The organism is Burkholderia pyrrocinia (assembly GCF_003330765.1).
Lineage (GTDB): Bacteria > Pseudomonadota > Gammaproteobacteria > Burkholderiales > Burkholderiaceae > Burkholderia > Burkholderia pyrrocinia_B.
Genome location: NZ_CP024902.1, coordinates 396,560 through 511,902 on the forward strand (window position 1 = coordinate 396,560; position 115,343 = coordinate 511,902).

At 62.1% G+C, this 115,343-nt stretch carries 101 protein-coding genes and 1 pseudogene (2 of these 102 running past the window's edge); 78 read left to right on the forward strand and 24 right to left on the reverse strand.

The features are described from left to right. The 23 genes from mlaD to tatC all read left to right on the forward strand — a co-directional run. On the forward strand, positions 1–501 hold the 3' portion of the coding sequence (mlaD, locus tag CUJ89_RS01885) for an outer membrane lipid asymmetry maintenance protein MlaD (RefSeq protein ID WP_114175768.1). It extends 51 nt beyond the left edge of the window; 501 of the gene's 552 nt are visible here — the last part of the coding sequence; its start codon lies beyond the left edge, outside the window; it ends in the stop codon at positions 499–501. 31 nt (positions 502–532) lie between these two features. Beyond that, complete coding sequence (locus CUJ89_RS01890) at positions 533–1,501, forward strand: VacJ family lipoprotein (RefSeq protein WP_114178457.1); 969 nt, start codon at positions 533–535, stop codon at positions 1,499–1,501. Between the two features lie 111 nt (positions 1,502–1,612). Then, a complete protein-coding gene (locus tag CUJ89_RS01895; protein ID WP_114178458.1) occupies positions 1,613–2,242 on the forward strand; it encodes a phospholipid-binding protein MlaC in 630 nt (209 codons plus the stop codon). Continuing rightward, entirely contained in the window at positions 2,239–2,514 is a 276-nt protein-coding gene (locus CUJ89_RS01900; RefSeq protein WP_114175770.1) for a lipid asymmetry maintenance protein MlaB, read from the forward strand. The genes CUJ89_RS01895 and CUJ89_RS01900 overlap by 4 nt, the downstream gene beginning before the upstream one ends. A 192-nt stretch (positions 2,515–2,706) precedes the next feature. Continuing rightward, positions 2,707–3,633 (forward strand): ABC transporter ATP-binding protein, encoded by a 927-nt coding sequence (locus tag CUJ89_RS01905; RefSeq protein WP_114175772.1) that lies wholly within the window; start codon positions 2,707–2,709, stop codon positions 3,631–3,633. After that, the gene (locus CUJ89_RS01910) at positions 3,630–4,484 is read left to right on the forward strand and encodes an ABC transporter permease (RefSeq protein ID WP_236654909.1); all 855 of its coding nucleotides are present in this window, start codon (positions 3,630–3,632) and stop codon (positions 4,482–4,484) included. Before CUJ89_RS01905 ends, CUJ89_RS01910 begins: the two co-directional genes overlap by 4 nt. A gap of 51 nt (positions 4,485–4,535) precedes the next feature. Further along, entirely contained in the window at positions 4,536–4,775 is a 240-nt protein-coding gene (locus CUJ89_RS01915; RefSeq protein ID WP_006477131.1) for a BolA family protein, read from the forward strand. A gap of 13 nt (positions 4,776–4,788) precedes the next feature. Continuing rightward, positions 4,789–6,138, forward strand: a complete 1,350-nt coding sequence (murA, locus tag CUJ89_RS01920) for a UDP-N-acetylglucosamine 1-carboxyvinyltransferase (RefSeq protein ID WP_114175775.1) — start codon at positions 4,789–4,791, stop codon at positions 6,136–6,138. After that, positions 6,135–6,788: an ATP phosphoribosyltransferase gene (gene hisG, locus CUJ89_RS01925; protein ID WP_006477129.1), complete on the forward strand. Its 654-nt coding sequence runs from the start codon at positions 6,135–6,137 to the stop codon at positions 6,786–6,788. Before murA ends, hisG begins: the two co-directional genes overlap by 4 nt. A 24-nt stretch (positions 6,789–6,812) precedes the next feature. Beyond that, positions 6,813–8,129, forward strand: coding sequence for a histidinol dehydrogenase (hisD, locus tag CUJ89_RS01930; protein WP_114175777.1), 1,317 nt, complete (start codon positions 6,813–6,815; stop codon positions 8,127–8,129). Between the two features lie 147 nt (positions 8,130–8,276). After that, positions 8,277–9,350: a histidinol-phosphate transaminase gene (gene hisC, locus CUJ89_RS01935; RefSeq protein ID WP_114175780.1), complete on the forward strand. Its 1,074-nt coding sequence runs from the start codon at positions 8,277–8,279 to the stop codon at positions 9,348–9,350. A 65-nt stretch (positions 9,351–9,415) separates the two neighbouring features. Beyond that, positions 9,416–10,003, forward strand: a complete 588-nt coding sequence (gene hisB, locus CUJ89_RS01940; protein WP_114175782.1) for an imidazoleglycerol-phosphate dehydratase HisB — start codon at positions 9,416–9,418, stop codon at positions 10,001–10,003. Positions 10,004–10,065: 62 nt separating this feature from the next. Next, the gene (locus CUJ89_RS01945; RefSeq protein ID WP_114175784.1) at positions 10,066–10,686 is read left to right on the forward strand and encodes a YchE family NAAT transporter; all 621 of its coding nucleotides are present in this window, start codon (positions 10,066–10,068) and stop codon (positions 10,684–10,686) included. Further along, positions 10,683–11,324: an imidazole glycerol phosphate synthase subunit HisH gene (gene hisH / locus CUJ89_RS01950; protein WP_027783354.1), complete on the forward strand. Its 642-nt coding sequence runs from the start codon at positions 10,683–10,685 to the stop codon at positions 11,322–11,324. The genes CUJ89_RS01945 and hisH overlap by 4 nt, the downstream gene beginning before the upstream one ends. A 163-nt stretch (positions 11,325–11,487) precedes the next feature. Then, positions 11,488–12,243 (forward strand): 1-(5-phosphoribosyl)-5-[(5-phosphoribosylamino)methylideneamino]imidazole-4-carboxamide isomerase, encoded by a 756-nt coding sequence (hisA, locus tag CUJ89_RS01955; RefSeq protein ID WP_114175786.1) that lies wholly within the window; start codon positions 11,488–11,490, stop codon positions 12,241–12,243. Between the two features lie 130 nt (positions 12,244–12,373). After that, positions 12,374–13,147 (forward strand): imidazole glycerol phosphate synthase subunit HisF, encoded by a 774-nt coding sequence (hisF, locus tag CUJ89_RS01960; protein WP_047899625.1) that lies wholly within the window; start codon positions 12,374–12,376, stop codon positions 13,145–13,147. Beyond that, complete coding sequence (hisI, locus tag CUJ89_RS01965; protein ID WP_027783357.1) at positions 13,147–13,563, forward strand: phosphoribosyl-AMP cyclohydrolase; 417 nt, start codon at positions 13,147–13,149, stop codon at positions 13,561–13,563. The genes hisF and hisI overlap by 1 nt, the downstream gene beginning before the upstream one ends. After that, positions 13,560–13,925, forward strand: coding sequence for a phosphoribosyl-ATP diphosphatase (locus CUJ89_RS01970; RefSeq protein WP_006485344.1), 366 nt, complete (start codon positions 13,560–13,562; stop codon positions 13,923–13,925). Before hisI ends, CUJ89_RS01970 begins: the two co-directional genes overlap by 4 nt. Before the next feature lie 68 nt (positions 13,926–13,993). After that, a complete protein-coding gene (locus CUJ89_RS01975; protein WP_114175788.1) occupies positions 13,994–14,386 on the forward strand; it encodes a DUF4870 family protein in 393 nt (130 codons plus the stop codon). A 31-nt stretch (positions 14,387–14,417) separates the two neighbouring features. Then, positions 14,418–14,783: a histidine triad nucleotide-binding protein gene (locus CUJ89_RS01980; RefSeq protein WP_114175790.1), complete on the forward strand. Its 366-nt coding sequence runs from the start codon at positions 14,418–14,420 to the stop codon at positions 14,781–14,783. Between the two features lie 94 nt (positions 14,784–14,877). Further along, positions 14,878–15,108 carry a Sec-independent protein translocase subunit TatA gene (tatA, locus tag CUJ89_RS01985; protein WP_034183658.1) on the forward strand — a complete coding sequence of 77 codons (231 nt, stop codon included), beginning with the start codon at positions 14,878–14,880 and terminating at the stop codon, positions 15,106–15,108. A gap of 26 nt (positions 15,109–15,134) precedes the next feature. Beyond that, positions 15,135–15,662, forward strand: coding sequence for a Sec-independent protein translocase protein TatB (gene tatB, locus CUJ89_RS01990; protein ID WP_114175792.1), 528 nt, complete (start codon positions 15,135–15,137; stop codon positions 15,660–15,662). Positions 15,663–15,703: 41 nt separating this feature from the next. Further along, positions 15,704–16,492, forward strand: a complete 789-nt coding sequence (tatC, locus tag CUJ89_RS01995) for a twin-arginine translocase subunit TatC (RefSeq protein ID WP_114175794.1) — start codon at positions 15,704–15,706, stop codon at positions 16,490–16,492. A gap of 206 nt (positions 16,493–16,698) precedes the next feature. On the opposite strand, the gene CUJ89_RS02000 is transcribed toward tatC, so the two are convergent. Beyond that, entirely contained in the window at positions 16,699–17,904 is a 1,206-nt protein-coding gene (locus CUJ89_RS02000; protein WP_048251399.1) for a S1C family serine protease, read from the reverse strand. A gap of 21 nt (positions 17,905–17,925) precedes the next feature. On the opposite strand from CUJ89_RS02000, the gene CUJ89_RS02005 reads away from it, so the two are divergent. The 15 genes from CUJ89_RS02005 (at position 17,926) to CUJ89_RS37555 (ending at position 30,725) form a co-directional block, all read left to right on the forward strand. Next, entirely contained in the window at positions 17,926–18,672 is a 747-nt protein-coding gene (locus CUJ89_RS02005) for a Nif3-like dinuclear metal center hexameric protein (RefSeq protein ID WP_114175796.1), read from the forward strand. A 217-nt stretch (positions 18,673–18,889) separates the two neighbouring features. Continuing rightward, complete coding sequence (gene petA, locus CUJ89_RS02010) at positions 18,890–19,510, forward strand: ubiquinol-cytochrome c reductase iron-sulfur subunit (protein WP_059236490.1); 621 nt, start codon at positions 18,890–18,892, stop codon at positions 19,508–19,510. Beyond that, a complete protein-coding gene (locus CUJ89_RS02015; protein ID WP_114175798.1) occupies positions 19,510–20,892 on the forward strand; it encodes a cytochrome b in 1,383 nt (460 codons plus the stop codon). Before petA ends, CUJ89_RS02015 begins: the two co-directional genes overlap by 1 nt. Before the next feature lie 21 nt (positions 20,893–20,913). Next, positions 20,914–21,672 (forward strand): cytochrome c1, encoded by a 759-nt coding sequence (locus CUJ89_RS02020; protein WP_114175800.1) that lies wholly within the window; start codon positions 20,914–20,916, stop codon positions 21,670–21,672. Positions 21,673–21,766: 94 nt separating this feature from the next. After that, positions 21,767–22,378 carry a glutathione S-transferase N-terminal domain-containing protein gene (locus tag CUJ89_RS02025; protein ID WP_006400565.1) on the forward strand — a complete coding sequence of 204 codons (612 nt, stop codon included), beginning with the start codon at positions 21,767–21,769 and terminating at the stop codon, positions 22,376–22,378. Positions 22,379–22,449: 71 nt separating this feature from the next. Next, positions 22,450–22,971 (forward strand): ClpXP protease specificity-enhancing factor, encoded by a 522-nt coding sequence (locus CUJ89_RS02030; RefSeq protein WP_114175801.1) that lies wholly within the window; start codon positions 22,450–22,452, stop codon positions 22,969–22,971. Positions 22,972–23,145: 174 nt separating this feature from the next. Then, on the forward strand, positions 23,146–23,442 hold the full coding sequence (locus CUJ89_RS02035; protein ID WP_114175803.1) for a hypothetical protein: 297 nt from the start codon (positions 23,146–23,148) through the stop codon (positions 23,440–23,442). 8 nt (positions 23,443–23,450) lie between these two features. Then, positions 23,451–23,831 (forward strand): hypothetical protein, encoded by a 381-nt coding sequence (locus CUJ89_RS38170; RefSeq protein ID WP_201752260.1) that lies wholly within the window; start codon positions 23,451–23,453, stop codon positions 23,829–23,831. Positions 23,832–23,906: 75 nt separating this feature from the next. Further along, complete coding sequence (gene istA, locus CUJ89_RS02050) at positions 23,907–24,935, forward strand: IS21 family transposase (protein WP_114175274.1); 1,029 nt, start codon at positions 23,907–23,909, stop codon at positions 24,933–24,935. Further along, on the forward strand, positions 24,932–25,705 hold the full coding sequence (istB, locus tag CUJ89_RS02055; protein WP_114175276.1) for an IS21-like element ISBcen13 family helper ATPase IstB: 774 nt from the start codon (positions 24,932–24,934) through the stop codon (positions 25,703–25,705). Before istA ends, istB begins: the two co-directional genes overlap by 4 nt. A 168-nt stretch (positions 25,706–25,873) precedes the next feature. After that, positions 25,874–26,596, forward strand: coding sequence for a tyrosine-type recombinase/integrase (locus tag CUJ89_RS02060; protein WP_236654910.1), 723 nt, complete (start codon positions 25,874–25,876; stop codon positions 26,594–26,596). Further along, positions 26,593–28,089 (forward strand): tyrosine-type recombinase/integrase, encoded by a 1,497-nt coding sequence (locus CUJ89_RS02065; protein ID WP_114175805.1) that lies wholly within the window; start codon positions 26,593–26,595, stop codon positions 28,087–28,089. The genes CUJ89_RS02060 and CUJ89_RS02065 overlap by 4 nt, the downstream gene beginning before the upstream one ends. Then, positions 28,082–29,983, forward strand: coding sequence for a hypothetical protein (locus CUJ89_RS02070; RefSeq protein WP_152036568.1), 1,902 nt, complete (start codon positions 28,082–28,084; stop codon positions 29,981–29,983). Before CUJ89_RS02065 ends, CUJ89_RS02070 begins: the two co-directional genes overlap by 8 nt. Continuing rightward, positions 29,980–30,450: a hypothetical protein gene (locus CUJ89_RS37550; protein ID WP_152036569.1), complete on the forward strand. Its 471-nt coding sequence runs from the start codon at positions 29,980–29,982 to the stop codon at positions 30,448–30,450. Before CUJ89_RS02070 ends, CUJ89_RS37550 begins: the two co-directional genes overlap by 4 nt. A 20-nt stretch (positions 30,451–30,470) precedes the next feature. Continuing rightward, positions 30,471–30,725: a hypothetical protein gene (locus tag CUJ89_RS37555; RefSeq protein ID WP_152036570.1), complete on the forward strand. Its 255-nt coding sequence runs from the start codon at positions 30,471–30,473 to the stop codon at positions 30,723–30,725. A 498-nt stretch (positions 30,726–31,223) separates the two neighbouring features. Here the strand turns inward: CUJ89_RS37555 and CUJ89_RS02080 are convergent, their stop codons facing one another. Together CUJ89_RS02080 and CUJ89_RS02085 are read right to left on the reverse strand one after the other, a co-directional pair. After that, complete coding sequence (locus CUJ89_RS02080) at positions 31,224–31,514, reverse strand: hypothetical protein (protein WP_114175811.1); 291 nt, start codon at positions 31,512–31,514, stop codon at positions 31,224–31,226. Positions 31,515–32,041: 527 nt separating this feature from the next. Then, positions 32,042–32,617, reverse strand: a complete 576-nt coding sequence (locus CUJ89_RS02085) for a hypothetical protein (protein ID WP_114175813.1) — start codon at positions 32,615–32,617, stop codon at positions 32,042–32,044. Between the two features lie 1,621 nt (positions 32,618–34,238). Between CUJ89_RS02085 and CUJ89_RS02090 the strand changes: the two genes are divergently transcribed. Together CUJ89_RS02090 and CUJ89_RS37560 are read left to right on the forward strand one after the other, a co-directional pair. Continuing rightward, the gene (locus CUJ89_RS02090; protein WP_114175815.1) at positions 34,239–34,526 is read left to right on the forward strand and encodes a helix-turn-helix domain-containing protein; all 288 of its coding nucleotides are present in this window, start codon (positions 34,239–34,241) and stop codon (positions 34,524–34,526) included. A gap of 853 nt (positions 34,527–35,379) precedes the next feature. Then, positions 35,380–38,808: an RNA-directed DNA polymerase gene (locus tag CUJ89_RS37560; protein WP_152036571.1), complete on the forward strand. Its 3,429-nt coding sequence runs from the start codon at positions 35,380–35,382 to the stop codon at positions 38,806–38,808. 82 nt (positions 38,809–38,890) lie between these two features. On the opposite strand, the gene CUJ89_RS02100 is transcribed toward CUJ89_RS37560, so the two are convergent. Then, positions 38,891–40,726, reverse strand: a complete 1,836-nt coding sequence (locus CUJ89_RS02100) for an AAA family ATPase (RefSeq protein WP_114175820.1) — start codon at positions 40,724–40,726, stop codon at positions 38,891–38,893. 139 nt (positions 40,727–40,865) lie between these two features. Between CUJ89_RS02100 and CUJ89_RS02105 the strand changes: the two genes are divergently transcribed. From CUJ89_RS02105 to CUJ89_RS02120, 5 genes are all read left to right on the forward strand, one after another. Then, positions 40,866–43,385: a hypothetical protein gene (locus CUJ89_RS02105; RefSeq protein ID WP_152036572.1), complete on the forward strand. Its 2,520-nt coding sequence runs from the start codon at positions 40,866–40,868 to the stop codon at positions 43,383–43,385. Next, positions 43,382–44,314, forward strand: coding sequence for a hypothetical protein (locus tag CUJ89_RS37565; RefSeq protein ID WP_152036573.1), 933 nt, complete (start codon positions 43,382–43,384; stop codon positions 44,312–44,314). The genes CUJ89_RS02105 and CUJ89_RS37565 overlap by 4 nt, the downstream gene beginning before the upstream one ends. Positions 44,315–44,594: 280 nt before the next feature. Beyond that, complete coding sequence (locus tag CUJ89_RS02110) at positions 44,595–47,420, forward strand: type VI secretion system Vgr family protein (protein WP_114175824.1); 2,826 nt, start codon at positions 44,595–44,597, stop codon at positions 47,418–47,420. Beyond that, on the forward strand, positions 47,417–49,018 hold the full coding sequence (locus CUJ89_RS02115) for a hypothetical protein (RefSeq protein ID WP_114175826.1): 1,602 nt from the start codon (positions 47,417–47,419) through the stop codon (positions 49,016–49,018). Before CUJ89_RS02110 ends, CUJ89_RS02115 begins: the two co-directional genes overlap by 4 nt. A gap of 15 nt (positions 49,019–49,033) precedes the next feature. Further along, positions 49,034–50,044, forward strand: coding sequence for a PoNe immunity protein domain-containing protein (locus CUJ89_RS02120; RefSeq protein ID WP_114175828.1), 1,011 nt, complete (start codon positions 49,034–49,036; stop codon positions 50,042–50,044). Positions 50,045–50,373: 329 nt separating this feature from the next. On the opposite strand, the gene CUJ89_RS02125 is transcribed toward CUJ89_RS02120, so the two are convergent. From CUJ89_RS02125 to CUJ89_RS02135, 4 genes are all read right to left on the reverse strand, one after another. Continuing rightward, positions 50,374–51,126 carry an H-NS family nucleoid-associated regulatory protein gene (locus tag CUJ89_RS02125; RefSeq protein ID WP_114175830.1) on the reverse strand — a complete coding sequence of 251 codons (753 nt, stop codon included), beginning with the start codon at positions 51,124–51,126 and terminating at the stop codon, positions 50,374–50,376. After that, a complete protein-coding gene (locus CUJ89_RS37570; RefSeq protein ID WP_152036574.1) occupies positions 51,102–51,365 on the reverse strand; it encodes a hypothetical protein in 264 nt (87 codons plus the stop codon). The genes CUJ89_RS02125 and CUJ89_RS37570 overlap by 25 nt, the downstream gene beginning before the upstream one ends. A gap of 160 nt (positions 51,366–51,525) precedes the next feature. Beyond that, positions 51,526–54,021: a DEAD/DEAH box helicase gene (locus CUJ89_RS02130; protein WP_114175832.1), complete on the reverse strand. Its 2,496-nt coding sequence runs from the start codon at positions 54,019–54,021 to the stop codon at positions 51,526–51,528. Continuing rightward, entirely contained in the window at positions 54,018–55,700 is a 1,683-nt protein-coding gene (locus CUJ89_RS02135; protein WP_236654911.1) for a site-specific DNA-methyltransferase, read from the reverse strand. Before CUJ89_RS02135 ends, CUJ89_RS02130 begins: the two co-directional genes overlap by 4 nt. Before the next feature lie 663 nt (positions 55,701–56,363). Here CUJ89_RS02135 and CUJ89_RS02145 point away from each other — a divergent pair. Then, positions 56,364–57,851 carry an ATP-dependent nuclease gene (locus tag CUJ89_RS02145; RefSeq protein WP_161556522.1) on the forward strand — a complete coding sequence of 496 codons (1,488 nt, stop codon included), beginning with the start codon at positions 56,364–56,366 and terminating at the stop codon, positions 57,849–57,851. A gap of 715 nt (positions 57,852–58,566) precedes the next feature. Here CUJ89_RS02145 and CUJ89_RS02150 read toward each other — a convergent pair. Together CUJ89_RS02150 and CUJ89_RS37575 are read right to left on the reverse strand one after the other, a co-directional pair. Continuing rightward, positions 58,567–58,794 (reverse strand): hypothetical protein, encoded by a 228-nt coding sequence (locus CUJ89_RS02150; RefSeq protein WP_114175840.1) that lies wholly within the window; start codon positions 58,792–58,794, stop codon positions 58,567–58,569. A gap of 229 nt (positions 58,795–59,023) precedes the next feature. After that, positions 59,024–59,593: a hypothetical protein gene (locus CUJ89_RS37575; protein WP_152036575.1), complete on the reverse strand. Its 570-nt coding sequence runs from the start codon at positions 59,591–59,593 to the stop codon at positions 59,024–59,026. Between the two features lie 542 nt (positions 59,594–60,135). Between CUJ89_RS37575 and CUJ89_RS02160 the strand changes: the two genes are divergently transcribed. After that, positions 60,136–60,339 carry a hypothetical protein gene (locus CUJ89_RS02160; protein WP_114178459.1) on the forward strand — a complete coding sequence of 68 codons (204 nt, stop codon included), beginning with the start codon at positions 60,136–60,138 and terminating at the stop codon, positions 60,337–60,339. 59 nt (positions 60,340–60,398) lie between these two features. On the opposite strand, the gene CUJ89_RS02165 is transcribed toward CUJ89_RS02160, so the two are convergent. Further along, positions 60,399–61,199 (reverse strand): transporter substrate-binding domain-containing protein, encoded by an 801-nt coding sequence (locus CUJ89_RS02165; protein WP_114175844.1) that lies wholly within the window; start codon positions 61,197–61,199, stop codon positions 60,399–60,401. Between the two features lie 370 nt (positions 61,200–61,569). Between CUJ89_RS02165 and tssI the strand changes: the two genes are divergently transcribed. The 9 genes from tssI (at position 61,570) to CUJ89_RS02215 (ending at position 73,622) form a co-directional block, all read left to right on the forward strand. Next, on the forward strand, positions 61,570–64,749 hold the full coding sequence (gene tssI / locus CUJ89_RS02170) for a type VI secretion system Vgr family protein (RefSeq protein WP_114175846.1): 3,180 nt from the start codon (positions 61,570–61,572) through the stop codon (positions 64,747–64,749). A 57-nt stretch (positions 64,750–64,806) separates the two neighbouring features. Continuing rightward, a complete protein-coding gene (locus tag CUJ89_RS02175) occupies positions 64,807–69,477 on the forward strand; it encodes an RHS repeat-associated core domain-containing protein (RefSeq protein WP_114175848.1) in 4,671 nt (1,556 codons plus the stop codon). A 12-nt stretch (positions 69,478–69,489) separates the two neighbouring features. Beyond that, positions 69,490–70,140, forward strand: coding sequence for a hypothetical protein (locus CUJ89_RS37580; RefSeq protein ID WP_152036576.1), 651 nt, complete (start codon positions 69,490–69,492; stop codon positions 70,138–70,140). Positions 70,141–71,019: 879 nt separating this feature from the next. Continuing rightward, a complete protein-coding gene (locus tag CUJ89_RS02190) occupies positions 71,020–71,337 on the forward strand; it encodes a hypothetical protein (protein WP_114175855.1) in 318 nt (105 codons plus the stop codon). 81 nt (positions 71,338–71,418) lie between these two features. Next, positions 71,419–71,640 carry a DUF4265 domain-containing protein gene (locus tag CUJ89_RS02195; protein WP_161556523.1) on the forward strand — a complete coding sequence of 74 codons (222 nt, stop codon included), beginning with the start codon at positions 71,419–71,421 and terminating at the stop codon, positions 71,638–71,640. A gap of 37 nt (positions 71,641–71,677) precedes the next feature. Further along, on the forward strand, positions 71,678–72,355 hold the full coding sequence (locus tag CUJ89_RS02200) for a hypothetical protein (RefSeq protein WP_152036577.1): 678 nt from the start codon (positions 71,678–71,680) through the stop codon (positions 72,353–72,355). Between the two features lie 12 nt (positions 72,356–72,367). Next, positions 72,368–72,772 (forward strand): Imm1 family immunity protein, encoded by a 405-nt coding sequence (locus tag CUJ89_RS02205; RefSeq protein WP_114175861.1) that lies wholly within the window; start codon positions 72,368–72,370, stop codon positions 72,770–72,772. A gap of 42 nt (positions 72,773–72,814) precedes the next feature. Then, entirely contained in the window at positions 72,815–73,270 is a 456-nt protein-coding gene (locus CUJ89_RS02210; RefSeq protein WP_114175863.1) for an SMI1/KNR4 family protein, read from the forward strand. Next, positions 73,254–73,622: a hypothetical protein gene (locus tag CUJ89_RS02215; RefSeq protein WP_114175865.1), complete on the forward strand. Its 369-nt coding sequence runs from the start codon at positions 73,254–73,256 to the stop codon at positions 73,620–73,622. Before CUJ89_RS02210 ends, CUJ89_RS02215 begins: the two co-directional genes overlap by 17 nt. A 57-nt stretch (positions 73,623–73,679) precedes the next feature. Here CUJ89_RS02215 and icmH read toward each other — a convergent pair whose 3' ends face one another. The 3 genes from icmH to tssJ form a co-directional block, all read right to left on the reverse strand. Further along, positions 73,680–74,462 carry a type IVB secretion system protein IcmH/DotU gene (icmH, locus tag CUJ89_RS02220; RefSeq protein WP_114175867.1) on the reverse strand — a complete coding sequence of 261 codons (783 nt, stop codon included), beginning with the start codon at positions 74,460–74,462 and terminating at the stop codon, positions 73,680–73,682. Next, complete coding sequence (gene tssK, locus CUJ89_RS02225; protein ID WP_114175869.1) at positions 74,459–75,805, reverse strand: type VI secretion system baseplate subunit TssK; 1,347 nt, start codon at positions 75,803–75,805, stop codon at positions 74,459–74,461. The genes icmH and tssK overlap by 4 nt, the downstream gene beginning before the upstream one ends. Before the next feature lie 102 nt (positions 75,806–75,907). Continuing rightward, positions 75,908–76,519, reverse strand: a complete 612-nt coding sequence (gene tssJ, locus CUJ89_RS02230; RefSeq protein WP_114175871.1) for a type VI secretion system lipoprotein TssJ — start codon at positions 76,517–76,519, stop codon at positions 75,908–75,910. A 374-nt stretch (positions 76,520–76,893) separates the two neighbouring features. Here tssJ and CUJ89_RS02235 point away from each other — a divergent pair, with 374 nt between their 5' ends. The 12 genes from CUJ89_RS02235 (at position 76,894) to CUJ89_RS02290 (ending at position 92,141) form a co-directional block, all read left to right on the forward strand. After that, positions 76,894–77,526, forward strand: coding sequence for a tetratricopeptide repeat protein (locus tag CUJ89_RS02235; RefSeq protein ID WP_114175873.1), 633 nt, complete (start codon positions 76,894–76,896; stop codon positions 77,524–77,526). 32 nt (positions 77,527–77,558) lie between these two features. Continuing rightward, positions 77,559–78,074 carry a type VI secretion system contractile sheath small subunit gene (gene tssB, locus CUJ89_RS02240; protein WP_069619456.1) on the forward strand — a complete coding sequence of 172 codons (516 nt, stop codon included), beginning with the start codon at positions 77,559–77,561 and terminating at the stop codon, positions 78,072–78,074. Between the two features lie 15 nt (positions 78,075–78,089). Then, a complete protein-coding gene (gene tssC, locus CUJ89_RS02245; protein ID WP_059236457.1) occupies positions 78,090–79,580 on the forward strand; it encodes a type VI secretion system contractile sheath large subunit in 1,491 nt (496 codons plus the stop codon). Positions 79,581–79,650: 70 nt separating this feature from the next. Continuing rightward, positions 79,651–80,154, forward strand: coding sequence for an Hcp family type VI secretion system effector (locus CUJ89_RS02250; protein ID WP_114175875.1), 504 nt, complete (start codon positions 79,651–79,653; stop codon positions 80,152–80,154). Between the two features lie 68 nt (positions 80,155–80,222). After that, the gene (gene tssE / locus CUJ89_RS02255) at positions 80,223–80,708 is read left to right on the forward strand and encodes a type VI secretion system baseplate subunit TssE (protein WP_114175877.1); all 486 of its coding nucleotides are present in this window, start codon (positions 80,223–80,225) and stop codon (positions 80,706–80,708) included. Positions 80,709–80,785: 77 nt separating this feature from the next. Continuing rightward, positions 80,786–82,621, forward strand: a complete 1,836-nt coding sequence (tssF, locus tag CUJ89_RS02260; RefSeq protein ID WP_114175879.1) for a type VI secretion system baseplate subunit TssF — start codon at positions 80,786–80,788, stop codon at positions 82,619–82,621. Then, positions 82,585–83,685, forward strand: a complete 1,101-nt coding sequence (gene tssG, locus CUJ89_RS02265; protein WP_114175881.1) for a type VI secretion system baseplate subunit TssG — start codon at positions 82,585–82,587, stop codon at positions 83,683–83,685. Before tssF ends, tssG begins: the two co-directional genes overlap by 37 nt. Positions 83,686–83,729: 44 nt before the next feature. Continuing rightward, the gene (gene tssH / locus CUJ89_RS02270; RefSeq protein ID WP_114175883.1) at positions 83,730–86,399 is read left to right on the forward strand and encodes a type VI secretion system ATPase TssH; all 2,670 of its coding nucleotides are present in this window, start codon (positions 83,730–83,732) and stop codon (positions 86,397–86,399) included. Between the two features lie 43 nt (positions 86,400–86,442). Then, the gene (gene tssA, locus CUJ89_RS02275; protein ID WP_114175885.1) at positions 86,443–87,564 is read left to right on the forward strand and encodes a type VI secretion system protein TssA; all 1,122 of its coding nucleotides are present in this window, start codon (positions 86,443–86,445) and stop codon (positions 87,562–87,564) included. Between the two features lie 67 nt (positions 87,565–87,631). Beyond that, entirely contained in the window at positions 87,632–90,328 is a 2,697-nt protein-coding gene (locus CUJ89_RS02280) for a type VI secretion system Vgr family protein (RefSeq protein WP_114175887.1), read from the forward strand. Then, complete coding sequence (locus tag CUJ89_RS02285; protein ID WP_152036578.1) at positions 90,325–91,719, forward strand: hypothetical protein; 1,395 nt, start codon at positions 90,325–90,327, stop codon at positions 91,717–91,719. The genes CUJ89_RS02280 and CUJ89_RS02285 overlap by 4 nt, the downstream gene beginning before the upstream one ends. Beyond that, a complete protein-coding gene (locus CUJ89_RS02290; protein ID WP_114175891.1) occupies positions 91,716–92,141 on the forward strand; it encodes a lysozyme inhibitor LprI family protein in 426 nt (141 codons plus the stop codon). Before CUJ89_RS02285 ends, CUJ89_RS02290 begins: the two co-directional genes overlap by 4 nt. Positions 92,142–92,263: 122 nt before the next feature. Here CUJ89_RS02290 and CUJ89_RS02295 read toward each other — a convergent pair whose 3' ends face one another. The 4 genes from CUJ89_RS02295 to CUJ89_RS02310 form a co-directional block, all read right to left on the reverse strand. Beyond that, on the reverse strand, positions 92,264–93,214 hold the full coding sequence (locus CUJ89_RS02295) for an OmpA family protein (protein WP_114175893.1): 951 nt from the start codon (positions 93,212–93,214) through the stop codon (positions 92,264–92,266). A 4-nt stretch (positions 93,215–93,218) separates the two neighbouring features. Further along, on the reverse strand, positions 93,219–94,208 hold the full coding sequence (gene tagF / locus CUJ89_RS02300) for a type VI secretion system-associated protein TagF (protein ID WP_114175895.1): 990 nt from the start codon (positions 94,206–94,208) through the stop codon (positions 93,219–93,221). Continuing rightward, entirely contained in the window at positions 94,205–98,149 is a 3,945-nt protein-coding gene (tssM, locus tag CUJ89_RS02305) for a type VI secretion system membrane subunit TssM (protein ID WP_114175897.1), read from the reverse strand. The genes tagF and tssM overlap by 4 nt, the downstream gene beginning before the upstream one ends. Positions 98,150–98,450: 301 nt before the next feature. Beyond that, positions 98,451–99,296 carry a M15 family metallopeptidase gene (locus CUJ89_RS02310; RefSeq protein WP_114175899.1) on the reverse strand — a complete coding sequence of 282 codons (846 nt, stop codon included), beginning with the start codon at positions 99,294–99,296 and terminating at the stop codon, positions 98,451–98,453. 121 nt (positions 99,297–99,417) lie between these two features. Here CUJ89_RS02310 and CUJ89_RS02315 point away from each other — a divergent pair, with 121 nt between their 5' ends. Beyond that, positions 99,418–100,365, forward strand: coding sequence for a phage tail protein (locus tag CUJ89_RS02315; protein WP_114175901.1), 948 nt, complete (start codon positions 99,418–99,420; stop codon positions 100,363–100,365). A 207-nt stretch (positions 100,366–100,572) separates the two neighbouring features. Then, positions 100,573–101,601: a transporter gene (locus CUJ89_RS02320; RefSeq protein WP_114178460.1), complete on the forward strand. Its 1,029-nt coding sequence runs from the start codon at positions 100,573–100,575 to the stop codon at positions 101,599–101,601. Positions 101,602–101,694: 93 nt separating this feature from the next. Here CUJ89_RS02320 and CUJ89_RS38440 read toward each other — a convergent pair. Beyond that, a pseudogene (locus CUJ89_RS38440) lies at positions 101,695–101,742 on the reverse strand (hypothetical protein); the annotation flags it as partial. Positions 101,743–101,766: 24 nt separating this feature from the next. Beyond that, on the reverse strand, positions 101,767–102,744 hold the full coding sequence (locus CUJ89_RS02330; protein ID WP_114175903.1) for a quinone oxidoreductase family protein: 978 nt from the start codon (positions 102,742–102,744) through the stop codon (positions 101,767–101,769). A gap of 161 nt (positions 102,745–102,905) precedes the next feature. On the opposite strand from CUJ89_RS02330, the gene CUJ89_RS02335 reads away from it, so the two are divergent. Next, entirely contained in the window at positions 102,906–103,826 is a 921-nt protein-coding gene (locus CUJ89_RS02335; protein WP_114175905.1) for a LysR family transcriptional regulator, read from the forward strand. 144 nt (positions 103,827–103,970) lie between these two features. Here the strand turns inward: CUJ89_RS02335 and CUJ89_RS02340 are convergent, their stop codons facing one another. Then, entirely contained in the window at positions 103,971–106,139 is a 2,169-nt protein-coding gene (locus CUJ89_RS02340; RefSeq protein WP_114175907.1) for a M1 family metallopeptidase, read from the reverse strand. Between the two features lie 641 nt (positions 106,140–106,780). Here CUJ89_RS02340 and CUJ89_RS02350 point away from each other — a divergent pair. From CUJ89_RS02350 to CUJ89_RS02360, 3 genes are all read left to right on the forward strand, one after another. Continuing rightward, entirely contained in the window at positions 106,781–107,275 is a 495-nt protein-coding gene (locus CUJ89_RS02350) for an LEA type 2 family protein (protein ID WP_114175911.1), read from the forward strand. A gap of 129 nt (positions 107,276–107,404) precedes the next feature. Continuing rightward, entirely contained in the window at positions 107,405–108,544 is a 1,140-nt protein-coding gene (locus CUJ89_RS02355; protein WP_114175913.1) for a methyltransferase, read from the forward strand. A gap of 89 nt (positions 108,545–108,633) precedes the next feature. Beyond that, positions 108,634–109,524 carry a class I SAM-dependent methyltransferase gene (locus tag CUJ89_RS02360; RefSeq protein ID WP_114178461.1) on the forward strand — a complete coding sequence of 297 codons (891 nt, stop codon included), beginning with the start codon at positions 108,634–108,636 and terminating at the stop codon, positions 109,522–109,524. Positions 109,525–109,585: 61 nt separating this feature from the next. Here the strand turns inward: CUJ89_RS02360 and CUJ89_RS02365 are convergent, their stop codons facing one another. Both CUJ89_RS02365 and CUJ89_RS02370 read right to left on the reverse strand, forming a co-directional pair. Further along, positions 109,586–110,158, reverse strand: coding sequence for a DUF1415 domain-containing protein (locus CUJ89_RS02365; protein ID WP_114175915.1), 573 nt, complete (start codon positions 110,156–110,158; stop codon positions 109,586–109,588). A 76-nt stretch (positions 110,159–110,234) separates the two neighbouring features. Then, positions 110,235–110,855: a TetR/AcrR family transcriptional regulator gene (locus tag CUJ89_RS02370; protein WP_114175917.1), complete on the reverse strand. Its 621-nt coding sequence runs from the start codon at positions 110,853–110,855 to the stop codon at positions 110,235–110,237. A 220-nt stretch (positions 110,856–111,075) separates the two neighbouring features. Between CUJ89_RS02370 and CUJ89_RS02380 the strand changes: the two genes are divergently transcribed. The 3 genes from CUJ89_RS02380 (at position 111,076) to CUJ89_RS02390 (ending at position 114,558) form a co-directional block, all read left to right on the forward strand. Further along, positions 111,076–112,359: an MFS transporter gene (locus tag CUJ89_RS02380; protein WP_114175919.1), complete on the forward strand. Its 1,284-nt coding sequence runs from the start codon at positions 111,076–111,078 to the stop codon at positions 112,357–112,359. Between the two features lie 156 nt (positions 112,360–112,515). After that, positions 112,516–113,121, forward strand: coding sequence for a nitroreductase family protein (locus CUJ89_RS02385; RefSeq protein WP_114175920.1), 606 nt, complete (start codon positions 112,516–112,518; stop codon positions 113,119–113,121). A 186-nt stretch (positions 113,122–113,307) separates the two neighbouring features. Further along, the gene (locus CUJ89_RS02390; protein WP_114175922.1) at positions 113,308–114,558 is read left to right on the forward strand and encodes an Hsp70 family protein; all 1,251 of its coding nucleotides are present in this window, start codon (positions 113,308–113,310) and stop codon (positions 114,556–114,558) included. A gap of 96 nt (positions 114,559–114,654) precedes the next feature. Here CUJ89_RS02390 and CUJ89_RS02395 read toward each other — a convergent pair whose 3' ends face one another. Continuing rightward, entirely contained in the window at positions 114,655–114,858 is a 204-nt protein-coding gene (locus tag CUJ89_RS02395; protein WP_114175924.1) for a cold-shock protein, read from the reverse strand. Positions 114,859–115,277: 419 nt separating this feature from the next. Between CUJ89_RS02395 and CUJ89_RS02405 the strand changes: the two genes are divergently transcribed. Further along, a protein-coding gene (locus tag CUJ89_RS02405) for an APC family permease (protein ID WP_114175928.1) crosses the window boundary here: on the forward strand, positions 115,278–115,343 show its 5' end (the start). Its footprint extends 1,533 nt past the window's final position; the window shows 66 of its 1,599 coding nt (coding positions 1–66); the start codon lies at positions 115,278–115,280; its stop codon lies beyond the right edge, outside the window.

The window sequence follows — 115,343 nt, forward strand, 5'->3', positions numbered from 1 at the left end:
GTGGGCTTCCTTGCGGTGCTGTTCCTGGCGCTGAAGGTCGGCAACATGAGCTCGCTGTCGTTTCAGCCGACCTACTCGGTGAAGATGAAATTCGACAATATCGGCGGGCTGAAGCCGCGTGCGGCCGTGAAGAGCGCGGGTGTCGTGGTCGGCCGCGTGAAGACGGTCGGCTTCGACACGAACACCTACCAGGCGCTCGTGACGATCGATATCGACGGCCAGTACCCGTTCCCGAAGGATTCGTCGGCGAAGATCCTGACGTCGGGCCTGCTCGGCGAACAGTACATCGGCCTCGAGCCGGGCGGCGACACCGAAATGCTGAAGGCGGGCGATACGATCACGATGACGCAATCGGCGATCGTGCTCGAAAACCTGATCGGCCAGTTCCTGTACAGCAAGGCCGCCGATGCGGGCGGCGCGAAGCCGGCAGCCGGCGCGCCGGCCGCGCCGGCACCGGTGGCGGTACCGGCGTCGGCCGTGTCCGGTTCGGCAGCACAATAACCACGCGAGAGAAAACAAGAGGGTAATGACCATGCAGACGATCCGCATCAGGCACGCCGTGCTGGCGGTAGCGGCAGTCGCCGCGTTGAGCGGCTGCGCGACCGTGCAGACGCCGACCCAGGGCGATCCGCTCGAAGGCTTCAACCGGACGATGTACAAGTTCAACGACACGGTCGACACGTACGCGCTGAAGCCGGTCGCGCAGGGCTACCAGTACGTGGTGCCACAGCCGGTGCGCGACAGCGTGACGAACTTCTTCTCGAACATCGGCGACGTCTATATCGCGGCGAACAACATCGTGCAGCTGCGGATCGCGGACGGCGTCGGCGACCTGATGCGCGTCGTGATCAACACGGTGTTCGGCGTCGGCGGCCTGTTCGACGTCGCGACGATCGCGAAGCTGCCGAAGCACTCGGCCGACTTCGGGATCACGATGGGCCGCTACGGCATGCCGTCGGGCCCGTACCTGGTGCTGCCGCTGCTCGGCCCGAGCACGCTGCGCGACACGGCCGGCCTCGGCGTCGACTACGTCGGCAATCCGCTGACCTACGTGAAGCCGGACAGCTTGGGCTATGGCTTGTTCGGCGTGAACCTCGTCAATACGCGCGCGAACCTGCTCGGCGCGGGCGACGTGCTGAATGCCGCGGCGCTCGACAAGTATTCGTTCGTGCGCAACGCGTACCTGCAGCGCCGCCAGATGCTGATCGACAACGCGCGCGGCGAAGCAGGCTCGACGGCGAGCAACGACGCGCTGCCGAAGTACGACCTGCCGGACGACGGCGCGGCACCGGCGGCAGCCGGCGCGGCCGGTACGGCGGGCGCAGCGGCGGTTGGCGGCGCGACGGCGCCGGCAGGCGCATCGGGCGCGGCAGTGGCCGCGCCGGCTTCGGGCAGCACGGCCGAATCGCCGAACCCGGCCAGCGCGACGAACGTGCCGCCGATGCAGGTGGCGCCGCCGTCGCCGGGCGGGTTCCGCTTCCCGAGCATCCGGCTGCACTGACGGAATTACATTCGTTACAGCCGGAAACGATTCAGTCGGTAGCGTGCGCGAACTTGCGCGTAAGCTACCTGCTCCAACCTCCGCATCGACTCATTCATGCAGGCCACTATGATGAAAAAACTGTTCCTGATCCCCGTTTTCGCCGCGCTGTTCTCGTTTGGCAGCGCAGCTCACGCGCAAGTCGACCAGTCGAACCCGCAGGCGCTGATCAAGACGGCGACGCAGCAGGTGCTCGACGAAGTCAAGCAGCAGGCGATCAAGCAGGGCGACATCAACCGCATCATTTCGATCGTCAACAAGGACATCCTGCCGTACACCGATTTCCGTCGCACCACGCAGCTCGCGATGGGCCGCAACTGGCGCACGGCGACGGCCGAGCAGCAGCAGCAGGTTCAGGAGCAGTTCAAGCTGCTGCTGATCCGCACGTATTCGGGTGCGCTGGCGCAGCTGAAGCCGGACCAGCAGATCCAGTACCCGCCGTTCCGCGCCGATCCGGCCGATACCGACGTCGTCGTCAAGACGGTCGCGCTGAACAACGGCCAGCCGGTCCAGATCGACTATCGCCTGTACAAGTCGGCGAACGGCTGGAAGGTGTATGACCTGAACGTGCTCGGCGCGTGGCTGATCCAGACATACCAGCAGCAGTTCAACGAGAAGATCCAGCAAAGCGGCGTGGATGGCCTGATCCAGTTCCTGACGCAGCGCAACCAGCAACTTGCCGCCGGCAAGCAGGCGTCGTGAGCGGCTTCGAAGCCGGCTCCTCGCTGACCGTCGCGAGCGCGAAGTCCGCGCTCGCGGACGGTCTTGCGCGCATCGGCGCGGGTGCGACCGCCGTCGATTGCGCGGCGCTGACGCAGTTCGACTCGTCCGCGCTCGCCGTGCTGCTCGCATGGCAACGTGCCGCCAAATCGCGCGGCGCGGCCCTCGACATCCTCAATCTCCCCCCGAAGCTCGCCAGCCTCGCGCGCGCCTACGGCGTCGACGCGATCATCGAAGGCACCGGGCGACATTGACCCTGCCCGACCGGAGCCTGCCGCGCCAGCCGGCGCGCGCAAGCTTCAGGCCGCGCGCCTCCGGCGCCGGCTCCGCCAGCCGGTTTGCCCTATAATCAAGCGTTTTGCGGGGCAGCCAATCGGCGTCCGGCCCCCATTTTCTTTCGCAGCAAGCACAGAATAGGCGTCGCGGCCATTGCGTCGCGCACAGTCATGTCAGCCATAGAAATCCGTCACGTCAAGAAGCGCTACAAGTCGCTTCAGGCGCTCAAGGGCGTCAGCCTGTCGGTCGAGGAAGGCGAGTTTTTCGGTCTGCTCGGCCCCAACGGCGCAGGCAAGACCACGCTCATCAGTATCCTCGCCGGGCTCGCCCGGGCCGACGAAGGCAGTATCTCGGTGCGCGGCCACGACGTCCTCAAGGACTTCCGTGGTGCGCGCCGCGCACTCGGCGTCGTGCCGCAGGAGCTCGTATTCGACCCGTTCTTCACCGTCCGCGAGACGCTGCGGATCCAGTCCGGCTATTTCGGGCTGCGCCGCAACGACGACTGGATCGATGAAGTGATGGCGAATCTCGACCTCACCGAGAAGGCCGACGCGAACATGCGCGCGCTGTCGGGCGGGATGAAGCGCCGCGTGCTCGTCGCGCAGGCGCTCGTGCACCGGCCGCCCGTGATCGTGCTCGACGAGCCGACCGCCGGCGTCGACGTCGAATTGCGCCAGACGCTGTGGAAATTCATCTCGCGCCTGAATCGCGAGGGGCACACGATCGTGCTGACCACCCATTACCTCGAGGAAGCCGAGTCGCTGTGCGACCGCATCGCGATGCTGCGCCGCGGGGAAGTGGTCGCGCTCGACCGCACCGACGCGTTGCTGCGCCGCTTCGCGGGGCTGCAGCTCTACCTGCGCCTGGCGACCGGCGCGCTGCCCGCCGAGCTGCGCGGGCTGGAGACTGACCCGGCCGCGCGTGCGCCGGGCGAGCACCTGCTGCGCCTCGCGAGCTACGACGATGTCGAACGCATCCTGGCGCAGTGCCGCGCGGCGGGCTGCACGTTCGACGAGATCGAGGTCCGCAAGGCCGACCTCGAGGATGTGTTCGTCCAGGTGATGAACGGGGCCGAGGTGATCGAGGGTCTGGCATGAATCAACAACCCCCACGCGAACTTCGTTCGCTCGGGGGGGCGAAGCCCCCCCGTTCCCTCCAGACTCCTGAGCCCGGCGCTATCGGGCGAGTGCCGGGAAGCGGTTTTCGAACACTGTTCTACAAGGAACTGCTGCGTTTCTGGAAGGTGTCGTTCCAGACGGTGCTCGCGCCCGTCGTGACGGCGCTGCTGTATCTGACGATCTTCGGCCACGCGCTGTCGGGCCGCGTCGAGGTGTATCCGGGCGTCGAGTACGTGAGCTTTCTCGTGCCGGGCCTCGTGATGATGAGCGTGCTGCAGAACGCGTTCGCGAACAGCTCGTCGTCGCTGATCCAGTCGAAGATCACCGGCAACCTCGTGTTCATGCTGCTGCCGCCGCTGTCGTACCGCGACATCTTCGGCGCATACGTGCTCGCGTCCGTCGTGCGCGGGCTTGCGGTCGGCACGGGCGTGTTCGTCGTGACGATCTGGTTCATCCCGATTCACTTCGCAGCGCCGCTGTTCATCATCGCGTTCGCGCTGCTCGGCTCGGCGATCCTCGGCACGCTCGGCCTGATCGCCGGGATCTGGGCCGAGAAGTTCGACCAGCTCGCCGCATTCCAGAACTTCCTGATCATGCCGCTGACGTTCCTGTCCGGCGTGTTCTATTCGACGCACTCGCTGCCGCCCGTGTGGCGCGAGATCTCGCGTCTCAATCCGTTTTTCTACATGATCGACGGCTTCCGTTTCGGGTTCTTCGGCGCGTCCGACATCAACCCGTTCGCGAGCCTTGCGATCGTCGCCGGTTTCTTCGTGCTGCTCGCGATGGTCGCGATGCGGCTGCTCGCGACCGGCTACAAACTGCGTCATTGATATCGACAGGCAGCGGCCGCCTCGGGCGGCGCGCGCCGACAGGAGCCTTACATGTTGCCGACTCCCGAACAGGTCAAGCAATACATCGCCGGCGGTCTCGCCTGCACTCATCTGGAAGTCGAAGGCGACGGCCAGCATTTCTTCGCGACGATCGTGTCGGCGGCCTTCGAAGGCAAGCGGCCGATCCAGCGGCACCAGCTCGTCTATGCGGCGCTCGGCGATCGCATGAAGCAGGAAATTCACGCGCTCAGCATGAAGACGCTGACGCCCGCCGAATGGCAGAACGCATAACCGGAAAAACTGAGTGCAAGTCACCGTCAACGAGCGCGACGCCGTCAAGAGCGTCGCCACGGCACACCCGGCCGCCAACGGGGAATCGCAGGGACAGGGGATGGACAAGCTCGTGATCGAAGGCGGCCGCCGCCTGTCCGGCGAGATCGTCGTGTCGGGCGCGAAGAACGCCGCGCTGCCGATCCTGTGCGCGGGGCTGCTCACCGCCGATCCGGTCGATCTCGACAACGTGCCGAACCTGAAGGACGTGCGCACCACGCTGAAGGTGCTGAACCAGATGGGCGTGAAGAGCGAGACCGACGGCTGCCGCGTGCAGCTCGACGCGTCGCGCGTCGACAATCTCGTTGCGCCGTACGAACTCGTGAAGACGATGCGCGCATCGATCCTCGTGCTCGGGCCGCTGCTCGCGCGTTTCGGTGAGGCAAAGGTGTCGCTGCCGGGCGGCTGCGCGATCGGTGCGCGTCCGGTCGACCAGCACATCAAGGGCCTGCAGGCGATGGGCGCCGAGATCAGCATCGAGCACGGCTTTATCGAAGCGCGCGCGAAGCGCCTGAAGGGCGCGCGCATCGTGACCGACATGATCACGGTGACGGGCACGGAAAACCTGCTGATGGCCGCGACGCTCGCGGACGGCGAGACGGTGATCGAGAACGCCGCGCGCGAACCGGAAGTGAGCGATCTCGCGCACTTGCTGGTCGCGATGGGCGCGAAAATCGACGGCATCGGTACCGATCGCCTCGTGATCCAGGGCGTCGAGCGGCTGCACGGCGCGCGCCATTCGGTGATCCCCGACCGCATCGAGGCCGGCACGTTCCTGTGCGCGGTCGCGGCGGCGGGCGGCGACGTGATGCTGACGGGCGTGCGCCCGCACATCCTCGACGCGGTGATCGACAAGCTGCGCGAAGCCGGCGTGTCGATCGAGGAAGGCGACAGCTGGCTGCGCGTGAAGATGGACCGTCGGCCGTCGGCGGTGACGATCCGCACGTCGGAATATCCGGCGTTCCCGACCGACATGCAGGCGCAGTTCATGGCCCTCAATACGGTCGCGACGGGCACCGCGCAGGTCGTCGAAACCATTTTCGAGAACCGCTTCATGCACGTGCAGGAGCTGAACCGGCTCGGCGCGAACATCACGATCGACGGCAACACGGCGCTCGTGACGGGCGTCGACAAGCTGTCGGGCGCGAACGTGATGGCGACCGACCTGCGCGCGTCGGCGAGCCTCGTGATCGCCGGGCTGCGTGCCGACGGCGAAACGCTCGTCGACCGCATCTATCACCTGGACCGCGGTTACGACCGCATGGAAGCCAAACTGACCGCCGTCGGCGCGAACGTGCGCCGCCTCTCCGGGAGCCAAGCATGACCGCGCCGCTGACCCTCGCCCTGTCGAAGGGCCGGATTTTCGAGGAAACCCTGCCGCTGCTCGCCGCGGCCGGCGTGCAGGTGGCCGAGGATCCGGAAACGTCGCGCAAGCTGATCTTGCCGACGACCGACCCGAACCTGCGCGTGATCATCGTGCGCGCGAGCGACGTGCCGACCTACGTGGAATACGGCGCGGCCGATTTCGGCGTGGCCGGCAAGGACGTGCTGGTCGAGCACGGCGGCTCGGGCCTGTACCAGCCGATCGATCTGAACATTGCACGCTGCCGGATGTCGGTGGCCGTGCCGGCCGGCTTCGACTACGCGAACGCGGTGCGCCAGGGCGCGCGCCTGCGCGTTGCGACGAAGTACGTCGAAACGGCGCGCGAGCACTTCGCCGCGAAGGGCGTGCACGTCGACCTGATCAAGCTGTACGGCTCGATGGAGCTCGCGCCGCTGGTCGGGCTGGCCGACGCGATCGTCGACCTCGTCAGCTCGGGCGGCACGCTGAAGGCGAACAATCTGGTCGAGGTCGAGGAGATCATGGCGATCTCGTCGCGCCTCGTCGTGAACCAGGCTGCGCTGAAGTTGAAGCGCGCGGCGCTCAAGCCGATCCTCGACGCGTTCGAACGCGCGTCGCAGAATGGCGGTTGAGCGCATCACCGTAACGGAACTCCCATGTCCATCACCATCCGCAAGCTCGATTCGACGAGCGAAGGCTTCGGCGCCGCCCTGCGCACGGTACTCGCATTCGAGGCGAGCGAAGACGCGGCAATCGAGCAATCGGTCGCGCAGATCCTCGCCGACGTGAAGTCGCGCGGCGACGCCGCGGTGCTCGAGTACACGAACCGCTTCGACCGGCTGAGCGCGAGCAGCGTCGCCGCGCTCGAACTGCCGCAGGATGCGCTGCAGACGGCGCTCGACGGCCTCGCGCCGAAGGCGCGCGCGGCGCTGGAAGCGGCCGCGGCGCGCGTGCGCGCGTACCACGAGAAGCAGAAGATCGAGTGCGGCACGCATAGCTGGCAGTACACGGAAAGCGACGGCACGGTGCTCGGCCAGAAGGTCATGCCGCTCGATCGCGTCGGCCTGTACGTGCCGGGCGGCAAGGCCGCGTACCCGTCGTCGGTGCTGATGAACGCGATTCCCGCGCGCGTCGCGGGCGTCGGCGAGATCGTGATGGTCGTGCCGACGCCGGACGGCGTGAAGAACGAGCTCGTGCTCGCCGCGGCGCTGCTCGGCGGCGTCGATCGCGTGTTCACGATCGGCGGCGCGCAGGCGGTCGGCGCACTCGCGTACGGCACGGCGACGGTACCGGCCGTCGACAAGATCTGCGGCCCCGGCAATGCCTACGTCGCGTCGGCGAAGCGCCGCGTGTTCGGCACGGTCGGCATCGACATGATCGCGGGGCCGTCGGAGATCCTCGTGCTGTGCGACGGCACGACCGATCCGAACTGGGTCGCGATGGACCTGTTCTCGCAGGCCGAGCACGACGAACTCGCGCAGTCGATCCTGCTGTGCCCGGACGGCGCGTTCCTCGATCGCGTCGAAAAGGCGATCAACGAGTTGCTGCCGTCGATGCCGCGCCGGGACGTGATCCGCGCGTCGCTCGAAGGCCGCGGCGCGCTGATCAAGGTGCGCGACATGGCCGAGGCCTGCCGGATCGCGAACGACATCGCGCCCGAGCACCTGGAAATTTCGGCGCTGGAACCGCAGCAATGGGGCCAGCAGATCCGCCACGCGGGCGCGATCTTCCTCGGCCGCTACACGAGCGAGAGCCTCGGCGACTACTGCGCGGGCCCGAACCACGTGCTGCCGACGTCGCGCACCGCGCGTTTCTCGTCGCCGCTCGGCGTGTACGACTTCATCAAGCGCTCGAGCCTGATCGAGGTCAGCGCGGAAGGTGCGCAGACGCTCGGCGAGATCGCGTCCGAGCTCGCATACGGCGAGGGGCTGCAGGCGCACGCGAAGAGCGCCGAGTTCCGGATGAAGAACTGACCGCACGTCTCGTGCGGGACCGGGGCAGGTGCTGACGCGCCGGCTCCGGCCGACACTCCGAAGGACGGGGCCGGAGACAAGCGCAGGGCGGCGGCCGCCGCCTTGCCGACCATTTGACGCCGGCGCGACGCACGCCGGCTTGAGACCATGACGACGCCACAAGACATCATCCGCCGCGACGTGCTCGCGATGACGAGCTACCCGGTGCCGGACGCGAGCGGGTTCGTGAAGCTCGACGCGATGGAGAACCCGTATCCGCTGCCCGAACCGCTCGCCACGGCGCTCGGCGAGCGTCTTGCGCAGGTCGCGCTGAACCGCTACCCGGCGCCGCGCCCGGCCGCGCTGCTCGACAAGCTGCGCCACGCGATGGGCGTGCCGGCCGCATGCGACGTGCTGCTCGGCAACGGGTCGGACGAAATCATCAGCATGATCTCGGTCGCGTGCGCGCAGCCAGGCGCGAAGGTGCTCGCGCCGGTGCCGGGCTTCGTGATGTATGAACTGTCGGCGAAGCTCGCGCAGCTCGAATTCGTCGGCGTGCCGCTGAAGGCCGACCTGACGCTCGACGTCGACGCGATGCTCGCGGCGATCGCCGAGCACCGGCCGGCGATCGTCTATCTTGCCTACCCGAACAACCCGACCGGCACGCTGTACGACGATGCCGACGTCGAGCGGATCGTCGCGGCCGCGCGGCACAGCCTGATCGTGATCGACGAGGCGTACCAGCCGTTCGCCGAGCGCTCGTGGTTGCCGCGCGCCGCCGAGTTCGACAACGTCGTCGTGATGCGCACGGTGTCGAAGCTCGGCCTCGCGGGCATCCGCCTCGGCTATCTCGTCGGGCTGCCCGCGTGGCTGACCGAATTCGACAAGGTGCGCCCGCCGTACAACATCAACGTGCTGACCCAGGCGACCGCCGATTTCCTGCTCGACCACCTCGACGTGCTCGACGCGCAGGCGGCCGAACTGCGCGCGGAACGCGCGCGCCTTGCGCAGGCCGTGGCCGCGCTGCCGGGCACGACGGTGTTCCCGAGCGCCGGCAATTTCCTGCTGGTGCGCGTGCCGGACGCGGCCGCCGTGTTCGATGCGCTGCTCACCGAGCGGGTGCTGATCAAAAACGTGAGTAAAATGCATCCGTTGCTGGCCGATTGCGTGCGGCTGACCGTCGGTTCTCCCGACGAAAACGCCCGCCTGCTGGCCGCCTTGAAACTCGCGCTGCCCGGTTGAGCCCAGGGCGCGGCGGCGCGCGACGATCAATCCCCATTTACATCAGACTCAATCAAGGAATTGCCATGCGTGTGGCGGAAGTCGTTCGCAATACCAGCGAAACGCAGATCCGTGTGAAGCTCGATCTCGACGGCACCGGCAAGCAGAAGCTGGCCACCGGCGTGCCGTTTCTCGACCATATGCTCGACCAGATCGCGCGACATGGTCTGGTCGATCTCGAGGTCGAAGCGCATGGCGACACGCATATCGACGACCACCATACGGTCGAGGATGTCGGCATCACGCTCGGGCAGGCCGTCGCGAAGGCGATCGGCGACCGCAAGGGCATCCGCCGCTACGGCCATTCGTACGTGCCGCTCGACGAGGCGCTGTCGCGCGTCGTGATCGACTTCTCGGGCCGGCCGGGCCTCGAATTCCACGTGCCGTTCACGCGTGCGCGGATCGGCACGTTCGACGTCGACCTGTCGATCGAATTCTTCCGCGGTTTCGTGAATCACGCGGGCGTCACGCTGCACATCGACAACCTGCGCGGGATCAACGCGCACCATCAGCTCGAGACGGTGTTCAAGGCCTTCGGCCGTGCGTTGCGCGCGGCGGTGGAGCTGGACGAGCGTGCAGCTGGGCAGATCCCGTCGACGAAGGGCAGCCTCTGAAACTCCGAACGGACGGACGCTAAGGACAAGCTCACGGCTTCGGCGCGTGGCGCCGGCTTGCGATGGATCTGCTCAAATCGTTCATTTCGCTGCTTGCGCTGATCAACCCGATCGGCGCGGTGCCGTTCTTCCTGAGCCTGACGGCGCAGCAGACGGACGACGAGCGGCGCCGCACGATCCGGATCGCGTCGGTGTCGGTGTTCTGCGTGATGACGGTGACGACGCTGCTCGGGCAGCAGATCATCGACTTCTTCGGCATTTCGGTCGGTTCGCTCGAGGTGGGCGGCGGGATCATCATGCTGCTGATGGCGATCAACATGCTGAACGCGCAGATCGGCAACACGCGATCGACGCCGGAGGAGCGCCACGAGGCCGAGCTGAAGGACAACATCGCGGTCGTGCCGCTGGCGATTCCGCTGCTCACGGGCCCCGGCTCGATCAGCACGGTGATCATCTATGCGGCGAACTCGCATCACTGGTATGAGCGGGCCGGGCTGGTCGCGATCGGCGCGGTCCTGGCTTTGCTGTGTTTCGTCGCGATGCGGCTCGCCGAGCCGATCGCGAACTGGATTGGCCGCACGGGCATCAACATCGCCACGCGGCTGATGGGTCTGATGCTGTCGGCGCTGGCGGTGGAATTCATCGTCAATGGACTGAGGGCGCTACTGCCTGCACTGAGATGAAAACTTCGATTGCGATTGTGGATTATGGGATGGGCAACCTGCGCTCGGTCGCGCAGGCGCTCAAGAAGGCCGAACCGGCCGCCGACGTGGCGATCGTCGACACGCCGGCCGCGATTCGCGCGGCCGACCGCGTCGTGCTGCCCGGCCAGGGCGCGATGCCCGACTGCATGCGTTGCCTCGGCGAATCGGGCCTGCAGGAGGCCGTGATCGAGGCGTCGCGCACGAAGCCGCTGCTCGGCGTGTGCGTCGGCGAGCAGATGCTGTTCGACTGGAGCGCGGAAGGCGACACGAAGGGCCTCGGCCTGTTGCCGGGCAAGGTCGTGCGCTTCGAGCTCGACGGCCGCTTGCAGGACGACGGCTCGCGCTTCAAGGTGCCGCAGATGGGCTGGAACCGCGTGCGCCAGGCGCAGCCGCACCCGCTGTGGGACGGCGTGCCCGACGACGCGTATTTCTACTTTGTGCACAGCTATTACGTGACGCCGGACAACCCGGCGCATACGGTTGGCGAAACGGCATACGGCGCGCCGTTTACGTCCGCGGTCGCGCGGGATAACCTCTTCGCGACCCAGTTCCACCCCGAGAAAAGCGCGGAGGTCGGGTTGCGTCTGTATCGCAACTTCGTACACTGGAAACCGTGAACGTCGCGTGCGTGCCACAGTCGGCGGGCCGGAAAGGCCCGTCGTACCGGGCTCGCCCGCCAAAGCGCCGAAAGAGTTGTACTAAACTAGCGAGACGGCGCGGTACCGGATTGGCCGGTACGCGCCGGATTCTTTTCATCTTCCAAGACGACACCCGATTGCTATGTTGCTGATTCCGGCCATCGATCTCAAAGACGGTCAGTGCGTACGCCTCAAACAGGGCGATATGGACCAGGCCACGATTTTCTCCGAGAACCCAGCGGCGATGGCCCGCAAGTGGGTCGATCTCGGCGCCCGGCGGCTCCATCTGGTGGACCTGAACGGCGCATTCGCCGGCAAGCCGAAAAATCTCGAGGCGATCGAAGCGATCCTCGAAGAAGTCGGCGACGAAATCCCCGTGCAGCTCGGCGGCGGCATCCGCAGCCTCGAGACGATCGAGAAGTACCTCGACGCCGGCCTGTCGTACGTGATCATCGGCACGGCGGCCGTGAAGGATCCGGGCTTCCTGCAGGATGCGTGCACCGCGTTCGCGGGCAGCATCATCGTCGGACTGGACGCGAAGGACGGCAAGGTCGCGACCGATGGCTGGAGCAAGCTGACGGGCCACGAAGTGATCGATCTCGCGCAGAAGTTCGAGGACTACGGCGTCGAATCGATTGTCTATACCGACATCGGCCGCGACGGGATGCTGCAGGGCATCAACATCGAAGCGACCGTGAAGCTTGCTCAGGCGGTCGGCATTCCGGTGATCGCGAGCGGCGGCCTGTCGAACCTCACGGACATCGATAATCTGTGCGAAGTCGAAGAGCACGGCGTCGAAGGCGTGATCTGCGGCCGTGCGATCTACTCCGGCGATCTCGATTTCGCGACCGCGCAAAAGCGTGCGGACGAACTGAACGGCGAACTCGACAACGCCTGATCGTAGTCGTCGATTTCGCCGGGGCGGCCCCGTGGGCTGCCCCGACCGGGCGTCTCGTGCGAGACGCCCGCAACCGGCCGCCCGGCCGGCCGCAACTGGCCGCCCCCGTCGCGGCAACTGGCGCAACATCATGGCTCTAGCTAAACGCATCATCCCCTGCCTGGACGTGACTGCCGGGCGTGTCGTCAAGGGCGTCAACTTCGTCGAGCTGCGCGACGCGGGCGACCCCGTCGAAATCGCCCGCCGCTACGACGACCAGGGCGCCGACGAACTGACGTTCCTCGACATCACCGCGACCTCCGACCAGCGCGACCTGATCCTGCCGATCATCGAAGCCGTCGCGTCGCAGGTCTTCATTCCGCTGACCGTCGGCGGCGGCGTGCGCGCCGTCGAGGACGTGCGGCGCCTGCTGAACGCGGGTGCGGACAAGGTCAGCATGAATTCGTCGGCGGTCGCGAACCCGCAGCTCGTGCGCGACGCGGCCGACAAGTACGGCTCGCAATGCATCGTCGTCGCGATCGACGCGAAGCGCGTGTCGGCCGACGGCGAGACGCCGCGCTGGGAAGTCTTCACGCACGGTGGCCGCAAGGGCACGGGCCTGGATGCGATCGAATGGGCGCGCAAGATGGCCGAGCTCGGCGCGGGCGAGATCCTGCTCACGAGCATGGACCGCGACGGCACGAAGTCGGGCTTCGACCTCGCGCTCACGCGCGGCGTGTCGGACGCGGTGCCGGTGCCGGTGATCGCGTCGGGCGGCGTCGGCTCGCTGCAGCACCTCGCGGACGGCATCAAGGACGGCCGCGCCGATGCGGTGCTGGCGGCGAGCATCTTCCACTACGGCGAGCACACGGTCGGCGAGGCGAAACGCTTCATGGCCGACCAGGGCATCCCGGTGAGGTTGTGATGAATACGGAAACGAAATCCCTGCCCGCGTGGCTCGACAAGGTTCGCTGGGACGACAACGGCCTCGTGCCGGTGATCGCGCAGGAAGCGTCGACGAACGACGTGCTGATGTTTGCGTGGATGAACCGCGAGGCACTGGCGAAGACGATCGAGACGCAGCGCGCGGTCTATTATTCGCGCTCGCGCAAGCGCCTGTGGTTCAAGGGCGAGGAGTCGGGCCACGTGCAGCACGTGCACGAGGTGCGGCTCGACTGCGACGAGGACGTCGTGCTGCTGAAGGTCGAGCAGGTGTCGGGCATCGCGTGCCACACCGGCCGGCATTCGTGCTTCTTCCAGAAATTCGAAGGCACCGTCGACAGCGGCGACTGGGTCGCGGTCGAACCGGTGCTGAAAGATCCCGAACATATCTACAAATGACGCAATCGACCGAAGACACGCTGCTGCGCCTCGCGGCCGTGATCGATAGCCGCAAGGGCGGCGATCCCGATCAATCGTACGTATCGCGCCTGTTCCACAAGGGCGACGACGCGGTGCTGAAGAAGATCGGCGAAGAGGCGACGGAAGTCGTGCTGGCCGCGAAGGACGTGCGCCAGGGCGGCGCGCCGACCGCGTTGGTCGGCGAGGTGGCCGACCTGTGGTTCCACTGCCTCGTGATGCTGTCGCACTTCGACCTGAGCCCGGCCGACGTGATCGCCGAACTCGAGCGCCGCGAAGGATTGTCGGGCATCGAGGAGAAGGCGTTGCGCAAGCGCCGCGAGCGCGAGGAAAACGGCGGGTGACAGGTATCGTCGCGAGATGGCCACAGTGCGGTAAGCTGTAAGAAATGTCATCTAACGGGGGTAGCATCATGACCGATACGCCAAGCCAGTTTCCGCCGCCGTCGGTGCCGGGGGCCGCGGACGCCGAGCGCCTGAACGGGCTGCGCACGCTGACTCACGTGCTTTATGGCCTCTATGCGCTTCATTGGCTGACGGGCGGCGTGACGGGCATCATCGCGATCATCATCAACTACGTGAAGCGCGGCGACGTGGCCGGTACGCCGTACGCCGATCACTTCGAGTGGCAGATCCGCACGTTCTGGCGCGCGCTGATCGCGTACGTGATCGGGTTCGCGCTGGCGTTCGTGGTGGTCGGATTTGCAGTGATGTTTGTCACATGGATCTGGACGCTGTACCGTATCATCAAGGGTTGGCTGTACCTGAACGACAACAAGACGCTCGATCCGCAGGCCTGGTTCTGACCGGCCGCGCGCGGGTGTCTGCAGGAGCAACATGAGTCACGATCCGAATTGCCTGTTCTGCAAGATCGCGGCAGGCGAGATCCCGAGCACGAAGGTGCACGAGGACGACGAATTCGTCGCGTTCCGCGACATCCGCCCGGCGGCCGAGACGCACGTGCTCGTGATTCCGCGCCGGCACCTGCCGACGCTGTCGGCGGCGGGCGACGGCGATGCGCCGATGCTCGGCCGGCTGATGCTGCTCGTCGCGCGCCTCGCCGGCCAGCTCGGCGTCGCGTATACGGGCGGCGAAACCGGTTTTCGCACGGTGATCAACACGGGCCCCGGCGGCGGGCAGGAGGTCTACCACCTGCACGCGCATATCCTGGCCGGCCCGCGCCCGTGGCAGCGGATGGGTTGACGGCGCGGGGCGTTTCCCCGCATCCGATAGTCGAAGCCGGCGCGCCGCCGGCGATTTGCGCCGCGCAGCGGTGTGGTTGAGGAGAGGTTTCATCATGGGTGGATTGAGCATTTGGCACTGGCTGATCGTGCTGCTGATCGTCGCGCTGGTTTTCGGTACGAAGAAGTTGCGCAACATCGGCAACGATCTCGGCAGCGCCGTGAAGGGTTTCAAGGACGGCATGAAGGAAGGCGAAACGCCGGCGGACGCGCAGCAACTGCCGCGCTCGGGCTCGGTCGACGTCAACGCGAAGGAAACGACGCGTTCCGATTCGAACAAGGCGTAACGCCGGCCCGCTGACAGGCATTCGCGATGCTGGATCTTGGTCTTTCGAAGATGGCGCTGATCGGCGTCGTCGCGCTCGTGGTGCTCGGCCCCGAGCGCTTGCCGCGCGTCGCGCGTACGGCAGGCGCTTTGTTTGGCCGCGCGCAGCGGTACATCAACGACGTGAAGGCCGAGGTCTCGCGCGAAATCGAACTCGACGCGCTGCGGACGATGAAGACCGATTTCGAGTCGGCCGCGCGCAATGTCGAGACGACGATTCACGACAACCTGCGCGAGCACGAGAAGGAACTGAACGACACGTGGCATTCCGCGGTCGGTGGCCATAACGAAGCGTCGGGCGACGCGGGGTCTTACGGTTCCGACACGCCGGCGGCGCCGTCGTGGCGCGGTAGTACCGCGCTTGCGCCGAAACGCCGCAACTGGCGCGTCAAGCAGGCGGCGACGCCTGCCTGGTACAAGCGCGCGACCACCCGCCGCACGCACGTGCAGTCGGGCGCCGCGCGTGTCGCGCGCCACCAGCCGGCCAGCCTGCGCCGGCCGACGCGCTTCTTCTGAGCCGAGCGCATGCTCGCTCGTCAATCCTACCGAGGGCCGGCGTGAGCGACCCCCAGCAGAAACCGGGCGACGCCCCGGAAGAAACCTTCATTTCCCATCTCGTCGAGCTTCGCGATCGCATCATTCGCGCGGGGCTGGCCGTGATCGTCGTGTTCCTCGGGCTCGTCTACTGGGCGCCCGACATCTTCCGGCTGCTCGCGCGGCCGCTGATGCAGAACCTGCCGAAGGACGGCAAGATGATCGTCACCGACGTCACGGGCTCGTTCTTCGTGCCGATGAAGGTCACGATGCTCGTCGCGCTCGTGATCGCGCTGCCGATCGTGCTGTACCAGATCTGGGCGTTCGTCGCGCCGGGGCTGTACCAGCACGAGAAGAAGCTCGTCGTGCCGCTTGTCGGCAGCAGCTACTTCCTGTTCCTGTGCGGGATGGCGTTCGCGTACTTCCTCGTGTTCCCGACGATCTTCCGCGTGATGGCGCACTACAACGCGCCGCTCGGCGCCGAGATGACGACCGACATCGACAACTACCTGAGCTTCGTGCTCGGGATGTTCATCGCGTTCGGGGTCACGTTCGAGGTGCCGATCGTCGTCGTGCTGCTCGTCCGGATGGGCGTGCTGTCCCTGAAGAAGCTGAAGGAGATGCGACCCTACGTGATCGTCGGCGCATTCGTGGTCGCGGCGGTCGTCACCCCGCCGGACGTGTTCTCGCAACTGATGCTGGCGCTGCCGCTGGTCGTACTGTTCGAGATCGGGCTGCTGGCCGCGCGGTTCTTCGTGCCGAAGAAGCCGGTAGAAGAAGGCGAGGCGGGGAACGGCGAAGCCGCGGGTTGACGAGGGTTTGCCGGGCGGCACGCGGCGGCAGGCCTTTTTCGGCCATGCCTGCTGATGCGGCCCGGTGGCGTTGTTAGCTGGAAAGCGGGGCGAGGCCATGCCGCCGGCAACAAGGCGTTCGATGCAAAGCAAAAGGGCAGCCAACCGGCTGCCCTTTTTCATTTCCGCCAACGGTCGGCAGGCGGTGGCGTGCCGACCGTCGAACCTCATTCGGTATCGCTGTCCTGTTCGTCGAGCGTCTGCTTCGGCGGCGGCGGGCGCTTGCCGATCACGACGTTCACGTCGAACTCCTTGCCCTTGCGCACGACGTGCACCTTGGTCGGCGTGCCCGGCTTGATCTGCGCGACCACGTTCAGCAGCTTCGTCGTGTCGGTGATTTCTTCGCCGTTGACCGTAACCAGGATGTCGCCCGGCTTGATGCCGGCCTTGTCGGCCGGGCCGCCCTGCAGCACGCCCGCGACGATCGCGCCCGATTTCTGCTGCAGCCCGAACGACTCGGCGATCTCCGGCGTGACGTCCTGCGGCTCGACGCCGATCCAGCCGCGCGTGACCGAGCCCGACGTGATGATACTCTCGAGCACGGTGCGCGCGGTCGACACGGGAATTGCGAAGCCGATGCCGAGCGAGCCGCCCGAGCGCGAGTAGATCGCCGTGTTGATGCCGAGCAGGTTGCCGTTCACGTCGACCAGCGCGCCGCCCGAGTTGCCGGGGTTGATCGGCGCGTCGGTCTGGATGAAGTTCTCGAACGTGTTGATGCCGAGGTGGTTGCGGCCGAGTGCGCTGATGATCCCCATCGTGACCGTCTGGCCGACGCCGAACGGGTTGCCGATCGCGAGCACGACGTCGCCGACTCGCGACTGGTCGGAACGGCCGAGCGTGATCGTCGGCAGGTTCGTCATGTTGATCTTCAGCACGGCGAGATCGGTCTCGGGATCGCTGCCGATCACCTTCGCGGTGGCCGTGCGGCCGTCGGCGAGCGCGACTTCGATCTGGTCGGCGCCGTCCACGACGTGCTGGTTCGTTAGAATGTAACCTTCAGGGCTCACGATAACGCCCGAGCCAAGGTTGGCTGCCGGTTCGTCCTGCTGCTTGCGGGCGTTGCGGTCGCCGAAGAAGTAGCGGAACAGCGGATCTTTCGCGCGCGGGTCGGGCGGCAGCGAGCCGTCCTTGCTGGAGAATACGTTGACGACCGCCGGCATCGCCTTCTGCGCGGCTTCCGCGTACGACGTGGTCGCCGGTGCGCCGCCGATGCCCGGCGCGACTTCCCGCAGCGCAACGATCGGCGTGGCGAGCTGCTTGCCGAGCTGTCCTTGCCGTTGCAGCCATTGCGGCTTGAGCGTCACGACGATGAACATCAGCGCGAGCAGCACGGTAACCGCCTGCGCGAAGAACAGCCAGAAGCGTCTAAGCATCTGAATGGATTAGAGGTTTATATGGATCGGATCGAACTTGAATTGTACTTGAACAATACCCTTGAAACCGCCCGCTTCAAGGACTATTGCCCGAACGGCCTCCAGGTCGAAGGGCGCCGCAAGATCGAGAAGATCGCCACCGGCGTGACGGCGTCGGTCGCATTCCTCGAAGCCGCACTCGAATGGGGGGCGGATGCCGTGCTCGTTCACCACGGCTATTTCTGGCGCAACGAGGCACCGCAGATCACGGGCCGCAAGTACCAGCGCCTGAAGCTGCTGCTCGCGAACGACCTGAACCTGTTCGCGTTCCACCTGCCGCTCGACGCGCATCCCGAATTCGGCAACAACGCGCAGCTCGGCGAGAAGCTCGGGCTGATCGGCGAGCAGCGTTTCGGCGAAGGCGACCTCGGCTGGATGGCGACGCTGCCGATGCCCGTCACGCTCGAGCATTTCGTCGCGAAGGTCGAGCGCACGCTCGGCCGCACGCCGCTCGTGCTCGGCGATCCGGACATGCAACTGCGCCGCATCGCGTGGTGCACGGGCGCCGCGCAAAGCTATTTCGACGCGGCGATCGACGCCGGCGCCGACGTGTACCTGACCGGCGAGGTGTCCGAATACGTGACGCACACGGCTGCCGAGAGCGGCGTTGCGTTCGTTGCGGCAGGGCACCATGCGACCGAACGCTACGGAATCCAGGCACTTGGCACCCACTTGTCCGAAGAATTCGATCTCGAACACCTTTTTATCGATATCCATAATCCGGTCTGAACGACGGATTTGCGGCGGCGCATCGAAATTTCACAATGAAGCAGACGCTTAAAAGTGAAATGATTTAATCGCTCCGATAGTGGGGAAAACCCTTAACTATCAATCACTTCGAAGGGATTTTCATCTCCGGGCCTTGTAAATGGCGACTCCATTCGCGCAAACTAGCGGCGGAATGAAAAGTCGTGACGGAAAATCCAACTCAGAAGTGGGGCGTGTGATGCGAGACAAGGAAGAGAAACGCGTCGACAGCGGCCGCCGTACCTGGCTGATTGCGACATCCGTAGCAGGTGGCGTAGGAGGCGTAGCCACCGTCATACCTTTCGCGGCGTCGCTTGCGCCGTCCGCGAAGGCGAAAGCGGCCGGTGCACCGGTCGAGGTCGACATCAGCGGCTTGAAGCCCGGCGAGATGGTCACGGTGCCGTGGCGCGGCAAGCCCGTCTGGATCCTGAATCGCACCGATTCGATGCTGTCCGACGTGGTCAAGGCCGACAAGGAAGTGGCCGATCCGACCACGAAATCCCCGTATTCGATGCCGTTGCCCGCGTATTGCGCGAACGAATATCGCTCGCGGGCCGATCGCAAGAATATTCTCGTCGTGATGGCCGTGTGTACGCACCTCGGCTGCACGCCTAGCCAACGCTTCACGCCGGGTCCGCAGCCGAACCTGCCGGACGACTGGCCGGGCGGTTTCCTGTGCCCGTGCCACGGTTCGACCTACGACCTCGCCGGCCGTGTGTTCAAGAACAAGCCGGCGCCTCAGAATCTCGACATCCCGCCCTACATGTTCACGTCGGCGACGACCCTCGTGATCGGCAAGGACGAGAAAGGAGAAGCGTGATGGCCGCCGACAACAAAGAAGTCTCCACGACAGGTCTCACCGGCTGGATCGACCAGCGCTTCCCGCTCACGTCCACCTGGAAGAAGCACGTTTCCGAGTACTACGCGCCGAAGAACTTCAACTTCTGGTACTTCTTCGGCTCCCTCGCGCTGCTGGTGCTCGTCAACCAGATCGTCACGGGCATCTTCCTGACGATGAACTACAAGCCCGACTCGACGCTTGCGTTCGCGTCGGTCGAGTACATCATGCGCGAGGTGCCGTGGGGCTGGCTGATCCGCTACATGCACTCGACCGGTGCATCGTTGTTCTTCGTGGTCGTCTACCTGCATATGTTCCGCGGGCTGCTGTACGGGTCGTACCGCAAGCCGCGCGAGCTCGTGTGGATCTTCGGCTGTGCGATTTTCCTGTCCCTGATGGCCGAGGCGTTCTTCGGCTACCTGCTGCCGTGGGGCCAGATGTCGTTCTGGGGCGCGCAGGTGATCGTGAACCTGTTCTCGGCGATCCCGTTCGTCGGCCCTGACCTCTCGCTGTGGATTCGCGGCGACTATGTGGTATCGGACGTCACGCTGAACCGCTTCTTCGCGTTCCACGTGATCGCGATTCCGCTCGTTCTGATCGGTCTCGTGATCGCGCACCTCGTCGCGCTGCACGAAGTGGGGTCGAACAACCCGGACGGCATCGAGATCAAGGCGAAGAAGGACGAGAACGGCATTCCGCTCGACGGCATCCCGTTCCACCCGTACTACTCGGTGCACGATTTCTTCGGCGTGTGCGTGTTCCTGATGGTGTTCGCGCTGATCGTGTTCTTCTCGCCGGAAATGGGCGGCTACTTCCTCGAGGCGAACAACTTCATCCCGGCGAACCCGCTGCAGACGCCGCCCGAGATCGCGCCGGTCTGGTACTTCACCGCGTTCTACGCGATGCTGCGCGCGACCACCGACCCGTTCAAGATCGTGCTGATGATCGTGATCGCGCTGCTCGGCGTGCTCGCGCTGATCCGCGCGCGCGGCAAGTGGAAGGCCGGGCTGCCGGTGTTGGCCGCGGCGATCGTCGTGTTCATGGCCCTGACGGAGTCGAAGTTCTGGGGCGTCGTCGTGATGGGTTCGGCGGTGATCACGCTGTTTTTCCTGCCATGGCTCGACCGCAGCCCGGTGAAGTCGATCCGCTACCGGCCGTTGTTCCACAAGGTGTTCCTCGGGATCTTCGTCGCCGCGTTCCTGATCCTCGGATTCCTTGGTACTCGGCCGCCATCGCCGGCCTCGACCCTGATTGCACAGATTTGCGCGCTGATCTACTTCGCGTTCTTCCTCGGCATGCCCGTCTGGACGCCGCTTGGCACGTTCAAGCAGCCGCCGGAGCGGGTGCGCTTCAAGCCCCATTAACGTGAGCGAGGAGAGAACGACATGAAGAAACTGCTTTCGACACTCGCGCTGATCGGGGCGACCGCGTGTGCGCTGCTGGTGGCGCCGGCCGTGCGGGCGGAAGGTAATTTTCCGCTCGACCGGGCGCCCGATAACACGGAAAATCTCGTTTCGCTTCAGCACGGCGCGCAATTGTTTGTAAACTATTGCCTGAACTGCCACAGCGCGAACCTGATGCGCTACAACCGTCTGACGGATCTGGGCATATCCCAGAAGGAGATCGAAACGAATCTCCTGTTCACGACCGACAAGGTCGGGAACACGATGTCCGTCGCGATGCGGCCCGAAGACGCGAAGAACTGGCTCGGCGCCTCACCGCCCGACCTGTCGGTCGAGGAGCGGGCGCGCGGCCGCGACTGGCTGTACACGTATCTGCGCAGCTTCTACCGCGACGATACGCGGCCGACCGGCTGGAACAACGCGGTGTTCGAGAACGTCGGCATGCCCCATGTCCTGTGGCAACTGCAGGGGCAGCGCACCGCCAAATTCGAAGACAAGACGGACGAGGAGACGGGCGAGAAGGCCCACACGCTCGTCGGCTTCCAGCAGGTCACGCCGGGGACACTGTCCGCGGTGGATTATGATGCTGCGGTTGCCGACCTGGTGGCCTATATGACCTGGATGTCCGAGCCGGCCCAGCAGACCCGCAAACGCCTCGGCGTATGGGTGCTGATCTTTCTCGGTGTCCTGACTTTCCTGGCCTGGCGGCTCAATGCCGCGTACTGGAAAGATATCAAGTAAACACGCCTGACCGGCGTGGGGCCGGCGCAAGGCGGAACCCGTGAAAGGGGTTTCGCCGCGTGCCGGCCCTCGGCTTTTTTGAGGAAACGCAAATATGATGGTTCTGTATTCCGGCACAACTTGCCCGTTCTCCCAGCGTTGCCGGCTGGTGCTGTTCGAGAAGGGCATGGACTTCGAGATCCGCGACGTCGACCTGTTCAACAAGCCGGAAGATATTTCGGTGATGAACCCGTACGGTCAGGTGCCGATCCTGGTCGAGCGCGACCTGATTCTGTACGAATCGAACATCATCAACGAGTACATCGACGAGCGCTTCCCGCATCCGCAACTGATGCCGGCCGACCCCGTGCAGCGCGCGCGTGCGCGCCTGTTCCTGCTCAACTTCGAGAAGGAACTGTTCGTCCACGTCAGCACGCTCGAGAACGAGAAGGGCAAGGCGGCGGAGAAGAATCACGAGAAGGCACGCCTCGCGATCCGCGATCGCCTGACGCAGCTCGCGCCGATCTTCGTGAAGAACAAGTACATGCTCGGCGAGGAATTCTCGATGCTCGACGTCGCGATCGCGCCGCTGCTGTGGCGTCTGGATCACTACGGCATCGAGCTGTCGAAGAATGCTGCGCCGCTGATGAAGTACGCCGAACGGATCTTCAGCCGTCCGGCCTATATCGAAGCACTGACGCCGTCCGAAAAGGTCATGCGTCGTTGATGATGCAATGAAGGCAAGACGGAGAGGGCGGCGCGGCGTGCCGTGCGCCCGCTCCGGGTTCGAGGATTGTGATGCAAGAGATTTCAACGAAGCCTTATCTGCTGCGCGCGTTGTACGAGTGGTGCACCGATAACGGTTACACGCCGCATATCGCGGTGAGGGTCGACAACTCGACGCGCGTGCCGCGTCAGTTCGTGCGTGACGGCGAGATCGTGCTCAACATCAGCTTCGAGGCGACGAGCCAGTTGCAGATGGGCAACGAGTGGATCGAGTTCACTGCCCGGTTCTCCGGGAAGGCGCACAAGATCGAGATTCCGGTTGCCAACGTGCTCGCGATCTATGCGCGCGAGAACGGGCAGGGGATGGCGTTCCAGGTCGACGCGGTGGCAGGTGAAGGCGAAGATTCGGGTACGTTCGACGAGGAAGCTGCGCAGGCGGATGAGGTGCAGCGCGACGAGTCGCCTGCTGCGCTCACGCCGGTTGTCGACAGCGGCGCGAACGAGGAGCCGTCCGAAGGCGCTGACGAACCGCCGAAAACCGACGGCGACGGCTCGAAAGGCGGCAACAGACCTCGCCTCAAGATCGTGAAATGAGGTAGAATCTCGCGCTTACGCCGGCTTAGCTCATCTGGTAGAGCAGTTGATTTAAATGTGTACCAAGAGCTGCTGTTGCGTTTCCTGCCCCTAGACGTTAGCATTCCTCTGTGGTTTTGCTTTTTCAGCCTATCTTTGATAGGCGAGTAGCAAGGAGGGGGTCCGGGGGAGGAAATGCCTGTGGATAAGTCTCTGCTCCTGCATTGGCGGGGGCTTCCTGCGGTCGACGTGCTCACGGCACTCGCTGACCACGCAAAGCGCGATATGTCCTATATCGCGCTCAAATCCTCTCTCTCCAGTAGATGGCATGCCAGGTATGGCAACCATGAGTTCGAACTCCTCCTGACCGGCCCAAAATTCTGGGATACGCGCGAGCGCAAGGGCGGCGGCGGTGCCGTAGACCTAGCAATGCACCTCGCGCGGGTCGACTTCTCTGAGGCGGTACGCCTCCTTCAAAGTTACGGTTTGTAGAGACGGACATGAGCGTCGTCCAGACCGGAGCTAATCCACCTTACATCGTTACATCCCCCGCATGCTTTGGTCGCCCGCGCTTCTGGTCGACGGTTTGGTCGTTAGCTACCGCTGGCAAGAATTGGGCTGAAAACACACAGCTGACTCGGTTGCGGCACCTCGACAGGCTTTATCTGTACTGCGACGACCGGTTCGGCACCGAGGCACTCGATATCGCTCTCGGTGACGCCAATGCTTCGCTTGTTCACGTGATGGTCACTGACTTCTATGTCGAATTGACCTCGAACAAGGAGTACACGTTTGCTGACGTTCAGTGCTGGGATGCCGTCCGGATGTTCATTCTCCACTTCTCGCGCTACTGGGCGGTGGGGCTGTTGGGCGCAAAGTAATAATGAGCCACTTCGCGCGAAGTAAATCTGAGCCACCTTTCAGTACAGTCAGCCTTTTGCGCGCAAAGGCTGGCGATGCTCCAGAAGGAACAGTGGATGCAAATCCATGTGCTCAAAGCCCAGGGCGTATCGGAGCGCGAGATCGCGCGGCGCCTGGGTATTTCTCGCAACACGGTGGCGCGGTACCTGTCGGCCGAGGAAGTGCCTCGCTACAAGCCGCGTGAACCGCGACCAACCAAGCTCGGAACGTTCGAGGCGTACATCCTCGAGCGCATGAGCGCGGCAGCACCCGAGGTCATCGCCGCGCCGGCGCTATTGCGCGAGTTGCGTGCGCGCGGCTACGACGGCCAACTGCGAAGCCTGCAGGCCTTCATGAACGCGCATAAGTCCGTGCCGAAGCCGGATCCGGTCGTGAGATTCGAGACCGAGCCCGGCCGGCAGATGCAGTGCGATTTCGTTGTCTTCCGCCGAGGCACCGACCCGCTTTACGCCTTCACCGCCACGCTCGGCTTCAGTCGGTGGCGCTGGGCACGCTTCACCACCGATGAACGCGCCGAGACGCTGGTCGCCTGTCATCATGCGCTGTTCGAAGCCTTGGGTGGCGTTCCTTGCGAGATCCTTTACGACAACGCCAAGACCATCGTTGTCGAGCGCGATGCATATGGCGACGGTCAACACCGCTGGCACGCCGGCATGCTCGATCTGGCCAAGCGGTACGGCTTCCTGCCCAGACTGTGCCAACCGTACCGCGCGCAAACCAAAGGCAAGATCGAGCGATTCCACCGCTATCTGCGTGGCAATTTCTATGTGCCGCTGGCGAGCCAGCTCAAGCAATCCGGCTTAATGCTCGACGCCGTGACTGCGAACGTCGAGGTGAGTAAATGGTTGCGCGACGTGGCCAACCAGCGAGTGCATCCGGTTACAGGGCTGGCACCCGCGATTCTGTTGGAGCAACGAGAACGGGCTTGCTTGCGCGACATGCCAGGCTACGCGGTGCCCCGATTGCCGGCTCGTGCCGTCGCTCGGCCGCGCGTTGATCCCGCGATGTCGATCCAGCACCCGTTGTCCGTCTACCAGCAATTACTGACCGAGGTGCGCGCATGAACTTGCAGCAGGAACGCATCGACGGGCACTGCCAGAGTTTGAAGCTCGAGGGGCTCATGCACCGATACATCGCTCTGGCCAGCGACGCCGCGGCCAAGCAATGGAGTTTCCTCGACTTCCTCGAGAACGCGCTCGCGCACGAACGAGAGACGAGGCAAGTGCGTTCGCGGCAAACACTGGTGCGCATGGCGGGGTTTCCCGCTATCAAGACACTGGATGACTACGACTACAGCTTCGCCGTCGGGGCCCCACGCAAGACGATCGACGAGCTTGCCACCCTGCGCTTCATCGAGCGAGGCGAGAACGCCGTGTTGCTTGGTCCGTCAGGCGTGGGCAAGACGCACCTCGCGATCGCCATCGGATACGCCGCAACGCAGGCCGGCATCAAGACGAAGTTCATTACGGCGGCGGATCTAATGTTGCAGCTCGAGGCCGCACGCCGACAGGAGCGATACGACGCGGTACTTCGACACAACATTCTCGGCCCGAGGTTGCTCATCGTCGACGAGATTGGCTATCTGCCGCTCTCGGGCGATCAGGCCAGCCACTTCTTCCAAATCGTCGCCAAACGCTACGAGCGCGGTTCAATGATCCTGACCAGCAACCTTCCGTTTGCGCAGTGGGACGAAACCTTCGGCGGCAACACCACACTGACTGCAGCGATGCTCGACCGCATCCTGCACCACGCCCACATCATCCAGATCAAAGGAGACAGCTACAGACTGAAACAGCAGCGCCAGGCCGGTCACGTCTGGTCATCGAAGAAGTAACGACTGGCTCAGTTTTACTTTGCGCGATCAGGCGCGAAGTGGCTCAGATTTCAAATGCGTTTGACAGGGCGCGAGGACTGGCGTTCGGTCGTCTCAGCGATGACCGGGACAGGTCGTATACGTGACCCCAAACGCGGTCGACTTAGGTTCGTTCGAGCACTACCTGACGTGACCTTGACCGAGCTTCTGGCTGTAGCTGAACCAGGTGCGAGCCGGAATCCCTTCGAGAGCCTCGGTATCCAGGTGCGCAATTGGTTGGTCGTGCTTCTGCTGCTTCTTTGCGGCTTGCGGCGAGGAGAGGCGCTCCTGCTGACAGTTGACTCGTTAAAGCACGACCTCGACCGAGCGTCTGGCGAGGTCAAATACTGGTTGGACGTGACAACCACCGATGACGAGGACCGGCGCTCATCGAAGCCGGGTATCAAGACCTCCGACTCCCATCGCCAAGTTCCCATATCCGTGGACCTTGCCAACCTCATAGAGATGTATGTAGCCGAGCATCGCCACGATGACGGTGAGTCACGGTTCCTTCTCACGGCCGAGGACGGCGTCGAGCTGTCAGCAGCGAGCGTGAATAAATTGCTTGCGCAGCTCTCCGCTGCAATCCTGCCGGCGGCCCTCCAACGATTCACAGAACGAACGGGTGGCAAGAAACGCATCTCTCCACACGACCTGCGCCATACGTGCGCGACTGTGAGATACGGGTTGTTCATCGCGGCGAACCTGGACAGAGAGCTAGCCTTCCAGCGTATGAGGGCATTCTTCGGTTGGGCAATCGAATCCGAGATGCCAGCTGTGTATGCGCGAGCCGCCATCGAAGACGACCTTATGAAGTCGTGGAGCGATGTATTCGACAAACGCGTGGGTGTTCTGAGAGGGATGGCCGAATGAGTGAGCGAAAGCGAAAAGAAGCCATCCACGTACCGACGCGGGACACCCCCGGTCTCTTGAACTGGGTGTGGCCGGCCTCTCCCCGATTCTTTAGGCTCTACGACAAGTACGCGGATACTGAGGCCGTCCTCGAAGCGGGGGCCGAAGTTTGGACCCTGTCGGTGCAGGGAAAGAAGCAGGAGTTCCGGTTCCCCTCAGAACCGGTGCGTGGGCTGCAGCAGAAGTTGGTGATGCTTACGCAGGTCGAGCGCTCTCCTTCCACTGTGTACAAGTTCACGCGCTCGCTCCTGCTCAATTGGACGCTTTACGCCCGCCTTCTTGAGGAAGGGCCACTGCACGTACAGCAGAGCTGGGACGAAGGCGTGCACGATATCGACACGGCGAAAGCAGCCAAGACCATCCTCAGGCTCGTAATCAACTCGTCCTTGGGCGCGTGGAGCACGCGCTACGAGGATTTGGTCAAGGGGCTGGATACGAGGGCCAACGCAACAATTGCGGCGCAGCGCGGAAAGATTCGGCGGCGGGAGTCACTCCTCAGCATTGCCCAACAGGCCGAGCTGGTTAGAGTCTTGGATGCTCGTGCACTGGAGCCCGCGCTACTTGAACAGCAAGCCGAAGGTTTGGCGGCCTTGGCGCTTGCGTTCCAACACGGAATGCGGCCGGTCCAAATACTGTCAATCAAGCTAGAGCATGTTCATAGTTTGGTGGATGCGTCAGGCGACCCCGTCTGCCTAGTGTCCTTCCATCAGGCGAAGCAAAAGGACGGCGAAACTGTTGGTGGGGAGATGTTGCGCCAAGTAAATCCGGAATGGGCGCGGCACGTCGTCTTGCTGCTCGAGTACGCAAAGAGCGCAGGGCGAACGCGCCTGTTCTCCTCCGAAAACGGCATGGACCTTTGGTCGAAGGTTCGGAAGGTCTGCGCAGAGGTTGGCGTAAAAGTCGACTTCAATATCAACAAGCTTAGGCATTCATCGGCCCAAGCCTTAGCCGATTCCGGGCACAGTCGTAAGAGCATTCGATGGTTCTTGGGGCACGCTAACGACAACGCCGCAAATTCATATGTCAAAGCAAGCCGCCTCCAAGGAAACCTCATTAACGAGGCGCTGGGGGCGTCAAAGCTGTACGACAGCATGGTGTCGATGGCGTTCGGTGAATTCGTGACCGTAGAAGAGCTCAGCCGTGTCGCAGAAGACGAACAAATCGGCGGTATCGTGGGTGACAGGCTTGTCGCCGGCATTGGACGGTGTCGCACTAAGCAGAGTGCCTGCCGCTACGACCCCGTTATCTCCTGCTACGGGTGCCACAAGTACATTCCTGCATTGAGTCCAGCGGCACACATGGAAGCGATAGCAGGTATGCGCGAACAAGTCCTGGTATTCGTGAAAGCTGGCGACGATACGAGCTCCTCATACCTTCAAATGAGGAAAGCTCTTGCCGGCGCGCAAAGGGCACTGGATGACTCTCGGCGAATTCTCGGAGCCTCCCGTGGCTAAGCTATCTTTGAAGCGAACGTTGTCAAATGGCCAGCCTTCCAGCTATGCCGACTTCGTCGCACGTATGCGTCGCTTTGTGGAATCGAAAGGCGTCACGTGGGCGATTCTTGTTGCCGACGATGGTACCGTTCACGATGAAGCCGATTGGGACCTACGTTTGCTGTCCAACAGCCATTCACGATTTGCGTCCCGTACGAATGGCTTTGCGATTCTCGAGGACGTACGCGAAGCAGCCATTGAGGCAGGATGGGCCCTCGCCCATTTGCCGGAAGGGCGGGTGCTGAGCCACGACGTCCAAGAGTTTATTAAAGCGGTCATCGGTTACCGATGTAAGCGGCACATCGTGCCACGGAGCGTTCGGCACGAGGCGTTGGTCTGGCGCAAATTCTTCTCTGTTGTGCGCAAGGCTCCTTGGGAGTTGAACACAGATGACTTCAATCGATTCATGTCGCTCAAGGAATGGGACGACAAGACGATGGCGGCGCTCAGCGTGCTCGTGACTGTAATAAACGAGAACATGCTGTCTGAAAATGTGCCGGTTGCAGCCGAGGTCCGCAAGAAGTCAGCGACGCGCCTTCAGTCCAACTTGGACGAACGCCGCTACTCGGAGAAACTGCCCGACCCGAAATCGCTGCATGAACTGGTTCGCATCGTCTTTCAAGAAACTCCTGTTGGGCACCAAGACCGCATTCGCTTCTACGCCCTTCGCTTGCTCATGTTTACCGGCCTGCGGATTAACGAAGTTCTGATGCTTCCAGCAGACTGCCTTTGCTGGGAGACACATGTGGATGTTGTAACAGGGAGTGATGCCAGCGAAATTGGCGGAGTCAGCCGCACGCTTAGGCTACGTTATTTCGGCGAAAAGCGGCGCGAAGGACAGCCTGGCGTGCTCGTAGAAGACCATCAGTTCGTGCCTGAGAAATTTCATCGCATCGTCGTTGAGGCCGTGGAGGGTGCATTAGCCGCGACCACGTCTCTCCGCGCCGCACTGGAGCGCAATCCTGAGGGCTCGCGGCGATTCAAGACACTAGATGGTGATGAGCTTTCGGTAGCAGACCTTCTGTTTCTCGTCATCTTCCATGGGACTGGAGAGTTGCCGCCGGTCATTCCAGACGACGAGGTTGTCGAGGTCGCAGCAGAGTCTTCCTTCTTTGCATTTCTGAGCTACCACGATGAAGGGATGAGCACCATCTTTATGCGGTATGGAAAAGGTCCCAATCTTGAACGTCTGAAGGTGAACGCGCACTCACTGCGGCACCTCATGAACACAGAATACTTCCGGCTCAACATACCTGACACCGTCATTACGCAGCACTTTGGAAGGACGACCGTCGTGCAAAGTCACGAATATGACCACAGGAGTTTGGGCGAGCAACTGGCCTTCATTGAGTTGCCAAAAAGCGCACAGGCAATCATCGCTCCGGGAAGCGTCCAGGAGACGGTGGCGAAAATGGTCATGTCAGGTTTCGTTGGGCTTAGTCACGTCGCCGAATCCTTCAAAAAAATCCAGCAGGAGCATGGCGACGAGGCGGCGTTCACGTATTTGGCAGCGACGTCAGACGGATTCCACGTGACCCCTTACGGCTTCTGTACTACCAGCTTTGCGGTGAATCCCTGTGTGCGGCATCTGAAGTGCTTCCACAGATGCAAACGCTACGTTCCGAGCGGTCTGCCGGAGCATCGCATCACGCTGGAAGAATTGCGCGGCAAGCTGTCCATGATGCGGGAAAGGGCTGCGGCCAAACCGGCGAATTCGATTGGACGGAAGAACCAAATTGCTCACGCAGACGAGCTTCTTGCGGGGGTTGATGCAGCACTTAGTGCGCAGCCCGGGGCAATCGTGTTTCCTGGCGGACGAGACTACTCTGAACCGGAAGAGGATGTGTTTGCATGAAACCGCGAGCTGACGACAACAACACTGAACTATCAGGAGTGCTAGACACTCTCCTAGCATCGGATATTGATATCACCGTTCGCGAAGTCGCGAGGCGCCACCCTTCGCTGCGCAACGCGTCGGCCTTCACACGTGATACCGAACGGATGAAGCTAATTCAACAAGCCCAGGCGCGGCAGATGCAATTACGTACGACGCTTAATCCGCATGTAGAGCGTGCTCGGTCGCTGGCGGAGAGGCTTGATGACAAGGCCGAGGACGTTGTGAAACTCGAGACGCAAGTGCGCGCATTGGTGGCATCTCACGCAGCTTGCATTCAGGCCGTTATGGCGGCAGGTGGGATGGCTGCACTCGAGCGTTTCTGGAAAAAATACAAGACGGTAGGTGACACGTTGCGCGCTGTAACCGCATATCCGGAAGCGGCTGAAGTGGTGAGACTTCGGGAAGACAGGCCTCGTAGACGATGAGCGTCTGGAACGGAGGGCAAATGATGCTTGAAGACCGAATCGTCCGCTCTATCCGGCAACGCAACGGCGTGGTCGTTCTGCGCTCGGACGTTGCTCAGCTCGGTATCACTGCACAGGTTGGTCGAGTGCTCGCGAAGCTTGTTGCCAGTGGTGCGCTCATGCGGGTTGCTGTGCAGAAAAACAGGCTGCATGCACGAACACGCACTCCCCGCGTCGCCTTATGCGACAAGAGCCTCGCGGTACTGCACTTTCCGCAAAAAGTACAGCAAATGTAGGGCTGGACCTGTCTGCCGTTTTCTCATGTTCCATGAGAAGTCGTGAGAAACGAGGTTATCGCCAGCCTCGAAGGAAGTCCTCCCAGTCCGATGCGTAAGCGCACCCCATAGGCTCCGGGTCCTCGTCAATCACCGGGCAAGTGCTGTGAACCATGCGCCGTCGGAAAAAAGTCTGCGCGGGCTCCGGTATCTCTCGCATTCGGACGTAGCGCAGCCCATCGCTCGTGTGCACGGGCACCAACGGTAGTGTCGGACGCTCTGGCAATTCTTCTTTACCCTCGTTTAGCCCAGCGGCAATGCAGCGTGCGACGAGGTCCCACACGCTCGCCGACCAGCGCGGATACTCTCGCACTGTTGCAATGTCGCCCACGTCTCCGAGCAGGCCCTCCTCGAGATGCACTTGGTAGTCGGCGTGCGCACCACTGCGCACACGACCGATGTCCGCCGTTGCTATCACGCGGCGCCCTGACTCACGACCGCCTGGCCACAATTCCACAGTCACTCTGAGCATCGGTTGCCTCGCATGTTGTTGCGAACGCGCTCGACGAGCGCCACGGCCTCGCTCGGCGACATAGGCAGTGGTCCCATTGGCGCCACGTGCCACACCCAATCGCGCAGCTCGCCGACAAGCGCCGAGTCCCGCTGGCTCAGGGCGAGCGACTCCAGCGATTCCGCGAGCGAGCCAACGGACGTGCAGCAAGCGTATATGGCATCAAACGCGGCACGCACGCGTGTCGACTCCGTCAGTGCTTCGTTACGCGCGTCGCGCATCAGGTTTTCATATCGCATAGCAGCTCCAGTTTTGGTTTAAATTCCGCGAGTACCGAAGGCTCTCCTCGGTGCACATTCGTCGCTGCGCCCATCCGCGATGACAAGCACGCGCCGGGAGGCCTTTGGCCCGTGCACCGACTGCACCACCGTCTTTCCGCCAAGCGTCGCCCACCGCCCTGCCACCACGACGTCGTATCGCGACCAACCGGGCACCCATTTCTCTAGCCTGCGGCACACACGGGTCAGCCTCTGCAGCCGCACCCCGTGTGCTACCGCGAGTTCGCGCGGGTAGTAGTACCTGTGGTGAATATCTACATGGAAAACATCGCGTCGCCGCTCGAGCCGACGCAGTTCGCTGCGGGATATGCCTCTCAGGCGGCAAAAAGCATCCGGCGTGAGCAGCGAGCCTTCGCGGATTTGTCGCCTACGATGGCGCCGGGACTGCCGGTGCAGCTTGTCAAAACGCGCCTGGCTTTTGCGCTCATCCTCCGCCGACCAGACCCTCTTCGCGGGGAGTTCGAGATGCACAGGGTACGAGTGGGCCATCAGCCGCGCCCTCGAGACACTAAACACGCTGCCAGCATGCGCTCAGCCAGCTGCACCGCTACGTCAGCGGATAGCGGCGGGTCAGCCGGTACCCCGGACAGACCCCAAGCATTCAGCGCGAGCACTTGGCATGTTTCCTCAGGCGTGAGCTGCAACACTTGCGCCGCGCGCTCTACGACAGCGCGAGCGTGCGCGTCAGGGGCGTCCATTGCAGCGATTCCCACGCCGTCCGTGTTCACTGCGAACCGAGCCACTTCGTACAGCGCTTCGTAGGCACAGCGAACGCGCACCACGTTCTCAACCGTGGCCCGACGGGCCACTCGCATATACTCGTCAAATTGCGGGCGCAGCTGCTCAATTTCGTGCTGCTCTGCAGATACGCGCAAGTACTCCTCGAGTGCCTGGCGCTGGCGGACTTTCGCGGCGGCAATGTACTGCTCCGCCACGTCCCACTCGACCACCGCCTCCCCGTCCGGTCCCGGCGTTGTCGGCAGCTTGCCCTCATCGAGCAACTTACGCACGTAGCTGCGGCTCACAAAAAGCCGCTTCGCGAGTTCCGCAATCGTCATATCCATGTTGGCACCAATTTTTCAATGTTATGCAGTCTTTAAATGACGCCCTTCCTACGAGAGTCAGGAGGTCAGAAGCTAACCGCATTGAATCCATGATGCAGTCTCGACCACGCGACGCGCAGTAGTGACCACGTCGTCGCCAATCACATACGAGATTGGTGGGAGTTCCTCGACCGACTGAGCAGTTCGCACGCTCGCGTACGCAAACCTCCCCTCGCATCGAACGTCAATCCGAAATGTGGCTATTGCGCGAGCGTCGCCCGTTGCATGATTGGACATCTCATGCACGAAAATCGTGAAGCGGTCCGACACCGGGTACGGGCCACGTGGTTTCGGATATACGAGTGCCCGTAGAGTACGTTGCCACGTTGACCCTTCGCATTCCATTGAAGTCCCGTCGCACACTACGCTCAAGCTGCCGCCACTGCAGTCACCCAGATACACGGCAACTTCCGTTTGTACCCGAGCGCTGCATTGCGATACGCGCGGGTCATCGCGCATCACGCACCTCCTGTGTCCACAAAACTCCCCGTGAAGTCGGGGCAACAACGGCCTACGTCTGTCGCGCGGATTGCCAGTGCGATGTCGTCAGTCGCCAGACCCATTGATTGATGGAACCATCGGCAGCGATATCTCCTCACCGCTGCGTGAACTTCCGACCCGCTGAACGATAGCAGTCCAAAACATATGCGCTTTAACGAGGGTCCTCCCGCCTCATACGTTGCATGAAGTCCGCGAAAGCCGGATGGTACTCTCTGCTAGCCAGATAGAGCAGCACGGCGAGACCTATTTCCGAAGCAGAATGCGATGGGTCCACCCGAATGCGCGCGATTTTTACCGCCCGCTGGCCAGTCGCAACAGCTTCCCCGCGTACCCGTCCTACGGCGTCAACGGACACAGTGAAGCGCGCGGCTGCATTTTGCACACTTGCTCGCTCGCGCTCCACGAAGCAAGTGATATGCGCTACACGGTCTCGCTTTGTCGTTGGTGCGCGCCTCACTTCTGCTACCGGACCACCATCTGATAAGAGGTGAGCGCTTTCATATCGGTATAGAGCATGATATGCGTCCGCCCAGATGTTTGGAGCACCACCGTGCTGTATGCAACGGGTGTACAGCTCTTGCGCCCACCGCAGGGTAGAGCCGAACCGACCCACGCACACGCCAATGGCAATGTCCTCGTCCTGTCTAAAAATTGCATGGTCTACCGCATAAACCGACATCAGCCACTGCTCCTGTTACCCCTCGTCCATTTGACCGCTGGTTCGGCCGGTTCCGTGCGCACACGTGCCCCGGTCACTTCCTGACATCAAATCCGTTCCGAGGCTCGACTTCATATCGGCCAATGTCCGGACCTCTTCCGCTAGGACACGCCCAGAAAACTAGTGCGTGGCGTCTAGGTTCTATCGCTGAGAGCGCCGACCGTCGACAAAGCTGGACTATTCAAGACTTCGTGAGAGGCCGACGCGACCTAAAGTCCAGGCTGGCACGAGCCAGCCCGCGCAGCCGCATCGTGGCAACCAAGTCTATCCAAGCTCGAATGAGATGTAAACCCAGTATATTTAAAAGCAGTAGATTTATACGCTGTAGATTAGTAGGCTGCAATCGGCGATGCTTTGTCTCACATGGACAAGCTCGAAAAAGCGCAGAAAGCCGCCCGAAAACACCTCTCGGACAACCTAAAGTCATTCCGGGCCAAGCACGGCCTGACTCAGGAAGCGCTCAGCGAGCGTGCGGGATTCCATCGCACCTACGTTAGCCAGCTCGAGCGACAAGTAACCAACCCAACACTCGATAACGTGGTGGCGCTGGCTGTCGCACTCGAGGTGAGGCTGAGTGATTTGCTTTCGGAGCACGATGGGCCACCCGCGACTCTAAAATTGGGGCGACGCCCCTCTAAAAATTCTGCCTAAAGCGATATGCGATACCGCCTGGGGCGAAATCGCGAGATAGCGACCGAAGGTCGAGACAATCGCGGGTCCCTCCATGGACCCAAAAGCGCATGGCTGTAAAGTGCGGCGGACAATGGTAACGACCAACGGGCAGTAACGAACGACACGGTTGACGAAACTGAACGAAACTTCCTAGGACGGCGCCCAGCCCGGGGATTCGAGATACAGACAGCGAGAGCGACGTCCAACAATGCATTGGCAGCCCTGGACTAGGGCCATGCCTCTTCTGCTGTCGATAGAGGAACGCAACAGCATTCGTCCGAATGCAACCTGACGTATCGCCATGAGCACTCATAGTGCGGTCAGTGATATTGTTGTACGCGAATGGGTGATGTATCTGTAGATGGGCTCAAGGCAGTTGGACGAGCGGGCATCAAGTGAGGGGCGTCCTCCGACCCGCAAGCCGCAATCTAAAGAGAATATGGCCGGAAAATCAGAAAAGTACGCCAGACTTGCGCCTCGACTTGAGTACCTAAGTGACGTAGTCGTCCTCTCGCAGGCATGGAAGAAGACGCATACATATATCAGACACCACAACTGGTACGCTGACACGCTGGAGCTCGACTGCTCGGCCGTAAACCTTGAACGGCAGCTCAATCAGTGGTCGACAGTACTCCAGAACAGGACCTACGTTCCGACCCCGGCTCGGCTTGTTCCCGCTCCCAAAAGCGAGCCTTGGGTGTTTGGCGAAAATGTCGACGACGGATGGGCACCTGCGGCGGCACCAGAAGAGCGGTTTTTGCGGCCCCTCGCGCATGTAGGAATCCGAGAGCAGACGATAGCAAGTGCCGCGATGGTTTGCCTAGCCGATTGCGTGGAATCAGCCCAAGGCGATACGTCCCAAAATGCCGAAAATGCGCAGGCTACCGGAGTTTTTAGCTACGGGAACCGGCTATTTTGTTCGTGGAGTACGGACCGTCGCATTGCCCGCTTCCCATGGGGCAATTCAAACATTTACAGTCGGTACTTTCAGGACTATCAGCAGTTCGTAGAGCGACCGTTGCTCATTGCACAACGTGCCACTACATCGGGAGACAAACCTCTCAATCTTTTCATCGTAAAGCTGGACCTGAGCGCCTTCTACGACAATGTCAACATCAAATTGCTTGTTGGTAGATTGAAGGAAATCTACAGGAGACATCGGGAAAAAAAACCGGAAGCGCGACCGTCTGATACCGGATTCTGGGCCGCACTCGAGACATCATTGTCAATCGGATGGCACGCTGACGACAGTCAATGGGCCCGATATCTGAAGGGTGGGGCACTTCCATGTGGGCTACCGCAAGGGTTAGTCGCAAGTGGCTTTTTTGCCAACGCCTATATGGTGGACTTCGACAGGGCAATTGGGAGGGCTATTGGCCGAACCCTAAAGCGTGCCGACGTCAGCTTCCGACTAGTTGACTACTGCCGATATGTAGACGATTTGCGGCTCGTGGTCGCATGCCATGGACAATCCGGAGACGAATCGCGTCTCGGAGCCGCCGTGGCAGCGTGGATTCAGGCGAGGCTAGATTCGACCGCGAGCAATGGCTCACATAGCAGTCGGCTTGTTATTAACGCAAAGAAGACGGAGGTCGAGCCGTTCGCGTCACTGGGCGGGGAATCTGGTACGGCTGCGCGGATGAAGTCGTTACAAAGCCAATTAAGCGGGCCGTTTGATATCGCAGCACTCCAACACGTCGAAGCAGGCCTCAACGGCCTGCTGGCCCAGGCCGAACTCGGTATGACGAGATTGCAAGCAGACGATGGCGCTGCCCGACTGCCCGCTCTTGCCTCGGTCGCACGCCCAAAGCTCGAAGTTCGTGACGACACATTGACCCGATTCTCAGCTTATCGACTGACGAAGGCGTTGAAACTACGCAGGAAGATGACCGACCTCACTCAGCAGGAGGAAGCCGGACCTGCGCGGAGCATCCTGCTTCATGACTTCGAGGTTGCAGCGCGTAGACTTGTGGCCGCGTGGTCTGTGAATCCTGGCTTGGCACAGGTCCTCACCTATGCGCTGGACCTCTTTCCAGCACCGGAACTCCTACGCACTGTGACCGATGCGCTCTTGCTAAAGGTACCGGGAAATGAAAGGGACGTTTACTCGACTGGAGTAGCTCTATATACGCTCGCCCAGCTTTTCAGGGCGGGGGCAACCGAAACGGGAAAGAAATGGGAGAACGACCACGGACTGAACGTAGGTGACGTGAAAGCATATAGGGCGCTGCTGGGGCGATTGGCCCGCTCCCTTCTCCAAAAGGGTGTCCTTCCGTGGTACGCGAAGCAACAGGCGCTGCTACTACTTGCGTCGTTGGGAGAAGCTGTCGATTTTACTCAAAGTACGGACGAGACAAAGTATCACCGATGCTTGCATGGCTTCATTTCTGGCAATGTGGCTGACACGCTTCCGCAAGTCACGGACACGATTGCAGTATCCCTGGTCGGATATCAGTTGCTCCGCGACGACGAGCGGTACGCTAGCTGGTTGGCTGACCTTTTAGCGCGACTCACGCCCATTTCTCGCTTTGTGGCAATGGAGCTGGTTGCGCAGAACGAACCGCATCTGCTCAATTCAATTGCCAAAAACCGCAAGACTCGACGCCTCGCGAAAGAACCTGCATTCGCGGGCATTATGCGACGCTACGCCGGTGCCGCGGAAGGCCGTGAGGCTCCTCCGCTAATTGACGGAATATGGCTACCGTTTGATTCGGTTGCCACGCATCCCGAAACTCCCTTTCAACAAGAAAATGCGCTTCTGCAACTAGCGCATGCACTTGCTCTAGCTGCAGCGGACACCAGTGAGCCGCCCGAGAAATGGACGCCTCAGACGATTGAGCTTAAGTGCGAAGATTGGGCTCGGATGACTGACCCTCGAGGCGAGCCACGATTATCCGCCAGGGTGCGACCGAGGCTAGGAGGTAAAGACCCTCGCTACATGACGCCCCGGTGGTGTGACGCAGAGGACGCGAACCTATACGCCATTGGACGGCTACTGAGAAGCGCCGCGACTGGCGAGCTTGATTTCACGGCTCGCCAATGGGTGCTACGCGACGAGAACGTTGGGTGGTATCGAGGAATTGGCAGCACGTGGCAAAAGCGTCGAATCGGTATGCTAAATACGTCCGTTGCCATGGCGGGGACAACTGGCGCCATCACACCATGGTTCTCAGAACTTCTGCTCCAACTCCTGAGATGGCCTGGACTGCAGGCACAACTCGAATCTAGCAATGAGGTTGGGCCAATTGCAAATGTGGTCGCGCTGCGGAACCTAGTGAGCAACCGCATTCAGGCACAAGCCGGCATCTTCGGCAATAGCTCCGGTCTTCCCCTGTACGTTTATCCCGTTGAGTGGCCGATTCGTGAGTCCCGATTGCTGCGTGTGTGCGTTATTCAGGGCCTACTTCCTGTCACCAAGGACTTCTCCGGAGGGTTGGCAGGCTTGGATGAGCCGGCCTTTCGAGCGAGGCATAGGAACCACACGGCATCAATCCTTCACTTGGCCTACCAACAGTTGCAGGCGCGCGACTCTGTACTCGGCAAGGACCACAAACCGTACGTCGATTTGGTGGTGTTACCAGAGTACAGCGTCCATATTGATGACCAAGACCTGATGCGCGCATTCTCGGACGGCACTGGCGCGATGCTCTTTTACGGGCTGTGTGGGGCAACCGAACCGGTCAGCGGTAAGCCGATTAACGCCGCTCGCTGGTTAGTACCACAGCGCCGTGCGGGAGGTCGCTCGTGGGTAGAGGTCGACCAAGGGAAGATGTACCCAACGCCCGAAGAGGTAGCTCTCGGTGTCAACCCGTGGCGCCCTTATCAGGTTGTTATTGAACTGCGCTCCGGTGACAAAGCTGAATTCCGTATCTCGGGGGCGATATGCTACGACGCTACCGACATTTCGCTGCCTGCCGATTTGCGCAACGTCTCAAACATGTTCATCGTTTCTGCCATGAATAAGGACGTCAAGACATTCGATAGCATGGTTGGGATGCTTCGGTACCACATGTATCAACACGTGCTGGTTGCGAATGCCGGCGAGTTTGGCGGCTCGACCGCTCAAGCTCCCTACGAGCAGGAGCACATGCGCTTGATATCGCATAATCACGGCTCCGAGCAGATAGCCGTCAGCGTTTTCGACGTGAACATCGACCATTTTGGTCCGAATCTGGACGCTGCGAAGCCCGCAATACCCAGCCCCGGAGGGAAGACCAGGCGCATCGGCAAAACCCCGCCGGCGGGCCTGAACCGCCATTGAAGGGCCGCGTTGCCGGCACGGCCTAGCTCGTTCGCCCGGTGCCACGCCGCGCAACTGGTCGCGCATGGCGCTGTTATCTGATTTATGTAATATCCCTTTCGGTTGCAATTGCGGCGTTCCCGCGACCGACTATCTGGTCAAAAATCGCCCAAAGCTCGCTGTGAACGAGGCCTAATGTCATAAAGCTACGTTGAAGCCTTGCTGGCTGAAAGGGGAACGGCGCGAACACTCTGCGAATGCAAGCGGCCAACGTATGGTCATCTTCCTCGATGAACCAGCGGGGGTACTTTAGACTCATACCTCCGTGATACAACACGGGCAGCCGTTCACACATTCGCGAGGGAATATCCTGAACGAAAGTGCTTACCTCGGTCCAAACCGAGTCGATAACGGCTTGCAGTTCATGCTGGGGAAGTTCTTTGAATCGTCCTTCATTGCCTTGGCGCAAAGACGGTATTTGATACAGGACTTCTTGCTTCTTGTGGTTTTCGAGCCGAAGGCACAACCAGATGTTGAGCGGGTCAAATAGATAGTTTTCCACCCCATTCCGACCATGCACGAAAACGCCTTCACCCCCATGGTTTTCGTTCGGTGGAGTGTCACGGTCGAGCAGCCCATAGAACCGGCGAAAGTCCCAGTCTCTCAGGTAGCGTACAGTCTCACGTACCTTCGAGCATCCATCTCGCGTCAGAAAGGCAACACCGGGAAAACTGGGCATGCCAGCTTCCATCAGCAAATTCCATAAGCCCGTGTAAAACGGCACGTCCGTCTTGCCTTCAACTACCACGAACCTCGTGGCCGCACTCACGGTCACGAATCCACCCGTTAACTTGGCTATGACCTCGGAGGCATTGTGGACTGCCGCAATCCGGGTCTCTCCAGTACGTCTGACTTCAAACACAGCTCCTTCGGGAGCCAGGGCGACTGTCGTTGGGGAATGTGTTGTCATGATGACACGTGCGCCGTATTTGTCCACCATCACCGACTTCAGAACATGCATGTACTGCTTCACCATTGAGGGATGAAGATGCGCATCAGGCTCATCCATCAAAACGATATCGAAATGGTTTTCGTATGTCTCGGCTAGAAAGCGCCACAGCACAATCGATAGCATTGCCCGCTCCCCGACAGACATTGCATTTGCCGGCAATTTGATATTGCGACTGACATCAATGAACATGGGGTCGTAGGACTGCAGTCCACGTCCGAATACCGGTGAGAATGGTATTTCTGGTGGTACTACACGGAATTGGATGTCGGAATCTTCACAGTAAGAGTTGAAGAGCTCCCATGGGGGTGTCCCCAGTCTCTGCAATGCTGCTGAGAGCTCTTCAGCGCTTCGGCAGCGTTGGCGAGCAGCCATCAGTAGCAGTTCGTAGACAACGAAGTAGAGCGCCGGGTTCGAACGGTCACCGATTGACTCTACAACTAGCCGCGGAGTCAGACTTGCCTCAAACGTGTCCCAATCAGGTTTGTTAAGTCTGACAAGCGCACCTCCCGTTTCAAGGTTGGTACGCTCGACCGCCCAATTAGCGTAGAGTGGGCTTCTTTCCCATTCCGTCGAGTTGGTGTTGGGGGTCTCATAGAGCCGATGCACGTGCTGCACAATCGCATCCACGGAGACGGGCCCCCACGTCGGAGGAATCCAATGGGCGTCTTGATAAATTGCTCGCCCGGTCTTTTCAATTGGCTTTCCATCGGCCTGTACGCTAACAACTATGGACTTCGTAGAGGGTAGGTTTGACGTCGCCGAATCGAATACTTGCGCGCCGTATGAGGCTGCCAGCAACTCAAGCAGGTGTGTCTTCCCTGCACCGTTCTCGCCCGTTACCACAGCGAATGACGGCACAGCATGCCAGGTCATGGGACCCAAAGAGGCGTAGTATTTGTCGAAATGGTACGTGAGCGATTTCTGCATTTTTGTGTTCGTCGTTGAACTCTGCTGGTCTCATCTCAATGATAGTAGCGCTTGACACGTTCGTCACCTGCAGCACAATTAGTACTTCACGAACTACAGCGACGAAGGTCCGTACACGGGATTCTAAAACGGCGGGACAATGAAGACACAACTATTCCTTCGATTCGCCCAATATCGGGTATTCTGGAGCGCCCGTCGGACTATCGGAAGAATCGCATTCCTGTTCACGTCCAGACTCTACAAGGCTAACCAATCGCTCAAGGATGCCAGAACGAACAGCCTCTCACTTGTCGGCATCGGACGAGTGACGGCTGCGCCATGGTTTCGGGCTATCGTTGTTGCGAGTATTCTTCAACTCAGCAATCCATGGCTCTGCCGCCTCTTTGGAAAACTCGGCTACTCGGTTCCTAACGATTCAGACTATGTAACATTTCTCGCAGCAATCAGCAGTATTGGTGGTGTGTTCATCGGCTTGTATTACGCTGCGATTGCGACAGTCGGAAGCGCAATGTATGCAAAGGTTCCGGGCAACCTACGTGATTTGCTCGCGCAGGACAGATTCGGCAACGTCTATATGCAGTTTCTGTCGTTCTTGACCTACCTGTGCTTGGTTCTCATTTGTTTGAGGTTGTCGAATCTCGACCGCATTTACATTGCACCTCCGCTCGTAACCCTAGCGGCTGGGGTTGGTGTTTTTGCATTCGTGAGACTTGGCCAGCGGGTCTTTCATCTCTTCGACCCGGCGGAGCTCTCCTCGCACATTTTCGAGCAACTTCATCGTTCGATGAGCTCGGTGACCGTGGGGAGACTCAAGTGGCAAGACAAGTCGTTCCAGCATCACGCATACAAGCGAGCTGAAAAGTCGGTCACTGTTTTGGAAACCCTCCGAGACCTGTTGCTTCAGGAAGCTCACCTCAGCGGAGCGCCTCTGCTCGAAGTTTCGCTACGAACGACGCGGTTTCTAATGTTTTACAGAACGAAGAGAGCCTGGATTCCGACGAATAGTCTGTGGTATCAACAAATCTATCGCCATGCCGAATGGTACCGAACCGATGACATGAGGTTGTCGGTGGCCACCGAGACAGGAACAAGCGTCTCGCCTAAAACTGAAGTCAATCATGAATGGCTCGAAGAGCGCTTAATAGCGGTTCTACTCGACTGCCTTGCTGTCAATGTTCGCAATGCACAATGGGAAAACGCCATTGCAGCGCTTCAGCATATCGAGCATTACACAACCCTCCTGGCTAAGCTTGGACGGGGCGACTTCGCTTTTACTGTCTTCCAGCAGGCCTGCTCTCGTACTACCGATGCAATCAAGCAATCTTCAAATGCAGTGCAAGCCGAGACGGTGCAGAAGGTCGCCGTCGCTGAGGCACTGGCCTCGCTGCCCATCGCGATAAGCCTTGCCTTACGGGAACGATATGCGTCATTTCGACGCGCAGATGTCGTTGCTCGTATAGAAGGCATTAACTGGTCCAATCCGACCACCTACTATCAAGCGGGATTCGAGGACTACGTCCTAAGCCAGATTGAATATTTGGCTCCAAGGCTGGAGTTCGAGCAAGCGGTTGAGGGAAAAAAAATCTCCCCTTCCTGGTATCTGGGTGAACTGGCACTGCAGCCCCAAGCGAAACACTTTGTGAAGAACATTGCAGTTCTGATGGACGACCTACCCGAAGCGTACGCGATGCTACGCGAGACGTTCTCTGCAGTGGACCTCCATTGGATGACAGCGGCAACACTCAGTCGTCAGTGGGAATACTGGCACAAGCTCGCCGAACAGGTTGCTGTCTGGCAAGGTGCTTGGTCCGAGATGAGCGATAACCGGAAACTGACAGAACTTCCTTGGGCCAAGTTCGATATTGACTCGACCCGCGTCAAGCTGGGTCCAATGAAATCTGCGCTTCTTAAGGCGATGTCGAACCTCCAAACACGGCTTAGCCCTTTGGAGCGTCCCCCAACATATCCGGATTATGCCGGGCAATTTTTGCACCTCTCCGGTGAGGCATTGCTTCAGGCATTGCTTGATGGGGACACCGAGCTCCTGCGAGATGTTTTTGACAGGTATTTTGTTGGGTGCCTTGCCGAGTTCGGGAAGCTCCAGTCAAGCGAAGGTCCAGACTGGCTGGTAAAACAGAATCTAAGAATTGCTGCCGCACCTGTATTGGACCTGATGGACGTGAGTGGTTACGCGCTATTGTTATCCGAATTGCACGGGAACAGAGCCCTCTGGAGCATCGTTCGGTCGACCTGGGACCGATACTTTGCCGAGCCTCAGAGACTCGCTGGCATCGTCGCATTGGTCAATTTCGTCGAATCTGGTCTTGGTGCAACATCTCGCGACATCCTGCGAACGAGGTGGCAACGATTGGTTGAAGACAAGCTCGAACAGCTTCCTCGTAAGCCAGTCGAGGACAAATCTTGGTACATGACGAACCAGACTGAAGCGGTACATCCGAGTTCCTTGGTGCGGGCGATGGCATCACGCACTAGCTCACTGAACTACGAGGGCACCGACATTTTCATCGGACTTTACGTTGCGCGAAATCCCGGCGCAAAAAATCTGCAAGAACACTGGCAACGAAGCGAGCTCTCGGATGAACTTGCCGGTGAAGAGTACAACGTTGACACATCGGATGATGAGGGCCAAACGAAATGATGCGAGAAAAACCACAGCCAAAATGGTCACCTCGTTTGGTTAGATTTCTGCCGAGTCTACGCCAAACGGAAGATGACATCATTCAGAACGTCTTTATGTTCGTTCAAGATATCTCTCGCCCGATGCCACTCCTCATTAAGAGGAAAAAAGAGTTTACAGTACGCTTAGCTGGAACCGAAGATGCGCAGCGAAAGGCGCTTCAAGTGTTGGATGACTTGTCTGAGCATGAAGGGCGTTTACCTGAAGAGAAACTCGCACGTGCTGTGGACACACTCGCCAAAGGTATTGCATGGGAGGGACGAGCGCAGTTTGAACTCATACCTCGGGATGATGGGACAACATTCTTTCACCAAGTCACGACAAAGCGGTTATTCCGGTTTTTCGGTTTCGCAGTTCAATATCTCAACGCTGAGGACCGGAAATTTTGGCAAAGCCCTGCGCTGCGTTGGGTCCCGCTTTCAGCGATGTGGCACATTGAAGTCCCCAGCGAACTCGGTGGTCGACGCGGTTATAGAAGATTACTCTCAGGCCTAAAAAAATTCAGCAACCTTGGCCCGCGCTTCTTGGCAATGGATATGCAGCGCGGGAGCAATCCGAGTAACTTTGACATCACGTCATATGCTCGTTCAAACAACATATTTCGCTTCAAGCTCACTCACTCATGGGGATGGAATTGTCGCGACTTATCGACTGAACATACGACGGAGTTTTACAACATGTATCGGAGTGCCGCTGCTGAACGGTCCAGTTGCATCCTCAGGACGCACATCATTTCCCAAATAAATGCATTGCTCAAGCGCTTCGAAATAAATTGCACTATCGTCGTGGACGGTCTCCTATCGGTAGAGGACGCGCAAGGAATAATGCGCGAATTGGTCGCAGGCAAGCTGGGCTTCAAGGAATTTCTTGATATCAAATACGGTAGCTAGCAGTACAAAAGTCCAGGTGGACATGTGCGAACAAGCACTCCCTGCAACGCCTTGCCCGAAGGGATTCCGCGGGACTGCACTTTCTCCGAAAAGTACATTACATTTGGGGTCGGATTGAGATGAGCCCTTCTCATTTCTGTTGAGAAAGCTTGAGAAAATCAGGTAGCTTTCGCTCCATAGCTCTCGGAGCGCAAGGGTCTGCGTTGTCATATTGCCTGCGTAGGGTCTTCCCTATATGATTTCGCTCGGCTCTGAGAGAAGCCGGCACAAGGAAAATCAAATGGGAGCGCAGGACCTTATCGCTTTGATGAGCTCGGGGTTACTCCAGTCCGACCGGATTGTGAAATTGGATACCCCGGCTGGGCTAAATGTGCTACTGCCACATATCGTGGTGGGTACTGCTCGCCTGGGTGGCAATTTCGAGATTGCCATCGACGTTGTTTCGCTGCAGGATTCAATCGAGCTGAAGTCGCTCATTGCGCAGCCCGTCACACTTTGGACTCAGCAATCTGACAAGACCTACCGTCCGCGACACGGGTACGTCCACACAGTGCGCCGGCTCGGTGCTGACGGGCGACTGGCCAGCCTGCAACTGATTTTCTCGTCGTGGCTTCATTTCCTGAAGTTCCGCAAGGACGCGCGGATATTCCAGGACCAAACGGTCGAGGCCATTCTCGAAACAGTGTTTCAAGGGCATCCGCAGGCGGTCGGGGCATATCGAATCGAGGTGAGCAAACCGTCACCGGTACGCTCGTTCTGCGTCCAGTACGAGGATGACTGGACCTTCGTGCACCGACTGATGGAGTCGGAAGGCTGGTTCTATTACTTCGAGCACGCCGACGACGGTAAATCTCATACCCTCGTTGTCACGGACAACCTATATTCGCTCAAATCGCTTAAGCCGGAACAGCTCCGGTTCTATCGTGCTGGCGTCACGCGCCAGCCTGACGCGCTCGTACACTGGTCAGGCACGCGAACCCTACAGAGCACATCGCATTCGACAAGCACGTTCGACTATAAGAACCCCGAAGCTCGCAAGAAAACATCATTCCCTACCGTCGCGAACCAGGGCGACCTGCCGAAACAGGCCGAGGTCTACGAGTACACCGGACCGTACACGTACCTGGAGGATGACCGCGGCGACCAGCTCACGAAGCTGAAGTTGGAGGAATGGGAATCGCGCGCGAAGCGATTCTACGGCGTAGGCAGCGCACCGAGTATTGATGTGGCGCACTGGTTCAGCTTATTGGACCATCCAGAGCACGACCGGGATAGTGCCGACGACCGCATGTTCGTCGTCGTCGAAACAAACTGGTACATCCGCAACAATCTGCCGGTGGGCGAAAGTCGCCTCCACCCGCATAGTCTGGACGCCCGTCTTGCCGAGGTTCGCGATGCTCACGAGGAGTCTGCGTCGGCATTCACCGTCAAGGACGCCATGGGAAGCGAGGGCTTCTTCCTGGTCGAGGTTGAAGCCCAGCGTCAGAAGGTACCGTTTCGCAGCCCCTTCGAGCACCAAAAGCCTGTCATGCACCTGCAGACAGCGACCGTCGTTGGCCCAGGCAATGAAGAGGTCTACACCGATTCGCTGAACCGCATCCTGGTCCGCATGCATTGGGACCGACGCGATGGCGTCGGGGCGACGTGCTGGGTCCGTGTTGCCTATTCCGACACTGGCGGCGGCTACGGCAGTGTGCATGTGCCGCGCATCGGAGAAGAGGTCACCATCGATTGGGTCGGCGGTGACTGTGACCGCCCTCTGGCGACCGGCCGCGTGTACAACGGCGCAACCCAACCCCGCTGGCACACGAACGGAATTCTGTCGGGCTTCAGCTCGAAGGAGTACGGCGGTGGCGGAGGCTACAACCAGCTTGTGATGGACGACGCGACGGGGCAGAACCGCTTGCAGCTTTTCTCGTCGCAAGGTAGCTCCATGCTTCATCTTGGGTACCTAATTGCCCAGAACGGCAACATCCGCGGCAACTATCTGGGAAACGGCTTCGACCTTCGTACTGACGCTTACGGCGCAATTCGCGCCAATCGGGGGCTTTTCCTCACGACCTTCCCCGGCACAGGCGCAGCGACCCAACAGCTCGAGGTCCAGCAGGCTCAGCAGCAACTCGCCGGCGCGCATAACCTGCTCGAGTCACTTTCCGATGTCAGCACTCAGCACCAGGCCGAAAGCCTGAAAGCGGGCCACGACGCGCTCAAGGCATTGACGGACGCCACGACCGACAACGTCCAAGGGCAAGGCCAGGGGAACGGTGGTCGCACGGCGGGTGGCGGGACTGGTTCGGCCAACGCGTTCAAGAAACCCATCCTCCTGGCGGCCAGCCCGGCGGGCATCGCCCTGTCGACGCAGCAGTCGGTGCACCTGGGCGCCGACGAGCAGGTCAATCTGGTCAGCGGTCAGAGCACACACATCGCGGCGGGAAAATCACTTCTCGCGAGCGTGGCCGAGCGTGTCAGCCTGTTTGTCCAAAACGCAGGAATGAAGCTCTTCGCTGCGAAGGGCAAGGTGGAAATCCAAGCGCAGTCGGACAACATCGAAATAACCGCGCAGAAAACGGTGAAGGTACTGTCGGCGACAGACAAGGTTGAAGTCGCGGCAAGCCAGGGTGTCCTGTTGACATCTGGTGGCGCGTACATCCGAATCCAGGGCGGCAATATCGAGATTCACGCTCCGGGCAAGATAGACATCAAGGGAGCGCAGCATGCGTTCGCCGGCCCCACGAGCGCACCCTACGATTTGCCAGCCCTACCCAAGGGCGACCTGCACAACAAGCTCGAGTTGAACCTCACGGACGACAAGCTGAAGGCCGTGCCTCAGGCTCCCTACAAAGTCGTGTTCGAGAACGGAACGACCTTGACTGGCAAGCTCGACGGAAGCGGTCACGCGGTCCTGCGCGATGTGCCCGACGGCACCGCGAAGGTTTTTTTCGGCGAAGACGCGCGGCCGTTCAATCCGCAACCCGTGCCCGCGCCGAAGGAGCTTGCGCAGACTGATGTTCTCAAAGAACTGCATGCGGCCGGACATGAGGGCATTACGGACGAAAACCTCTACCGCCTGTTCAACAAATTTTCTGGCCGGCCGGACGTCAAATGAACGAGAACGACCAACAAGCAATCGAAGAAGCCGTCAAAGAGATTGGGTGGTCGATGGCAACCAACGCCGTGCCGGTGTTCTATGTCGCGCAGAACGTCTACGACACTACCGAAAGTGTTTGGACGGTATGGAACGCACGTGAAAGTGCGGATGAGATGACGAAAATCGAGGCCGGCATCGACCTTGTATTCGCCGTCGTGGGCTGGGTTCCTGTCGTCGGCGCAGGGGTCAAGCGTACGTTCCGTCTCGTCAACCACAAGTCTGAAATCTACGGCCCGTTGCTGTTCGACATTCTGCGTCTGGTGCTACAGCAAGCACACATTCAGACCAGCCCGGATGCGTTGATTGACAAGCTGTTCGATGCCACCGGCGTCAAGAAGTACCTGACCGAGGCGCGCGAGCATATCCAGAAATCCTGGCTGTATCGTGAGATGCCGTCCGCAATGCAGGTCACGTTCATGCAGGCGCTGACCTTCGTCGAAACGAACCTGCCGTACTGGCTCGCTCAGTTCGTCCAGCGAAAGCTGCTCCACTGGCGCAAGAAGCAACCAAACTCGTCCGCGGTCAGCACCCTGGAGGAGCATCGGACCACTGAAAAGCCCGGCGCGAAGGGTGATGAGGCGAAAGCCGGGCATGACCGCCCAGTCCCGACGCCATCCAGAGGCGTGGTGAACGCCAAACTCGCGGTGACCGATATCACAACGAGTATCACCGGCATCCTGGGCGAGCACATCGGCGACTACTACTGCTATGAAAAGCTCAAATGGGGCAACGGCTGGAAGGACCACGACAAGGGCTTAAGCGGCAAATGGAGTGAACAGCCAGGCCTCAGGGTCATGGGCAAGCTCAACGACAACGGCAAGCTGAACAAGCTGTTCGACTTCAAGGCACGCGGCCGCGGTATCGACGGAGTTTGGCGCGCTGCGCCGTTCAGCAACCAGACGAAGGACTTCGCTATCGTCGAAATCAAGGCATCCACGACGACACGAAAGCTGAAGGACCCAAACGCCAAGCATAGTATCGCCAGCAAACTCGGAACCGTGAAGGAAGCAGTCCGCCCGCCAGCAAATGACCTTCTCGAGCCGCCTGAGGATACCGGCCCCACCTTACCCTCCAAAGGAGGCGGCAAACCTGGTGGCGGAGGCAAACCCGGGAATGGCGGTGGAAAGCCGTCCGGAGGGGGCAAGCCAACCGCTGGAGGTGGTGCTGGAGAGGCCCCCTCACATGGTCAGCAGAAGTCCCAGCCCACACCACCAGAAACCACCTCCGGCTCAACTACTGATGCTGGTGGGAAAGACGCGACCAAGGGAGATAAATCAGTCGACAGAGTCCAGATGAGTACCGCCTGGATTCAGCGAAATCTTCCGCAGGCCGTACCCGAATCATTGGGTTCGGCAATCTTAAGGGCGGGCTATTCGCGACACATTCTGTACGTTCCTTTTTACCTCCCTGCGGCAGCGCAACACGTTGAAGCTTTGGCGACAGGGGACGAGCACGGCCACACGGACCACGACCTTCCCTTCACCCACCATTACAAAGAAGGTGAAGTGGCAGAAGCAGTTAAGCTCAAAGCCAGCAGGTTAAAATCGCGGACGTAACTTGAGAGGGTGGACATGAGCGACGATTTTGATTCGAAGCGGCGACAGCGTTTTCTGGGCGAAGACTACTTCAAGTGGTTGATGGAGTCGTTGAGTGACGACGTTACATATTGGTCGGAAAATATTGCCCCGACTGGCGAAACCGAAAGTGAGCGCAAAGCGGCAACTGCCCTGTACCTCTCATCTTACCGTTATCGTCGTTTCTTGCTGATGTACACCGGTGGCACGGATATTGGGCTATTGCGCGTCGAGCTCGAATCAGTCGTCGATTCGTTCGAGCAATACACCAAAGCTAAGCGCCTTTATGAGGCGGACGCAGAGCAACCCCCGTTGGCCTTTAGCGTCATCGGAGATTATGAGAACGTCATGCAACTGATTGGTTGCTGCTATCTCATGCATCGACGTGACCTGCTTCCCCGAATCGTCGACATGTTTGACCCAGCTTATCGAGGGCAGGACACGCTGTACGAAGACCTCTTGTCGTATGAGTTCGCGGGCCGCGTCGACGTAGATAGCTGGTTCCACGATGTTCCTTACCGTCCGCTCGTTTTTTCCCTGTATCGCGAGACGAAAGATGAATGCATCAGCGACATCATCGAATATCTTGAGGCTTGGTATCCGGGTATGACCTCCGCGCCATGGCACGACGGCCATCTTGAGGCCCAGAAGAATGGCAAGGGGGCATATGTCGGCTACTGGGCGATAGAGGCCGCCGCCGCGGTCTACCTGTTGAAGGTTGATGACGGTTCATTCCGAGACCATCTTCTCTACCCGAAAGACCTCGCCGACTTCGCACGCGACTTCGACGCATCGACGAGTAAAGCGCCGGCAGTCGCAGAGAGCGGGGCAAAGACTGTGCGCACAGGCCAGACCTGCCCAGAAACCGGCATCTGGAAAGCGCAAGGCCATCTCGTGCCCGGTGTACGGGTGCAGCAGGGCGAGCGTATGCCAGAGGTGTTCGCCCCAGACCGGTCAGGTGCATACCGCTCCCAGCCTGCGCTCTGGGAGTTTGAACGCAAGGATTGACCCAGCAGACGAATGCCGAACGTGCGCATGCCCCGCGAAATACACGTCGCGGGGCGAATGTGGTCGATGTCGAGGCAATGTTCGTGATACGGCACTGCGCTCATCGCACAACACGACGCTGCAATTCAACACAGCTAGCGCTCACCTGCATACGAACCGAGTCAGACGCCCGCCCACTCGGTGGGCAGCGATTCCGCCTGCTGGAGCACAGTATCGGTTGCTTCTTCCTGCCGGTCGACCGGGTATATTTCCGGGAAGTCGAAAGCGAATAAACCGAGGCAAATGCCGGGCAGAGAGGAATGTCATCCGGCGCCCGGACTGCAACCAACTCAGGTCTGGACAGGCATGCTCGCGACTTGAGTCGTTCCTTCGACCACACCAGCATCGACAGCACCCGCAGAGTCTGCGGAACTCTTCGGCACACGTGCTTTTCGGGCAACGGGCGCCTTTGCGGCTGCACTCCCATTCGGAGCAATTTTTCGAGCCACCGCCTTCTTGGCAACTGTCTTCTTCGTTGCTGCCACCTTCTTCGCGGCGGTTTTCTTAGCCGCGGGCTTGACCGGCTTTGCCTTCGGCGCGGTAGCCATTTCGTTCTCGTCGGCAATCAAAAACTTCGACCGGTCTTTCACACTCGCGAGCCAAGCCGGCGCGCGGCCGCGACCACTCCATGTAGCCCCCGACTTGGGGTCACGATAAAGCGCCGGTTGCGGGGCCTTCACTTGGTTTCCTGCCTTCGCCACCTTTGCCGGCGCCTTAGCAGTCGCCGCGGCGCTCGACGAAGCTCCGTCAACGAGGAACTTGGCGCGGTCCTTTGCGTTCGCAATCCAAGCCGGTGTGCGGCCGCGACCCGACCACGTCTCGCCAGTCTTCGGGTTCTGGTACTTCGGTTCAGCAACCACTGCCGGCTTCGCCGCATTCTTGGCGCGCTTGCGACCATAAATCTGGTCTTCGGTGATACCGTACTCAGCGACGAGCTCGCGAACCTGCGCAATGACTGCTTCAAGCTCTGCCATGCGCGCTGCTTCAGTGCGCTCCTGGAGCGCGTCGAGCTGCGCCTTCAGTGCCTTATAGTTTCCGGCCATTTATAAATTCTCCCGTTTTTAAGAAAAATTTGCATATCTGAGCAATCTAATTGTTGCTCGACCGAAGTATATCCTCGGCTCGTACCGGACAAGAGCGGAGTTTGTTGCCCGCAGTCAATACTCTGAGAGAGTTGGACGACCTTATGCCGCTGCAAATCTCGCAGCGCGAGGATGATGGTGTCTTTCCAGAGTCGGGTGAACATGCCGCTGCCTTTGAGACCTTTGTTCTTTTGCTCCATGTGTCGTCTCTCTCGTCTGCAGAAACTTTGGCCCGCAGAAATCAAAGGGGCGCGCTCCGGCGCCGACAAAAAAACACAGGTCGCGGTTGTGTACCCGTTACTTCGCTGGAACGTGTGCCACTGTTTCGCCTGCCCCGACTCTAGGGGCAGGCGCAATCGATTACGAATACCTCAACCTGTGAGTCTCAAATGGTCCGTCATCAACCAGGCGGTCGTCAACCAATCGCCAAAGACGGAATCCGCCGTCGCGTCCTTCCTTTCCGACCATGAAGACACGGCCGTAGGTAATGTGGTGTGCGGCTGCCTTAGCCCTGTCGTACTGCTGAAGTTGCGGTCCCTTTAGTTCCAGCAAAGCAATTCCGCCTCCTTCGGAGCGACCAGCTATTCTAATTACGAAGTCAGGAAAGAAACCGACGCCGCCGGACCATTGATATAAGCTGACTGACTCTGGTCTATGGACAGGGTTGCGATGCCACCATACGACCTCCTTCGCCGAGTCGATGTGCTCCGCGAATTCGCGTTCCTGAGGTGACAGGCTGTCCGGGAAAACACCATAGATGTTGCGCTTCGCCGGCAGCAAAGGGCTGGGGCTTTCTATCGCAGATGGAAGTTTCACGATTGTCGCTTCGACATTTTCGGCGCGTACGCGCTTGTACGCTTGACGAATCAAGCTTTCATTACGTACAAGCACCAACTCCAGTTGTCGAGTAAGTTGCTCCTCCGTGTCCGGCAATTCGTGCCCCTCTTCCTGCAGCGCGCTTTTGAACCGCTCCTTCAGCGCAAGCAGCAGTTCCCGTCGGTCGAGTTCATCAAACTCGAATGCGATTTGGCGCGCGCGGTCTGCAATTGCGGCCGGAGACACGTTGGCCCAAACATCGTGGTCTTCCGGAGACGTTTTGGAAAACACGTCTTCGACCCGTTCAGTCACGCGGGACCGAACTTTATATCGGTCGCCTAGCACCTTACTGAAATCGATATGTGCGACGAGACGCTCTTCCACGTCGTCCGGAGCAGCTGGTAACTTCTCCGCCACCAGAGTCGACGGCATGCCTTCCTTGAGCGAATATCGCTGGCCACCCGATTGCGCTTCTAACTCGAACGCGCGCGTTAGAGGAGACGCTTCCGCAAAGCCGTGCACGAGTTTTTGCGATACATCGGGGCCTTCCGGATTCAACGTCTCAAACAACGCGGCTTGAATTGCCGTCGGTGCGGACAAAGGCACGTCATCGACGCCCTCATCTTCAGGAGGTTCTAGGCCTTCGGGCGTGACGCTGCTCTCGTCATGCAAGAGCGACAGTGATTCACCCGGATGAACTACTTGTACGGTCGCACTGCCAGCAAGAACCGTGACGACAGTCGATGGATTTGCCGAAGCGAGTTGCTGAGGCATCTGATTGATTCTCGCCGCAGCGCCGACTAACCCTTCCTGAGCTTCACTATTCGCAAGAAACACATAACCGTAGTTTAGGACGGCGGGAACGGACTCGAGCTTTCCTTGCAGCAGTCTGTGCACACGCATAATGCGTCCCACAACTTGGATGCCGAAATCGGTGTCGCGATTTCCACGTAACGCTGCCAGCGTAAAGGCGCGAGGCGCATCAAAGCCGGTCGCTATCGCCATCTTGAAGATGATAACTTCGACCTGAGGGTCGTCAGCCAGTGCCGCCAGACTGGGGTCTGGCTCGTCGGCTGTATGCACGCGAACCGCTTCCTCAGAAAATTTCAGAGGTCCAGTTAGGTATTCCCGCGCCTTTTGTAGAGCTTGTCCGCCGTTGGGTACCTGAACAAGCATGAGGGGTGTCAGTGCTATCCCGATGTTGGCCAATGTCTCCTTGATTCGTCGGTGCATCGTTGCGCATTCCGACATCGCGACTTCTTCGAAGGCCAGCAACTGCGCATCGTCATGATTCTTAGCGATGAAACGTGCCGCTTTGACGCTCCGTTTCAGTAATTGAGCATCAACACCTTCCTTGCGAGTGATGGATGCCCATTCGGAAGGACCGCCGATGCGGTAACCCGTTTGCTGAGAGAATTTCTCCGCGTCCGCATCACGCGGCGTTGCGGTCATCATTAGCACGAAGTCGGGTTGGACTACATTCGCAAAAAATTTACTGGCTTCCGACGCCCGAACAAATCCGTGATGAGCTTCGTCGACAACGACGCCGATTCGAAAATTTTCGTGACGAGCCTGCACAAGAAGGTCGTCGATGGCTAGCCCGGCCTCACCACTCTGTCGCGCCAGACGAGAATCCTTGCTTCGAGCGGCCACCGTTTGCCACGTCAGTACAAAAGTGGCGCCGGGCAACAGATTCTCCGCGCGCCGGCCTGATTCGATATCAAGTTGGGTAAGATTCGGTGCTTGGCTGGTCAACGCAGTCTTAGCTTGGTCGATGACACCAGCGAAAGGAGCAAACCAAATCCACAAGACTCTTTCTTCGGCTGAGAATCGGCTGAGCAGTTCGCAAGCAATGAGCGTTTTGCCAATCCCGGTCGGGGCTTGAAGCAATACGCACGCGTCCGCACGACGAAGCCTGTTCAGCTCGACCTCAGATGCATCTTTGCCGAGCGCATCGTAGCGAGACTTCAATGCGCGGAACCTGCTAAGCAACGCCTCAATATGTTGCTTCTGAAACGACATTGGGCTGATTCGGCTCATTCCGACACCTCTAGTTCTTCTCTGAGTTCGGTTACACGTGCGTTTCCTTGCTTGAAAATTCGTCGCAAGTCGCCAGGTATGGCCACGATACTTATCTGGTCGGCAAGGTCACCCAAAGCGCTTACCACAGCTTGCGGAGCCCACGTCAACACGACAACCTTTCCGTCGAAGCCCTTTAATTGGACGACGAGTCTGTCCAACGTTGAGTGACGGGTGTTCGCACAATATGCGATTAGATGGTTGCCATTCACCGAGGTGGCCAATGGTAAATCCAGTGCAGTGACTGGATGGTCGCATGCCATTAGGGCGAAATTCCATACCATCTCATCGGTCAGGTGCTCTTCCAGTCGATGCATGGCGACCGGCTTCGCGCGTAGGTATGCGAATTCTCCACCGAGGCCCGGCACTGCGCCATTGCGCGTAGACCGATAGCCTTCAATCACATCACGAACTCGTTTTGCACACACGTCGCGGCAAAGATTCTTGTCCGGGTCTTCGTCGGTTGCTTCTCGGCTCGAGACGAGAACGAATCGCCGTGCGCCCCCGTCTTCTTTATTCATCTTCAGCACAGCTTGCGCTGTGGTGCCCGAGCCGGCAAAAAAGTCGAGGATTACTGCGTCTTTCTCTGGGGCGCCAATTTGCAACACGCGCTCCATGAGTCGCACGGGTTTGGGAGTGTCGAAGGCCGTTTGTGTCCCAAAGATTGCTTGAATCTCCTTCCGCGCCTCGTCTGTATGGCCGACCTCCTCGTGTGGCCACCACGTCCATGGGACCGCGCCCTCAACCTCGGAGAGATACCGGATGATGCTCGGCTGTGCGTTGCCGTCCTTTCCCCAGTAGACTCGCCCCTGCTCCTTAAGCTTCAGAAATTCAGGCTCAATCATAGACCAGCACCGACCCTCAGGAGGGGTATGTACCTTCCCGGTAGGGCCCGTAATTGCGTACATTTGGTTTGGTCGAAATCCTTGCGCAGTCATCGGGATGCCGCGCCAACGTTTAGTCGGGTCCGTCTCGTTCGGATTTTCAGGGTTCTTATAGACCTTCGCCTGAACCTCTGTGAGAGGAATGCGTCCTCGACGCTGCTTAAATTTATCCGGATTGGGCGCGTAGACGAGAAGATACTCGTGTGCGTCGCCTATGGCCTCTCGGTTTTCACGAGAATAGCGCTTTTGCCAAATACAGTTGGCGACAAACCGCCTCTCTCCAAACACTTGGTTCATGAGCAACCCAAGATTGAAGAGCTCGTTATCATCGATGGAAATAAATATTGCTCCATCTTCTCGCAGCAACGACTTCGCAAGCGCAAGTCGCTGGTACATAAACTCGAGCCATGTTGAATGGCGGTATCTATTCGTGGTGTCGAAATAGTGGTCGTTATAGACGAAATCGCGCCGGCCCGTGTTATACGGTACGTCGATGTAGATGAGATGGAACGCGCCCGCGTGCGTCGTCGCAAGGTGTCGGAGCGCATCGTAATTGTCACCTTCTATGATGAGGTTACGATGAGGTTCTGCTCCACACGAAAGGGATGCGTCGAATTCTAAACCAACAAAGTCTCGGTTCAGCGCCTTGTCGGCTTCGATGTCAGTGCGCTCCCAATGCAAGCCGTATCGTGCTTGAGCGTCGCGGCGCTTCAAAATGGCAATGAGCGCCTGTTTGGTAAGGTTCTCGTACTCCAAGCTCAAATTTTCCTTGTCTCGGAGACATGTAAGGTCCGAGTCGGCTCTACGTCGACGTCGATGCCTCTGCTCCTGCAATAATCAAAGACCAGCTTCTCAATCATGTTGGTCTGGGAGCGTCGCTCAGCCAGCGCCGCTAGCTCTAAGCCGCGCTTGAACGCTGGCGTCACTCGAAAGCTGACCGGTATTCGTTTGCTGTCTTGCACGGCTACTCCTCGGTCAAAGGTGTGTATAGTATGACGCATTACACCGCTGGCGCGCTAGCGGTGCGACTCGGTCGGCGAGTGCGAGCAAGTCACCAGTCTCGTACTCGGATGTCTTTAGGGCGAGAAATCCTAAACGCCATGCGAGCTTGTTATGCTGTGAACCGCCGCCTGAACCTCAGACGAGCTACGGTGGTCGCCGGCACGGGGCCGTAGATGCAAGAAAACAATGGGAAGCTCAGGGGCCGCGACTATCGTTTCCGGGTTGTTGATGTGCATCCAAAAATAGTCGAGATATGGCGCGAACTCGATTCACCAGAATCTGCGGGGAAGTATGAGTTACAAGTACTCAAGATTGGATGTAAGGAACCGGGAATGGTTTACTACCGACAACTCTAGGCAAAGTCTAATAAGAATAGTGCTGCGAGAAGGGAGTATTCGTAGCCTCAAACCATGCGCGGTGGAATTTCGATATCCACTCACTGCTGTTTCCGGGAAAAATGGTTCTGGGAAGTCGACTATGCTTGCAATGGCGGCATGTGCTTTCCATAACTTAAAATCCAGCCTGCCTGGCTTCCCAGGGAGGAAGCATGATTACTATACATTTTCGGATTTTTTTGTTCAATCAATCGACGAACTGACGCCAGAGGGTGTCACAATTGCGTATTCCATTCGTCATGATAAATGGAAGGAGGCTACTCATTTGCCAGGCGGAATTGGATTGGGGCGCCAAGTCCGGCAAAAAAAGAAAGGCGGAAAATGGACGGAGTATAATCGTCGCGTCCATCGAGAGGTAATGTTTTTTGGCATTAACCGCGTGGTCCCCCATTCGGAGCGCAGCGGTGCAGTGGGGCATCGGGCGACGTTTCGAGTCATTGAGCGCGGTGGATGGGAGGATGAGGTAAGGGCAGCCGTCGGGAAAATCCTCGGGGTTTCCTACGACGATTTTCAATTGAAGCGCGCCTTGAAGCATCGTCTGCCGGTGGTTCGGCGTCGGATGGGGACGTATTCCGGTTTCAATATGGGGGCAGGTGAGAATGCGCTCTTTGACCTGTTGTCCTATTTATATGCTTGTCCGGGAAGTCCGCTTGTCCTCATCGACGAATTGGAGCTTGGTTTGCACGAGCAAGCACAAAAGCGCCTCATTGAACACTTAAAGCAGCTTTGCTTTGATAGAAAGATGCAAATTATTTGCACAACGCATTCGCCAACAATTCTTGATGCTTTGCCGCCAGAGGGCAGATTATACGTCGAGAGCAATGAGAATCAGACGGTCGTCATTCCGGCTATCTCAGCTCTTTTCGCAGCCGGAAAATTGAGTGGCGTGAATGGCCTCGAGCTGGACATTTTTGTCGAGGATGACGTAGCTGCAGCATTGGTGACGGCAGCGCTACCGGTGTCGGCGCGAAAGCGCGTGACGATACGTCCCATCGGCTCGGCAGGTGCCGTGGTGCGTCAAATGGCAGCGCGCTACAAAGAAGGGCGGACATCAAACGTACTGGCAATTCTGGACGGAGACCAATCCAAGCGCTTGGCGGCGCACGCAAAGGTATTTGCGAATGCGCTGGAGGCAGTCACAGATGTTGATACGGCTAAGGAATGGTTCGAAAGCAGCCTCTTTTTCCTTCCCGGGGATACGTGGCCTGAGCGATGGATGGTCGAACAACTACTAACTGACGTCGGGCTGAGTACCATTTGTAGTGAGTTCGGCACTGATATCCATACGACTCGGGAAGAGTTGGAGTCGTCTCTGCGTGCAGAGAAGCATGGCGAGCTCTTCTGCCTAGCAGATAGCTTCGCGCTGGACGAGAACAGTTGTCGAGATGCTTGCGCGCGTCTGGTGGCTCGTGTTTATGGAGCCGAGTTGTCGGCCACGATGGCTGGGGTATTTGCCCACCTCGGCCATAGCACCGTCGAACCTGCCGCGCGACTGGGCGCAGGCACGTAGTGGGCAGTTGCGTGACGACGCGGCGATTGACGTGGTTTCCATCTGGGTGCCCGAAGTTTAAAACAATTGCGCTATAATGTGAGATTGTGCCGCGTTAGCTCAGTTGGTAGAGCAACCGCCTTGAAGATACGAGTGCCTCATCGGAAACGATGGGAGTAGAACCCCTCAAACTCGGGGAAAGCTAAGGCCCGTCAGGGCTATGCCAATCCCGAGCCAAGCTTGCCGTCGGCAAGAAGGTGTAGAGACTAGACGGGGGGAGCCTAAAGCGTCAGCCATGGCTAAGGGATAGTCCAGACCACAAACATTTGGCGGCGAAAGCCGTAGTGGTAAGGTAAGCGGTAGGTCGTCTGTTCGAGTCAGACACGCGGCACCAAGTTTTACGCGGCAAACGCAACACCTGCATGAACGCAAGGCAACACCGCAGCGGGAGAACCTTTGATGGACAGGGGTTCGAAGCGCAACACCCTTTGGGTGCACATTCTGATTTGTAATCATCAGGTGGCGGGTTCGAGTCCTGCAGCCGGCACCATATTGAACGAAGGGCTAGGAGATTATGTCTCCTAGCCCTTTGTCATTTGTGGCGTGGCGGCCGTGTACCCGGAAGACTACTTTGCGGCCTCGAGGCGTACCACGACACGGTTCCTCCCGGGCAGTGCGGATACACGCAATCGGTTGACCTTGGGTGATATCGGAACGCAACTCGCGACGCAGTCAATCAGCCCGTCAGCGACATCCCCGGCAGTTCGTACTGGTATCCGATTTGCCGGAAGGGTTCCTTCACACGCCCCCTGACAAGAGGGTCTCCGTAATCCGGCCTGATGGAAATCTGTCTGTTGACGTGATTGATCGAGAGGTACACGTGCCCGCCGGGTTCGAATCCGAACAGCTCAGAGTGCGCATCGATCACGTCCATCCACGGCAAGCAAGGTCGATTGGTCTCCATGACCGGATCGGGTGAGCTTCGAAGTGGCAACCGAAGAAGCACATTGATTCCGGCAGGATCTCTAACAATCTCTCCGGGAATTATCGAAGAGGAGAATCAAGGCTCGGTAGTCTTCAATATCGAACGCTTCACTCGCTCAGGGAGCAAATTGGCCATTCGGTATAGAAGTGTCGATAAAACGCCGCACTGGGCGGCGTGATGAATCAAGGGATGAACGGAGTCGCTATGCTTACGTCCCCACACCGATTCGCATCACATGCGCAGCGCGCAACGCATCGCCGAACATCTTCCCCATCGCCGTGCCGCATTTCTTCGCGAGACTGTCCGAATCGAGACACGTCTCCCCATCGGCGCGCGCCTTATAGATCGGCTTGATCGTGTAGCGGGTACCGGCAGGCTTGTCGCTGGTTGCCGGAACGGGCGCCGTCGTCACGTTCGATACCTCCATCTGCCACGTCGCGCTGATGGGTGTACCGTAACGCAGCATGTCGGACTCCGTGAACAGGCGGATCGTGTGACTCGGCCGCATGGCTCGCAGCGCCGACGGTACCGGATTCACGAACTTCATGATGTCCAGTTCGACGACTTTTGTCGGCACACCAGCCAGTGCCTCCTGGATGCCTTCGCCCAGGCCGGCGAGATACGCGCGACCTTCGCTGCGAATGCCGGCGCGTCGAACATTTTCCCGTCCACCACGATCAGGATCGCGTCCGCTTTTACTGGCGCGATGCCCGCGGTGTTCTCGCCGATGAGATTCGGGGTGGCGACGCAGCCGCTCACGAGCGCTGCAACCACGCATGTTGCGATTCCACTCAGTGTTTTCATTGGTTTCATGGCGGGTCTGTCGGGGAACGTCGTGTCGGCTCGATGTAATGCGACCAAGCGCAACGTGTTCGCGCGATTGTGTTGGATGCGGCGCGGTTTGCCAACGCGGCGTCCAATATCTGTCAGAACGTAATCCGCGTGCACTGGCCGCAAGCGAATGTCGTCACATCTGCCTGAGCATCCATGTATCCGCAAGAAAGTCAGGCAGTGTCTCGTGCGGTCCCTTATACGAATACGCAACAGCGCGATCGGCACATATGTCACGCGCCGTTGCGCCCCCGTTTTGCTGTCACGGACACGTCACGATATGTCCATAAGGTGGGAAGTTCCCCGTTGCGGCGGCATCGCCGGATCCGGGACGTGCGCAACCCGCTCGCGACGACGTGCCCGCGTCGCAGGCGGGGCAACCGGGATCTCGCTCCCGCCGCGGCAGCGGTCATGCATCGCGCCATTTCATTCGAAAACACGATCGACGCCGATTTGAACCGGATCGCGGACGATCAGGAGACACGGACCATGCTGAGCCCGCATGAATTCTCGATGCTGCTGCGCATTGCGCGCGCGCCGGACAGCGTCGATCAATCGAATCAGGCCTTCGCGGTGCTGGTCGAGAAGCGGCTGGTCGACGATACGCAGGTGCGCATGAACGCGGTGGCCGCGCGTCCCGCGTTGACGCCGATCGGCCAGATGCTGCTTGCGCGCTTCGACGAAGCGGCTTGAGGGAAAGCGTCACGCCTTCATCGAGGCGAAGGGCGTGACGCGTTGAAACGCCGGGCCGCTTACTGCGCGACCGGCACCGTCACGTCGCTGCCGAACCAGTGCATCGAGATCTTCTTCAGCGTGCCGTCCTTGCGCAGCGAATCCAGCGCGTCGTTGACCGCCTTCTCGAACTTCGGATTGCCCTTGCGGAACGGGATCGCCATTTCCTGCTTGCCGCCGTTCAGCACCGCGCCCGCGCGCAGTGGCAGGTTCGACGTCTTGATCATGTACGGCAGCATCAGGCGATCGTCGAGCGTCGCCTCGATCCGGCCCGCGGCGAGGTCGCGCAGTTTCTCCGGCGCGCCCGGATACGTCTGCACCTCGATGCCCGGCACGGTGCGCGCCATCTGGTCATAGTTGGTGCCGAGCGTCACGCCGAGCTTCTTGCCCTTGAAATCGTCGAGCGACTTGAAGTTGCGCGTGTCGTCCTTGCGCTGGATCAGTTGCGCGGCCGAGTACGTGTACGGCTGGCTGAAGTCGAGCACTTCCTTGCGCTGCGGCGTGATCGTGACCTGGTTGACGATCACGTCGAACTTGCCGGCCTGCAGGCCCGCGATGATGCCGCTCCATTCGGTCGGGATGAACTGCGTTTTCACGCCGAGCTTGCCGGCGACCGCGTTCGCGACGTCGACGTCGAAACCTTCGAGCTGGCCCGACGTGCCGCGCGAGTTGAACGGCGGATACGTGCCTTCGAGGCCGACGCGCAGCACGCCGGCCTTCTTCACCGAATCGAGCAGGTCGTCCGCGTGCGCGGCGACGGCCGTGAAGCCGAGGGCCGACGCGAGCAGCAGGCCCGACAGCAGGAACTTCGAACGTTTCATCGCAGATCTCCAGTGTTCAGTGTTCAGCGTTGTGTGGTGAGCGCCGGGCGGGCCCGGCGAGGCCGGAATGCGGGCACGTAGACACTACTCGCAACCGGGCCGCGCTGGTAGCCGAATTGGCCCTGATTGCAATTGATTTCGTCGGGCGGCGGGGCGGACGATTGCCGGTCGCGCCGGGATGGAGCGCCCGGTTGGCGGCGAGAAATCGGCCTGCCGATCCCGCACGGATATTTTCCGTTCGCACCCGAAATGCTCTTTTAAATCAGGTCATATTTCGGGTTCGTGCCGTAATTTGTCTGTAAAATCGCGCGAGCGGAATTCAATGCCGGCGCCATCCGAGGGCGCGTCAAAAGAAGAAAAGGCCGTTGTCATGAACATGCAGAACACTGTAGCCGCATTGCGCGGCGGGTTGCTTCAGCAGGACCGGTTGCTGAAGCTCGATACGCCGCTGGGGGCCAATGTCCTGACCGTGCAGCGCGCGGTCGGCCGGTCGCGCATCGGGCGGGCGTACGAATTCACGCTCGACGTGCTGTCGACCGATAGCGATCTGGAGCTTAAAAAGCTGATCGCGCAGCCCGTCACGTTGTGGATTCAGCAGGGCGATCGCAGCTATCGGCCGATCAACGGGTACGTGCATACCGCGCGCCGGCTGGGCGCCGACGGCGGGCTCACGACCTATCAGCTCACGCTCGCCGATTTCACCCATTTCCTGAAGTTCCGTCGCGATCAGCGGCTCTGGAATGACACGACCGTCGACCAGATCATCTCCGACGTGCTGAACAAGCATCCGCAGGCGCAGGGCCATTTCCGCTTCGCGCTGTCGAAGCCGCTGCCGAGCCGCTCGTACACGCGCCAGCACGACACCGACTGGCATTTCGTGCATCGGCTGATGGAGAACGAGGGGCTCTACTGCGCATGGCAGCAGGCCGACGATGGCAAATCGCACACGCTCGTCATCACCGACAACCTGCAGGCGTTCGCGCCGCTGTCGCCGGAGGCCGTGCGCTTCTATCACGGCGGCGCGGCAAGCGAGGCCGACGCGTTCACGCAATGGTCGGGCTCGCGCACGCTGCAGAGCGTGACCCGCACAACTCGGACGTTCGACTACAAGAATCCGTCGCAGCCGTCGAACCCGAAAGGCACGTCGCTGCCGACGATGGGCGGTCAGGGCGAGTTGCCCGACCAGCTCGAAGTCTACGAGTACACGGGTGCATACACGTATCTGGACCAGACGCGTGGTGACCACCTGACGAAGGTGAAGATGGAGGAATGGGAGTCGCAGGCAAAGCGCTTCCACGGTGCGGGTGGCGTGCGTGCCATCGATGCCGGCCGGCGCTTCACGCTGTCGGATCATCCCGAACACGATCGCGATCCCGCCGATCAACGAGAGTTCGCCGCGATCGACGTGGCGTGGTGGATCGAGAACAACCTGCCCGTCGCGAGCGACAGCGCGGACTTCCCGTACAGCCTGCGCGAGGCGTTGACGCAGGCACAGGAAGGTTACGGCGCAGATCCCGCGTTTCGTGTGCCGCACGACGACGGGTCGGCCGGCTTCTATCTCGTCGAAGTCGAGGCGCAACGCGTGAACGTGCCGTATCGCAGCCCGTTCGAGCATCACAAACCCGAGATGCATCTCGAGACGGCGATCGTCGTCGGGCCGCAAGGTGAAGAGGTCTATACGGATGACCTCAACCGGATTCGCGTGCAGTTCGTGTGGGACCGACTCAATCCCGGCAATGAGAATGCGTCGTGCTGGGTGCGCGTCGTGCAGTCGGATACCGGTGGCGGCTATGGCGGCGTGCACGTGCCGCGCATCGGCGAGGAAGTGCTGATCGACTATGTCGGCGGCGACTGCGACCGGCCGCTTGCGGTGGGGCGCGTGTACAACGGCGCAAACCAGCCGCAGTGGCATACCGACGGGATCCTGTCCGGGTATCGGTCGAAGGAGTATTCGGGCGGCGGCTACAACCAGCTCGTGATGGACGACGCGACCGGGCAGAACCGCGTGCAGCTGATGAGCAGCAGCGCGAACAGCCTGCTGCATCTCGGCTACATCATCGACCACAACGCCAATTCGCGCGGATCGTATCTCGGCAGCGGGTTCGACTTGCGTTCGGATGCGTACGGTGCGGTGCGGGCGAGCCAGGGCCTGTACGTCACCACGCATCCGAAGTCGGCGAACAGCCAGCCGCTCGATGTGAAAGAGGCGCAACAGCAGCTCGTGACGGGCGAGAGCCTTGTCGAAGCGCTGTCGGGCGTAAGCGAGCAGCATCAGGCGGAAAGCCTGAAGGACGCGCACGACACGATGCGCGCGTTCACCGATGCGACGCAGGACAGTGCATCGGGCAGCGCGTCCGGCGGACGCACGGCAGGCGGCGGGACCGGCAGCGCGAATGCATTCAAGGAACCCGTGATGCTGTTCGGTAGCCCGTCGGGGATCGGGATGTCGACGCAGCAGACGGTGCATGTGGTCGCGAACGATCACGTGAACGTCGCGAGCGGGCAAAGCGTCCATGTTGCGGCGGGCAAGTCGCTGATCGCGAGCATCGGGCAGAAGCTGAGCCTGTTCGTGCAGAACGCAGGGATGAAGCTGTTCGCGGGCAAGGGCAAGGTCGAGATCCAGGCGCAGTCGGACAACGTCGAGGTGACCGCGCAGAAGGCGGTGAAGATCGTGTCGGCGACGGACCGGATCGAGATCGCGGCCGATCAGGGGATTCTGCTGACGAGCGGCGGCGGGTATATCCGCATTCAAGGCGGGAACATCGAGATTCATACGCCGGGTGCGGTGGATGTGAAGGGCGCGTCGCATACGTTCGCGGGGCCGGCGAGCATGGGGTATCCGTTGCCGAGTCCGAGGCCGGATCAGCCGGGGCAGTTGGAGCTGTTTCACAAGTACGTGAACGGCGAGGCGGTCAAGGGCGGGTTGTTCACGGTGAAGGACGTGAACGGTGCGGTGCTGAAGAAGGGCGCGCTCGACAACAGCGGCTATACGGTCGTGAGCGGCTTGCCGCCCGGTGCGGTGCGCGTCGAGTTCGGGAAGGACCCGCGCGAGTCGGATCAGCCGGCGAACTATTTCAAGCAGGCGAAGTGGCCGGTGGAGCCGGTCACGCCCGCGCCCGAGGCCGCGCAAGCTGCGGCGACGGGGCAGCTTGCGAGCCAGTTGCAGGGGATGACGCCTGCTGCGTCGACCGCTGCGATGGGACTTGTGAGCGGCGGTGGCGCGGGCGCAGCGCTGGGCGGGTTGGCGAGTTCCGCGTTGCCGGCTGCGGCGAGTGCGCTCGGCGGGGCGGGTGTGGCGTCGGCGTTGCAGACGGCCTCGAGCCTGAGCGGTGCCGCGAAGCAGGTGGCCGGGATGGTGCAGGCTGCACGCCAGGGCGGGCTCGCGGCGCTGGCCGCGCCGGCTGCGAATGCGGCATCCGGGGCGCTGCAGAGTGCGTTGCCGGGTGTTGCCGGGATCGCCGGCAAGGGCGCGACGACTGTGGCATCGGCAGCCGGTGCGACCGGCATGAAGCTGCCGACGAGCGGGTTTGGCGGACCGCTGAAATCCTGAGAGGGCGGCGCATCAGCCGTCAAGAACAACTAAATCGCGACTTGAACGAACAACGATATGGCACAACAACTTCCACCGGGCGCCGAGAAGGAACAGGCCGTAACCTGGCTCAGTGATGTTTCCCCCAAGGACGTCGCCGCAGTCGGCAACCGCTTCGATGCGTGGTTGCGCCGGATCAGCGGCAACCACATCACGTTCGAGGACGTGAAGACGTTTGCCGGTGCCGTGCCGATCGTCGGCAACATCATGGCGATGGTCGACGCGCTTGGCGATATTGCCGAAATCGTCGAGAAGCGCGGTGGTCAGGTGCTCGATTACATGAGCCTCGCGATCAACCTGCTCGGCATCATTCCGATTCCGCCGACGCTCGCGCCGTTCCGGATGTCGGCGCGTCCGCTGCTCGCGCTCGTTCGTCACGAATTGCTGATGACGCGCAACAATCTTGGCGCGGCGATCATCTCCGTGCTGGTCACGCATATCAACGCGACCTGCGCGACCGAGATCGAGGATTTTCTCAACAAGCTGAAGGCCGGCCTCGTCGAACTGCTCGACGGATGTGCATCGAAATCCGAGGAGCTCATGATCGCGCTGGCGACCGGGATGGACAAGGCGCTGCACGGGCAGCTCTTCGATGCCAACGCCAATCTGAAACGCCAGCAACAGATCGCGAAGAAGATGGCCGACAATCGGCCGTGGTACAGCCCGAGTCGGGTCGGTGACGGCATCCAGTTCGCGTACGAGGGCACCAAGGCGCTCGGCAAGAAGGTCGTCAACAAGACGGCAGGCACGATGGCGAAGCTCGCGCCGGATGCCTGGCTCGAGCCGTTTCGCGGCACGGTGACATTCCTTCGGACGGAGGCGCCGAAGATCGCGACGTCGATCCGTTCGCTGGCGGGTAGCGAAGAAGGCAAGATGATGTGGCTCGTCTTGCAGTTGATCGAGGCTGTGGCGCGCGTCAAGGCACGCGCGAAGCTTCATGAGCAGAGCGCGGACGTCAAGGCGGGCGGGAAGAGCCAGGCGAAGAAGACGCGGGAGCAGGAAGGGCTGGAGAAAACCAACGGGCAAGCGCCGGCCGAAGGGCCAGGGAAGAGCGCGTGCAAGGCATGCGGGCTCGGGGCATCGCCGGCATCGATCGATTTCGCGTTCGGTGACGAGATGTTCTCGCACGTAGATTTCGACTTGCCGGGCGCGTTGCCGCTCGTTTGGGAGCGTACGTATCGCTCCCGGCTCTCTGCCTATGACAACGGCGAGCTGGGTGCGCGATGGATCACGCCATATACGACGCGAATCGACATCAAGAGCGGTCAGTGGATCTATCGCGATGCGGAGGGGCGTAGCATCGACTATCCGGCACTCGCGGCCGGCGCGGTGCACGACGATCTGTCGGAGAACCTGACGCTGTCACGGCTCGACGATACATGGGTGACGATCGCATACGGTCATGACGTGCTGCATGTGTACGAGCGCCGTGGCGACGTGTTCCGGCTCGCTATGCAGAAGGACCGCGCCGGAAACACGATCACGCTCGACTACGATACGCTTGACCGCCTTGCGCGTCTGATCGACGCGAGCGGCAATGTGCTGGCGTTCGAGCACGACAAGCATGGCCGGATCGTACAGATCGAGCACGTGTTCAAGGACGGCAAGCGTCGTACGCTGGCGAGCTACGAATACGATATGGAAGGCGACCTCGTGCGCGCGGTCGATCGCCATGGCAACGCGCGGACCTATCAATATCGCCGCCACCTTGTGACGCGCTATACCGATCGCACGGGCCGCGGGATGACGCTCGAATGGGATGGCGCGGATGCCGACGACAATGCGGACGCGAAGTGCATCCGTGAATATGCGGATGACGGCAGCCTCGATCTCCGGCTCGCGTGGAATCCGAATATCCGTCTGACCTACGTGACGGACGCGCTGGGTCAGATGACGCGGTACTACTTCAACATCCACGGTTACGTGTACCGGATCGTGTATCCGGACGGTAACCAGGAGTGGTTCCGGCGCGATGCCCATCACAATCTGGTGCTGCATATCCGGCAGGACGGCAGCATCGAACGGCGGGAATACGACGCGCGCGGCAATCTGGTTCAGCACGAGCGGGCGGACGGTAGCGTCGTCGAGATGGCGTACGACGACAAGGATCAGATGATCCGGCTCGTCGATCCGAACGGGCATGTCTGGCAGCGCAAGTACGATGATGCGGGCAACCTTGTCGAGGAAATTGATCCGCTAGAGCACACGACGAAGTACGCCTACGGCGACAAGGGGTTGCCGACGCAAATTACCGATGCGAAGGGTGGAGCGAAAGCACTCGAATACAACGCCGCCGGGCAACTGACAAGCTACACGGATTGTTCCGGCAAGAAGACCGAGTGGCGGTACGACGATATCGGACGTGTGATCGAGGCAAAGGACGCGTCGGGGGGCGTGGTCGCTTATGGTTACGGCGCGAGCGGGCAATTGACGGAAATTCGTTCGCCTGCCGGTGTCGAGCAGGTGCATTACGACGCGGAAGGCCGATTGCTGCGGCATACCGATCAACTCAACCGCTCAACAAGATACAGCTACGACGCAGTCGGCCGTATAGCGAGCCGCGCGGATGCGCTCGGGCAGACTGTTGCCTACCGCTATGACCGCCTCGGTCGCCTGACTGCGTTGACCGACGCGAACTTCGCGACCTATCAGTTTCACTACGACCCGGCGGGGCGATTGATCGAGGAAATCGGCTTCGACGGGAAGTCGACGCGCTATCAATACGATCAGGGAAGCGGGAGCCTTGTTTCCGTTGACGAAGCGGGCTGCGTGACGTCGACGGACCTCGATGCAAATGGCCGTTTGCTGAAGCGTGCTTCAGGTGAAAGCGAAGAGCGGTTTGCCTACGATCCGAGCGGTCGGCTGATCGATGCGGTGAACCGGTACAGTCGCGTGCAGTTCTTCTTCGATCCGGTCGGCAATCTCGTGCGCGAACATCACGGCTACGATCTGTTCGGGGAGCGGCGCAGCTACGTTTGGCATCACGAATACGATGAACTGGGCAACCGGCGACGCACCGTGCGGCCGGACGGCCATGCGGTCGACTGGCTGATGTATGGTTCGGGGCATGTGCACGGGATGCTGCTCGATGGCGAGGAGCGTGTGCAGTTCGAGCGTGATGACCTTCATCGCGAGACGGTGCGGATGCTGTCGAGCAAGGTCGGGCAGCGCACGCACTACGACCCTGCAGGACGTGTGCTGCAACAAACGATTCAGCGATCGACGTCGCCTGCGCCACTCGCCGAGCGGCGTTATCGCTATGACGCGGTGGGGCAACTGTCACGAATCGAGGACAGCCGCAAGGGTGGGACCGACTACAGGTATGACCCGGTCGGGCGATTGATCGAGGCGATCAGTCCGGTTGCGAAGGAGCGCTTTGCGTTTGATCCGGCGAGCAATATTGTCGATTCCGTGCAGCGGCAGGCGACACCTGCGTCACGGCCGAGTCCGGTGAGGCCGGAAAACACGCTGCCGATCGAGGTGCCGAAAGTACTCGGTAACCTGCTGAAGGCGTATGCGGGGATGCACTTCGAATACGACGCGCGCGGGAATTTGATCCGCAAGCGTACGCCGGCCGGGGAACAGGAATACGAGTGGGACGAGTTCAACCGCTTGTTGTCGGCTCGGGTTGCGGAAACGTCGCGGCAGAGCCAGTCGCGCTATTTCTACGATGCGTTCGGCCGCCGGATCTCGAAGGAGGTGAACGGCGAGCGGACGGTGTTCGGGTGGGATGGTGACACGCTGGCGTATGAGAGCGATGGCCAATGTGGCACGCACTATATCTACGAACCGGGGACGTTTGTGCCGCTGGCGCAGTATGTGGCGGAGCCGGTGGAGGGAATTGCGACGCCGGAGTGGAAGAGCACCGATCGGTATGTGCCGGAGGACGATCCGCTGCAAAAGGTGCCGGAGCGGCGGGCGGATGCCAAACCGTTCTATTACCACTGCGACCAGATCGGTACGCCGCAGTTGCTGACAGATGACTATGGCGACGTCGTGTGGGAGGCGTCGTACAAGGCGTGGGGCGAAGCGCGGGAAGTGGTCGCGCGGACGTCGAAGGCGGCGGGGATCGTGCTGAAGAATCCGTTGCGGTTCCAGGGGCAACAGGTCGATGAGGAGACGGGGCTGCACTACAACAGACATCGATACTATGATCCGATGTCCGGAAGATTCGCCTCGAGAGATCCGATCGGACTGGCGGGCGGCTCAAACGTGTATGAGTATTCAGTCAATCCGATCGACAGCATAGATCCTTATGGGCTAACAGCTGAAAAGCTCGGGCGTAACCTTGCTCGTGCGGGGAGACCTCTTCAGCCGGGACAAACGGCACACCACATAGTTCAGGAGAATTGTCGTAAGGGCTCACCAAATAGCCACGTTCAGAAGTCACGGGAAATACTAGAACGGGGTAATACAGACATTGACTCCGCTCCAAATGGTGCTCGGTTGTGGGGCACTGGAAATGCCCAAGTTCAGGTGCCAGGACACCCAGGAAGAGTAGCCGCGCGGGCTGATGGCACTTACCATGCCGGTGCGCACGTTCATGGCAGCGACAATGACAAGTTGATATATCAGGTGCTAAAGGGTGTCGAAAAGAGAGGAGGGAATATCGAAAATGCTCTCCGCGATATCGGGCAACGAATGGAAAGTGGCAGTTGGAAAGGAACATTCGGCTGCTGCTGCGACTAGGAGGATAAAATAATGTTGTTGGAAACGCCGGTAATTGCAAATGCCCTGGCTCTTCTTCAAGGGGAATTTGAGTCGATTGATAAAAAATATCTCTATGATCGATACCTTGTTCTCAAGGATTCGATAGAGGATTGGAAATTTTCGTCGGGGGATTACTATTCATGTCTACCATATGAAGAGCAGCGACAAGGTTTTTCTTCCCCAAAACTACTTAAGAAACGCTATGAAAGCGTCGATGACGCGCGCTGGCTCGGAAAATATAGTGCAGGCTTCCGAGATGGAAAGCATGTCGTTACGGTAATGCCGGGTCAAAAGACTGTTCAGGCGCTGAGTGCAGATTTCTATGATGAAAATGAAGGCGTAATCGACGTACGCAGTGTCACTTATAAGGGGATTGATCATCCGGAGAAGGTCATATCTCGGGTAACGGGTGTCGCTCGGATGATGTCTCTGGATGAATTGCGCAAAGTATATGTGGCCGTCGGGGATGGCGGCGCATTTGCGGTCTACCTCTACACGTACTCTGCTGAGCACAGGCCGTTAAGCTCGGTGGCATTTTCGAAAGGATGGACAGGCGAATCTCAGTGGAATTTCCATTACGACGCAGTCGGTGAGTTGGAGCGAATCACATCCGGCCCGGCGACACTTTGGACCCGCACGTAGTGTCGGACGTGTAAGGGGGGAGCTATCTCTGTTGAGTGCGTCGATTCGATGGAGTGGCACGTTGTATGACGGGACCGTCCGAAAGAAGAGAACATTCTCTCGCGCGACGCTGCATGTGATTGACGCACTCATCCGTCTCGATCAAGTTGGATTAGCGTTTCGGGATAACAATCAATCCGAGTGGCATCGTCGCGCATATGGAGCATACTATCGCGCGATAGCTGAAGAGGAAATATACGAGAGCTTCGGGAGATTGTTTTTACTTGAAGAATGACGAGGATGGTTATCGCCAGCGGGAATATGAATCTATCTAGGGGGCGGAGATGAATCGTTCTATGTCGTCGACAATGTGCCGTATTGTGTCTATGGCGTAAGCAAGGGGGACGCGGTAGCAGTCATCCTGCAACGCGGAACCGAAGATGACGAATAGGATGAAGTGCTTGGCCTCGACACTTACTACATGGAAGTGGGTGAAGACGGTGTCGCCGGACACGACGGCATCGAGTCGGTTTCGTTGCGTGGAGAGATGCTGACACTGAGTTGTCTCACGATGCCGCACGGTCGGAAGGGCTTGCATTGGTCGCAATAGTCGTTCGCGTGCCCGACAAGCAGGGGCACTTGAAGCAGGGACTGACTGCGATCTTCGCGGGTAAATCGACCCAATTGCGTTTTGATTGATACGCATCGCGCAGACCAGCCAGTGGCTCTTGTCAATCTCATTTGCGCGGAATTGGCATAATGTCGCTTGCCGACACGAGCCGCTGCAGCATTCACTGGCACGTGCGGCCTACGCTGTTGGTGGTGGAGAAGAGGGGCGGCTTGCCGCCGCGATCTCACGATCACCGCGCCGCATTCACCCTAGTTTCCAACGCACTACCCATGTCGACCACCCCCACGCTCGAAGCATCGCTGAAACACATCCTCGAGCGCCCAGGCGACTTCGCCGGATGGCTCTATCTGCCGCCGATGCCATGGACGCTCGATACCGAGGGGGCATTTTCCGAAGACGCCACCGACGTGGAAGATGATGTTGTGCCTGCTATCGCAACGCAACCTGGCTGGCAGATCACATTGGACAGCGTGACGATCGAGGACATCGTGATCAACGCGCACGATCAGGTCGACGAACCGAGCGTTGCGCAATTGCTCGACGCGTTCGTCTTCTACGTCGAGAACGACGCATTTATCCTGCTCTGACGATACGCTAACGGCACGACGGCAGGGCACTGCGCTTCCATGCGTCGTCCAACATGCCGCCGGCCAATAGAATCTGCGATCGTGTTCAAGCGCGGCGGAAACTACTGCATCCAGATCTACGGCGACGCGATTCCACACGATGAAATCGATCGACTCGAACACGAGGCCGGGACTGAACTGGGCGGGACGCTGGATGGTCGCTATGGCGGCTCGCTTGCGCTGTCCATTCCGGCAAAGGTTGGTGGCGAGCGAATTCGTATCGTATTGGACGGCTTCACTGCGAGAACCGATATCGCGTGGTAATACGCAAACATCTACCTGAACTTCGAGGATCCGGACGATGAAACGCTGCTCGACTGGTGGATCGAGCCGTGATGGTGCGGAGCCGAACGTGAGCATATCGGGCGAAAAGGATCGTCCGACTGCGGAGGCAGAGATGAGAGTGCTGTCGATTGGCGACTCGCGTCGTGACGAGTTGGAACCGAGAGTCGGCGGCGTCGCCCTGCTCGGGAGCATCGAGAACTGGTCGACAACAACGTCTGGCGAGCCTCTTCATCTTATCGCGTCATTTCCGGCCCGCTTTCTGGGAATCGAGCGCGGCAGAGACGAGTTTGTCTCGGTGTTTTCCTTCTACTCGAAGCGTCATTACTTCCTCGATCGAGTCACGTATCACGGCGATCCGTCCGAAATGCGCGTTATCGAAGGAGAGGGAACAACCCGCGTCGTTTTTCATGACCGACAGTGCGAAGTGTTTGAGGCGAACACGATACCGACGAGGCGGCTGATCGCAGGTGAGCTGGCGGAGCGGGCGTTTCAAGGGAGCGGGTTAGGCGGCTTCCCGGGATTCCTGCAGAATGAGAGCATTGCAATCGATTCGAGATTCGAATTCGCCTTGCAGTTGTACGGCGGCGACTTCCCCGAAGGATGGTCCGACATTTTCGGTCTGAGCGATGCGGTCGGCTATCTGTTTGTCGACAAGCTGGCGGGAGAGGGGTTGTTTTTTGTTCAGGCAACTTGAGAATCCGGGGCGATGCGCACAATCAACGTGATCGAGGAGACGTACATCGGCAATTGCTCGCACGCGACGAAAGCGCGATGCGACAACACGACGCAAGCCATCGCGGCAGTCGACAGACTGAACGGCCGCGATCGCTCGACTGTCGCGTTCGAGGCGAGCGACGGAACGGTGATGACGATCGGCGGCGGTAACCGCGGCTGGTATGTCGTGTTCATCGCATCGCATATCGATGCCGCGTTGCTAAGCCTGACGACACCCGAAGCACCGGCAGACGAAACGATCGAACTCGTCGCGGGCGGCCAGCGCGGTAGCTATCCGGCGCGAGACTGCGTGGATCGCGCGACGGTCGCGCAAGCAGCGGCTTATTTCATCTCATGCGGCGGCGCCGACCCAGGGCTATGCTGGCAAGTCGGCTGACATGCCGATACAACCACAGCGAGCGTGGAGGAAGATCGACCGATGACCCAGACGCCGACCATCGGCACGACCGTGGCCGGAATCGACGCGGCCGAAGCATCGCTCGGCCGCGAGTTGCCGCGGTCGTTCGCGGTATGGCTGCTGCTCAACAACGGCAGGTCGCTCGGCGGACTTCCCGTGTTCCCTGTCTTCGACGCGCGCAATCCGCGCAAGACGTGGAATTCGATCGTTCGGCACTACAACGAGGGCTGGCGCGAGTGGCGAGACAACTTTGACCACGCGGATGCGGATTTCTCGAACCTGTTGCCGTTTGCCGAGTTCGGGACGGGCAACTACTATTGCTTCGACTATGACCGGGCCGGTGCGTCGGTCGAGCCGACCGTTGTTCTCTGGTCGCACGAGACGGGCGAGACGGCGCACGTGGCTGACGATTTCACCGCTTTTCTTTCGCTGCGGGGCCACACGGTAGAAAGAAAGCGAAATGAAAACGACAGATGATCTGGCTGCGTTGCGTGAACGCCAGGAGGCCATGTGCGCGCGATACGGTCTGCCTGCCACCGAACCCGAGTACAAGGTTGCCGTCGCCATGTCGACGCTCGGGCGGATGCCCGTCTATGGCATGCGCATCACGCTGTCCGAAGGCGATGACGTCGGCTGGTTCTTCCATTGCGGTGAATATTCGGACGCGGCCGATTTCTACCAGCCGCTGCACGCCGCGCATCTGTCGACGTACCTGCCGTTGGTTCTGTCGTACCTGAGGTTGCCACCCGGCACGCGCTTCATCATCGACGACAACGGCTACGAAGACGTCTGGATGGATTCGCCCGCCGACAACGGCGCGCCGAAATGAAAAAGGACCGTCCAGCGGTCCTTTTCCTCATGAAGCGACGCTTTTACAAAGCACCCCTCAAGGCAACGAAATCGTCAAATTAGCCGACTCCGGCCCGACCTTGATCACTTGCGAATAAGGCGCAAGCGCCTGCAGCGTCTTGTCTTTCAGATACGTATTGAGCCCGAGGAACCCGAGCAGCGCGACCAGCGCAAACACCGCCCCAATCGCCCAAACCGGCACTTCACGTTTGAGTCGATGCGCAATCTGATCCGGCAACGGCCAATGCGGCGCAAACGGCGCCCGCTTGCCCTTCATATGCGCGATCTCATCCCCCAGCCGCGCCGTCAGATAAGCAAGCTTCTCCGGCCCCTCGAGCAGGTACTTGCCCTGGAACCCGAGCAGCAGGCACATATGAAACACCTCGAGCGACTGTAACCGTGCCGCACCCTGAGCGCGGCATTCCTCGAGATACTGAAAAAACTTCTCGCCCGCCAACTGCTCGCCGAACAGCACGAGCTGCAGCGGCCGGCGTTCCCAGTCCGTGCGGATCTTGAACTGCGACGACAGCACCATCTCGTCGATGGCCGCGCAGAACGCGAACTTCGCGCCGTACACATCCTCGGCGGCGATATTCAGCTTCTTCGCGCCGCGCTCGAAATCCGACAGGAATTCCTGGATCCGCGTGCTGAATTCGCTCGCGCTGTCCGGCTCGCGGCCGTTCTTGAGCAGGAACAGCATGAAGAACCCGTCGTACAGCAGGTCGAGCAGCGAACGGGCCTGGAACGCGGAGTCCGTCGACGCCGGGGTATGCATGGGTGCCGGCGCGTTGTCGCCGAACAGGGAAGGCGCGTAGCTCATGATGTGACCGCGATCAGTTCGAATTTCAGGTCATTGATGCCAGTCGGCGCGTAGATCATCGCGGACTGGGCCTGCAGCATGCGCTCGTACAGCGCGCCACGCGAATCGAGCGAGAAGTAGCAAGCGCCGGGCCGTACCGGAATCGCAGGCGGCACCTGCGGCGTGTACGAGAGCCGCACGCCGGGCATCGCCGACAGCACGAGCTTGTCGACATCGTCGGGCGCGCCGACCTTGAAGCGGGCCGGCACGGCATCGACGAGTTCGACGCTCGGCATGTCCGCGGACACCGCCAGATAGAACTCGGTCTTGTCGTCGATCTTGCCCGAATCGAGGCGGCCGAGGTGGAACGACGGACGCACCTCGTCGAGCGTGATCGCGAAGTAACGCGTCGAGATCACGGTGTCGAGCAACTCGCGCAGCATCAGGTCGAGACGCGCAAAGCTCGGGCCCGGATCGTCGTGGCGATACACGGGCAGGTCGGCGAGCGTATAGCCTTTCGAGAACGTCATCAGCTGGCCCGCGAGGCGCAGCAGTTCCTGGAACAGCCGCTCCGGATGCAGCGCCGCGTGCTGGTGCAGGTGCGCGAGCGTCGCGAACGCGGCGTTAGCGGTGTGCAGCAGCCAGAACGACGCGATGTCGCCCGAGCGGAACTCGATGATGTTCTTCGACGGCTCGCGGTGGAAACCGTACAGCGCGTTCACCTTCGCCTGCAGCGCGTCGACCAGCTGGCGCAGCCGCTGGTGCAGGATCGGCGAGGCCTCGATCGCGAGGCACGGCGGCACGAAGCTGTCGTCGATCTCGAAACCGGACGTCGCGGTACGGCGCACGCGCACGAGCGGCACCGACAGCAACTGGTCGCGCGGTTCGCTGTGCGCGATCAGCTTGACCTGCGTCTTCAGGAACGTGATGTCGGCTTCGGCGGCGTCGGTGAAGTTGTCGGCGACGCTGGTCTGCTCGCTGACGAAACGCGTCATGAAGCCGGCGGCCGGATCGTCGCTGTAATTGGTGCCGTTCTCGCGCAACGGGTGCAGCGCGAGGTAGAACACGAACTCGTTGATGCCGTCGGGCAGCGTGTCGAGCGCGATCGGCGGCGGCAGGTCGTCGGCCTGCGGCCCGGCATACAGCGCGCCGTCCGGGAATACGAGCGCGAGCTCGGCAACCCGCAGCACGTTGCTGCCGAGCGCGTCGCGGTCGATGCGCACCGAGCGCACGCCCCAGTTGTACGGCTGGATCGCCTGGATGGATTCGAACAGGCGCGCCTCGTGGTACGCGTCCTGTCGCTGGAAGTGTTGAGGCCGGAGGAACAGCCCTTCCCCCCACAGCACCTTGGCCGAATAACTCATGTCAAATCCGGTTAATGTGGCGTTGCGATGTAATCGATTTGTTCGTGCCCGAATTAAATCGCCAATTGTTAACTCTTGTTAATTGACATTCGTGCGTCATGTTTAACCGCAGGAGACCGAAGAAAGCATATTCAGCGGTTGCGAAGGCGCACCCTGTTGCGGTGCGATGACGGTGCCATTGGTGACCGTCATCGCGCAATTATGCAGGCCGATGATTATGCCGGATTTCTCCGATTTCACCGGATCGAACGTCAATTTCCATCGTTGCAGTGCGGGATCGCGGAACAGCGCGACGATGCCGAACGCCTGCGCTTCGCGCGATACCTTCTCGGTCGCCGTATAGCGCTGGCCCGGAATCAGCGTGATTTCACGCACGTTCAGCAGGTCGGCGCCGAGCGCGGCCTTTTCCTTGGTCGGGTCGGTAAATGCGTCGAACGGCGCCTGCTGGAACGACGTCGGGTCCTTCAGCGCATAGAGTCGTACGACGAGCGCGAGCGGCTTGTTGTCGGTCGCGGCATTCAGGTTCGGCGCGGCGGCCAGCGTGAGCCCGAGATTGCGCGGCGGCTTCTGCGCGTCGGGCAGCTCGGGCTTGCCGATGCCGGCGGCCGACATCACGGCGCTCGCGGCCGAGCCGAGCAGCGGGGCGGCCGCGCATCCGGCCAGAAGGGCGCAGGCAACCAGCGGCAGCGCGTAGCGAATCATGGACGATCTCATCGTGTTTCCGGCGTGCCGCCTTTATCCCTGTCAAAACTGCCGGGTATTTTCGCGTTCGCTGCGTATCCCCGGCGTTGCACTGTTCAACTATTAAGCACGCCTGCGTCGTGGCAGGCATCCGGAAATTTTTTCCGCCGTCCGGGCGACGCATCGCACGGCCAGTAAAACTTGCGCATTCCGGTCGAACGAAAAATCGCTGCGAGCCCGCAGCGAGAGGCCATTCGAGGGGGTAGCGCCCGGTTTTAAAAGGAATTACTCTTCACACGGCGATTGAATTATGAAAAATTGATCGGTACTATACCCGCGCGCTTCATGCAAAGCAAAAGAACCAGATTCTCAACGATTTTAAAACTCACGCGCCGGTGGATATAACGATGAAAGACCGTCTCTTCGCAAAACTGTCTGGGGTAGTGGTGGCTTGCGGCGTGATCGCCGGCTGTGCGAGCCAGCCCCCCGCGCCGCCGACTGCCGAGGTGTTCAACAAGTCGCTGGCCGATGCGGACGCCGTTGCGAAGGCGGGCGACCAGGACAAGGCTCTCGGCCTGTACCAGCAACTCGCGAAGTCGGATCCGACGCGCGAGGAACCGTGGTCGCGCATCGCGCAAATCCAGTTCGCACAGAACCACTACGGCCAGGCGATCGTCGCCGCCCAGGAAGCACTGCAGCGCGACGCGACCGACCGTCAGGCGAAGAGCGTGCTGGCCGTCGCCGGCCTGCGGATCGCGACGCAGTCGCTCGGCGAGCTGCGCCAGGATTCGTCGCTCGCGGGCGACGCGAAGTCCGATGCGCAAGCGCTCGCGAAGCAACTGCGCGATACGCTGGGCGAATCGGCGCTGTTCCCGCCGGAGGCGAAGGTCGTGAAGCCGCGTTCGCCGCGCCGGGTCGTCCATCGTCCGAAGGGCGGCGCTGCACCGGCCGCCGAGGCAGCGGCCGCGACCACCGCGCCGCCGCCGCCCACCACGCCGCAAAAAGGCGGTGCCGATCCGTTCAGCGCGCTGCGCAACTGACGCGATAACCACAACTAACCTGGGAGCCGTCGATGGCCAAGAAAGAAAGCATTCAGAAAAGCTTGCAGAAAATACGGCCGCCGCGCGTCCAACTGACCTACGAGGTCGAGAAGGGCGACGCGATCGAGGTGAAGGAACTGCCGTTCGTCGTCGGGGTTGTCGGCGATCTGGCGGGCCAGTCCGAAATCGAGCAGCCGAAGCTGCGCGACCGCAAGTTCGTCAATATCGACCGCGACAACTTTGACGACGTGATGAAGGCGATCGAGCCGCGCGCCGCGTTCCAGGTGGAAAACCGCCTGAGCCCGGAAGGCGGCAAGTTCGCGGTCGACCTGAAGTTCCGCTCGCTGTCGGATTTCAGCCCGGACGATGTCGTCGAACAGGTCGAGCCGCTGCGCCGCCTGCTCGAGGCGCGTTCGAAGCTCGCCGACCTGCGCAACAAGCTCGCCGGCAACGACAAGCTCGAGGATCTGCTGTCCGAGGTGCTGAAGAACACGCAGCAGCTGCAGGAGCTCGCGAAGGGCACCGGCGGCGACAAAGACGGCGAATGACGACGGAGTGTTGAGATGAACCAGCAAACGGCTGCGGCCCAAGCAAGCGGCGCGGAATACGCCGCCGGGACTTCGCTGCTCGACGACATCGTCGAGAAGAGCAAGGTCGCGAAATCCGATTCCGAGCACGCGCGCGCGAAGGACCTGATCGGCGAACTCGTGCACCAGGTGCTCGACGGCACGGTGATCGTGTCGGACAACCTGTCGGCCACGATCGACGCGCGCGTCGCGGAACTCGACCGCCTGATCTCCACGCAGCTTTCCGCGGTGATGCACGCGCCGGAATTCCAGCGCCTCGAAAGCACGTGGCGCGGGATGGACTACCTGGTCAAGGAAAGCAACACGGGCCAGACGATCAAGATCAAGGCGCTGCACGCACCGAAGCGCGACCTCGTGCGCGACTTCAAGGGCGCGAGCGAGTTCGACCAGAGCGCGCTGTTCAAGAAGGTCTACGAAGAGGAATTCGGCACGTTCGGCGGCTCGCCGTTCGGTGCGCTGATCGGCGATTACGAGATCTCGCGCCAGCCGGAAGACATGTACTTCATCGAGCAGATGTCGCACGTCGCGGCGGCCGCGCACGCGCCGTTCATCGCGTCGGCGTCGCCCGAGCTGCTCGGCCTCGAGTCGTTCTCCGACCTCGGCAAGCCGCGCGATCTCGGCAAGGTGTTCGATACCGTTGAATACGCGAAGTGGAAGTCGTTCCGCGACGCCGAAGATTCGCGCTACGTCGGCCTGACGCTGCCGCGCTTCCTCGGCCGCCTGCCGTTCAATCCGAAGGACGGCCAGACCGCGGAGAACTTCAACTTCGTCGAGGACGTCGACGGCACCGATCACGACAAGTACCTGTGGTGCAACGCGTCGTGGGCATTCGCTGCACGCCTGACGGCCGCGTTCGACGACTTCGGCTGGTGCGCGGCGATCCGCGGCGTCGAAGGCGGCGGCCTCGTCGAGGACCTGCCGACCCACACGTTCAAGACCGACGACGGCGAAGTTGCGCTGAAGTGCCCGACCGAGATCGCGATCACCGATCGCCGCGAGAAGGAGCTGAGCGACCTCGGCTTCATCCCGCTCGTCCATTGCAAGAACTCAGATTACGCCGCGTTCTTCGCTGCGCAGTCGGTGCAGAAGCCGAAGAAATACAGCACCGACAGCGCGAATGCGAACGCCGTCCTGTCCGCCCAGCTTCAGTACATCTTCTCGGTATCGCGCGTCGCGCACTACCTGAAGGCGATGATGCGGGACAAGATCGGCAGCTTTGCATCGGCGCAGAACGTGGAGACTTTCCTCAACCGGTGGATTTCGCAGTACGTCCTGCTCGACGACAATGCCTCGCAGGAACAGAAAGCGCAATTCCCGCTGCGCGAGGCATCCATACAAGTGTCGGAGATTCCGGGCAAGCCGGGCTCGTATCGTTCGGTCGCGTTCCTGCGTCCGCACTTTCAGCTCGACGAACTCTCGATTTCTCTGCGACTTGTCGCTGATCTGCCCAAACCGGCAAATTCATAAGCGAGTAAATCGCCCGGGCGGGCCGCCTGGGTAGGACGTTAAAACCACCTCTTTGGGGAGTCGAAGGGCCATGTTACATATGCACTTGCAGTTTGGTAGTCCGGCGGTGAAGGGCGAATCCGCGGACAAAGACCATCAGGGCTGGGTCGAACTGAAATCGTGGGATCACTCGATCGTTCAGCCGCGTTCGGCAACCGCATCGACCGCTGGCGGTCATACGATGACGCGTTGCGAGCACGGCGACATGATTTTCACGAAGGAAATCGATTCGTCGAGCCCGCTGCTGTACCAGCACGCTTCGGGCGGCACCACGTTCGACGAGGTGACGGTCCATTTCTCGCGCGCAGACGGTGAAGGCAAGCGCGTGCAGTATCTGGAAGTCAAGCTCAAGTACGTGATCATCTCGAGCATCGCCCCGAGCGTCCGCGAGGAAGGTCTGCCGCTCGAGACGTTCTCGCTGAAGTATGCAGCCGTGCAGTGGAAGCAAACCCAGCAGAAGATCGGCGGCAATCAGGGCGGTAACACGCAGGGCGCCTGGAGTCTGACGAAGAACGACAAGACCTACGCGGTCTAAGGTCGGTTGCGGCAACGGGGCGCGCGGCGTCCCGTTGCCGTTTTCGCTGTGCATACCGGCCGAGGCCGATGAAACGATTCGAACCCAGTTTTCTCGACAAGCTGTTCGACGACGAACCGCACCTGCCGGCCTCGGCAGCGATGCGGCAATTGTCGCTGGACGAGCTCAAGACCACGGTCGCCCGCGACGTCGAGGCGATCCTCAACTCCCGTATCGCGCACACGGAGAACGAGCTGGCCGCGCTGCCGGAATGCCAGAAATCGGTGCTGACCTACGGGCTGAACGATTTCGCGGGGCTCAGCCTCGCGAGTCACTACGACCGCGCGTTCATCTGCAAGTCGATCCAGCAGGCCATTGCGCGCCATGAGCCGCGCCTGCAGCAGGTGCAGGTGACGTTCGAGCTGAACGAGCAGGCGACCAACGCGCTCTATTTCGCGATCCAGGCGCTGCTCGTCGTGCACCCGGCCGAGGAGCCGGTGAGTTTCGACGCGATGCTGCAGCCGTCGACGCTCCAGTATTCGGTCACGCGCGCACGCGCTGCAAGAATGCAGTAAATCAAGCCGCCGAGCGGGCCGGACCGCCCGGTGGTGGATCATGGTCCGGCAGGAAATATTGAGGTTCGGGGTCGTCGATGGAAGAATTGCTGCCGTATTACGAGCGCGAATTATCGTTTTTGCGGCGCTATTCGCGAGATTTCGCCGAACGCTATCCGAAGATCGCGGCGCGGCTCGCGTTGTCCGGCGAGCATTGCGAGGATCCGCACGTCGAGCGGATGATCGAGTCGTTCGCGCTGCTCGGCGCGCGCATCAACAAGAAGCTCGACGACGACTACCCCGAATTCACCGAAGCGCTGCTGGAAGTGCTGTATCCGCACTACCTGCGGCCGTTTCCGTCGTGCTCGATCGCGCAGTTCACGCCGGCTTCGCCCGGCCAGCAGACCGAACCGGTCGTGATCGATCGCGGCACCGAGCTGAAGAGCCGCCCGATCCGCGGCGTGCAGTGCCGGTTCCGCACCGCCTACGACGTGACGCTCGCGCCGATCCGCATCTCGGAAGCGCGCTACATGCCGGTCGCACTCGCGCCGAGCGCGACGGTGCTGCCGTCCAACGCGACGGGCGTGATCTCGATCACGTTCGAATCGCTCGCCGCGCAACTCGATCTCGGCGCACTGAAGCTGCCGACGCTGCGCGCGCACCTGCACGGCGAGCAGTCGTTCGTCGCCGCGCTGACCGACTGCCTGTTCGTCAACGTGCTCGGCGCGTATGTCGAGCCCGAACGCAACGGCCGCTGGACCGCGCTGCGCAAGCTGCCGATCGCGCAGGCCGGCTTCGACGAGGACGACGCGCTGATCGACTACCCGGCGAAATCGCATCCCGCGTATCGCCTGCTCACCGAATACTTCGCGTTCCCCGACAAGTTCGATTTCGTCGATTTCGATCTCGCGGCGATTGCACGCGCGTCGGGCCGCTGCCAGCGCGCGACGCTGCATCTCGTGCTGCAGGACGTGCGCAGCGATTCGCACGTCGCGCGGCTGCTCGAACTGCTGACGGCGAGCCACTTCCGGCTGTTCTGCACGCCGATCGTCAACCTGTTCCGCCAGCACGGCGAGCCGATCCGCATCACGCACCGCGCGGTGTCCTACCCGGTGATCGCCGAGGCGCGGCGCGCGTTCGCGTACGAGGTGTACTCGATCGACTCGGTGAAGCTCGTCAGGCAGCAGGCGCACGAGGAATCGGTGATCGAGTTCCGGCCGTTCTATTCGCTGCACCACGGTGAATCGGCGCGGATCGGCCATTACTGGTTCGCGCGCCGCAACGACTGGGTTGCGCAGAAGAGCCCCGGATACGAAACCGAGATCTCGATCGTCGACATCGATTTCGAGCCGACGTCGCCGCAGACCGACACGCTGAGCCTCGACCTCACCTGCACGAACCGCGACCTGCCGGCGATGCTCGCGTTCGGCCTCGAGGGCGGCGACTTGTTCCAGGAGGGCGGCGCGCAGACGAGCGGTATCTCGCTGCTGCGCCGCCCGACGCAGAGCGTGCGCTTCGAGCGCGGCCGCGCCGCGCACTGGCGGCTCGTGTCGCACCTCGCGCTCAATCACGTGTCGCTGGTCGCGCACGGCCTCGCGCCGCTGAAGGAAATGCTGACGTTGTACGACCTGCGGCGCACCGCCGTGTCGATGCGCCAGATCGACGGGCTGGCCGGCATCGAGCAGCGCGGCGCCGTGCAGTGGCTGCCCGGCAAGCCGTTCGCGACCTTCGTGCGCGGCATCGAGATCCGCCTGACGATCGACGAGGAGCACTTCGTCGGGGCAAGCCTCGCGTCGTTCGTGCGCGTGCTCGACAGCTTCTTCGGGCTCTACGTCCATCTCAACAGTTTCGTTCAATTAGTCGTCGTGTCGAAGCGCACCGGCGAGGAGATCATCCGATGCAAGCCCCGGACCGGCGAATCGATCCTGGCGTAGTCGACGCGCTGCTCGACGAGCCGCACCGCTTCGAGTTCTTCCAGGCCGTGCGCGTGCTCGAAGGGCTGTTCGCGCGGCAGGCGTCGGATGCGCCCGGCGCATGGCGGCAGGGCGACGTGGTCGCGCAGCGCATCGAATTCCGCAACACGCTGTCGCTCGGCTTTCCGCCGAGCGAGATCGAAGGCGTGCGCTCGTTCGACGACGGCGGCGCGTTGCTCGACTCGGGCGAGCAGCGCGGTGCCGCGCTCGCGGCCGGCGAACTCGGCCACGTCGAGCTGACGCCCGCGTTCTTCGGGCTGCTCGGCGGGCAGGGCGCGTTGCCGCTGCATTACACCGAGCAGATCGTCGCGCGCGAGTACCTGAAGCGCGACCATGCGGCGCGCGCGTTCTTCGACGTGTTCTCGAACCGCGCGACCGCGTTGTTCTATGCGGCGTGGAAGAAATACCGGCTGCCGTTCCATTACGAACTCGACCGCGACGAGCGCTACCTGCCGCTGCTGCTCGCGATCGCGGGCGTGCCGAGCGACGAGGTGCGCGACAGCCTCGCGGCCGGCGTCGGCGGCGTGCTCGACGAGGCCGTTGCCGGCTACGCGCTGGCCGCGCGGCACCGGCCGATGTCGGCCGCGTACCTGCAGCGCGCGCTGTCCGACTATTTCCGCGTGCCGGTGAAGATCGACCAGTTCGTCGGCAAGTGGTACGACGTGCCGCCCGACCAGTTGAGCGTGCTCGGCGAGGTCAACGCGGTGCTGGGCGCGACGGCGCTCGTCGGCGAACGCGTGTGGCAGCGCGACATGCGCGCGCGGATCGTCGTCGGCCCGCTGTCCAAGCGCGACTACGAGGCGTTCCTGCCCGGCGGCGCGCAGGCTATCGCGCTCGAACGGATGCTGACGCTGCTCGCCGGCGTCACGCTCGAATACGAGGTGAAGCTCGTGCTGAAGCGCACCGAGGTTGGCGCAAGCGTGCTCGGGGCGGGCTCGCGGCTTGGCTGGGACGCGTTCCTCTGCACGCGCGATGCGATCGATGACCGCTCGGACGCGCGCTACGAACTGCACGTGATTCACTGATTCCAAACGACAACAAACACGCAATCGAACCTGAGATCGACGCCATGAGCACGCCTCTGAAGACCCTGATCACGAAACTGAACCCGCTGTGCCGCCACGCGACCGAGCGTGCGGCGAGCGCGTGCCTGGCGCGCGGCCACTACGAGGTCGATCTGGAGCACCTGTTCCTCGCGTTGCTCGAAGCGCCGGCGGGCGACCTGCCGCTCGCGCTGCGCGCGAGCCGCGTCGATCCGCATGCGCTGCGCGCCGATCTCGAGCGCGAACTGACGCGCCTGAAGACGGGGAACACGCGCACGCCGGTGTTTTCCGTGCACCTGATCGCGCTGTTCGAACAGGCCTGGCTGATCGCATCGCTCGATTCGCAGCTCGGGCGCATCCGCTCGGGGCACCTGCTGCTCGCGCTGCTGACCGCGCCGGATCTCGCGCAGTTCGCGCAGCGGATGTCGTCGCAGTTCGCGGAAATGAACGTGACGGACCTGAAGCACAAGTTCGACGAGATCACGGCCGGGTCGAGCGAGGCCGAACCGCGCCAGGCCGATACGGACGACGGCGGCGTGGCGCCGGGCGCCGACGGCACGATGCCCGCGGCCGGCCCGTCGAAGACGCCCGCGCTCGACACGTACACGACCAATCTCACGCAGCGTGCACGCGACGGCAAGATCGATCCGGTGATCGGCCGCGAAGCCGAGATCCGCCAGGCGATCGACATCCTGATGCGGCGCCGCCAGAACAACCCGATCATGACCGGCGAGGCCGGCGTCGGCAAAACGGCGGTCGTCGAGGGGCTCGCGCTGCGCATCGCGGCCGACGACGTGCCGCCGCCGTTGCGAGGCGTCGCGCTGCACGTACTCGACATGGGGCTGCTGCAGGCCGGCGCGAGCGTGAAGGGCGAGTTCGAGAACCGCCTGAAGAGCGTGATCGACGAGGTGAAGAAGAGCGCGTATCCGATCATCCTGTTCATCGACGAGGCGCACACGATCATCGGAGCGGGCGGCCAGGCCGGCCAGAACGATGCGGCGAACCTGCTGAAGCCGGCGCTTGCGCGCGGCGAGCTGCGCACGATCGCGGCGACGACGTGGAGCGAATACAAGAAGTACTTCGAGAAGGACGCGGCGCTCGCGCGGCGCTTCCAGGTCGTGAAGGTCGAGGAGCCGAGCGAGCCGCTCGCGGCCGCGATGCTGCGCGGGATGTCCGGTCTGATGGAGAAGCATTTCAATGTGCGGATCCTCGACGATGCGATTACCGAGGCCGTGCGCCTGTCGCACCGCTACATCAGCGGCCGCCAGCTGCCCGACAAGGCGATCAGCGTGCTCGACACCGCGTGCGCGAAGGTCGCGCTCGCGCACAGCGCGACACCGGCGGCGATCGACGACACGAAGAAGCGCATCGAGCGGATCGACGCGGAGATCGCATCGCTGGAACGCGAAGCGGCCGGCGGCGCGCCGCACGACGAGCGCCTCGGCGAACTGCGCGGCACGCGCGACGCGGCGCTCGAACAACTGGCGAAGGACGAGGCGCGCTACGAAGCCGAGCGCGTGATCGTCGCCGAGATCACCGAACTGCGCGAAGCGCTCGACAAGTCGCGCGGCCCGTCGGAAGACGGCCAGCCGGTCGACGTGCAGGCGACGCGCGACCAGCTCGCCGAACGCGTGACGGCGCTGCATGCGCTGCAGGGCGGCGAGCCGATGGTGCCGCTGCAGGTCGACGGCCATGTCGTCGCCGAGATCGTCGCCGCGTGGACGGGCGTTCCGCTCGGCCGGATGGTGAAGGATGAGATCGGCACGGTGCTGAACCTGCAGTCGCTGCTTGGCGCGCGCGTGATCGGCCAGGACCACGCGCTCGACGCGATCGCGCAGCGCGTGCGCACGGCGTCCGCGAACCTCGAGGATCCGAACAAGCCGCGCGGCGTGTTCATGTTCGTCGGGCCGTCGGGCGTCGGCAAGACCGAGACGGCGCTCGCGCTGGCCGACGTCCTGTACGGCGGTGAGCGCAAGATGATCACGATCAACATGAGCGAGTACCAGGAAGCGCACAGCGTGTCCGGCCTGAAGGGCTCGCCGCCGGGCTACGTCGGCTACGGCGAAGGCGGCGTGCTGACCGAGGCCGTGCGCCGCAACCCGTATTCCGTCGTGCTGCTCGACGAGGTCGAGAAGGCGCACCCCGACGTGCTCGAGATGTTCTTCCAGGTGTTCGACAAGGGTGCGATGGACGACGCCGAAGGGCGCGAGATCGACTTCCGCAACACGCTGATCATCCTGACGTCGAACGTCGGGTCGACCGCGGTGATGCAGGCCTGCCTGAACAAGCCGGCCGAGGAGTTGCCCGATCCGGACGCGCTTGCCGAGACGCTGCGCCCGCAGCTGTACAAGGCGTTCAAGCCCGCGTTCCTCGGGCGGATGAAGGTCGTGCCGTACTATCCGATTTCCGACGACGTGCTGGCCGAGATCATCGAGCTGAAGCTCGACCGAATCCGCCGTCGGATCGAGGCGAACCACAAGGCCGCGTTCGAATGGGACGAGTCGCTCGTCGAGGCAGTGCTGGCGCGCTGCACCGAGGTCGACTCGGGCGCCCGCAACGTCGACCATATCCTGAACGGCACGCTGCTGCCGGAGATCGCGGGCCACGTGCTCGGCCGGATCGCCGACGGCGAGGCCATCGCGCGCATCGCGGTGCGCGCGGACGAGGCCGGCGAATTCGCGTACGCGGTCGAATGAGCCCCGCGCGCGACATCTCATGCATCAACGGATTCACTGAACCATGCCGATCAATCTCCCCGAGTTGCTGACGCCGATCAGCGATGTGTCGCCCAGCGGCGACGACCTGCTGTTTTCGAACGAATTCGACGCGATCCAGGACGCGCGGCGCTACGACGATCCGACGCTCGACCAGGGCGAATGGGTGACCGAGATCAAGGAGGCCGACTGGGGCTTCGTCGTCGACCATGCGGGCGAGTTGCTGCGCATGCGCACGAAGGACCTGCGGCTCGCCGTGTGGCTGACCGAGGCGCTTGGGCTCGAGGACGGCATCACCGGTCTCACCGAGGGCTATGCGCTGCTCGAGGGCCTGTGCCGCGAGTACTGGGACACCGTGCACCCGCTGCCCGAAGGCGACGACACCGAGTACCGGCTCGGCAACGTCGCGTGGCTCGCCGGCCGCACGGCCGAGCTGCTGCGCGCGGTGCCGATCACGGACGGTGCGTCGAACGCGTTCAGCACGCTCGACTGGGAAGTGGCGCAGCACGTCGCGCAGTCCATCAAGCGCGACCCCGAACACGCGGACGACATCGCGCGCGGCAAGCCGTCGATCGACCAGATCGATTCGTCGCGGCGCGTGACGCCGATCGCGTTCTATACAGCACTGCTGGCGAACCTGAAGGCGTTCGAATTTGCGCTCGATGCGTTCGAGGAGCGGCTCGTCGAGCGCGCGGGCGATTCGGCGCCGAGCTTCCGGCAGGCGCGCGACGCGTTCGAGACCGTGTACCGGCTCGCCGAGCGTTTCGCACGCGAGCAGGGTTATACGGGCAGCACGCCGCACACGCCATCGGCGCCGCAGGCGCAGCCCGAGCGCATCGAGCCTGTTTTCGGCAATTCGATCCAGAACGAGGAGACTCACGTGCAGCAGCAGACCGCTTCTCGTCCTCCGGTGACGCAGATGATCGCCGGCATCCAGAACCGCGCGCAGGCCGTCGACCAGTTGCGGGCGGTGGCGCGTTATTTTCGTCAGACCGAGCCGCACAGCCCGGTCGCGTATCTCGCCGACAAGGCGGCCGAATGGGCCGACATGCCGTTGCACAAGTGGCTCGAGAGCGTCGTGAAGGACGACGGCTCGCTGTCGCATATTCGCGAACTGCTCGGCGTGAGGCCGGACGAGCAGTCGTGAGCGGCGGGCTGTTGACCTGAGAGTGCGAGCCCGGCGGGTTCGCGGCACACAAGAAGATGGATGACGCATGAACGTGACCGAACTGGCACAGGCGATTCGCGGTGGCCTGATTCAGCAGGATCGCCTGCTGAAGACAGACATCCCGTCGCTGCCGAACAATGCGCTGATACCGCGCCGCGCCGTGACCTGTTCCGAACTGGGGCGCGATTTCAGTGTCGAGCTGGACCTGGTCTCTACCGCGAGCGACGTCGAGCTCAAGACGCTGATCGCGAAGCCGATCACGTTGTGGATCCAGCAGGCGGACAAGTCGTATCTTCCGATCAACGGCTATATCCATACGGCGCGCCGGCTTGGTGCGGACGGCAGCTTGTCGGGCTACCAGTTGACCTTCGCATCGTGGATGCACTTTCTCAAGTTCCGCAGCGACATGCGGTACTGGCAGGACCAGAGCGTCGACACGATCCTGGCCGACGTGTTCGACGCGCATCCGCAGGCCAAGGGCCAGTACCAGTTCGCGTTGTCGAAGCCGCTGCCGTCGCGTTCGTATTGCCGCCAGAGCGAAACCGACTGGAACTTCGTGCATCGCCTGATGGAAGACGAAGGGTTATTTGGTTTCTGGCGGCACAGCGAAGACGGCAACGCGCACACGCTGGTCATTACCGACGACCTGCATGCGGTCGATGAACTGTCGCCGAAAACAGTCAGGTTCGACCATTCGGGAACGGGCACCGAGACTGCGGGTTTCACGCAATGGGCGGCATCGCGGACGTTGCAGAGCACGCTGCACACGACGCGTACCTTCGACTACAAGTCGCCGTCCTCGCCGGGCAATCCGAACGGCACGACGTTGCCGACGAAGGCCGGCCAGGGGGAGCTGCCGGACCAGGCAGAAATCTACGAATACACCGGTGCGTATACGTATGCGGGCCAGGATCGCGGCGAACATCTGTCGAAGATCCGTCTTGAGGAGTGGGAGTCGCGCGCGAAGCGTTTCTTCGGCGTGGGCGGCGTGCGCGGGATCGACGCCGGGCGGCGCTTCACGCTGGCGGATCACCCCGAGCACGACCGCGATGTGGCGCAAGACCGGGAATTCGCGGCATTGAAGGTGTCGCGGTACATCGAGAACAACCTGCCGATCTCGGACCACGAAGCGAATTTCCCGCACAGCCTGCAGGGCCGGCTGGCACAGGTGAAAGCCGGTTATGGCGAAGCGGCTGCATTCGAAGTCGGTCATGACGACGGTTCGGCCGGGTTCTATCTCGTCGAAGTCGAAGCGCAACGCGCGGCCGTGCCGTATCGCAGCCCGTTCGAGCACCGGAAGCCTGCGATGCAACTCGAAACGGCCATCGTCGTCGGGCCGAAGGGCGAGGAGGTCTATACGGACGAACTGAACCGGATCAAGGTCATGTTCGTCTGGGACCGGCAGAGCGAGGGGCGCGAAAACGCGTCGTGCTGGGTGCGCGTCGTGCAGTCGGATACCGGCGGCGGTTACGGCGGTGTCCATATTCCGCGGGTCGGCGAGGAAGTGATGATCGGCTACATCGGCGGGGACTGTGACCGGCCGATCGTGATGCATCGTGTCTACAACGGGGCCGCCAAGCCGCAGTGGCATAGCGACGGAATCCTGTCGGGCTTCCGGTCGAAGGAGTATGCGGGATCGGGTCACAACGAGATGGTGCTCGACGACGCGACCGGGCAGAACCGGGCGCGCCTGTTCAGCAGCAACGCGAATTCAATGCTTCATCTCGGTTATCTGATCGAGCAGAACGGCAACACGCGCGGCGCGTATCTCGGCTCGGGGTTCGACTTGCGGACGGATGCTTACGGCGCCGTGCGTGCGGCGCAAGGGCTGTACGTGACGACGCATCCGAAGCAGGCGAACAGCCAGCCGCTCGACGTGAGCGAAGCGCAGCAGCAGCTTGCCAATGCCGACGGGCTGCTCGAATCGATGTCGCAGGTCAGTGAAATGCATCAGGCAGGAAGTCTCGGCGATGGTCACGATGCGTTGAAGCAATTCACCGATGCCACGAAGAACAGCGTGGCGGGCGCGTCGTCAGGCGGCAGGACAGCGGGCGGAGGGACGGGCAACGCGAATGCGTTCAAGGAGCCGGTGATGCTGTTCGCGAGCCCGGCGGGGATCGGGATGGCGTCGCAGCAGTCGGTGCACCTGGCGAGCGACCGGCAGACCAATATCGTCAGTGGCGAAAGCACGTTCGTTGTCAGCGGAAAGTCTTTGATCGCAAGCGTTGCTGACAAAATCAGCTTTTTTGTGCAGAACGCGGGGATGAAGTTGTTCGCCGCGAAGGGAAAGGTTGAGGTGCAGGCGCACATGGACGACATCGAACTAACGGCGCAGAAGGCTGTGAAGGTGTTGTCGGCAACTGAGAGCGTCGAGGTGGCGGCCAAAAGCGAAATCCTGCTGACGTCGGGCGGCGCCTATATCCGGATCAAGGATGGTGAAATCGCAATTCACGCGCCGGGGAAGATCGATTTAAAAGGGAGCGTCCACAGTTTTGCGGGGCCGACTCAGACAAACTACCCTCTTCCGCATCTTCCTATTAATCATCTCTATGATCGACCAGTCTGGGTCGTGGATGATCAGGGTTTCTCCATTCCTGATAGACCAATCCGAGTCCATCTCAAGAACGGTAAGACAGTCACGGGCAAGACGGACCATGACGGCGTTGCGCAACTCGCAATCAGCGATCAGGCAGATATTCTTCGCATCGAGATTTTGAAGAAACTGAGCGGGAAGAACATATGACGTTCAATAATGACCCATCGGGATACCCCTATCCGCCGAACAAGGACGACGTCTTTCCGCCCTTTGTTCGGCCGATGGTGGACCCAGAAACTGGAAGCGGCAAGGATGGTCTCGGCTCAGAACCATACTCATATGAAAGAGGCAATATCTGCAAGATTGATCTCGCAGATGCGTTGCTGGAACAACTCCGTCGGAACGGCGAGTTGAAGGAAGCACAACATGAAGACGATGTGCCTCTAACAAAGAAGGCTGATCCTTCGTCGCCTACGACGTCACCGCCTACGACGTCACCGCCTACGACGTCACCGCCTACGACGTCACCGCCTACGACGTCACCGCCTACGACGTCACCGCCTACGACGTCACCACCCGCGGCTCCAGCGGCATCGCCCAAAAAGAAGAACAAGAACGACAGTGTCGATCATCAGGCCCTGCTCGATCGTCTGAACAAGAAGCCGCACGTGATTGAATTTAAGGGTGTTGTGTTGGACCGGAATGAGCGTCTTAAAATCATTGCAGCGGTTGCAATCTGTGAAAGCGGCAAAGATCCGTTTACGGCCGAGAATCTGGACTCCGAATTCCACATGTCGATAAGTCAAAACGTGTCGTATGCACATATCGTTCATATCGGGCTTTCGTACGGCATCATTCAGTTTACTCAAGATGGCGGCGCGCTTGGTAGACTGTTGCAGAAGATGAAAAGCAAGGATCCTGATACTTTTTCAGTGACATTTGGTGATAACAACGACGAATTGATCACATTGACTACGTCTGGCATTGACGTCAAGGGCGTTGATTATGCTTCGGGGCAAGCGCACTGGAATTCGATTCGCAAGTCATCGGAAGGGAGGCGGTTGAGTGAACTCGCGCGAATGAATAAGCTGCCGGTCGGTAGTGAGATTCGCGGCAAGCGGGTGCAGCCGATCGCAACGAATATTGGTGGTCCTAAGCAGGATTTGTGGGAGGGTGCTTGGAAGCAGCGCTTTGTTAATGCTGGTAAGGTCGATATTTTTCAGGAGGCGCAACTTGAGTTCGCGGTCGAAGGCTACATGAATCCCGCATTGAAATTTTGTAAGGATAACAACATTCGATCTGCGCTCGGGATTGCCTTTGTAGCGGCATGTGCTATTCGTGGCGCACCCAAAAATTTCATTACCGGAGCTGCGGCGGCGCTAGGTTTGACCACGCCTTTCTCTGATGGTGCGGATGAGAAGAAGGCGGTGCAATATATCGCTGATCTGAATATGAAGAAGAGTAATAGTATCGGTGGCAAGCTGGTGCAGAAGGATGAGATTACTCGTGCTAAAAAACTCATAAAAGATGAGACGGGTTTTTTGGCTGAGGATCTCTATTGGGTAGAAACTTATACGGATGCATACGACAAGAAATGAGCAATGCGATGAGGTATTTTTTATTTGTTGGTGCGGTAATTTCCTTGGTCGTTTCTGCAAAGGCATTTGCGATCGATTGTGGAAATCCGCCTGGAGGGGTCGATCTTGAAAGTGCGCAAGCGAATTATCAATGTGCCGAAAAGAGTCGGCGCGCCGCAGATTCGATACTGAATCAAACCTATAAAAAGCTCCTGAATACGCTCAAGGATGATCCTGATAGCGGGCTCATTCCCAAGACGCAGATCATTTCGGCTCAACGAGCTTGGGTGGCATTCCGGGACGCAGAGTGTGATTTTCGAACAAGCGTGAACGGTGGGGCACGTCAATGGCTGACTGTCAATCACGCGCAATGCCTCACGGAATTGACGGAGCAACGAACAAAGGTTCTTCAGGATTACTTGAAACAGGTGATGGATCAGTGAGCGTTGATGCGTCGTGTTTGTCTGATCACATTTGACGTAAGCGCAACGGGCGGCGTCCCAACGGCCGTCGCCCGTGCACAAGCCCACTTGGCTTATAACGAAGCCACTTGCAGCCTCGTCCGTTACTGCCCCACCCGGAACTCGATCCTCCGATTCCTCGCCCTTCCATCCGCCGTATCATTCGGCGCGATCGGCTGATCCGGCCCGACGCCCGTCGTTGTCATCTGCTGCGGCGGAATGCTCTTCGTGATCAGATAACCCTTCACCGCGTCCGCGCGCGCCTGGCTCAGCGCGATGTTCGACGTCCGGTTCCCCGAGTTGTCGGTGTGGCCGATGATGTCGACCGTGCGGTTCTGCATCTTCGAGAGTGCTGCCGCCATCTGGTCGAGAATCAGCCGGCCCTGCGGCGTCAGCGTCGCGCTGCCGGTCTCGAACTCGATCGTCCGGTTCGCGAGCGTCTGGTCGAGCACACCCTGCTCGGATGCCGACACACGCAGCCCGTTCTTGATCGTGTACGTCGGGTTCAGCGTGTTCGCCATGTCGCTCGCGAGCTGCTGGCGCTGCGCCTCGTTGTGCACCTCGCCCTTCATCTCGATCTGCGTGCCGTTGATCTTCAACTGCCCCTTGCTGATCTGCTTGAGTTGCGCGCCGAGCAGCTTCTGCACGTTCGCGCTCCAGTTCGGCGGCGTCGCGACGTCGCCGACCTCGATCTGGTCGACGACGTTCGTCGCGCCATAGGTATCGCGCAGCTTCTGCAGCACGGCGGCCTTGGTCCCCTCGTCGGGCACCTTGCCGCCGACGACCACCTGGCCTGGCGCCGCGTTCGCGGGCGGCGGCGTGAGGGTGCCGGCCGTGCCGTGCACCACCGTGCCGGACGCGGTTGCCGGCGCGGCGCCGGGGTTCGTGTTCGACGACGGCAGCGCGGTCGTCGCTACCGTGCCGTTGCCGACCGGCGTGACGGTCGCGCCGGTGTTCTGCGCGAAGCTCGCGCCGCTCGCGAACAGGCCGGCGGCGAGGAGGGCGGCGAAGACAGTCGAAACGCCTGCGCGTCGTGCGTGATTCATGCGGTGCATCCCGTCAGCCTCCGATGAACGCTTCGCGGAACGCGTCGATGGCGACGCGCAGCGAGAGTTGCGGTTGGTCGAGGTAGCTGACGAGCTTGCTGATCTGGTGATCGTTTTGCGCATGGGCGTCGATCCACTCGGGATCGTCGATGTCGATGTTGTGGGCGGCGTAGGTCTGCGGGTCGACAACGCTCAGCAGCGTCTTGGCCGACGCGCCGTTGAAGCCGATGACGAGCCGTTCGCGCTCGGCGATCGAGCCGATGAAGATCGCGAGCTCGAAGTCGGCCTGCGCGACGAACGGCGCGATCAGTTCGAGCCAGAACGCGGCGACGAGGCTGCGGTAGAACGGATCGACCGGCAGCGGCAGCGTGAGGCCGCGCTCGATGTGCGACGAGCCGCTCTGCATCACCGGCCGCAGCAGCGAGCCGAGCGCGAGCATCGCGCCGCGCAGCCGTACGGGGTGGCCGCTTTCGAGCAGCATCTCCTGGAGGCCGTACAGCGACTGGTGTTCGACGAAATCGTTGAAGGTGCCGTCATGCGACGTGCCGGGGCCGCCGACATCGATCGGCACTTGCGTGTCGCCGAGCGCCTGCAGCGCGCCGGGCGGCTCGTCCTTGCCGAGCAGCGGCGGCATCTGCGTGGCGACGCGCGACCACAGCCGCGCGAAGGCGAGCGGGCTGCGCGCGAGGAACGCGAGCGGCCGGTCGACCTCGAGCGCGGTTGCGCCGAGGAACGGGAAGCGGCGCATCGACACGTCGTGGCTCGCGACCATGTGGCCCGCGATCGCGAGCTTGCTGCGCGAGCCGAGGAACGCGAAATGCATCGGCTTCGCATCCTCGTAGACGATCTTCCAGCGCGGATCTTCCGCGAGCAATTCGAGCGCCTGCGCGATCCAGCGATCGAGCGTCTGCAGCAGCTGCGGATTGTGCGCGCTCTTCACGAAGTCGCCGCGCGACGGAATCTTGCCGAAGTAGGCGATTTGCGCCTGTACGGTTTGCGTCATTGCGCCCCCTGTGCATTCGTTGCGTTGGCGGCCGCGATGGCCGGCGCTGCGCCCGGCGTGCCCGTGCCGGACTGCGTCGCATTCTGCGCGGCGCCCGCGCTCGCGTCGGCGACCGACGACGGCAGCTGCAGGCCGCGCAGGCTCTGTTGCTGCGGCTGGTCGCCGCCACCACCTGTCGGTTGCGACGTGCTGATGATGCGCATCGTCACCGACACGTTCACGCTGCCCTGCACCCACGTGAGGTCGAAGGTGCCGTCCGGGCGGCGCTTGCGTTGCGCCGAGTTGATCAGCTTCTCGAGACCGTAGCGGCCCGGCTCGTTGACGAGCTGCACCGTGCGGCCGTCGAAGGTCGTCGCGGACAGCGTCGCGCCCGGCGAGCCCGACGGGTTCGGCCACACGAAGTTGGTCCACTGCGGCGGCGTGTTGCGGTAGCGCAGTTGCTGGCCGTCGATCGCGATCGTGTATTCCGTCGTGCCCGTGCTCGGCTGCGGCAGGATCTGGAACACGGTCTGCGGCTCGGACGACGCGGCCGCGCTGCCTGCTGCGCCGCCCGCGAGCGGTGCGACCCAGCGCGCGAAGCCGTTCGTGAAGTCCGGCGTGAGCCCGATGCCCATGTCGCCCCACGTGCGGGCGGCGAGCGTGTCGCCGCGGCGCACCGCGAGCGGCCCGAGCGTCGTGCCGACGAACTTCGCGATCGAGCCGTCCGGACCGAACACCTGCGCGATCTCGCCGGCGCCGGCCTCGACCTTCGCGCTCGCCGCGAACGGGTACTTCGTCGCGAGCGAGTTCTGGAACGGCTGATAGACCTGTGCGTTCCACACCTTGTTGACCTCGGTGCTGGCCGGCTGGATCACGACCGCGAACGCCTGCATCAGCGGCCGCACCAGCAGCGGACGCAGCGACTTGCGTTGCGAATCGGTGAGGCCTGTCAGCATCTGCTCGTCGACGAGCTTCAGCGAATCAGCGAGTTCCGAACCGTTGCCGTCGAGCGTCTGCTGCATCAGCTGGCGCGCGCCGGGGCCCGGGTCGCCCTGGTTCTTGATCACGTTGAAGCGCGTCCGGACCTTCGACAGCGATTCCATGTAGCCCTTCAGCATCGACGTGCCGTCGTGCGTCGCGACGATCCGCGCGAGCCCGATGAACTCCTGGCCGATCGGACCCATCGGCACCTCGGCCGGATTGCCGTTGATGTCGATGTTGGCGGCCGCCACCTGGCCGGCCTGCGAGCGCGAGAACAGTTGCTTGACCCAGTTCACGACGCCCGTCTGCGCCTTCTTGATCGTCACGTTCGCGAGCGACGGGTTGTCCCACGACGTCTGGTCATACGCGGTCTCGAGAATCTTGCGGATCGGCGAATCCTGCGGGTCGCCGAGACGGTTCATCCCGTCGACGGCCTGGCCGAAGCTGCTGAAGCCCTGCACCGCGATGCCCTGCATGAACTTCTGCCAGTGCTGCGCGTACTCGGTCTTGTACATGCCGACGAGCGTCTTCTGGATCTGCTCGGGGCTGCCCTCGAGCGTCAGGTCGTCCTGCGTCGACGTGTTCAGCACCCAGTCCTTCGCCTGCAGCTCCTTGGTCGCTGCGTCGCGGATCGCCGGCTGCACGTAGTCGAACCACGCTTCGCGCGTGAACGTGCCCGGAATCGCGTAGCTGCCTGCCACGAGCCCCTGGTTGCCGTCGCCGACGATGCGCGCGATGGTCATCGGCGCGAAACGGGTCGACGCGCGAGCCTTGATTTCCTCGTAGACGCGCTGGCGGGCCGGCATCCCGCGCACGACGCGGCGCAGGTTCTCGCGGGTCTGGTCGACGAGCGAGAGGTTCGCGTCGATCATCGGCCAGTCGTCGTCGTTCACGCGGGCGAGATAGAACGAGATCATGCGTTCCGCGCTGCGGATCATCTCGTCGCGCGGCATGTTGCCGCGATTCGTCTCGAGCCAGCCGCGCCAGAAGCGCGCGAGCTGGTCGGTCAGGTGCGCCTGCTCGACGTGACGCTTGTCGGACAGCATCAGGTACGTCTTGAGCGCGTTGTACGCGTCCTGCACGTTGGTCGGCGAAGCATCGCTGTAGAGGCCGCCCTGCGGTGCCGCCGGCTGTTGTTGCGCGGCGGCCGGCGCGGCGCCGGACGCGGCCAGTGCGGCACCGGCCAGCGGCGCGGCGCCTGCCGCGTTCGTCGAGACCGGCAGCGCGCCGGCCTGCACGGCGCCCGACTCGGGCGGGCGCGTCATCGGCACGAGCTGTTCGGGGTGCGCGTTCACGTCCTTCATGAACGACGCGAGGTTCTGCGACACGGGGGCCAGCAGGATCTGGCGCACGCCGTTGTAGTACTCGGTCAACAGGTGCTGCTCGAGACGGTCGCCCTGGTACAGGCCGAGCGACACCGACAGCGGCTTGTCGCGGCGGAACTGCTCGAGCTGTTCGATCCGGTCTTCCAGGATGTCCATCGCCTGCAGGCGCGACTGCAGGTCGTTGCGGCCCTGCTGCAGGCGCGTGACGTTGTCCAGGTCGGCCTGCACGTTCGAGACGAGCTGCTGGTTGCCGATCGTCGACCAGGTCCAGCCGCCGAGCGCGATCGCGAGCGCCGCGACGAAGCCGAAGAAGGTCGCGTAGCGCAGCCGCGTCTTGGTCGGGCTGGCGAACTGGCGCACCGTCTGGCGGTCCGCGAAGATCACCTTCGAGAACAGGTCGCGCAGGAAGAAGCCGTTCTTCGAGAACGCGCTGTGCGGCTTCGGCAGCGCGTTCGCGTCGAGGCCGAAGCGGTGCGCGATGCGCTGCGCGGCCGTACTGCTGGTTTCGCCTTCCTGCAGCGCGCTCGTGAAGTAGAAGCCGCGGAAGATCGGCTTGTACTGGAACGGGTTGTTCTCGAACAGCGTCGCGAGGAACGCGCGCAGCGACGGCTTGATCGTCGAGAATTCAAGCGGGAAGCTCAACTGGCCCGGCGAAAGCTGGTTGCCGCGCGACAGCGACAGCTGCGCGACGCTGATCTCCTTCAGCCCTTCGTAGAGTTCCTCGAAGTGCGTGTCGAACTGCGCGACGACGTCGCGCTTGTCGTCGGGCTCGTAGGGCAGGGTGGCGCCCCACACGCGGTCGTACTCGTGCTTGTCGCTGCTGCTGAAGAATTCGGTGAAGCCGGTGATCAGGTCGGCCTTCGTGAACATCACGTAGACCGGCGCGAACACCTCGAGCTTTTCCGTCAGCTCCTGAACGCGCTGGCGGAGGTTTTTCGCGAGGTTGATCGCGAATTCGGGGCGGTTGCCGGTGAGTTCGGCGATGCTCGCGGTGACGATGATGCCGTTGATCGGCGCCTTCGGACGATAGCGCTTGAGCAGGCCGAGGAAGCCGAGCCACTCGCTGCGATCTTCCTCGTGCACCGAATAGCGGCCGGCCGTGTCGAGCAGGATCCCTTCGGTCGTGAAGAACCAGTCGCAGTTGCGCGTACCGCCGATGCCGTGGATGACCGCGCTGTTCTTGTCCGCGAACGGGAACTGCAGGCCGGAATTGAGCACGGCGCTGCTCTTGCCCGCGGCCGGGTTGCCGATCACGATGTACCACGGCAGTTCGTACAGCGCGGAACCGCCCGAGACCTGGCCGATCTTCGACGTCTTGATCGTCTTCACCGCATCCGACAGGCGCGTGCGCAGCACGTCGAGGTCGGCCGTCTTCGCGTCGGGCGCGAGCGCGGCGGCGGCCGGTGCGGCGATCTTGCCGGTTTCCGCCTGTTCTTCCAGGATCTGGCCGAGCTGCTGGTTTGCGCGCTTCACGCGCCAGCGGCGCCACAGCGCGACGACGAGCCACAGCGCGAGGATCGCCGCGAAGGCGATCGCTGCCCACAGGAGCGGCAGCTGCAGCATGTCGGCGACGATGAAGAGGATCGCCGCTAGCGCGACGATCCCGACAATCGAGAGCGTACGCGGATGAGTCAGCACGTTGAGGATGCGTTGCATAGGACGTTCAGGTTCCGGTGCGATTCGGTGAGGCGACGCAGGCGCGACGAGCGGCAAGGGTGGCGCCGCGATGTGTCGCCATGCTGTCAAACGGGATGAAGGGGGCTGGCATCAATGCGCCCGCGGCATCGGAGAAGGCGCGCGCATTAACGAAAGGACGCTGTGAGATTTAAAACGGAAGCGGCGGCCGGAAAAAATCGCGCACCGGAATGCATGATTTTTTGCGCCGCCCATATCGTTTCCTGCCGGGATATTAAAAAGCCCCATGCCGCCCTCATTATTTCTTGTCCGGCAGCCCTGGCTAGCTGCCGCGTCCCAGTTTAAAACCGGGTTTATGGTATTCCACGTGCCCGAGATCCATCATTTTCCATCGGCCCCCCCAGGTCAGGCCGACCTGCTCGGCGACCTGGCCGTACAACTGGTAGCCGCGCATCGCCCACGGATCTTTCTCGGTAATGACCAGCTTGCCGTCGCGCAGGAACGCGTTGTCGGCCGCCAGCCCGAATTGGTGATAACTCTGGAAGGCAGCCGCGTTGGTTACGTTGCCGCCCATCTGCGCCAGCCGGTTCTGCCGTTCCGGGCTCCGGTAACCTTCCAGCAGCGCCATTTCATAACCATATTGTTCGTGCATGATCTTGTAGACCAGCAGCAAACGCGTACGGAAATCCGGGTCCAGCAGGTTCCAGTCGCGGCTCGCATCCTTCAGCGCCGGGCGCACCTGCTCGACTTCCTTGGTGGCGAAGACTTCCGGCGGCAGCGGCGGGGGCGGCACGAGCTGTTCGCCCTGCAGCAGCGCGGCGATCTTCTCGTCGGGCACGCGCGCCGTGTCGTCGTACTGGAACAATTGCCGGCCGCGTAACGCAATGGCGACCAATGGCGGCGTCGCAAGAATACCTGCCGATACCGTAATCATCAAGCGCCGCCGAACCAGTAAATTTTGCACATCGTTTAAAGCGCCGCGCGTAGCGCTTGCCGATTTAACAATCTGACTTCGCGTACGCGCGGCGCGATCGTTCGCACGGCGCGTAAGACGGCCGTGAAACTGGGCGACGGATTCGAAAACGGTCGCGCGGATACCCGGTAAAAGCAACAGTGCCGCAACCGCGACGGCAAGGGCGAAATAGGCGACGAGTGCGACGGCAATCAAAGAAATCCCCGGAAATTGGAATTGATTGTGTTTTGCAATGCTTGCTCTTAGAATCAGGCTGCTTCGAGAAGCCGGGCTATATTATCGCGGTGAATTAAACCAGGATTCAATGAGACGCTGAATGAGTGCGCCGGAAAATTCAAATTCGAAAACTCCGCCCAGCCTGCTGTCCGATACGAAACCGGCCGGCGCGGGAGGACCTCAGCAGTCGCGCATTCTCGCGAATCTGGAAGGCCGTGTCACGCCGCCCGCCGAACCGCCGCGCCGTTCGCTGAAGGCGCCGATCGCCGCAGTCGTGGCATTGGTGGTTGCCGTCGGCGGCTGGGGCGCGTGGCGCATGCAGCAGCATTCGGGCGAGCAGGCCGCCGCTGTCACGGCCGCGGCTGCGCCTGCCGCGACGGCGCCGGCCAAGGCCGCACCGGCCAGCGATGCCGCCGTGCAGGTCGCGCAGAATGCCGCGCCCGCCGCGCAACCGGCCACGATCGTCAACGACGATTCGGCCTCCCAGACCGTTGCGTCCGCATCGTCCGCGCCCGCCGCGGACAACAGCCGCCTGTCGCGCGCGCTCGCCGGTGGCGCCGACGACGCATCGGGCGCGGTCACGGCTGCTGCAGCCGCCACGGCCGCCGCGGCCGCGACGACCCAAACCGCGAAGGCCGACGCCGCGAAGAGCACGAAGGTCGCGGCGCACGGCAAGGCCGATGCGAAGGCCGAGGCCCGCAAGCAACACAAGGAGCAGCAGGCCGAGCTCGCGCAGGCGAAGAAGCGCCGCGATGCGACGTCGACCCGTACCGCGAGCGCGAAGGCGGCCGGCAAGGACGATCCGGATGCGGATCTGCTCGCGGCGCTCGTCGCGCGCACGAAGCCGGCCGACAAGAAACTCGCCGCGCAGAAGGCGCAGGCCGTGCCGACCAAGACGGCGGCGACCGGCTCGCTGGCGTCGCGCGTGAAGGCGTGTTCGGAGCGCGGCTTCTTCGAGGATCAGTTGTGCCGCTGGCGCGTCTGCGACGGCCAGTGGGGCAAGGACCCGGCGTGCCCGACCGCCGCGCAGGCGGAGACGCGGCAGTAACCCGTCCTGCGCATGTCGCCATGCCGTACCTGCGCCGCCCGTTGGGCGGCGCGTTGCTTTTGGGGCAAGGAAAGCTGCCGGTATGATGCCGCGTGACGCTGTCACGAGCGCGTCACGCCCGTCGGGCATACGTCTCCTTTCTTTCCCCGGCGCGGGCCCGCGACCCGCGATGTGCGGCGCGGCGCGCGCCGCACGACCTTCGACACGATGGACCTGATCGTACAGACTTACGGCGCCGATACGTCCGGCATGGTGTGCGGATTCCGCTTCGTTCCGGGCGGATCCGGCGCGATGCTCGACGCCGACGCGGCCGCCACGTGGCTGCGCACGTGCCGCGCGCACGATGCGGCCGCGTCGGGCGATTTCGTCTGGCTGCACTTCAATCTCGCGCACGGCGCGAGCGAGCGCTGGATGCGCACGCATCTCGAGCTGCCCGACAGCTTCTTCGAATTCCTCCACGAAGGTTCGCGCTCGACGCGCATCGAGCAGGAAGACGGCGCGTTGCGCGCGATCGTCAACGACGTGATGTTCAACCTCGAGCTGACGCCGTCGGAGATCGCGACGCTGTTCGTCCATGTCGAGCGGCGCATCATGATCACCGCGCGGCTCAAGCCGCTGCGCTCGGTCGACACGCTGCGCGCGTGCGTGCGCGACGGCGAGCAGTTCAGGTCGCCCGCGGAACTGCTCGTGCACCTGCTGCGCGACCAGGCCGACCTGCTGATCCAGATCATGCGGCGCACGAGCGTCGACGTCGACCGCATCGAGGATCGCTTCCTGTCGCAGCGGCTCACGTCGAGCCGCATCGAGCTCGGCGCGATGCGCCGCACGCTGACGCGCCTGCAGCGCATGCTCGCGCCCGAGCCCGGGTCGATCTTCCGGCTGCTCGCGAAGCCGCCCGCGTGGCTGCACGCGGAAGACGTGCAGGAACTGCGCGAATCGACCGAAGAGTTCTCGCTCGTACTCGTCGATCTGTCGGGGCTCAACGAGCGGATCAAGCTGTTGCAGGAAGAGATCGGATCGCGTCTCGACGAGCAGAACAACCGGACGCTGTTCACGCTGACGCTCGTGACCGTGATCGCGCTGCCGATCAACATCGTCGCGGGCTTCTTCGGGATGAACGTCGGCGGCGTGCCGTTCTCGGAGAACAAGCACGGTTTCTGGCTGATGGTGCTGCTCGTCGCGGGCTTCACGGGGCTCGCCGCATGGTGGGCGTTCCGCCGTCGCGGCGACCGCTAGCGCCGGCGGCGCTTCAGCGCAGCAGCGCGATCGCGCGCTCGCCGACCACCATCCCGAGCAGGCCGGCGAGCGTACGTGCAGCAGCGCGTACAGCACGCCGACGCCGAGGCCCACCGCGAGCGAGGTCACGTAATCCGTCATGGCGGTCTCCCGTGTGGCTCGGCGTCAGGGCTTGAGGATGACGCGCTCGCGAGCACCGGCCAGCACCGCGCGATACGCGTCGTGCGCGCGTTCGAGCGGGTAGATATGGTCGTCGCCGATCGGAAACGGGCGCAGCGTGCCGTTGCCGAAGCCGGGCGCGAGCATGTCGAGGATCTGCGCGACCGCGGCGCCGCCGAGCTGCAGCGAATCGACCCCCACATACGTGTGCTGGCCGCGATAGAACGCGAAGATGTCGAACGGCACGCTGCGGTCGATCGTCGAGATGAAGATCTGCCGCGCACCGATCGCCATCGATGCGTTCGCGGCTTCGAAATACGGGCTGCCGACCGTGTTGTAGACGATGTCCGCGCCGTGGCCGCCGGTCGCCGCGCGCACCGCGTCGGCAACCGTTTCGTTCGATGCGTCGATCATGCGCACGTCGCCCGATGCATGGCCGCGATAGCCGCCGGGGCTGCGCTCGACGCCGATCACGGTCGCGCCGCGCGCGGTCGCGAGCTGGATCGCGGCCTGGCCGACCTTGCCGTTCGCGCCGAACACGAGCACGACGTCGTCGGCCGTCGGCATGCCGGCCCGGCGCAAGCCTTCGTACGCGGTGACGAACGGCACGCCGACGCCGGCCGCTTCGTCGAGCGTCAGCACGGCCGGCTTGCGGCGCACCTGTGCCGCGTCGAGCACGAGCCATTCCGCGTGCGAGCCGTCGCGCCCGACGCCGAGATCGCCGCCCGATCCCCACACGGGCGCGCCGATCCAGCTGTCCGGGCCGCTGCGCACGATGCCGGCCCAGTCGCGCCCGGGCGTGCGCGGCCACACCGCATGCGGCATGCGGCCGAGCGCGGCCTTCACGTCGCTCGGGTTGACGCCGGCCGCGCGCACCTCGATCAGCATCTGGCCGTCGGCCGGCACGGGTGGGTCGATTTCCCTGACGCGCGCGTCGAGCGACTCGATGCCGACGGCGGGGCCGTCGAAGCGGATGCTGCGCATGATGATCTCCGTGAAGGATGGTTGCCGCGCGTGCCTGCGGGCCGGCGCATGCAACGGGTGGAAAGGATGAATGCAGTTTAGTCGGCCCGATTTGACGCGGAAACATGCAAAGGCGGATGATTGTTTTGCGATTGGCGCATAGCAAAATCCGAAGGCCTCGAATGGACGACTTCCTTGCCCCCCATCTGGCGCTGTTCGTCGACGTCGTCGACCAGCAGAGCTTCTCGGCGGCCGCGCGCCGGCTGGGCGTCGCCGCGTCGTCGGTCACGCGGCGCATCGACCGGCTCGAGACGCAGCTCGGCATCCGCCTCCTGCATCGCACCACGCATGCGCTGCAGCCGACCGAGGCCGGGCAATTGCTGTACGGGCGCGCGACGCGGATGCTGGCCGACCTGCGTGGCCTGCAGGAAGACCTGCACAGCCAGCACGACGAACCGAGCGGGCTGCTGCGCGTCGATTGTCCGGCGCCGTTCGGCCGGCTGCACCTGATGCCTGCGCTGGCCGCGTTCATGCAGCGTCGTCCGGCGCTGCAGGTCGACCTGGTGCTGACCGACAGCATGGTCGACTTGCAGGGCGCGCGGCTCGGCGCAGACGTCGATCTCGCGGTGCGCATCGGCCCGCTCGAGGACACACGCTTCGTCGCGACGGTGCTGGCGCCGCAGCGGCGCGTGCTGTGCGCGAGCGCGGCCTACCTCGCGCGGCGCGGCGAGCCCGAATCGCCCGACGCGCTCGCCGGGCACGATTGTCTCGCCTGGCATGGCGCGCCGCCGCCGGGCGCGTGGCGCTTCGGCGACCGCCGCCACGTGCCGGCGCAGCCGCGGTTTCGCAGCAATCATTCGGAGGCGTTGCTCGAAGCCGCGATCGACGGGCTCGGCCTCGCGCACCTGCCGACCTGGCTCGCCGGGGATGCGCTGCGCGACGGACGGTTGCGCGCGGTGCTGCGGCAGTACGCGGCGGCGGCCGAGCAGGCGACGATCCACGTGTTGCGCCAGCAGGCGCGCGGCAGTGCGCGCGTGTCGCAGCTCGTCGCGTTCCTGGCGACGTGGTTCGCGCAGCCGGCGTGGGACGCCGCGTGGGCGTGACGGCGAGCGGGGGCGTGGGGCCATGGGGCCACAGGGCCGTGCCGAAAGAAAAAAGGGCCTCGCTCGCGAGGCCCGTCAAAGGTCGGGAAGGCCGGTACGCCGGCCGGCGCCGCAGGCTGCGCGGCACCGGCCGGGCACGCACCGTTACTGCGTCACACCCTTGCGCGGCTTGAAGATGCCCTGGTATTGCAGTGCCGGACGTTCCTTCGTCGTCGGCGCGATGCCGCCGAAGGTCGGCGTCTGGCGCAGCTTCATCGCGGCCGGCGAAGCGACCGAGCCGATCGACGTCGAGCGCGAAGCCGGCGCGAGGTTGTTCGCGACCAGCAGCGCGGCCTCGCTCTGCAGGTTCGACAGCAGCACCGGATCGGTCGAGCGGTTGACCTGCGTGAGCAGCCCGCTCCATGCCGCGTCGCTGTAGTTCACGACGTAGTAGTCCAGCCCGCTCGGGTCCGCGACCACGCCCGTGCAGCCGTCGATCCGCGTCTGCGTCTGCGTATCCTTCAGCGCGAGCGTCGTGTGTTTCGCGAGACCCTGGCCGTACGCGAGCGTGATCGGCACCGTCCACTGCAGGCCCGGATACGCGTTCTTGTTCGGGAACGGCTGCTGTTTCAGCGTGACGATCGTCTGGTTCTTCGTCAGGTCGCACTGCGTGTCGAGCGAGATCAGCGGCACACCCGTCTGACGCACGTAGCTGTCGCCGATCGGGCCGACCGGCTGGCCGCTCTCCTTCGACAGCGCATCCCACAGGCGCTTCGGCGTGCCGTTGCCGAACGAGTAGTCGGTCAGGTACTGCTGCAGACCCTTGCGCAGCGTCTGTTCGCCGAGATAGTTCTCGAGCGTCTTCAGCACGTGGCCGCCCTTGTCATACGTGAACGCGCTCGCGCTCAGCACGAAGTCGTTCGACGCCCAGTCGTTGAAGTTCGGCGCGACCGGGAACGCGTTCGGGCCGATGTCGCGATTGATCACGCGGTACTTGTTCTTCACCTGGTCGAGCCAGCTGAACTCGTTGGGGAAGAACTGGATCGTCGTCTTCGTCTCGAAGAACGTCGCGAACGACTCGTTGAGCCACACGTTGTCCCACCAGTCGGTCGTGACGAGATCGCCGAACCACTGGTGCGCGACTTCGTGCGTCAGCACCTCGTTGCCATAGTGCGACATCGGCTGGCCCGGCTGCGGCAGGATGTCGTCGGCGAACTCGAGGATCGACCCCCAGTTTTCCATCCCGCCGAAGTTCAGGTCCTTCTGCTCCTTGAACGCGTCGTTCGCGGCCACCGTGTCGAACTTGGTGAGCGGCAGCGCAATGCCCGTGTAGCGATAGTAGAAGTCGAGCGCCTGCTTGGTGCGGTCCATCGCCGGCTTCGCCCAGTCGCTCATGCCCGGCGGCGTGAACACGCGCAGGTGCAGGCCGCCCTTGCCGCCCGGCAGCGGGCTCGTGAAGTCGTCCTCGTAGGTGTCGAACAGGCCGCCGCCGAAGAACAGCAGGTACGACGGCATCGGCGGGGTCTTGTCGAACTGCACGAGCTTGTAGCCGCCGCCGATGCTGGTCGACGGCTTCTCGGCCGCGTTCGACACGACGCGCCAGCTCTGCGGCACTTCGGCCGTCACTTCATAGGTCGGGCGGAACGCCGGCTCGTCCCAGCCCGGGAACCACTGGCGCGACAGGTTGGTTTCGCCCTGCGTGAGGATGGCGCCGCTCGTCGTGCCGTCGGTGCTCTTCAGGTCGACGCGGAAGATGCCTTCCGCGGCCGAGCAGCCCGGATACGGATCGTCGCCGCAGCTGCCGCCCGTCTTCTTGACGGGATCGTCATACGACTTGAAGTTGATGATGCCCGACCACTCCATGTGCAGCGAATAGTTGCCCGGCGAGATCGTGCCGCTCACGGGGCGCAGCTGGTAGAAGTCGCCCTTGTCCTGCGGCGTCGCGATCAGCTGGATGTTGCCCGGCTGAAGCGTGATGCGGCCATTCGTGAACTTGATCCGGTGGCCGGCGATCACGATGTTGTTGACCGGCTTCAGCACCTTGATCTCGACGTCGGCGCGGCCGTCGAACGCGTTCAGCGCTTCGTTCGGGCGGAACCACAGCCGGTAGTTCACGGGTACCACGGTGTCCGGCAGCTCGACAGGCGATACGCTCTTGTCGACGTTGGAAGCGCTCGGCGGCGCGGTGACGGCGGGCGACGAGCCCGAGTGCGGCGCGCCGGCGGAGCTGAGCGCGGAAGCCGAGCCCACGCCGCTGTCGTCGCCGCCGCACCCGGTGAGCGCGAGTGCGGCAACGAGCGGCAGATAACGCATCTTGCGAATGTTGATCGACATGACTGAAACCTCGATTGTTGAATGAATCGTCCAGTGCTGCGAAAACGCCGGCAAAAGCAATCCCCTCGCCGTTAATCAACAGCGACGAAAAATGCCAATGACGGATTATTCGAAAAGCGGCGGCCGACTACGTAAAGGTAATCATGGTTTACTGCCCCCTCTGGATTTCCGGATGTCGGTTAACTTGCCGGTTCAAAATGGCCGGGCGCGTGTTGTACTGAATTGATTTCGCGCGCACGACACGGGGCCGCACGCCCTGCACGGGCGCGCAATCCCTTTGAACCGACGACCTACGGGGCTGGCCGGGCCAGTCCGCAGGACGGAAGGAAGGCGTGTCGCCGTTCCGTAAAATCGCCGTCATGCGGCTTAAGGTTTGTCGGCTTGCTCCAAGGATGCGTAAATATACTTGATGGTTTTAGGTAAAGGAAACGAAAAATTTAGAAAGTGCATCTATTGAATTTTGCGTGCTTCATTGAATGCCGGAAGTCATTAATGCGCTTTGCGTTTAGCTGATGATTTCGTAGTTTTAATCTATTAACGATCTTGCGCGGATGAGAAAACTACGAAGCCGGGCGTGCCGGGGCGTACTCGGTACAATGCATCGACGACCCGATCACCGATTGCCGCGAGGAGGCCTTCCCATGCCACGAGCCCTGTTCCGTATCGCGCCGCTGCGCGCCGTACTGCTGCTGTTCGCAGCCGTGCTCCTGCTCGGCGGTTGCGCGGGGCTGACGCGCGACCCCGTGCGCGTGTCGGTCGCCGGGCTCGACCCGCTCGTCGGGCAGGGGCTCGAGATGCGTTTCAGCCTGAAGCTGCGCGTGCAGAACCCGAACGATGCGCCGATCGAATACGACGGCATTTCGGTCGCGCTCGACCTGAACGGCACGCCGTTCGCGAGCGGCGTCAGCGATCGCTCGGGCACCGTGCCGCGTTTCGGCGAGGCCGTGCTCGACGTGCCGGTTTCCGTGTCGGCATTCGCCGCCGCGCGGCAGGCGTGGAACCTGCCCGGCGCGGCCGCGAACGGCGAGCTGCCGTATGCGTTGCGCGGCCGGCTCGCGGGCGGCGTGCTCGGCACCGTGCATTTCAACGACGCGGGCACGCTGCGCATGCCCGCGATGCCGGGTTGGGGCGGCTGAGCAGCGTGCCCGTGGCGGCGCCCGGCGCTTGCCGGTGCCCGCGCTTTGCCGCGCAGGCAAAGCGCGGTATGGTGTGAGCCGCGCGGCGCGATGCCGCCGCCCGTTGAAGCCAACCGTAACCGAGTTCGCGTGACCGATTCCCCTGTTTTCCACTGGACCGACGCCGATGGCGCCGATCATGCCGTGCGCTGGCGCTCCGAAGCCGGTGTGCAACCGCCGAAGCGCGCGGTGCCCGCCGACGACCGCCTCACTGCCGACGCGGCCTACCGCCTTGCCTGCGAGGGCACCGCGCTCGTCTGGCAGGGCGACTTCCAGAATGCGCGCCAGCTCGTGCAAGCGATGGCGCGGCGTGTCGAGCACAAGCCGAAGAAGGCGAAAGCCGCGGCCGCGGCCGGCATCGACGCGTTCAACCTGCATCGTCTCGCCCAGTCGCAGCGCGCCCGCACGCTCGGGATGCTGCTGATCCCGCTCGACGCCGACTACGCGATCCCGCTGCGCCGCGCGCCCGACGTGCGCGCCGCGTGCGAGGAGGCGTACGGGCCCGGCGGCGCGCCGTCGGTCGTGTCGCTGCGCGAACTGCTCGGCCTCGTCGGCGCGCATGAATGGCGCAAGAAGGGCGTGCCGATCCCGGCGCTCGGCGGCGCGCCGATCCATCCTTACTACGGCGTGTTCTCGCCCGTGCGCGGCGAATACGTCGAACTCGTCGCGCGCGCGCGGCTGCCCGCGACGTCGCTCGCGTTCGACATCGGCACGGGCACCGGCGTGCTGGCGGCTGTGCTCGCGTCGCGCGGCGTCGAGCGCGTCGTCGCGACCGACCAGGATGCGCGTGCGCTGGCCTGCGCTCGCGAGAACGTCGCGCGGCTCGGTCATGCGAGCCGGGTCGACGTCGTCGAAGCCGACTTGTTTCCGGTCGGCCGTGCGCCGCTCGTGGTCTGCAACCCGCCGTGGGTGCCGGCCCGGCCGAGCGCGCCGATCGAATACGCGATCTACGACCCTGACAGCCGCATGCTGCGCGGTTTCCTCGCGGGGCTCGCCGCGCATCTGGAGCCGGGCGGCGAGGGCTGGCTGATCCTGTCCGATTTCGCCGAGCATCTCGGCCTGCGGTCGCGCGACACGCTGCTGCAATGGATCGACGAAGCGGGCCTCGTCGTGCTCGGCCGCGACGACATCCGCCCCGCGCACCCGAAGTCGGCCGACGCCGACGATCCGTTGCACGCGGCGCGCCGCGCGGAGGTCACGTCGCTCTGGCGGCTCGGCGCCCGAGCCTGACCGCGCATTTTCGGTAAACTGTCGCCATTCCTCACGAATTCCCGCCGCCGGGCCGTGGTCGACCGACCGTGGCCGGGCGCCGCTTCACGATGTCCAATAAAACCCACGAAATCCGCCCGGAGCAGTCCGTCGAACTGCTGAAGGAACTGCACATCCTCACCCGCGACGGGAAGCTGAACCAGGACAGCCGCCGCAAGCTGAAGCAGGTCTATCACCTGTTCCAGTTCATCGAGCCGCTGCTCGCCGGCGTGCAGGCCGACAAGGGCAGCGTGACGCTCGCCGATCACGGTGCCGGCAAGTCGTATCTCGGTTTCATCCTGTACGACCTGTTCTTCAAGCAGCAGCCGGGGCACGGCACGCCGGCATTCGCGTCGCACGTGTACGGGATCGAGACGCGCGAGGAGCTCGTCACGCGCTCGGCCGAACTTGCCGCGCGGCTCGGGTTCGGCGGCATGTCGTTCCTGAACCTGTCGGTCGCCGATTCGATCACGTCGCCGAAGCTGCCCGAAACGGTCGACGTCGTCACCGCGCTGCACGCGTGCGACACGGCGACCGACGACGCGATCCGCTTCGCGCTCGCGAAGCGCGCGCAGCACATCGTGCTGGTGCCGTGCTGCCAGGCGGAAGTCGCGGGTGTGCTGCGCAGGAACAAGGGCAAGTCGCTCGCGAACGCGCTGACCGAGGTATGGCGGCATCCGCTGCATACGCGCGAATTCGGCAGCCAGATCACCAACGTGCTGCGCTGCCTGCAGCTCGAAGCGCACGGCTACCAGGTCAGCGTGACCGAGCTGGTCGGCTGGGAGCATTCGATGAAAAACGAGCTGATCATCGCGCAGTACAAGAACCTGCCGCGCCGGCGGTCCGGCGAGCGGCTGAACGAGATCCTCGGCATGTTCGGGCTCGCCGAACTGAACGAACGCTTCTTCGTGGCGGAGGCCGCGGCGGCGGGCGGCGACGCCGTCGAGCCGGCCGAAGGCTGACGCGCGGGCGGGCGGACGGGCGGACGGGCGGACGGGCGGCCGGCGCGCGCCGCGCGGCGGGTCAGACGTCGTCGCCCGGCCGGCGCATCCATTCGCGCCAGCCGTCATGGCCGAGGCGGCGCAGCGTTTCCTGATTCCTTTCGTAGATCGCGGACGCGTCCGGGAACGCGTCGACCGCGCGCGCGATGCTGTCCTCGCGCAGCAGGTGCAGGATCGGGTACGGCGCGCGGTTCGTGTAGTTCTCGATGTCGTCGGGTTCGCTGCCTTCGAATCGGTACTGCGGATGGAAGCTCGCAATCTGCAGCACGCCGTCGAGCCGCAACTGCCGCACGAGCCGGTCGGCAAAGAACAGCGCATCGTTGTAGTCGACGAAATCGGCGAACGCATGCGGGAAGATCACGAGCGTCGTGTCGACCTGCTGCGGGTCTGCTGCGTCGAGCGCGCACAGCTCGGTTTCGAGTTCGGCGAGCGCGTCTTCCAGCGTCGTCGCTTCGCTGATCGCGTAGCGCACCTGTTCCTTCACATAGACGCTTTTCGCGAACGGGCACAGATTGAGCCCGATCACCGCGCGCGCGAGCCAGTGCCGCGTGGCGGCGAGGATGTCGTCGTGCGATTCGGGGCGGGTGTCGGTCATCGTGAAACCAGTCGGGCGGTGGAGCGGCGAGGGCCGCATTGTAGCGGGCACGCCGGATTGGGACGTGCGCGCCCCGTCATGCGCACGCGGCTTCGATCAACTGCGTGACGAGCGCGGGCGCGGTGCCGATCGGCGTTTCGCCGTGCCGATAGGTCTGGCTCGCCGCGTAGATGCCTTCGATCACCAGCGCGAGCGCATCGGCGAGCGCCTGCGGCTGCCGCGCGCCGGCGCCTTCGCACAGCGCGACGAGCCGCTTCATCAACTGTTCCTTGTTCTGCGCGACGCGTTCGCGCGCCGGGTGCGACGCATCCGGGAATTCGGCGGCGACGTTGACGAACGGGCAGCCGCGATAGTCCTTCTGCGTCGCGCGCTCGGCAAGATCGACGAAATACTGGATCAGTTGCGCCTTCGGCTGGCCCGGATGCTTGGCGGCGCTCGCGTCGAGACGCTCGAAGAAGCACGCATCCATCCGCTCCAGATATGCGAGGATCAGCTCGTCCTTCGACGAGAACTGGCGATACAGGCTCATCTTGTTGACACCCGCGCGCTCCACGACCGCTTCGACGCCGACCGAGCGAACGCCTTCCTTGTAAAACAGCTCCTCGGCGGCGCGCAGCAGGTGCTCCTGCGCGGTGGCGCCGTCGATCGGCCGGCGCGTGCGGCGCGCAAGCGGTTTGGCGATCTCGATGCCCGACATGATGACCCTCGACTGCGTGGTGAATTGCTTGACATGTTACCGACTGGTAACTACGATCGCAACACACTTGTGACCGGTCGGTAACAATGCCGATCGGATCGACAGACAAATGCCAAGCGTCGGCCCGGGTCAGCCGATGCGGTGTGCGGCGGAGGTGGCCTGGCTGGGTGGGGCGGGGCAGGTGCGATGGCGCCGGAGCCGTCAACTGGAGAACGCGAAGATGAACTGGGCGGTGACACGAATTGGCGGGCGCTTCCACTACGGATGGCTCGCGGCGGCGGTGGTATTCCTGATCCTGCTGGCGGCAGCCGGCACGCGCGCGACGCCGAGCGTGCTGATGGTGCCGCTCGAACGCGAGCTCGGCTGGAGCCGCGCGGCGATTTCGCTGGCGATCTCGGTGAACATCGCGCTGTACGGACTGACGGGACCGTTCGCGGCCGCCGCGATGCAGCGCTTCGGGCTGCGCCCGACGATTCTCACCGCGCTCGTGACGATGGGCGCGGGCGTCGCGCTGTCGTCGATGATGACGCAGAGCTGGCAGATGGTAGTGATCTGGGGCCTGATGGTCGGCTGCTCGACGGGCGTCGTTGCGCTGACGCTGTCCGCGACCTTCGTCACGCGCTGGTTCCATGCGCGGCGCGGCTTCGTGATGGGCCTCCTGACCGCGAGCACGGCCACCGGCCAGCTGGTGTTCCTGCCGATGCTCGCGGCGATCGCGCAGCGCCATGGCTGGCGGCCGGTCGTGCTGGTCGTCGCGGTGGCGGCCGCAATCGTGATTCCGCTCGTGGCGTTCCTGCTGCCCGAGCGGCCGGCCGACGTGCAGCTGCGCCCGTACGGCGAGCCGGCCGATGCGCCGCCCGCGTCCGACGCGACGAAGGAGAACCCGCTCGCGGTTGCGTTCCGCACGCTGCTGATGGCCAGCCGCTCGCGCGATTTCTGGCTGCTGTTCTTCAGTTTCTTCATCTGCGGCGCGAGCACCAACGGCTATGTCGGCACGCACCTGATCGCGATGTGCAGCGACTACGGGATGAGCGAAGTGCAGGGCGCGTCGCTGCTCGCGGCGATGGGCGTGTTCGACCTGTTCGGCACGACGCTGTCGGGCTGGCTGTCCGACCGTTACGACAACCGCGTGCTGCTGTTCTGGTACTACGGGCTGCGCGGGCTGTCGCTGATCTACCTGCCGCACGCGTTCGGGATCGATTTCTTCGGGCTGCCGCTGTTCGCGATGTTCTACGGGCTCGACTGGATCGCGACCGTGCCGCCGACCGTGCGGCTGGCGACCGACGTGTTCGGCAAGGCCGCAGCGCCGGTCGTGTTCGGCTGGATCGTCGCCGGCCACCAGCTCGGCGCGGCGTTCGCGGCGCTCGGCGCGGGGCTGCTGCGCGCGAGCCTCGGCACCTACACGATCGCGTCGATGATCTCGGGCGGGCTGTGCATCGTCGGCGCGCTGATCGTGCTGCGGATCAACCGCGGCCCGTCGCGCGCGGCCGCGCAGGCGGCCTGACGGGGGCGGTCCGGCCGGCCGAATGGGGTACGGCCGGCCTATGCGGGCACGGTGATTTGCATTGCGCGGGAGGATCGGGCGCGCAACCGCTCAAGCGGGTATGCTTGCGGTTCGCCGGGCGTTCGCGCCCCTTCATCGATGTCAGCGAGGAATCGCATGTCCGTCAAACCTGCTCCCACCACTGTTTCGATTCACGATCTGATCGCGGGCCGCTGGAGCCCGCGCGCGTATTCGGATGAGCCCGTCAGCGCCGGCGATCTGCATGCGGTGCTCGAAGCCGCGCGCTGGGCGCCGTCCGCGTACAACGCGCAGCCGTGGCGCTTCATCGTGTTCGATCGCGCGCAGGACGAAGACGCATTCAAGCGCGCGTTCGCGACGCTGGTGCCGTTCAACCAGGGCTGGAATGCGCCGGCGCCCGTGCTGATCGCGGTGACCGCGCAGACGCTCACGCCGAAGGGCGAGCCGGCGCCGACCGCGCTGTACGACGCGGGCGCTGCTGCGATGTCGCTGGTGCTGCAGGCGCACGCGCTGGGCCTCGCCGCGCACCAGATGAGCGGTTTCGACGCGAAGGCGTTCCGCGGTGCGTTCGGGATTCCGGCCGACGTCGCGATTCCGTCGATCATCTCGATCGGCCACTACGGCAACGTCGACAAGCTCGATCCCGTGCTGCGCGATCGCGAGAAGGCGCCGCGCACGCGCCATGCGATCGGCGAGGTCGTGTATGCGAGCGCGTGGAAGAAGAGCTTCGACGCGGCAGCCTGACCCGCCAAGCGGGCGGGCTGCGTCGTGCCCCGTCCGCGCGTGTTCCCGGCGCGCCAGGCCGCGCGCCGTCGCCACTGAAGCCCGTTCCGCGGCACCGGTGGCAGGCCCCGGTTGTGATCCCGCGGGCTTCATGTTAAAAAGCCCGTCCTTTCCGTTTTCGCGCCGGCCCTGCTGCGGCAATCTCCCATGACTTACTGCGCGATCGATTTCGGCACGTCCAATTCCGCCGTGGCGCTGCCCGACGGCGACGGCATGCGCCTCGCGCCCGTCGAGGGCGACCACCTGACGCTGCCCACCGCGATCTTCTTCAACAACGACGAAGAGACGGTCGAATACGGCCGTGCGGCGCTGGCATCCTATATCGACGGTTTCGACGGCCGGCTGATGCGCTCGATGAAGAGCATCCTCGGCTCGCCGCTCGCGGAAACGACGACCGATCTCGGCGACGGCAGCGCGATCGCGTACACCGAAATCATCGCGCGCTTCCTGACGCACCTGAAGCGCAAGGCCGAAGCCCGCGCGGGCGCGCCGATCGGCCGCGCGGTGCTTGGCCGGCCCGTGTTCTTCGTCGACGACGATCCGCGCGCCGACCGTCTCGCGCAGGATCAGCTCGAGGCGGCCGCGCGGTCGATCGGCTTCGCGGATGTTCACTTCCAGTACGAACCGATCGCAGCCGCGTTCGACTACGAATCGCGCCAGCAGGCCGAGCGCCTCGTGCTCGTGGCCGACATCGGCGGCGGCACCTCCGACTTCTCGCTGGTGCGCGTCGGGCCCGAGCGGATGGCGCGGCTCGAACGCAAGGACGACGTGCTGGCCCACCACGGCGTGCACGTCGCGGGCACCGACTACGACCGGCGTGTCGAACTGGCGGCGATCCTGCCCGCGTTCGGCTACCGGTCGCTCGACCCCGAAGGGCGCGAACTGCCGAACAAGATCTACTTCGATCTCGCGACCTGGCACCTGATCAACACGGTCTACACGCCGAAACGGCTCGGCGAGCTGAAGCTGATGAGGCACCTGTACCAGGATGCGCAGCAGTACGACCGGCTCACGATCGTGGTCGAGCAGCGGCTCGGGCATGCGCTGATGGCGCGCGCGGAAGAAGCGAAGATCGGCGTCGCGGCGGGCGGGGAGACGATGATCGACCTGAACGACGTGGAAGAAGACCTGCTGATCGCGTTCGATGCCGATCGCCTTGTCGATGCGAGTCGCGACGACACCGCGCGCATCGTCGACGCCGCGCGCGAGACGGTGCGGCTCGCGGGCATCGCGCCGCGCGATGTCGGCGCACTGTATTTCACCGGCGGCTCGACGGGGCTCGCGTTCCTGTCGGGCGCGCTCGCGGGCGCTTTCCCGGATGCGCAACCGGTATTCGGCGACCGCCTCGCGAGTGTCGCGACGGGTCTCGGCATTCACGCGCAGCGGTTGTTTGGCTGAATGGCGGGCGGCGGCATTGCCGCCGTGCCGGATTGGCGCAGAAAACAAAAAGCCCCGCCGAAGCGGGGCTTTTTTACATCAAATCTCGCGCAGAACTTACAGCGGCTTGATGTTCGATGCTTGCAGACCCTTCGGGCCCGTCTTCACATCGAATTCAACCTTCTGGTTTTCTTGCAGCGTCTTGAAGCCTTCCGAGCGGATTTCCGAGAAATGCGCGAACAGATCGTCGCCGCCGCCTTCCGGGGTGATGAAGCCGAAGCCCTTTGCGTCATTGAACCACTTGACGGTACCGGTTGCCATGTTACTTGTTCCTAAAAAAATAAAACGGGGCCGAGGCCCATGGGTGCGGAAAATCAAGGAAGGGGTAATAGGACCAACCGGAGTACCGTTGATGGGCGAACTACGAAAGAACCAATTCACTCGCCGCTTGAAATCCTGCGAAGTCCTTTATACGGCTAATCAGTCGTGTGGTCAACCGTATTTCCATGCTCTCAGGGTTATTGCGTAGATCAGGTTTACAAAGCTTGCAAGCGACGCGAATTTTTTGTAGGGGCCGAACGATTTTGGCGCCACGTTCCAGGTGCAACCGTTAAACTACGCGCCGCGTGGAAGGGTTGCCCCGATCGGGTGACTGATCCCCCCAAGAATGCGTGCGCGGTGCTGTCCGAGCCGATCCCGGACCGCAGGCCGACCATGCTTTTTGAGACACAGGAGAGGATGTGAAGAGTTCTATTCAACGGAACATCGGCCCGTTTGCACTGATGCTGACGGGGCTGGGTTCGATT

Coding starts and splice junctions, on each gene's coding strand:
- CUJ89_RS01890 (WP_114178457.1), top strand. CDS start 533: ATGCAGACGATCCGCATCAGGCACGCCGTGCTGGCGGTAGCGGCAGTC.
- CUJ89_RS01895 (WP_114178458.1), top strand. CDS start 1,613: ATGAAAAAACTGTTCCTGATCCCCGTTTTCGCCGCGCTGTTCTCGTTT.
- CUJ89_RS01905 (WP_114175772.1), top strand. CDS start 2,707: ATGTCAGCCATAGAAATCCGTCACGTCAAGAAGCGCTACAAGTCGCTT.
- CUJ89_RS01910 (WP_236654909.1), top strand. CDS start 3,630: ATGAATCAACAACCCCCACGCGAACTTCGTTCGCTCGGGGGGGCGAAG.
- CUJ89_RS01915 (WP_006477131.1), top strand. CDS start 4,536: ATGTTGCCGACTCCCGAACAGGTCAAGCAATACATCGCCGGCGGTCTC.
- hisG (WP_006477129.1), top strand. CDS start 6,135: ATGACCGCGCCGCTGACCCTCGCCCTGTCGAAGGGCCGGATTTTCGAG.
- hisD (WP_114175777.1), top strand. CDS start 6,813: ATGTCCATCACCATCCGCAAGCTCGATTCGACGAGCGAAGGCTTCGGC.
- hisC (WP_114175780.1), top strand. CDS start 8,277: ATGACGACGCCACAAGACATCATCCGCCGCGACGTGCTCGCGATGACG.
- hisB (WP_114175782.1), top strand. CDS start 9,416: ATGCGTGTGGCGGAAGTCGTTCGCAATACCAGCGAAACGCAGATCCGT.
- CUJ89_RS01945 (WP_114175784.1), top strand. CDS start 10,066: ATGGATCTGCTCAAATCGTTCATTTCGCTGCTTGCGCTGATCAACCCG.
- hisH (WP_027783354.1), top strand. CDS start 10,683: ATGAAAACTTCGATTGCGATTGTGGATTATGGGATGGGCAACCTGCGC.
- hisA (WP_114175786.1), top strand. CDS start 11,488: ATGTTGCTGATTCCGGCCATCGATCTCAAAGACGGTCAGTGCGTACGC.
- hisF (WP_047899625.1), top strand. CDS start 12,374: ATGGCTCTAGCTAAACGCATCATCCCCTGCCTGGACGTGACTGCCGGG.
- hisI (WP_027783357.1), top strand. CDS start 13,147: ATGAATACGGAAACGAAATCCCTGCCCGCGTGGCTCGACAAGGTTCGC.
- CUJ89_RS01970 (WP_006485344.1), top strand. CDS start 13,560: ATGACGCAATCGACCGAAGACACGCTGCTGCGCCTCGCGGCCGTGATC.
- CUJ89_RS01975 (WP_114175788.1), top strand. CDS start 13,994: ATGACCGATACGCCAAGCCAGTTTCCGCCGCCGTCGGTGCCGGGGGCC.
- CUJ89_RS01980 (WP_114175790.1), top strand. CDS start 14,418: ATGAGTCACGATCCGAATTGCCTGTTCTGCAAGATCGCGGCAGGCGAG.
- tatA (WP_034183658.1), top strand. CDS start 14,878: ATGGGTGGATTGAGCATTTGGCACTGGCTGATCGTGCTGCTGATCGTC.
- tatB (WP_114175792.1), top strand. CDS start 15,135: ATGCTGGATCTTGGTCTTTCGAAGATGGCGCTGATCGGCGTCGTCGCG.
- CUJ89_RS02000 (WP_048251399.1), bottom strand. CDS start 17,904: ATGCTTAGACGCTTCTGGCTGTTCTTCGCGCAGGCGGTTACCGTGCTG.
- CUJ89_RS02005 (WP_114175796.1), top strand. CDS start 17,926: ATGGATCGGATCGAACTTGAATTGTACTTGAACAATACCCTTGAAACC.
- petA (WP_059236490.1), top strand. CDS start 18,890: ATGCGAGACAAGGAAGAGAAACGCGTCGACAGCGGCCGCCGTACCTGG.
- CUJ89_RS02015 (WP_114175798.1), top strand. CDS start 19,510: ATGGCCGCCGACAACAAAGAAGTCTCCACGACAGGTCTCACCGGCTGG.
- CUJ89_RS02020 (WP_114175800.1), top strand. CDS start 20,914: ATGAAGAAACTGCTTTCGACACTCGCGCTGATCGGGGCGACCGCGTGT.
- CUJ89_RS02025 (WP_006400565.1), top strand. CDS start 21,767: ATGATGGTTCTGTATTCCGGCACAACTTGCCCGTTCTCCCAGCGTTGC.
- CUJ89_RS02030 (WP_114175801.1), top strand. CDS start 22,450: ATGCAAGAGATTTCAACGAAGCCTTATCTGCTGCGCGCGTTGTACGAG.
- CUJ89_RS02035 (WP_114175803.1), top strand. CDS start 23,146: ATGCCTGTGGATAAGTCTCTGCTCCTGCATTGGCGGGGGCTTCCTGCG.
- CUJ89_RS38170 (WP_201752260.1), top strand. CDS start 23,451: ATGAGCGTCGTCCAGACCGGAGCTAATCCACCTTACATCGTTACATCC.
- istA (WP_114175274.1), top strand. CDS start 23,907: ATGCTCCAGAAGGAACAGTGGATGCAAATCCATGTGCTCAAAGCCCAG.
- istB (WP_114175276.1), top strand. CDS start 24,932: ATGAACTTGCAGCAGGAACGCATCGACGGGCACTGCCAGAGTTTGAAG.
- CUJ89_RS02065 (WP_114175805.1), top strand. CDS start 26,593: ATGAGTGAGCGAAAGCGAAAAGAAGCCATCCACGTACCGACGCGGGAC.
- CUJ89_RS37550 (WP_152036569.1), top strand. CDS start 29,980: ATGAAACCGCGAGCTGACGACAACAACACTGAACTATCAGGAGTGCTA.
- CUJ89_RS37555 (WP_152036570.1), top strand. CDS start 30,471: ATGATGCTTGAAGACCGAATCGTCCGCTCTATCCGGCAACGCAACGGC.
- CUJ89_RS02080 (WP_114175811.1), bottom strand. CDS start 31,514: ATGCGATATGAAAACCTGATGCGCGACGCGCGTAACGAAGCACTGACG.
- CUJ89_RS02085 (WP_114175813.1), bottom strand. CDS start 32,617: ATGGATATGACGATTGCGGAACTCGCGAAGCGGCTTTTTGTGAGCCGC.
- CUJ89_RS02090 (WP_114175815.1), top strand. CDS start 34,239: ATGGACAAGCTCGAAAAAGCGCAGAAAGCCGCCCGAAAACACCTCTCG.
- CUJ89_RS02100 (WP_114175820.1), bottom strand. CDS start 40,726: ATGCAGAAATCGCTCACGTACCATTTCGACAAATACTACGCCTCTTTG.
- CUJ89_RS02105 (WP_152036572.1), top strand. CDS start 40,866: ATGAAGACACAACTATTCCTTCGATTCGCCCAATATCGGGTATTCTGG.
- CUJ89_RS37565 (WP_152036573.1), top strand. CDS start 43,382: ATGATGCGAGAAAAACCACAGCCAAAATGGTCACCTCGTTTGGTTAGA.
- CUJ89_RS02110 (WP_114175824.1), top strand. CDS start 44,595: ATGGGAGCGCAGGACCTTATCGCTTTGATGAGCTCGGGGTTACTCCAG.
- CUJ89_RS02115 (WP_114175826.1), top strand. CDS start 47,417: ATGAACGAGAACGACCAACAAGCAATCGAAGAAGCCGTCAAAGAGATT.
- CUJ89_RS02120 (WP_114175828.1), top strand. CDS start 49,034: ATGAGCGACGATTTTGATTCGAAGCGGCGACAGCGTTTTCTGGGCGAA.
- CUJ89_RS02125 (WP_114175830.1), bottom strand. CDS start 51,126: ATGGCCGGAAACTATAAGGCACTGAAGGCGCAGCTCGACGCGCTCCAG.
- CUJ89_RS37570 (WP_152036574.1), bottom strand. CDS start 51,365: ATGGAGCAAAAGAACAAAGGTCTCAAAGGCAGCGGCATGTTCACCCGA.
- CUJ89_RS02130 (WP_114175832.1), bottom strand. CDS start 54,021: ATGAGCCGAATCAGCCCAATGTCGTTTCAGAAGCAACATATTGAGGCG.
- CUJ89_RS02150 (WP_114175840.1), bottom strand. CDS start 58,794: ATGGAGACCAATCGACCTTGCTTGCCGTGGATGGACGTGATCGATGCG.
- CUJ89_RS37575 (WP_152036575.1), bottom strand. CDS start 59,593: ATGCGTGGTTGCAGCGCTCGTGAGCGGCTGCGTCGCCACCCCGAATCT.
- CUJ89_RS02160 (WP_114178459.1), top strand. CDS start 60,136: ATGCTGAGCCCGCATGAATTCTCGATGCTGCTGCGCATTGCGCGCGCG.
- CUJ89_RS02165 (WP_114175844.1), bottom strand. CDS start 61,199: ATGAAACGTTCGAAGTTCCTGCTGTCGGGCCTGCTGCTCGCGTCGGCC.
- tssI (WP_114175846.1), top strand. CDS start 61,570: ATGAACATGCAGAACACTGTAGCCGCATTGCGCGGCGGGTTGCTTCAG.
- CUJ89_RS02175 (WP_114175848.1), top strand. CDS start 64,807: ATGGCACAACAACTTCCACCGGGCGCCGAGAAGGAACAGGCCGTAACC.
- CUJ89_RS37580 (WP_152036576.1), top strand. CDS start 69,490: ATGTTGTTGGAAACGCCGGTAATTGCAAATGCCCTGGCTCTTCTTCAA.
- CUJ89_RS02190 (WP_114175855.1), top strand. CDS start 71,020: ATGTCGACCACCCCCACGCTCGAAGCATCGCTGAAACACATCCTCGAG.
- CUJ89_RS02200 (WP_152036577.1), top strand. CDS start 71,678: ATGAAACGCTGCTCGACTGGTGGATCGAGCCGTGATGGTGCGGAGCCG.
- CUJ89_RS02205 (WP_114175861.1), top strand. CDS start 72,368: ATGCGCACAATCAACGTGATCGAGGAGACGTACATCGGCAATTGCTCG.
- CUJ89_RS02210 (WP_114175863.1), top strand. CDS start 72,815: ATGACCCAGACGCCGACCATCGGCACGACCGTGGCCGGAATCGACGCG.
- CUJ89_RS02215 (WP_114175865.1), top strand. CDS start 73,254: ATGAAAACGACAGATGATCTGGCTGCGTTGCGTGAACGCCAGGAGGCC.
- icmH (WP_114175867.1), bottom strand. CDS start 74,462: ATGAGCTACGCGCCTTCCCTGTTCGGCGACAACGCGCCGGCACCCATG.
- tssK (WP_114175869.1), bottom strand. CDS start 75,805: ATGAGTTATTCGGCCAAGGTGCTGTGGGGGGAAGGGCTGTTCCTCCGG.
- tssJ (WP_114175871.1), bottom strand. CDS start 76,519: ATGAGATCGTCCATGATTCGCTACGCGCTGCCGCTGGTTGCCTGCGCC.
- CUJ89_RS02235 (WP_114175873.1), top strand. CDS start 76,894: ATGAAAGACCGTCTCTTCGCAAAACTGTCTGGGGTAGTGGTGGCTTGC.
- tssB (WP_069619456.1), top strand. CDS start 77,559: ATGGCCAAGAAAGAAAGCATTCAGAAAAGCTTGCAGAAAATACGGCCG.
- tssC (WP_059236457.1), top strand. CDS start 78,090: ATGAACCAGCAAACGGCTGCGGCCCAAGCAAGCGGCGCGGAATACGCC.
- CUJ89_RS02250 (WP_114175875.1), top strand. CDS start 79,651: ATGTTACATATGCACTTGCAGTTTGGTAGTCCGGCGGTGAAGGGCGAA.
- tssE (WP_114175877.1), top strand. CDS start 80,223: ATGAAACGATTCGAACCCAGTTTTCTCGACAAGCTGTTCGACGACGAA.
- tssF (WP_114175879.1), top strand. CDS start 80,786: ATGGAAGAATTGCTGCCGTATTACGAGCGCGAATTATCGTTTTTGCGG.
- tssG (WP_114175881.1), top strand. CDS start 82,585: ATGCAAGCCCCGGACCGGCGAATCGATCCTGGCGTAGTCGACGCGCTG.
- tssH (WP_114175883.1), top strand. CDS start 83,730: ATGAGCACGCCTCTGAAGACCCTGATCACGAAACTGAACCCGCTGTGC.
- tssA (WP_114175885.1), top strand. CDS start 86,443: ATGCCGATCAATCTCCCCGAGTTGCTGACGCCGATCAGCGATGTGTCG.
- CUJ89_RS02280 (WP_114175887.1), top strand. CDS start 87,632: ATGAACGTGACCGAACTGGCACAGGCGATTCGCGGTGGCCTGATTCAG.
- CUJ89_RS02285 (WP_152036578.1), top strand. CDS start 90,325: ATGACGTTCAATAATGACCCATCGGGATACCCCTATCCGCCGAACAAG.
- CUJ89_RS02290 (WP_114175891.1), top strand. CDS start 91,716: ATGAGCAATGCGATGAGGTATTTTTTATTTGTTGGTGCGGTAATTTCC.
- CUJ89_RS02295 (WP_114175893.1), bottom strand. CDS start 93,214: ATGCACCGCATGAATCACGCACGACGCGCAGGCGTTTCGACTGTCTTC.
- tagF (WP_114175895.1), bottom strand. CDS start 94,208: ATGACGCAAACCGTACAGGCGCAAATCGCCTACTTCGGCAAGATTCCG.
- tssM (WP_114175897.1), bottom strand. CDS start 98,149: ATGCAACGCATCCTCAACGTGCTGACTCATCCGCGTACGCTCTCGATT.
- CUJ89_RS02315 (WP_114175901.1), top strand. CDS start 99,418: ATGAGTGCGCCGGAAAATTCAAATTCGAAAACTCCGCCCAGCCTGCTG.
- CUJ89_RS02320 (WP_114178460.1), top strand. CDS start 100,573: ATGGACCTGATCGTACAGACTTACGGCGCCGATACGTCCGGCATGGTG.
- CUJ89_RS02330 (WP_114175903.1), bottom strand. CDS start 102,744: ATGCGCAGCATCCGCTTCGACGGCCCCGCCGTCGGCATCGAGTCGCTC.
- CUJ89_RS02335 (WP_114175905.1), top strand. CDS start 102,906: ATGGACGACTTCCTTGCCCCCCATCTGGCGCTGTTCGTCGACGTCGTC.
- CUJ89_RS02340 (WP_114175907.1), bottom strand. CDS start 106,139: ATGTCGATCAACATTCGCAAGATGCGTTATCTGCCGCTCGTTGCCGCA.
- CUJ89_RS02350 (WP_114175911.1), top strand. CDS start 106,781: ATGCCACGAGCCCTGTTCCGTATCGCGCCGCTGCGCGCCGTACTGCTG.
- CUJ89_RS02360 (WP_114178461.1), top strand. CDS start 108,634: ATGTCCAATAAAACCCACGAAATCCGCCCGGAGCAGTCCGTCGAACTG.
- CUJ89_RS02365 (WP_114175915.1), bottom strand. CDS start 110,158: ATGACCGACACCCGCCCCGAATCGCACGACGACATCCTCGCCGCCACG.
- CUJ89_RS02370 (WP_114175917.1), bottom strand. CDS start 110,855: ATGTCGGGCATCGAGATCGCCAAACCGCTTGCGCGCCGCACGCGCCGG.
- CUJ89_RS02380 (WP_114175919.1), top strand. CDS start 111,076: ATGAACTGGGCGGTGACACGAATTGGCGGGCGCTTCCACTACGGATGG.
- CUJ89_RS02385 (WP_114175920.1), top strand. CDS start 112,516: ATGTCCGTCAAACCTGCTCCCACCACTGTTTCGATTCACGATCTGATC.
- CUJ89_RS02390 (WP_114175922.1), top strand. CDS start 113,308: ATGACTTACTGCGCGATCGATTTCGGCACGTCCAATTCCGCCGTGGCG.
- CUJ89_RS02395 (WP_114175924.1), bottom strand. CDS start 114,858: ATGGCAACCGGTACCGTCAAGTGGTTCAATGACGCAAAGGGCTTCGGC.